Source organism: Lysinibacillus sphaericus (genome assembly GCF_000600105.1).
GTDB classification, from domain to species: domain Bacteria; phylum Bacillota; class Bacilli; order Bacillales_A; family Planococcaceae; genus Lysinibacillus; species Lysinibacillus sphaericus.
In genome coordinates this window covers 4,152,348-4,267,690 of sequence record NZ_CP006837.1, presented here as the reverse complement: position 1 = coordinate 4,267,690, position 115,343 = coordinate 4,152,348, and the positions used below count along the sequence as shown (strand labels likewise).

General features: G+C 38.1%; 100 protein-coding genes, 9 tRNA genes, 3 rRNA genes and 2 riboswitches (1 of these 114 only partly in view). Of the genes, 91 read left to right on the top strand and 21 right to left on the bottom strand.

Going from position 1 to position 115,343, the window contains the following annotated elements; all coding sequences use genetic code 11:
- A protein-coding gene (locus T479_RS20685; protein ID WP_025220723.1) for an FAD-dependent oxidoreductase crosses the window boundary here: on the bottom strand, positions 1–598 show its 5' end (the start). 782 nt of this gene lie to the left of the window's left edge; 598 of the gene's 1,380 nt are visible here — the first part of the coding sequence; the start codon lies at positions 596–598; the stop codon falls past the left edge of the window.
- A gap of 125 nt (positions 599–723) precedes the next feature.
- Between T479_RS20685 and T479_RS20680 the strand changes: the two genes are divergently transcribed.
- Entirely contained in the window at positions 724–1,431 is a 708-nt protein-coding gene (locus T479_RS20680) for a DsbA family oxidoreductase (RefSeq protein WP_025220722.1), read from the top strand.
- 276 nt (positions 1,432–1,707) lie between these two features.
- On the top strand, positions 1,708–2,334 hold the full coding sequence (locus T479_RS20675; protein WP_024361348.1) for an FMN-dependent NADH-azoreductase: 627 nt from the start codon (positions 1,708–1,710) through the stop codon (positions 2,332–2,334).
- Between the two features lie 648 nt (positions 2,335–2,982).
- Here T479_RS20675 and T479_RS20670 read toward each other — a convergent pair.
- Complete coding sequence (locus tag T479_RS20670) at positions 2,983–3,339, bottom strand: DUF2500 domain-containing protein (protein ID WP_227665386.1); 357 nt, start codon at positions 3,337–3,339, stop codon at positions 2,983–2,985.
- A 411-nt stretch (positions 3,340–3,750) separates the two neighbouring features.
- Here T479_RS20670 and T479_RS20665 point away from each other — a divergent pair, with 411 nt between their 5' ends.
- Together T479_RS20665 and T479_RS23845 are read left to right on the top strand one after the other, a co-directional pair.
- The gene (locus T479_RS20665; RefSeq protein ID WP_137036922.1) at positions 3,751–4,443 is read left to right on the top strand and encodes a hypothetical protein; all 693 of its coding nucleotides are present in this window, start codon (positions 3,751–3,753) and stop codon (positions 4,441–4,443) included.
- Between the two features lie 9 nt (positions 4,444–4,452).
- Positions 4,453–4,629, top strand: a complete 177-nt coding sequence (locus tag T479_RS23845; protein ID WP_158497910.1) for a hypothetical protein — start codon at positions 4,453–4,455, stop codon at positions 4,627–4,629.
- Positions 4,630–4,902: 273 nt separating this feature from the next.
- Here the strand turns inward: T479_RS23845 and T479_RS24140 are convergent, their stop codons facing one another.
- Together T479_RS24140 and T479_RS20660 are read right to left on the bottom strand one after the other, a co-directional pair.
- Positions 4,903–5,031 (bottom strand): DUF5839 family protein, encoded by a 129-nt coding sequence (locus tag T479_RS24140; RefSeq protein WP_227665476.1) that lies wholly within the window; start codon positions 5,029–5,031, stop codon positions 4,903–4,905.
- 555 nt (positions 5,032–5,586) lie between these two features.
- On the bottom strand, positions 5,587–6,450 hold the full coding sequence (locus T479_RS20660) for a VOC family protein (protein WP_025220720.1): 864 nt from the start codon (positions 6,448–6,450) through the stop codon (positions 5,587–5,589).
- A gap of 142 nt (positions 6,451–6,592) precedes the next feature.
- On the opposite strand from T479_RS20660, the gene T479_RS20655 reads away from it, so the two are divergent.
- From T479_RS20655 to T479_RS20595, 13 genes are all read left to right on the top strand, one after another.
- On the top strand, positions 6,593–6,898 hold the full coding sequence (locus tag T479_RS20655; protein ID WP_024361344.1) for a winged helix-turn-helix transcriptional regulator: 306 nt from the start codon (positions 6,593–6,595) through the stop codon (positions 6,896–6,898).
- A 289-nt stretch (positions 6,899–7,187) separates the two neighbouring features.
- Positions 7,188–8,102 carry a UDP-N-acetylmuramate dehydrogenase gene (gene murB, locus T479_RS20650; protein WP_024361343.1) on the top strand — a complete coding sequence of 305 codons (915 nt, stop codon included), beginning with the start codon at positions 7,188–7,190 and terminating at the stop codon, positions 8,100–8,102.
- Positions 8,103–8,157: 55 nt separating this feature from the next.
- Positions 8,158–8,913: an exodeoxyribonuclease III gene (locus T479_RS20645; protein ID WP_025220719.1), complete on the top strand. Its 756-nt coding sequence runs from the start codon at positions 8,158–8,160 to the stop codon at positions 8,911–8,913.
- Positions 8,914–9,139: 226 nt separating this feature from the next.
- Complete coding sequence (locus tag T479_RS20640; protein ID WP_052599624.1) at positions 9,140–11,473, top strand: penicillin acylase family protein; 2,334 nt, start codon at positions 9,140–9,142, stop codon at positions 11,471–11,473.
- Positions 11,474–11,662: 189 nt separating this feature from the next.
- Entirely contained in the window at positions 11,663–12,034 is a 372-nt protein-coding gene (locus T479_RS20635; protein WP_024361340.1) for an ArsR/SmtB family transcription factor, read from the top strand.
- The gene (locus T479_RS20630; RefSeq protein ID WP_025220717.1) at positions 12,015–14,138 is read left to right on the top strand and encodes a heavy metal translocating P-type ATPase; all 2,124 of its coding nucleotides are present in this window, start codon (positions 12,015–12,017) and stop codon (positions 14,136–14,138) included. Before T479_RS20635 ends, T479_RS20630 begins: the two co-directional genes overlap by 20 nt.
- 170 nt (positions 14,139–14,308) lie before the next feature.
- A complete protein-coding gene (locus T479_RS20625) occupies positions 14,309–14,587 on the top strand; it encodes a late competence development ComFB family protein (RefSeq protein ID WP_024361338.1) in 279 nt (92 codons plus the stop codon).
- Positions 14,588–14,727: 140 nt separating this feature from the next.
- Positions 14,728–15,147: a transcriptional regulator MntR gene (gene mntR / locus T479_RS20620; RefSeq protein ID WP_024361337.1), complete on the top strand. Its 420-nt coding sequence runs from the start codon at positions 14,728–14,730 to the stop codon at positions 15,145–15,147.
- A 140-nt stretch (positions 15,148–15,287) separates the two neighbouring features.
- A complete protein-coding gene (locus T479_RS20615; RefSeq protein ID WP_025220716.1) occupies positions 15,288–16,145 on the top strand; it encodes a CvfB family protein in 858 nt (285 codons plus the stop codon).
- A 137-nt stretch (positions 16,146–16,282) separates the two neighbouring features.
- Positions 16,283–17,212, top strand: coding sequence for a DUF1002 domain-containing protein (locus T479_RS20610; protein WP_025220715.1), 930 nt, complete (start codon positions 16,283–16,285; stop codon positions 17,210–17,212).
- A 132-nt stretch (positions 17,213–17,344) separates the two neighbouring features.
- Positions 17,345–17,626, top strand: a complete 282-nt coding sequence (locus T479_RS20605) for a GNAT family N-acetyltransferase (protein WP_025220714.1) — start codon at positions 17,345–17,347, stop codon at positions 17,624–17,626.
- A gap of 328 nt (positions 17,627–17,954) precedes the next feature.
- Positions 17,955–18,404, top strand: a complete 450-nt coding sequence (locus tag T479_RS20600; protein WP_025220713.1) for a GNAT family N-acetyltransferase — start codon at positions 17,955–17,957, stop codon at positions 18,402–18,404.
- Positions 18,405–18,476: 72 nt separating this feature from the next.
- The gene (locus T479_RS20595) at positions 18,477–18,788 is read left to right on the top strand and encodes a YbyB family protein (protein ID WP_024361332.1); all 312 of its coding nucleotides are present in this window, start codon (positions 18,477–18,479) and stop codon (positions 18,786–18,788) included.
- A 240-nt stretch (positions 18,789–19,028) separates the two neighbouring features.
- Here T479_RS20595 and T479_RS20590 read toward each other — a convergent pair whose 3' ends face one another.
- From T479_RS20590 to T479_RS20580, 3 genes are all read right to left on the bottom strand, one after another.
- Positions 19,029–20,180: an MFS transporter gene (locus tag T479_RS20590; protein WP_025220712.1), complete on the bottom strand. Its 1,152-nt coding sequence runs from the start codon at positions 20,178–20,180 to the stop codon at positions 19,029–19,031.
- A 112-nt stretch (positions 20,181–20,292) separates the two neighbouring features.
- Positions 20,293–21,813, bottom strand: coding sequence for a succinyl-CoA:acetate CoA-transferase ScpC (locus T479_RS20585; protein WP_025220711.1), 1,521 nt, complete (start codon positions 21,811–21,813; stop codon positions 20,293–20,295).
- Positions 21,814–22,108: 295 nt separating this feature from the next.
- Complete coding sequence (locus T479_RS20580) at positions 22,109–22,759, bottom strand: LytTR family DNA-binding domain-containing protein (RefSeq protein ID WP_024361329.1); 651 nt, start codon at positions 22,757–22,759, stop codon at positions 22,109–22,111.
- Between the two features lie 504 nt (positions 22,760–23,263).
- Between T479_RS20580 and T479_RS20575 the strand changes: the two genes are divergently transcribed.
- The 4 genes from T479_RS20575 to T479_RS20560 all read left to right on the top strand — a co-directional run bounded on the left by T479_RS20575 (position 23,264) and on the right by T479_RS20560 (position 26,452).
- Positions 23,264–24,058: a helix-turn-helix transcriptional regulator gene (locus tag T479_RS20575; RefSeq protein ID WP_024361328.1), complete on the top strand. Its 795-nt coding sequence runs from the start codon at positions 23,264–23,266 to the stop codon at positions 24,056–24,058.
- Between the two features lie 224 nt (positions 24,059–24,282).
- A complete protein-coding gene (gene yidC, locus T479_RS20570; RefSeq protein ID WP_025220710.1) occupies positions 24,283–25,044 on the top strand; it encodes a membrane protein insertase YidC in 762 nt (253 codons plus the stop codon).
- 55 nt (positions 25,045–25,099) lie between these two features.
- Positions 25,100–25,348 (top strand): hypothetical protein, encoded by a 249-nt coding sequence (locus tag T479_RS20565; RefSeq protein WP_025220709.1) that lies wholly within the window; start codon positions 25,100–25,102, stop codon positions 25,346–25,348.
- Positions 25,349–25,684: 336 nt separating this feature from the next.
- Positions 25,685–26,452, top strand: coding sequence for a M15 family metallopeptidase (locus tag T479_RS20560; protein ID WP_024361325.1), 768 nt, complete (start codon positions 25,685–25,687; stop codon positions 26,450–26,452).
- A 335-nt stretch (positions 26,453–26,787) separates the two neighbouring features.
- On the opposite strand, the gene cls is transcribed toward T479_RS20560, so the two are convergent.
- The 3 genes from cls to T479_RS20545 form a co-directional block, all read right to left on the bottom strand.
- Entirely contained in the window at positions 26,788–28,245 is a 1,458-nt protein-coding gene (cls, locus tag T479_RS20555) for a cardiolipin synthase (protein WP_025220708.1), read from the bottom strand.
- A gap of 256 nt (positions 28,246–28,501) precedes the next feature.
- Complete coding sequence (locus tag T479_RS20550) at positions 28,502–29,299, bottom strand: YwqG family protein (protein ID WP_025220707.1); 798 nt, start codon at positions 29,297–29,299, stop codon at positions 28,502–28,504.
- A 93-nt stretch (positions 29,300–29,392) separates the two neighbouring features.
- Positions 29,393–30,553 (bottom strand): MFS transporter, encoded by a 1,161-nt coding sequence (locus T479_RS20545; RefSeq protein ID WP_024361322.1) that lies wholly within the window; start codon positions 30,551–30,553, stop codon positions 29,393–29,395.
- 478 nt (positions 30,554–31,031) lie between these two features.
- Between T479_RS20545 and T479_RS23980 the strand changes: the two genes are divergently transcribed.
- The gene (locus T479_RS23980; protein ID WP_004232019.1) at positions 31,032–31,169 is read left to right on the top strand and encodes an Lmo0850 family protein; all 138 of its coding nucleotides are present in this window, start codon (positions 31,032–31,034) and stop codon (positions 31,167–31,169) included.
- 79 nt (positions 31,170–31,248) lie between these two features.
- Here T479_RS23980 and T479_RS20540 read toward each other — a convergent pair whose 3' ends face one another.
- On the bottom strand, positions 31,249–32,436 hold the full coding sequence (locus T479_RS20540) for an FtsW/RodA/SpoVE family cell cycle protein (RefSeq protein WP_024361321.1): 1,188 nt from the start codon (positions 32,434–32,436) through the stop codon (positions 31,249–31,251).
- Positions 32,437–32,607: 171 nt separating this feature from the next.
- Here T479_RS20540 and T479_RS20535 point away from each other — a divergent pair, with 171 nt between their 5' ends.
- The 8 genes from T479_RS20535 to T479_RS20500 all read left to right on the top strand — a co-directional run bounded on the left by T479_RS20535 (position 32,608) and on the right by T479_RS20500 (position 41,678).
- The gene (locus tag T479_RS20535) at positions 32,608–33,360 is read left to right on the top strand and encodes a hypothetical protein (protein ID WP_029747104.1); all 753 of its coding nucleotides are present in this window, start codon (positions 32,608–32,610) and stop codon (positions 33,358–33,360) included.
- Positions 33,361–33,562: 202 nt separating this feature from the next.
- Positions 33,563–34,642 (top strand): D-alanine--D-alanine ligase, encoded by a 1,080-nt coding sequence (locus T479_RS20530; protein WP_025220706.1) that lies wholly within the window; start codon positions 33,563–33,565, stop codon positions 34,640–34,642.
- A gap of 11 nt (positions 34,643–34,653) precedes the next feature.
- Positions 34,654–36,021: a UDP-N-acetylmuramoyl-tripeptide--D-alanyl-D-alanine ligase gene (locus T479_RS20525; RefSeq protein ID WP_024361318.1), complete on the top strand. Its 1,368-nt coding sequence runs from the start codon at positions 34,654–34,656 to the stop codon at positions 36,019–36,021.
- Between the two features lie 148 nt (positions 36,022–36,169).
- Positions 36,170–36,862: an alpha/beta hydrolase gene (locus T479_RS20520; RefSeq protein ID WP_024361317.1), complete on the top strand. Its 693-nt coding sequence runs from the start codon at positions 36,170–36,172 to the stop codon at positions 36,860–36,862.
- A gap of 346 nt (positions 36,863–37,208) precedes the next feature.
- Positions 37,209–38,753: a degradosome RNA helicase CshA gene (locus T479_RS20515; protein ID WP_024361316.1), complete on the top strand. Its 1,545-nt coding sequence runs from the start codon at positions 37,209–37,211 to the stop codon at positions 38,751–38,753.
- 289 nt (positions 38,754–39,042) lie between these two features.
- Entirely contained in the window at positions 39,043–39,522 is a 480-nt protein-coding gene (locus tag T479_RS20510; protein ID WP_024361315.1) for a PH domain-containing protein, read from the top strand.
- The gene (locus T479_RS20505; protein ID WP_025220705.1) at positions 39,515–40,987 is read left to right on the top strand and encodes a PH domain-containing protein; all 1,473 of its coding nucleotides are present in this window, start codon (positions 39,515–39,517) and stop codon (positions 40,985–40,987) included. The genes T479_RS20510 and T479_RS20505 overlap by 8 nt, the downstream gene beginning before the upstream one ends.
- Before the next feature lie 115 nt (positions 40,988–41,102).
- Positions 41,103–41,678, top strand: coding sequence for a GNAT family N-acetyltransferase (locus T479_RS20500; protein ID WP_024361313.1), 576 nt, complete (start codon positions 41,103–41,105; stop codon positions 41,676–41,678).
- A 124-nt stretch (positions 41,679–41,802) separates the two neighbouring features.
- Here T479_RS20500 and T479_RS20495 read toward each other — a convergent pair whose 3' ends face one another.
- Positions 41,803–42,423 carry a rhomboid family intramembrane serine protease gene (locus tag T479_RS20495; protein ID WP_025220704.1) on the bottom strand — a complete coding sequence of 207 codons (621 nt, stop codon included), beginning with the start codon at positions 42,421–42,423 and terminating at the stop codon, positions 41,803–41,805.
- 64 nt (positions 42,424–42,487) lie between these two features.
- Between T479_RS20495 and acpS the strand changes: the two genes are divergently transcribed.
- The 27 genes from acpS (at position 42,488) to tsaD (ending at position 60,957) form a co-directional block, all read left to right on the top strand.
- Entirely contained in the window at positions 42,488–42,844 is a 357-nt protein-coding gene (acpS, locus tag T479_RS20490; RefSeq protein ID WP_024361311.1) for a holo-ACP synthase, read from the top strand.
- Positions 42,845–42,932: 88 nt separating this feature from the next.
- A complete protein-coding gene (locus T479_RS20485; protein WP_025220703.1) occupies positions 42,933–44,078 on the top strand; it encodes a LolA family protein in 1,146 nt (381 codons plus the stop codon).
- 328 nt (positions 44,079–44,406) lie between these two features.
- Entirely contained in the window at positions 44,407–45,528 is a 1,122-nt protein-coding gene (gene alr, locus T479_RS20480) for an alanine racemase (protein ID WP_025220702.1), read from the top strand.
- A 466-nt stretch (positions 45,529–45,994) separates the two neighbouring features.
- On the top strand, positions 45,995–46,258 hold the full coding sequence (locus T479_RS20475) for a hypothetical protein (protein WP_080653282.1): 264 nt from the start codon (positions 45,995–45,997) through the stop codon (positions 46,256–46,258).
- 4 nt (positions 46,259–46,262) lie between these two features.
- Positions 46,263–46,613 carry a type II toxin-antitoxin system PemK/MazF family toxin gene (locus T479_RS20470; RefSeq protein WP_008177055.1) on the top strand — a complete coding sequence of 117 codons (351 nt, stop codon included), beginning with the start codon at positions 46,263–46,265 and terminating at the stop codon, positions 46,611–46,613.
- A 223-nt stretch (positions 46,614–46,836) separates the two neighbouring features.
- On the top strand, positions 46,837–47,181 hold the full coding sequence (locus tag T479_RS20465) for an STAS domain-containing protein (RefSeq protein WP_024361307.1): 345 nt from the start codon (positions 46,837–46,839) through the stop codon (positions 47,179–47,181).
- The gene (gene rsbW / locus T479_RS20460) at positions 47,168–47,638 is read left to right on the top strand and encodes an anti-sigma B factor RsbW (protein ID WP_024361306.1); all 471 of its coding nucleotides are present in this window, start codon (positions 47,168–47,170) and stop codon (positions 47,636–47,638) included. The genes T479_RS20465 and rsbW overlap by 14 nt, the downstream gene beginning before the upstream one ends.
- Positions 47,616–48,401, top strand: a complete 786-nt coding sequence (gene sigB / locus T479_RS20455) for an RNA polymerase sigma factor SigB (RefSeq protein WP_024361305.1) — start codon at positions 47,616–47,618, stop codon at positions 48,399–48,401. Before rsbW ends, sigB begins: the two co-directional genes overlap by 23 nt.
- Positions 48,402–48,553: 152 nt before the next feature.
- Positions 48,554–50,728 (top strand): Tex family protein, encoded by a 2,175-nt coding sequence (locus tag T479_RS20450; RefSeq protein ID WP_025220701.1) that lies wholly within the window; start codon positions 48,554–48,556, stop codon positions 50,726–50,728.
- Positions 50,729–50,791: 63 nt separating this feature from the next.
- On the top strand, positions 50,792–51,253 hold the full coding sequence (locus T479_RS20445) for a SprT family protein (protein ID WP_025220700.1): 462 nt from the start codon (positions 50,792–50,794) through the stop codon (positions 51,251–51,253).
- Positions 51,254–51,343: 90 nt separating this feature from the next.
- Positions 51,344–51,420: transfer RNA gene (locus T479_RS20440), tRNA-Asn, on the top strand.
- Between the two features lies 1 nt (position 51,421).
- Positions 51,422–51,493: transfer RNA gene (locus T479_RS20435), tRNA-Glu, on the top strand.
- Between the two features lie 28 nt (positions 51,494–51,521).
- A tRNA-Asp gene (locus tag T479_RS20430) sits at positions 51,522–51,597 on the top strand.
- Positions 51,598–51,602: 5 nt separating this feature from the next.
- Positions 51,603–51,677 (top strand) — tRNA-Gln (locus T479_RS20425).
- Positions 51,678–51,692: 15 nt separating this feature from the next.
- Positions 51,693–51,765, top strand: a tRNA-Lys gene (locus T479_RS20420).
- 69 nt (positions 51,766–51,834) lie between these two features.
- Positions 51,835–51,920, top strand: a tRNA-Leu gene (locus tag T479_RS20415).
- Positions 51,921–51,944: 24 nt separating this feature from the next.
- Positions 51,945–52,021 (top strand) — tRNA-Arg (locus tag T479_RS20410).
- 18 nt (positions 52,022–52,039) lie between these two features.
- Positions 52,040–52,113, top strand: a tRNA-Gly gene (locus T479_RS20405).
- 210 nt (positions 52,114–52,323) lie between these two features.
- Positions 52,324–53,875, top strand: a 16S ribosomal RNA gene (locus T479_RS20400).
- A 366-nt stretch (positions 53,876–54,241) separates the two neighbouring features.
- A 23S ribosomal RNA gene (locus tag T479_RS20395) occupies positions 54,242–57,169 on the top strand.
- A gap of 186 nt (positions 57,170–57,355) precedes the next feature.
- Positions 57,356–57,471 (top strand): 5S ribosomal RNA (rrf, locus tag T479_RS20390).
- The 16S, 23S and 5S rRNA genes sit together here with 9 tRNA genes alongside, the layout of an rRNA operon.
- A 137-nt stretch (positions 57,472–57,608) precedes the next feature.
- Positions 57,609–57,684 (top strand) — tRNA-Asp (locus tag T479_RS20385).
- A 210-nt stretch (positions 57,685–57,894) separates the two neighbouring features.
- Complete coding sequence (locus T479_RS20380) at positions 57,895–58,224, top strand: hypothetical protein (RefSeq protein ID WP_025220699.1); 330 nt, start codon at positions 57,895–57,897, stop codon at positions 58,222–58,224.
- A gap of 112 nt (positions 58,225–58,336) precedes the next feature.
- A complete protein-coding gene (gene tsaE / locus T479_RS20375; protein WP_024363924.1) occupies positions 58,337–58,789 on the top strand; it encodes a tRNA (adenosine(37)-N6)-threonylcarbamoyltransferase complex ATPase subunit type 1 TsaE in 453 nt (150 codons plus the stop codon).
- Entirely contained in the window at positions 58,786–59,493 is a 708-nt protein-coding gene (gene tsaB, locus T479_RS20370) for a tRNA (adenosine(37)-N6)-threonylcarbamoyltransferase complex dimerization subunit type 1 TsaB (RefSeq protein ID WP_025220698.1), read from the top strand. Before tsaE ends, tsaB begins: the two co-directional genes overlap by 4 nt.
- Entirely contained in the window at positions 59,486–59,938 is a 453-nt protein-coding gene (rimI, locus tag T479_RS20365; protein WP_025220697.1) for a ribosomal protein S18-alanine N-acetyltransferase, read from the top strand. Before tsaB ends, rimI begins: the two co-directional genes overlap by 8 nt.
- Positions 59,938–60,957: a tRNA (adenosine(37)-N6)-threonylcarbamoyltransferase complex transferase subunit TsaD gene (gene tsaD, locus T479_RS20360; protein ID WP_038510663.1), complete on the top strand. Its 1,020-nt coding sequence runs from the start codon at positions 59,938–59,940 to the stop codon at positions 60,955–60,957. The genes rimI and tsaD overlap by 1 nt, the downstream gene beginning before the upstream one ends.
- A gap of 644 nt (positions 60,958–61,601) precedes the next feature.
- Here the strand turns inward: tsaD and T479_RS20355 are convergent.
- Positions 61,602–63,545 carry an ABC transporter ATP-binding protein gene (locus T479_RS20355; RefSeq protein WP_025220695.1) on the bottom strand — a complete coding sequence of 648 codons (1,944 nt, stop codon included), beginning with the start codon at positions 63,543–63,545 and terminating at the stop codon, positions 61,602–61,604.
- Positions 63,546–63,840: 295 nt separating this feature from the next.
- On the opposite strand from T479_RS20355, the gene T479_RS20350 reads away from it, so the two are divergent.
- The 3 genes from T479_RS20350 to tatC all read left to right on the top strand — a co-directional run bounded on the left by T479_RS20350 (position 63,841) and on the right by tatC (position 65,650).
- On the top strand, positions 63,841–64,476 hold the full coding sequence (locus T479_RS20350; protein WP_024363929.1) for a redox-sensing transcriptional repressor Rex: 636 nt from the start codon (positions 63,841–63,843) through the stop codon (positions 64,474–64,476).
- 116 nt (positions 64,477–64,592) lie between these two features.
- Positions 64,593–64,808, top strand: a complete 216-nt coding sequence (locus T479_RS20345) for a twin-arginine translocase TatA/TatE family subunit (RefSeq protein ID WP_024363930.1) — start codon at positions 64,593–64,595, stop codon at positions 64,806–64,808.
- Between the two features lie 20 nt (positions 64,809–64,828).
- Positions 64,829–65,650 (top strand): twin-arginine translocase subunit TatC, encoded by an 822-nt coding sequence (gene tatC, locus T479_RS20340; RefSeq protein ID WP_024363931.1) that lies wholly within the window; start codon positions 64,829–64,831, stop codon positions 65,648–65,650.
- A 38-nt stretch (positions 65,651–65,688) separates the two neighbouring features.
- Here tatC and T479_RS20335 read toward each other — a convergent pair whose 3' ends face one another.
- Complete coding sequence (locus T479_RS20335; RefSeq protein ID WP_024363932.1) at positions 65,689–66,453, bottom strand: CPBP family intramembrane glutamic endopeptidase; 765 nt, start codon at positions 66,451–66,453, stop codon at positions 65,689–65,691.
- 173 nt (positions 66,454–66,626) lie between these two features.
- On the opposite strand from T479_RS20335, the gene groES reads away from it, so the two are divergent.
- The 5 genes from groES (at position 66,627) to T479_RS20310 (ending at position 73,803) form a co-directional block, all read left to right on the top strand.
- Complete coding sequence (gene groES / locus T479_RS20330) at positions 66,627–66,911, top strand: co-chaperone GroES (protein ID WP_024363933.1); 285 nt, start codon at positions 66,627–66,629, stop codon at positions 66,909–66,911.
- Between the two features lie 56 nt (positions 66,912–66,967).
- On the top strand, positions 66,968–68,602 hold the full coding sequence (groL, locus tag T479_RS20325; RefSeq protein ID WP_024363934.1) for a chaperonin GroEL: 1,635 nt from the start codon (positions 66,968–66,970) through the stop codon (positions 68,600–68,602).
- Positions 68,603–68,871: 269 nt separating this feature from the next.
- Positions 68,872–69,558: a response regulator transcription factor gene (locus T479_RS20320; protein ID WP_024363935.1), complete on the top strand. Its 687-nt coding sequence runs from the start codon at positions 68,872–68,874 to the stop codon at positions 69,556–69,558.
- Positions 69,545–71,596 (top strand): HAMP domain-containing sensor histidine kinase, encoded by a 2,052-nt coding sequence (locus T479_RS20315; protein WP_227665385.1) that lies wholly within the window; start codon positions 69,545–69,547, stop codon positions 71,594–71,596. The genes T479_RS20320 and T479_RS20315 overlap by 14 nt, the downstream gene beginning before the upstream one ends.
- A gap of 728 nt (positions 71,597–72,324) precedes the next feature.
- Positions 72,325–73,803 (top strand): MDR family MFS transporter, encoded by a 1,479-nt coding sequence (locus tag T479_RS20310; RefSeq protein ID WP_025220693.1) that lies wholly within the window; start codon positions 72,325–72,327, stop codon positions 73,801–73,803.
- A 177-nt stretch (positions 73,804–73,980) separates the two neighbouring features.
- Here the strand turns inward: T479_RS20310 and T479_RS20305 are convergent, their stop codons facing one another.
- The 4 genes from T479_RS20305 to T479_RS23395 all read right to left on the bottom strand — a co-directional run bounded on the left by T479_RS20305 (position 73,981) and on the right by T479_RS23395 (position 81,077).
- The gene (locus tag T479_RS20305; RefSeq protein ID WP_025220692.1) at positions 73,981–74,736 is read right to left on the bottom strand and encodes a GNAT family N-acetyltransferase; all 756 of its coding nucleotides are present in this window, start codon (positions 74,734–74,736) and stop codon (positions 73,981–73,983) included.
- Between the two features lie 236 nt (positions 74,737–74,972).
- The gene (locus T479_RS20300; RefSeq protein ID WP_025220691.1) at positions 74,973–78,149 is read right to left on the bottom strand and encodes a non-ribosomal peptide synthetase family protein; all 3,177 of its coding nucleotides are present in this window, start codon (positions 78,147–78,149) and stop codon (positions 74,973–74,975) included.
- A 184-nt stretch (positions 78,150–78,333) separates the two neighbouring features.
- Positions 78,334–80,082, bottom strand: coding sequence for a methyl-accepting chemotaxis protein (locus T479_RS20295; RefSeq protein WP_024363940.1), 1,749 nt, complete (start codon positions 80,080–80,082; stop codon positions 78,334–78,336).
- A 503-nt stretch (positions 80,083–80,585) separates the two neighbouring features.
- A complete protein-coding gene (locus T479_RS23395; protein ID WP_081769932.1) occupies positions 80,586–81,077 on the bottom strand; it encodes a hypothetical protein in 492 nt (163 codons plus the stop codon).
- A 170-nt stretch (positions 81,078–81,247) separates the two neighbouring features.
- On the opposite strand from T479_RS23395, the gene T479_RS20285 reads away from it, so the two are divergent.
- The 14 genes from T479_RS20285 (at position 81,248) to T479_RS20220 (ending at position 95,238) form a co-directional block, all read left to right on the top strand.
- Positions 81,248–82,585 carry an AAA family ATPase gene (locus tag T479_RS20285; RefSeq protein ID WP_025220689.1) on the top strand — a complete coding sequence of 446 codons (1,338 nt, stop codon included), beginning with the start codon at positions 81,248–81,250 and terminating at the stop codon, positions 82,583–82,585.
- Positions 82,578–83,312, top strand: coding sequence for a hypothetical protein (locus T479_RS20280; RefSeq protein WP_024363943.1), 735 nt, complete (start codon positions 82,578–82,580; stop codon positions 83,310–83,312). The genes T479_RS20285 and T479_RS20280 overlap by 8 nt, the downstream gene beginning before the upstream one ends.
- A 396-nt stretch (positions 83,313–83,708) precedes the next feature.
- Positions 83,709–84,218 carry an RNA polymerase sigma factor gene (locus tag T479_RS20275; protein ID WP_024363944.1) on the top strand — a complete coding sequence of 170 codons (510 nt, stop codon included), beginning with the start codon at positions 83,709–83,711 and terminating at the stop codon, positions 84,216–84,218.
- The gene (locus T479_RS20270) at positions 84,218–84,622 is read left to right on the top strand and encodes a hypothetical protein (protein WP_025220688.1); all 405 of its coding nucleotides are present in this window, start codon (positions 84,218–84,220) and stop codon (positions 84,620–84,622) included. The genes T479_RS20275 and T479_RS20270 overlap by 1 nt, the downstream gene beginning before the upstream one ends.
- Before the next feature lie 138 nt (positions 84,623–84,760).
- The gene (locus T479_RS20265) at positions 84,761–85,315 is read left to right on the top strand and encodes a hypothetical protein (protein WP_025220687.1); all 555 of its coding nucleotides are present in this window, start codon (positions 84,761–84,763) and stop codon (positions 85,313–85,315) included.
- Between the two features lie 326 nt (positions 85,316–85,641).
- Positions 85,642–86,931: a glycoside hydrolase family 18 protein gene (locus tag T479_RS20260; protein WP_025220686.1), complete on the top strand. Its 1,290-nt coding sequence runs from the start codon at positions 85,642–85,644 to the stop codon at positions 86,929–86,931.
- A gap of 125 nt (positions 86,932–87,056) precedes the next feature.
- Positions 87,057–89,285, top strand: coding sequence for a YcdB/YcdC domain-containing protein (locus T479_RS20255; protein WP_025220685.1), 2,229 nt, complete (start codon positions 87,057–87,059; stop codon positions 89,283–89,285).
- A 133-nt stretch (positions 89,286–89,418) separates the two neighbouring features.
- Positions 89,419–89,886 carry a YusW family protein gene (locus T479_RS20250; RefSeq protein ID WP_024363949.1) on the top strand — a complete coding sequence of 156 codons (468 nt, stop codon included), beginning with the start codon at positions 89,419–89,421 and terminating at the stop codon, positions 89,884–89,886.
- 195 nt (positions 89,887–90,081) lie between these two features.
- Positions 90,082–90,516: a MarR family winged helix-turn-helix transcriptional regulator gene (locus T479_RS20245; RefSeq protein WP_024363950.1), complete on the top strand. Its 435-nt coding sequence runs from the start codon at positions 90,082–90,084 to the stop codon at positions 90,514–90,516.
- A gap of 51 nt (positions 90,517–90,567) precedes the next feature.
- Positions 90,568–91,551 (top strand): ring-cleaving dioxygenase, encoded by a 984-nt coding sequence (locus T479_RS20240; protein ID WP_025220684.1) that lies wholly within the window; start codon positions 90,568–90,570, stop codon positions 91,549–91,551.
- A gap of 110 nt (positions 91,552–91,661) precedes the next feature.
- Positions 91,662–92,279, top strand: coding sequence for a nitroreductase family protein (locus T479_RS20235; protein ID WP_025220683.1), 618 nt, complete (start codon positions 91,662–91,664; stop codon positions 92,277–92,279).
- A 63-nt stretch (positions 92,280–92,342) separates the two neighbouring features.
- On the top strand, positions 92,343–92,885 hold the full coding sequence (locus T479_RS20230) for an NADPH-dependent FMN reductase (RefSeq protein WP_024363953.1): 543 nt from the start codon (positions 92,343–92,345) through the stop codon (positions 92,883–92,885).
- 289 nt (positions 92,886–93,174) lie between these two features.
- Entirely contained in the window at positions 93,175–94,539 is a 1,365-nt protein-coding gene (locus T479_RS20225; RefSeq protein WP_137036930.1) for a sensor histidine kinase, read from the top strand.
- Positions 94,540–94,545: 6 nt separating this feature from the next.
- On the top strand, positions 94,546–95,238 hold the full coding sequence (locus T479_RS20220) for a response regulator transcription factor (RefSeq protein ID WP_024363954.1): 693 nt from the start codon (positions 94,546–94,548) through the stop codon (positions 95,236–95,238).
- 315 nt (positions 95,239–95,553) lie between these two features.
- Here the strand turns inward: T479_RS20220 and T479_RS20215 are convergent, their stop codons facing one another.
- Entirely contained in the window at positions 95,554–96,150 is a 597-nt protein-coding gene (locus tag T479_RS20215) for a YdhK family protein (protein ID WP_025220682.1), read from the bottom strand.
- A 152-nt stretch (positions 96,151–96,302) separates the two neighbouring features.
- Positions 96,303–96,496: riboswitch (cobalamin riboswitch) on the top strand.
- 147 nt (positions 96,497–96,643) lie between these two features.
- Between T479_RS20215 and T479_RS20210 the strand changes: the two genes are divergently transcribed.
- The 5 genes from T479_RS20210 to T479_RS20190 all read left to right on the top strand — a co-directional run bounded on the left by T479_RS20210 (position 96,644) and on the right by T479_RS20190 (position 101,779).
- Positions 96,644–97,690 (top strand): FecCD family ABC transporter permease, encoded by a 1,047-nt coding sequence (locus T479_RS20210; RefSeq protein WP_025220681.1) that lies wholly within the window; start codon positions 96,644–96,646, stop codon positions 97,688–97,690.
- 5 nt (positions 97,691–97,695) lie between these two features.
- Positions 97,696–98,478: an ABC transporter ATP-binding protein gene (locus T479_RS20205; protein ID WP_025220680.1), complete on the top strand. Its 783-nt coding sequence runs from the start codon at positions 97,696–97,698 to the stop codon at positions 98,476–98,478.
- A gap of 167 nt (positions 98,479–98,645) precedes the next feature.
- A complete protein-coding gene (locus T479_RS20200) occupies positions 98,646–98,816 on the top strand; it encodes a hypothetical protein (protein ID WP_172583029.1) in 171 nt (56 codons plus the stop codon).
- A gap of 117 nt (positions 98,817–98,933) precedes the next feature.
- Complete coding sequence (locus T479_RS20195) at positions 98,934–100,055, top strand: endonuclease Q family protein (RefSeq protein WP_227665475.1); 1,122 nt, start codon at positions 98,934–98,936, stop codon at positions 100,053–100,055.
- A gap of 104 nt (positions 100,056–100,159) precedes the next feature.
- Positions 100,160–101,779 carry an S-layer homology domain-containing protein gene (locus T479_RS20190; RefSeq protein WP_025220678.1) on the top strand — a complete coding sequence of 540 codons (1,620 nt, stop codon included), beginning with the start codon at positions 100,160–100,162 and terminating at the stop codon, positions 101,777–101,779.
- A 259-nt stretch (positions 101,780–102,038) separates the two neighbouring features.
- On the opposite strand, the gene T479_RS20185 is transcribed toward T479_RS20190, so the two are convergent.
- Positions 102,039–102,326 carry a DUF2653 family protein gene (locus tag T479_RS20185; protein WP_024363960.1) on the bottom strand — a complete coding sequence of 96 codons (288 nt, stop codon included), beginning with the start codon at positions 102,324–102,326 and terminating at the stop codon, positions 102,039–102,041.
- Positions 102,314–102,790: a hypothetical protein gene (locus tag T479_RS20180; RefSeq protein WP_024363961.1), complete on the bottom strand. Its 477-nt coding sequence runs from the start codon at positions 102,788–102,790 to the stop codon at positions 102,314–102,316. The genes T479_RS20185 and T479_RS20180 overlap by 13 nt, the downstream gene beginning before the upstream one ends.
- A 185-nt stretch (positions 102,791–102,975) precedes the next feature.
- Here T479_RS20180 and T479_RS20175 point away from each other — a divergent pair, with 185 nt between their 5' ends.
- The 7 genes from T479_RS20175 to T479_RS20145 all read left to right on the top strand — a co-directional run bounded on the left by T479_RS20175 (position 102,976) and on the right by T479_RS20145 (position 115,175).
- Positions 102,976–103,989, top strand: coding sequence for a YdcF family protein (locus T479_RS20175; RefSeq protein ID WP_025220677.1), 1,014 nt, complete (start codon positions 102,976–102,978; stop codon positions 103,987–103,989).
- Positions 103,990–104,062: 73 nt separating this feature from the next.
- Positions 104,063–105,349, top strand: a complete 1,287-nt coding sequence (locus T479_RS20170) for an SEL1-like repeat protein (protein ID WP_024363963.1) — start codon at positions 104,063–104,065, stop codon at positions 105,347–105,349.
- Between the two features lie 677 nt (positions 105,350–106,026).
- Positions 106,027–107,316: a globin-coupled sensor protein gene (locus T479_RS20165; protein ID WP_024363964.1), complete on the top strand. Its 1,290-nt coding sequence runs from the start codon at positions 106,027–106,029 to the stop codon at positions 107,314–107,316.
- A gap of 167 nt (positions 107,317–107,483) precedes the next feature.
- Positions 107,484–108,878, top strand: coding sequence for a protoporphyrinogen oxidase (hemG, locus tag T479_RS20160; RefSeq protein ID WP_025220676.1), 1,395 nt, complete (start codon positions 107,484–107,486; stop codon positions 108,876–108,878).
- A 119-nt stretch (positions 108,879–108,997) separates the two neighbouring features.
- A riboswitch (SAM riboswitch) is annotated at positions 108,998–109,097 on the top strand.
- Between the two features lie 89 nt (positions 109,098–109,186).
- The gene (locus T479_RS20155; RefSeq protein WP_024363966.1) at positions 109,187–111,034 is read left to right on the top strand and encodes a bifunctional homocysteine S-methyltransferase/methylenetetrahydrofolate reductase; all 1,848 of its coding nucleotides are present in this window, start codon (positions 109,187–109,189) and stop codon (positions 111,032–111,034) included.
- Positions 111,027–114,458 carry a methionine synthase gene (metH, locus tag T479_RS20150; RefSeq protein WP_025220675.1) on the top strand — a complete coding sequence of 1,144 codons (3,432 nt, stop codon included), beginning with the start codon at positions 111,027–111,029 and terminating at the stop codon, positions 114,456–114,458. The genes T479_RS20155 and metH overlap by 8 nt, the downstream gene beginning before the upstream one ends.
- Positions 114,459–114,674: 216 nt before the next feature.
- Positions 114,675–115,175, top strand: coding sequence for a GNAT family N-acetyltransferase (locus T479_RS20145; RefSeq protein WP_025220674.1), 501 nt, complete (start codon positions 114,675–114,677; stop codon positions 115,173–115,175).
- Positions 115,176–115,343 lie beyond the last annotated feature (168 nt).

Here is a 115,343-nt window from a genome sequence, read left to right as displayed (position 1 = left end):
TCCGTAATTGCTGGACACGTGTGTTTGCATATAGTTTCGCGCCCATTGATAATGCCTCTTTTATAAGAAAGTTACTTACAATTACAGGGTTTATTTGAGCTTGCTGTGATACGCTAAGTGCCTTTGTAATAGGGAAAGGGAGCTCCGTTTCAGAAGTAATCTTTGCCTTTACATTTAATACTTTATAGGCATTCCACTCTTTTAATAATTGTGAGTAGCCTTCTTTTGTTTGACAATACAGGTATGAGTCAACTGGCCGAATGGACTCTTTAGGAAGGAATTGTAATGCTTTCTCTACAGCATGTTGATTTAAATGATAGTAGAGTCTAGCATCGTTTACAGAAAGCTTTTCGAGAAGATTTGCGTAGACTAAGCCATGCTGTGCAGTTAGTTTACCTGTTGAATGACCAGTCGTACCATGACTTAGCTTTGAATTGGCCTCTAGTAGTACAACATCGACACCTGCTTTTGCTAATACATAAGCGGTATATAGTCCAGTCAATCCTCCTCCAATAATACAAACATCACATTTAGTCGAAGCTGTTAAAGATGGCAAGGAAACCGAGTCGGTTGTTGCAAGCCAAAGAGATTGTGTCATACATAACCCTCACAGTGTTTTTACGTTCAGTATGGAGATAGCTTTGAAAATTTATGCAATGAAGCATAAAAATTGCTCGAAGAGAGCATGTGTCGTTACAATGTAGCAAAAGGAGCGTGTTTTTTATGAAAATCGAAATTTGGTCAGATTATGTTTGTCCTTTTTGCTACATTGGCAAAAAACAATTGGAAAAGGCAATTCAGGATACAGGGTTTGAGGGCCAAGTGGAGCTTGTTTATAAAAGCTATCAACTTGACCCGACAACACCAGCGGATACGAATGAGTCTATCTACGAATCTTTGTCTCAGAAATATAGTATGACATTAGAAAAAGCGAAAGAAATGACACAAGGTGTGGCAGCTCGCGCAAAAGAAGTAGGCTTACATTATAATTTTGATCAGATGATGGCAGAAAACACATTAAAAGCACATCGACTTGTGAAATGGGCTGAACAACAGGGTGACGCTAGTGAATTAGTTGAAGCGCTGTTACATGGCTATTTTATCGATGGAAAGCGCATTAGTCATGATGAGGTATTAGTGGCAATCGCAGAACAAGTTGGTTTCAAGCGTGAGGATATTGAAAAGGTTCTTGCTAGTGATGAATTTAAAGGTGATGTGGAAGTAGATATACAGGAAGGGCTTCAGCTTGGTGTACGAGGTGTTCCATTCTTTGTGCTAAATCGTAAATACGGTATTTCAGGAGCACAACCGCAAGAGGTGTTTGAAAATACTTTGCGTAAAGTAGCGGAGGAAGAAGGCTTACAACCAGGGTTAAAGATGGAAGGCTCTGGAGATGCAGGCGTTTGTACAGATGATAGTTGTCAGATCTAACTTGCTTCTGTAACCTTTATAAATGTTGAATTGACACAACCTAGTTAAAGGGCTCAGGCTGATGTTTCAGATTTGAAAGAGGAGCGATTCGAGCAAGTTCGAAAAAATTGGACGCAATTACGCCTAGGCGTAATTGCGTTTGTGCATTTTACTCACAATGATTCAGTCAAAAGTCTGAGGCTCCTAACGTTGACTTTTTATCGGAATTTTTTTATTATAAGGATATATCTTGAATTCGAGATATTAATTTAGGAAACTCAAGGGAGAAATTATATAATGAACGTATTAGTAGTAAAAGCTAACAACCGCCCAGACGGAATTTCAACAAAAATGTACGACACTTTCATGGAAAACGTACAAAATGTAAACGTAACAACATTCGATGTATTTGCTGAAGATATGCCATACTTCGGTCAAGATCTTTTCAATGCATTCGGTAAAGTTCAAAACGGTGAAGAATTATCTGACATTGAATCTCGTCTTTTAGCTGCAAAACAAAAAGCGATGGATGCACTAACTGCAGCAGATGTAGTTGTATTTGCTTTCCCATTATGGAACTTAACAATTCCAGCGACATTACAAACTTTCATTGACTATGTATATCAAGCTGGTTTCACGTTTAAATATGATGAAAACGGTCAATTAGTTAGCCTAATGACTGATAAAAAAGCTGTAATCTTAAATGCTCGCGGTGGTTACTATTCTGCACCAGAAGCACAACCTATGGAAATGTCTGTAAACTACATTAAAAATGTAGTAGGTGGCGTATTCGGTATGGAAATTATTGAAGAAGTTATTATTGAAGGTCATAATGCTTCACAAGATAAAGCAGAAGAGATTATTGCAAACGGCCTAGAAGCAGTTAAAAAAGTAGCAAAATCTCTACAAACTGTAACTGCGTAAGTAATTTATTATAGTGGTTATTAAAAAATGCCAAAATGCTGATTGAAAAGCATTTTGGCATTTTCCTGTTTAGTGAAGTGTTCTTTTTTAAAACCTCGTATAAATACTTCTTGTCTTCGTTTGTTAAAGGGGGGTCCTCAGATTTAGCTGCAACATTTAAAAAAGATAAACTCAAGAATACTAAGAGTGTAAGAATAGATCAAAATAAAGTGTTCTTATTTAGCATATTTTAGCCTCCTTTTTTGATAATTTACTATAAGAATATCGAAAAATTGATATTTTATACAGATTTTTATTGTAGAATTTAGTAGAAAACACTATTTGTAGGAGGTCTATAATTATGGAATTACTTCTTGCCTTTTTTTCTTCAATTCTATTTATTTAATGCCGATTTATGGAATGATATTTTGTTTGAGCCTTGTTAACCTTTTAAAGAAACTTAGTAAAGGTCAAACAGATATTTCGAAAGAACAAATTTTTTTAACAATCTCATTTATAATAATTATTTGGAGTATAAGTGGAGTAACGGCACTATCGTTATCTTAAAATAGTGGAACAACAGATTATGGACAGAAGGAAACAGGCGGTAGTCAATCCAAAAAGGGACTTCAGATGAAAACATACCAATCCTATCTGCTGGTGCTCCTTTCATAGCAATATTGACGATCTTGGTGATACAGAAGGCGGTTCCGGTAAATATTTTAAAAAATAATGCTGCATATCAAAAGGAGAGCACGATGAATCATCGTAGCTCTCCCTTTTTTGGCGTTCAAATGCTTTGAAGCGAGTACCTTGGAACGGTAGTATGCCAAAGTCATGTTCAGCTAGCTGTCCATAGTTCCGACCATCGAGCTTTAACTCTAAACGTTCCCCACTTTGAACTTCAAAAGTTACATAGTAGGAGGTGTGAGCACTAGTATTACCTGAACCGCCCCGTGTGTCTGACCTTTTTGTAACAATTTTGGATGGTACTGTTAATTTAGGTGAATTATTATTTTTGCCCATTGTCTAATGCCGTTAAGTATAACGAAGGCAAATGTACCGAAGACTATGAAAAAAATTAAGGAAATAATTTAAGGAAAACGAATAGTGGTTGTCGTGTCATTGATGTGCAGCATGCTAATTTTGAAAGTATTTTAAGTAGTATTTACCGTCTAACTGCGTATGAAATGGCAATCTAAAAAGGACTTTAAACATCTAAGTAAACATCAGAATTTGGCTCAAAACGCTGTTATATCAACGTCGAATGTAGAGGTGTCTCACGCGTGATTAGAAGTGATTATGTATCAATTATTACCTACAAATAGTGTTTTCTACTAATATTCTGTAACAAAATCTTTACAAAATATTATTACTTTTTTAATATTCTCATGTTACCTTTTTAAAAAAGGAGATTCAATAAAAAGGGAGGTAGTAATGATGAGAAAGATTTGGTCTTTAATTATTGCGACAACTTTGATATTCACTGTATTTGGATCACTTAATATTGCTAAAGCAGAAACAAATTTCATGGATAACAAAATTCCAGATAATGAAATTGAGTTTCTGACAGGAAGCACTCTAGATGGTTATAACTATATTGAACTTTCGGAACCCGTAACAGAAAACTATGATGGAGTTTACGAAGTATTAATTGGATACTACATAGAAGAGAACTTAGATGAAATCAAAAAACTCGACAATTATAGGGAATATGACACGTATTTAGTTTATGATCAGGGTATAACTCAAAGCTGGTCTTGGTTATCAAGACCATATTTTATTATGAGTGTTGCAAGAGGTATGTCTTATGAAAGTTCAATAGAGGTATCAGCTACTATTTCAGGCACATTTAGTAGTGATATTCCGAGTAAGGCTTTACCAACAGTTAAATCTTCTTTCGGTTTCAGTGCATCGGGCAGCAAAAAAATAACTGAAAAAGTTGTTTTATCGGGTCCTAACGCAGGTTATTCTAGTAGAGATTTTTACTATAAGCAAGGAAGACACACACATAGAGTAAAAATTGTACAAGAACGCAGATCCAATTGGGATGGTGTGTTATGGACTAAAACATACTACGGTAGTGTAGGAAAACCAGCTATAAAACATTATTCAGTTGATAGAAAGTAGGTTCTTAAAGTGATTCAACAGATCGTTAAATGGTTTTTGCTTACTATACTCATAATTTCATCGATCAGTTTTATAATTGTTATTCAATCAAATTATATAGCAGATGCATTAGCCGCTCGTTCGATTCCAATAGCTATTGTAGTAGGTTTATCTTCATTAGCTGTTGCTATCATGTTTCGAAAATAATATTTACTAGAGTGTCGACAAACTAATTTTCAAGTAGAAAATGAGTAAGGTCTGACACTCTTTTATATGCTTAAAAGCATTTCTTAATGTAAAACACCTCAAGAAACACGGATATTAAAGAGTTTTTAAAATGACCGTTCAATGGCTGTATATTTGATTCAAACCAAAGAAGTAGACAAAGTCAATTTTTTCGACTTTGTTTACATAAGAAATGAACCCCTATCAAAACAAAAAGAGAACGGCTTTTGCTACTCTCAATCTTTTTTTATTTACTTAATTTTTTACTGGCGCTTTTTCCAAAACCCCTATAATTCTTTTATATCGTTTTCCTGTGTCTTTTAATTCTTCCCGAAAAACTTCTGCTACTAAAAAGGGTAACTTTACTTTTCCAACAACAACAATATCACCAGGTTAAATATTTAATTCACGTAAATGTTTAGGGGATATGCCACGTATATTTCTTTGGATATAATTTCAATGCCTCTGATATGAAATCCCGAAAGTGTATTATTCTCCATCTACATTCTCTCCAATCATCAACTTTTATTGATTTTCCTAACGCTTATCCAATGTTTCACCATCAAATACGTTTTGTACAAGCTAGCTTTTAGTTTTTGACGAATCATTATATAAAAAGCGCTACTCTTTTTTTTCGTGAAATGGGTGCATTTCACGGAGAAAAGTAATAGTATTATTAGTTAACTAATATATTATCAACTATTAGGAGAGTGAATAGTATGTTAGAGCTTACAAAAAAACGGCCATATTTCTGAGCTTATTGCAAGTAAAAAGTCGTTAAAAGAGCTTAGGAAACTTTTAAATACACGTGATACATCCATACGAGAAGTATTTAATTCATTAGGGTACTTCTATAATAAATCGCAATATGATGCCAATTTTCCTAATAAAGATATGACTTTTAATGAAAATCTTTCGTTTTATTATAATTTGAAATCATTAACGAACGTAGAAAATCATTGCATCTTCATTGTTATCTACAACTACTAACTGTTCATTTTCAAATGTATAGGGGATTTGTTTGTCATTCAAATTAGCCAGTAGCTTCTGTAATTCAACTTGTGAAGAAAGAGATAATGTATAGCTAAGTAAACCCGTTGTTTTATTTGCTGGTATTGGTGCACCGACACCTTGCCAGATGTTTACCGCGATATGATGGTGGTAACCTCCAGCAGACATGAACAGTGCGCTATCATGGAAGTTAGTCATAATATCAAAACCAAGTGCATCTATATAGAAGTAAGTTGTTGCGTCATTAATATTGCTCACATTTAAATGCATATGACCTAATACAGTTCCTTTAGGGAAACCTGTCCAAGGACGCTGACGGTCATATAATGCCATCACACCTTCTATATCAACAGCCTCTGTTCCGGTTATAAGTCCACCATGACCATCATTTAGCCATTCAGCACGAGGGCGATCATGATAGATTTCTATACCGTTACCTTCTGGATCATTTAAGTAAAATGCTTCTGAATAAATATGATCACCAGCCCCTGTTATAGGTATACCTGTATTCAACAAGTTGCCAATCACATAAGCTAAGTCTTCTCGAGAAGGAACTAAAATAGCAAAGTGGAATAGACCAGTCGTACGAGGTGGACGAATCTTCACCCCTTCTTCTGTTGACAATACTAAAATAGGTTTTGTATTGCCTGGAATAGAAAATGTCACTTGTGTTGGCGTGCTTTGAAGTACTTGAAGCCCTAGTTTTTTATAGAAATTAGTCATTGTCTCTAATGACTGTACAAGTAAATGTAAATGCTCTAACTCTAATTGTGCATCAATTTTATAGGTCATTGTCAATAAATCCTCCATTTTTAAGTTACTTTTTGTAATTAAATATAAAATAGTAAACATGTTACGTCAAGTAAATAAGTTACTTTAAATTTACTTTTGCTAAATTAATCGTTACAATAGAATACATAAGAGGTGAAAAAATATGAATGAGACAACTTTATGTCCTCGTTTAGCTAAGGCAATGGATTTAATCGGAAAACGCTGGACTGGGCTAATTTTATATCAATTATTAGACGGATCACAGCGCTTTAATGAGATTGAATCGGCATTGCCTGTAAGTGGTCGTTTATTATCTGAACGTTTAAAGGAACTTGAAAAAGAGGGGCTTGTTGAACGAAAAGTATATTCAGAGGTGCCTGTACGTGTAGAATATTCTTTAACAGAAAAAGGCCGAGCATTAGAAGGTGCTATTCGAAATATTGAGTCATGGGCAACTAACTGGCTATAGTAATGGCAAGAATATTTGCGAAGTTAATTTTTGTGCAGTGATATCAGTGTGAAAGTGTCATAAGATGAAGCCCCATCCTATGAAAGTCATATCTTTCGTAGATGATTTTATTGAAGTAATCGGGTAGCTAGAAGGTTCTGGATATACTGATTTGTGCAGCGTATAACTAACTAGGACATGATGCTGCCCGAAAATGCGCAAAAAATACCCTTCATTTTACTTGTCAAATCGAGGTTCTAAATCCATACTAGTGTAGAGTAAGAAGGACGGTAGAAAGGAATTAGCTCTCATGACAAAAGAACAATGGGCTGTGGATTTAGCACAAAACATAAATCCAGCCAATATTAAGCTAGATGAATCATTACAACAATATACAATGACAAAATTAGGTGGTAAAGCGGATGTTTTTGTTCTCCCTGAAACAGAGGAAGAAGCAATTGCAGTTATTCGCTATGCACATATAAATAATATTCCATTATTGATGTTAGGAAATGGATCCAACATGGTTGTCCGAGATGGAGGCATGCGTGGGATTGTTGTGACATTTTCACATTTAGATAAAATTCAAATTACCGGTGATCATGTTTATGCCCAAAGCGGCGCACTTATTAAAGATGTGTCAAAGCTAGCAGCTGCTTCATCTCTAACAGGTTTTGAATTTGCTTGTGGCATCCCTGGCTCGATTGGTGGAGCGATGGCGATGAATGCAGGCGCTTATGGTGGCGAAATAAAGGATATTATTATTTCTTCTAAAGTACTAACTAAAGAGGGAGATATTTTAATACTATCAAAAGAAGAGCTTGAATTAGGTTACCGTCAAAGTAGCATTGCCAAAAAAGGTTATTATGTACTGTCTTCAGAGTTCCAACTAGCTCAAGGTGTACAGGAAGAAATTGATGCTAAGATTGCCGATTTAACGTTTCAGCGTGAATCAAAGCAACCATTAGAGTACCCTTCTGCAGGCAGTGTTTTTAAACGCCCGCCAGGACACTTTGCAGGCAAGCTTATTCAGGATAGTGGTCTACAAGGTAAAGGGGTCGGTGATGCAGAAGTGTCCACAAAACATGCCGGCTTCATTGTTAATAAAGGAAATGCTACAGCTTCTGACTATATCGCAACGATTGAAATGGTTCAACGAGTGGTAAAAGAAAAGTTCGGTATTGATTTAGAAACAGAAGTGAAAATTGTCGGTGACGACTTATAAAAAAATGTCGCTCTTCGCTAATGGCGAAGGGCGTTTTTTTGAGGAGTGTGAACAAATGAAATTTATTTCGTGGAATGTTAATGGTATACGTGCTTGTTTAGGGAAAGGTTTTTTAGATTTTTTTAATAGTATGGATGCGGATTTTTTCTGTATTCAAGAAACAAAATGCCAAGCAGGGCAGGTTGAACTAGCACTCGAAGGATATGAGCAATATTGGAATTACGCGCAAAAGAAAGGCTATTCAGGTACAGCGATTTTTACAAAGCATACACCGCTTGCTGTGCACTACGGTGTGGGGGAGGATGAATCGCAGGATGAGGGGCGAATTATTACATTGGAGTATGACAACTTTTATGTAGTAAATGTTTATACACCAAATGCTCAACGCGACTTAGCAAGATTACCGCTGCGACTAGAATGGGAGGAACGATTAGCGCTGTATTTAAAAGAACTTGATGCCAAAAAGCCAATTATTTATGGCGGTGATTTAAATGTCGCCCATGCTGAGATTGATTTGAAAAATGCCAAATCGAATATGGGCAATTCAGGATTTACATATGAGGAACGTGCTAAAATGTCTGAGTTATTAGCAAGTGGCTTTGTTGATTCTTTCCGTTATAAGCATCCTGAAGTGACTGATCATTATACTTGGTGGTCTTATATGAATAAAGTCCGTGAACGAAATATCGGATGGCGCATTGACTATTTTATTGTATCAGCGCGTTTAAAGGACCAAATTGAAGTAGCTACTATGCATCCGCATATAATGGGTAGTGATCATTGTCCAATCGAGCTTCAACTAACTATTTAATTGTTTGTGTGCCTGACACCGTATGTCTAAAAAGACATACGGTTTTTTACTGTTGCCCAAAAGATTCCTTTGTAATCGTATGTAGAAAAAAGATGTGTAATACAGCAAAATTCGCTGAAAAATGAGGTTATTCAGATGGGAGGAAAGTATTTGATACGGCAAATAAAGAATATATTGCATAAGAGGGGGTTGTAAGGTGAGAAAGTTTAAGTGGAAAAAGTGGTTAATGATAATCGCTAGTGTGTTGGCAGTAGTCGCCATAACATCTTTCATTGTCTTTACGTGGTTTATGAATAAGTCAAAACCGATTATTGATGGAGAGCTCACTGTTAACATGCTTGATGAAGATGTGACGGTGACAAGGGATGACAAAGGAGTTCCACATATATTTGCCGAGACAGATGCAGATTTATATCGTGCTCAAGGCTATGTACAGGCGCAGGATCGGCTGTTTCAAATGGATTTAGCACGTAGGCAGGCAAGTGGCCGCCTGTCAGAAATTATTGGTGAGGCAACGATTAATACAGATAAGCATTTCCGTACCTTTAGTTTACGAAATGCGGCTGAAAAATCATTGGCAGCGTATGATGCCGAAAGCAAGCAAGTGCTTGAATGGTTTGCAGAGGGAGTGAACACCTTTATTGAACAGGCAAAGAGCACGAATACGTTAAGTTATGAATTTGCGTTACTAGGTTACGAGCCAGAAGAATGGTCGGTTGTAGACTCTTTAACCATCGGAAAATATATGGCATACGATTTAGGGGGCAATTGGAATACACTCGCCTTCCGACATTGGGCTTTACAAAACTTCGATGAAGAAAAGGCGAAGGAGTTATTTATTACGTATCCTGAAAATGCTTCATCGATTATAGAAGCAAATAAAGAAAATCCTGTTTCAGTGGCAGGGCAATTTAATCCTGCATTATTGCCAAATGAATTTAATGGCAGTAATAACTGGGTTGTATCTGGCGATAAAACGAAATCAGGTAAGCCAATACTAGCGGATGATCCGCATTTGGGGTTAAGTACACCATCTATTTGGTATCAAATGCATTTACAATCGCCAGAGCAAAATGTAAGCGGTGTTATATTTGCAGGCATTCCAGGAATTATTTTAGGTCATAACGATGAAATTGCATGGGGTGTAACGAATGTAGGCCCTGATGTACAAGATTTATATATTGAAATTCCAAATCCAGATAATCCAACACAATTCCGTTATGACGGTGAGTGGGAACAAGCTGAGGTGCGCAAAGAACCGATAAAGGTAAAGGATGGCGAAACGGTAGATTTTGAAGTCCTTGTTACACGGCATGGCCCGATTATGACAGACCTAGTATTTAAAGAAACGGAGCCTTCTGCCCAGTTTTCAATGCAGTGGACAGCTCTACAACCAACCGCTGAATTACGAGCAGTGCTCGGTTTTAATAAGTCTTCCTCTTGGCATGAGTTTGAGCAAGCATTAGAAGATTTTAAAGCACCTGCTCAAAATTTTGTTTTTGCATCTAAGGATGGCACAATCGCTTATAAAGCTAATGGGCAAATTCCATTGAGAAAGCAAGGGGATGGACAATTACCTGTGCCGGGTGATTCAAGTGACTATGGTTGGGAAGGCTTTATTCCGTGGGATGAGTTACCGACTGTTGTTAATCCAGAGGAGGGCTTTATTGCTACTGCTAATAATGAGGTGATTGGTGAGGAATATCCGTATCATATTACGGATTTTTGGGCGCAGCCATATCGCTTTGAACGAATTAAGGAAGTGCTTGAGGCCAATGATTCATTAACGGTTAAAGATATGATGAACTTACAAATGGATCAACATAATTTATATGCTCGCGAATTTTTACCGAATTTATTAGCATCCATCAAAACGATGGATAAGGATAAAAAATATGCAGAGATCATGGCGTTATTAGAAGATTGGAATATGGTGGATGCAAAAGAGTTGGGAGCCCCGTTAGTCTTTCATACGTTAATGGTACAAATACAAGAGGTATTGTTTAAGGAACAGATGCCAGAGGATATGTATAACATGATGTACGGGAAATTCAATATTACGGATCAATTTCTGCGTAAAGCATACGCAGGTGAGAAAAGTATTTGGATAGAAGAGCAAGGTGGTGTTGATGCCACAGTCTTTGAGGCGTTTGAGCGTACTGTTGGAAAAATTGAGGGACAGTTCGGAAAAAATGTGTCGAAGTGGCAATGGGGTGACTTTCACCAATTAACGTTTGATCACACATTAGGTAGTGCTTCACCGATATTTGCCGCATACTTTAATGCGAAGAAGGTGCCAATTGGTGGCTCGAAGGTGACGGTGCAGGCTGCTGATAATGATTTAGCTGGCAATGTTAATCATGGAGCGTCGTGGCGTTTTGTTGCGGATGTCGGTAATTTGAACTCAGCTTTCCATATTGTCGGACCGGGTCAAAGCGGTCATGTGAAATCGGACTGGTATCAAGATCAGGTGATGGACTGGGCAAATGGAAATTATCACGAAACCTTTGTTAACAAGGAAGCGATTAAAGGTAAAACAGTATTATTAAAGGCACAATAAAAACCCAGCGCAAGCTTTTCTTGCGCTGGTTTTTTTGTGCCAGTCACTCAAATAATTCGAATAATTCAAAATATAATCAAATGCTATTTTCGTGATAGTAATCATATACATTCAAATGCCCATTTGAATATGATGGAATAACATGCTATATTTAAAACAATCAAACGAGTATTTGAATGAGGTGAGGAAATGGCAAAAGAAGTCTGTGAAGTGACGCATGTTAATGAGCAAGCGGTGACAAGGGTTCAACAGCAAATGCCTGATTTATCAGGTGTAGCGAAATTTTTAAAGGCATTATCTGATGAAACAAGACTTAAAATAGCGTATGCCTTAACTGTAGAGAATGAATTATGTGTTTGTGATGTGGCGACAATAATTGGGTCATCTGTAGCGACTGCATCACACCATTTACGTTATTTAAAAGATCATAGTTTAGCGAAATCGCATCGTAAGGGAAAGCAAATGTATTACGCTTTAGCTGACGAACACGTATACCAAATTGTAACGATTGCTTATGAACATGCGAAAGAAGGGATTACTAATGGCAGTAACACCGATTAAGCAAGAATACCGATTGCAAAACTTGTCCTGTGCTAGTTGTGCAGCTAAATTCGAAAAAAATGTAAAAGCGATACCTGACGTACAAGATGCACAAGTCAATTTTGGAGCTTCCAAAATCACGATTGTAGGAGCAGTTAGCGTCGATCAAATTGAAGAAGCAGGAGCATTTGACGGCATTAAAGTTTCACAATCTACGGCTAAAGCAAGTGAAGCAACAATTCCTTTTTATAAGAAGACCGAGAACATATTAGCTAGCGTATCCCTGCTATTCGTTATAGTTGGCTATCTATTATCTTCTGTTCGTGGAGAAGAAGACTTGTTGACAATTGCTATGTTTATCATTGCGATTTTTGTTGGAGGCGTAAAGATATTTAAAACAGGCTTACGCAATCTTGCACGATTTGAGTTTGATATGAAGACGCTTATGACTATAGCAATAATTGGTGCTGCGATTATTGGGGAGTGGGAAGAAGCGGCTGTTGTTGTCTTTTTATTTGCAGTTAGTGAAGCACTTGAAGCGTATTCAATGGATAAGGCACGGCAATCAATTCGTCAATTGATGGATATTGCTCCGCCAACTGCCACGATTAAACGAGCGCATGGCGAGCATTACCATGAGATGGAATTAGCAACCGACCAGATTGAAATTGGCGATATTTTAGTCGTGAAACCAGGTCAAAAAATCGCAATGGATGGTATTGTGCTCGCTGGGCTGTCAGCAGTCAATCAGGCTGCTATTACAGGAGAATCGATTCCAGTCAATAAATCAGTAGGTGACGAGGTTTTTGCGGGAACGTTAAATGAAGAAGGTGCATTAGAAGTACGTGTAACGAAACGTGTAGAGGATACAACGATTGCGAAAATAATTCATTTAGTAGAAGAAGCGCAAGCTGAAAAGGCACCTTCGCAACAATTTGTCGATCGTTTTGCGAAATACTATACACCAATCATTATGCTTGTAGCGTTACTTGTAGCGATTATGCCACCTTTATTTGTAGGGGATTGGCAACACTGGATTTACCAAGGATTAGCAGTGCTTGTGGTTGGTTGTCCTTGTGCGCTTGTTGTTTCTACTCCAGTAGCAATCGTAACCGCTATTGGGAATGCTGCAAGACAAGGCGTTCTAATAAAAGGTGGTATTCATTTAGAGCAACTAGGCCATATAGATGCTATTGCCTTTGATAAAACAGGTACCTTAACAAAGGGCACACCTGCCGTAACAGATATTTACACTCCTACGGAAATGCTAGAGGAAGATGTATTACAACTGGTGGCTGCTGTTGAAAAACAATCGCAACATCCATTAGCTAAAGCTATTTTAAAGGCATTACATGACAAACAACTACCAGAGCTTATACCTACAGATTTTCAATCCGTAACAGGTAAGGGTGCTTATGCAGCAGTGGATGGTCAAAAGGTTTATGTCGGTAGTATGAATTGGATTACAACATTAGCTCCAGTTGATGAAATAATGAAAGAACAGGTTCAAAAACTGCAAAAACAGGGTAAGACCGTAGTAGCGGCTGTTCGAGATGGGCTCTTTATTGGCATCATAGCAATTGCCGATCAATTACGTACTGAGAGTAAAGAAGTACTGCAAAAGTTAAGTGCTTTAAAGGTGAAACATACTGTGATGCTAACGGGTGATGCAAAATCAACTGCCGAAGCAATTGCCACTACTTTAAGTATGAGTGATGTGCGAGCAGGCTTACTGCCCGCCGAAAAATTATCTGCTATTAAAGACTTACGCACGCAGTACGGAGCAGTTGCGATGGTCGGGGATGGTGTTAATGATGCGCCAGCATTAGCTTCCGCCAATGTAGGTATCGCTATGGGTGGTGCGGGTACAGATGCAGCGTTGGAGACAGCTGATATTGCATTAATGGGCGATGATTTAACAAAACTACCTTATACAATGGCATTAAGCAGAAAAACATTACGAATTATTAAAGAAAATATTATTTTTGCACTAGCCTTAAAATTAATTGCCTTATTGCTCGTGATTCCAGGATGGTTAACATTATGGATTGCCATTTTTGCCGATATGGGCGCAACATTACTCGTTGTCTTTAATTCTTTAAGGCTTATAAAACAAAAGAAATAATAGGTATAATGACGTGATTGGTGTAATTTTGTAGGTAAATAATCGTTGCAATGTATATTTATAATTGTTGTATAGATGCTACTAGCGATTCTTGAAAAGGGCTAAATTTCACGCTATTATTAATTGTGTAAAAATGTAACAATACATTATAAATGAGGCGAAAGTTTTATATGTCAGAACCTATTTTAGTAAATGTTACAGAGGAAATTGTGCGTGGTTTAGTAAGTTTTCTACTGCGAGGACCAGAATACCAAACATTTTGTAAATGTCAAATCTGTGAATTTCAAACAGTGGCATATGCATTAAATGCATTGCCTAGTAAGTATGTTACATCTAAGGAAGAGCGAGATGAAGCATTTAAAGCCATGAATACACCTGAGAATATTGAACTGATTAACAGAGAAATTATTCGTGCATTACATGTGGTAAATAAGCATCCTCGACATTAGATAGAGCCCACTTCTACATTGAAGTAGGCTCTATTTATGTTTCAAGGAAGTGTTTATCTTGGTTATGTATTTTCAGTTAACTTTTAAGGCAAGCTTGTAGTAAACTAAAGAGTAAGAATAGGAAAGAGAGGGAATTAGATATGCCAACACCTAGTATGGAGGACCATATCGAACAAATATATTTATTGATTGCTAATAAAGGATATGCTCGTGTGTCTGACATTGCTGAAGCATTATCTGTTCTTCCTTCTTCTGTTACTAAGATGGTTCAAAAATTAGATAAAGATGGTTATTTAGTTTATGAAAAATATCGTGGGCTTACATTGACGCCAAGAGGAGAAAAACTTGGAAAACGTCTTGTGCAGCGACATGAACTGCTAGAGCAATTTTTGCGAATCATTGGTGTAGATGAAGAGCGTATTTACAATGATGTAGAAGGAATTGAGCATCATTTGAGTTGGAATTCAATTGATCGTATTGCAGATCTTGTGCAGGTAATGGAAGAAAATCCAGATATCGCAAAAAAACTAGAAGCATCTAGAACACAACACAATCTATAGAGGGAATAGCTTATTCATAAGGATGTAAGCAGCATTTTGAGACGATCTCTACGTTTCGTTGTGTGATACCCGCGTTAAGTGATGATTGTATGCGGAGCTTATATATTTGCGAAATTGATGGTAAAAGAAAGGAAGACATTATGAACGAATTAAAATCAGGTGAAGTTGTTACTTTAACTGTATTAGAGCAACAAGCATCGAAATGGGTCTTAACAAATGGGGTAGTTGAACTGCCATTAAATGCTTCAGAAGTTACAGAACCATTAGCTGTTGGGGATCGTATTGAAGTATTTTTATTTGCGGATCGCCGTGGTGATTTAGCTGCCACGACTGCTATTCCGGCATTTGCCCAAGGCGAATACGGCTGGGCACGTGTTCTTCGTGTTGTAGAGCGTGAAGGTGCTTTTGTTGATATTGGTACTTCACGAGAAGTGCTGGTTAAAGCGGAGGACCTACCTGCGATAAAAGAAGTATGGCCAGAGCCAGGTGACCATTTATATATGACATTGCGAACAGATCGCAATGGAGATTTATTTGGTCGTTTAGTAACAGAAGAAAAGATTTCAGAGTTATACGAAGGTGCATTTGATGATATGCATAATAAAAATATTACTGCCCGTCCTTATCGTTTATTGCCAGTAGGATCATTTTTACTAGGTGTAGAAAAACCATATCGTATTTTCGTCCATGAATCAGAACGCTATGCAGAACCACGCCTTGGACAAGATGTTGAAGTACGTATTATTGATGTTAAAGAAGATGGCTCGATGAATGGCTCTTTGTTACCTCGTAAACATGAACGTATCACAGGAGACGCGCAGCGAATTTTAAGCTATTTACAGGATGTTGGTGGTAAAATGCCATTTAGCGATAAATCTTCGCCAGATGAAATTAAAGAAATGTTTAATATGAGTAAAGCGTCATTTAAACGTGCACTCGGTACACTTATGAAGGCTGGTAAAGTGAAACAACAAGATGGCTGGACAGAAGAAATTTAACTTGTAGCTTTTATAAATACTAAGGAAATGACGAGAGATAAGCAAAGAAACCTTCTCGTCATTTTTTCGTACTAATAACTGTATGATGACATACATTATACAGGCTAAATGATTTCTAGCGAAAGGGGTCACACAAATTGAAAAAAATATGGGGGAAAATGCTAGTAGCTACGATGCTAGTATTTGGTGTGCTGGCACCAACAACTGGATTTGCAGCAGACAATACCACACCTGACAATGCGACACCAAATGCAATAGATGAAAAACTAGGTGTACCAATTGTGGTGTATGGTGCAAACCTATCCGAAGCGGAAAAAGATTCTGTAAAAAAATCGTTAAAAGTAAATGAAAATCCTGAAGTTGAGGAAATAACAGTATCAGGGAATGACTTAGCTAAATACATTAAAGATAGTAATGCAAGCTCACGTATGTATTCTTCTGCCAAAATTACACGTAAAGATGCCGGTAAAGGATTAGTTATTGAAATCGTCACACCATCAAATATTACACAAGTAACGTCAGAGATGTATGCAAATGCAATGCTGACTGCGGGAATTGAGGATGCGACCGTGCAAGTAGCCGCTCCAAAGGCTGTAACAGGTCATTCTGCGCTTGTTGGTATTTATAAGGCCTATGAGGTAACAACGGGCAAAACGTTAGATATAGAGCGTACGGACGTTGCCAATGAAGAACTATCAGTTGCCACTACAATTGCTGATTCTGCAGGAGTTGATGATGCCAAGGTAGCGGAGTTACTAACAGAAATCAAAAAGCAAATTGCTGAATTAAAGCCAGCAACGCGTGAAGACGTGGAAAAAATCGTCCAAGAGCAGCTAGATAAATTAGAGATTAATTTAAGTGAACAAGATCGTCAGTTACTAGTTGATTTGATGGACAAAATTAGTAAACTAGATATTGATTTTAGTAAATGGTCCGAGCAATTAGATGATATTAGTAATACAATACAAGAAAAATTTGGCGCGCTGATGGAAGATGAAGGCTTCTGGACGAGTGTGAAAAATTTCTTTGCAGATTTAAAAGATACAATTTCAACATGGTTTAACTAATTGAAAAGCTCTCTGCCTCTTGATGGCAGTAGAGCTTTTTTAATCTGTCCGAATTGTTAAACGAAACGTCGTCTACTATTTTTGTAAAAATGCAAAAAGCTATGGTACTATGAAAAAAAGGAGTGGTGAGAAATGGAATTCCAATTACAAAAAGTAGCGGAAAACAAACTAGCTTTTGTTTACAAGCAAGATGGGGAACAGTTAGCGGAAATTACATGGAAACAAGAAGGTCAAGTAATGGTCATGGATCACACTTATGTATCAGATAAGCTCCGTGGGCAAGGCGTTGCCAAAAAATTATTAGATCGTGCAGCAGATTATGCCCGTGAAAATAATTACAAAATGGTGGCTGTTTGTTCATATGTAGTTGCAGCATTTGAAAAATCTGATGCTTATGACGATGTAAAACAATAAAAATAAAGCAATCTGCTAAATAGCCTAGAGCTACTATGCGGATTGCTTTTTAGGTTTTAAAATAGAACTTTTCCATCTTCGCCATTATAGAAAAACAATACTGTAAATAAGGAATGTTAAAAAGCCTGCGCCACCGACTAAAGAAGCCATGTCTACCCAATCATAAACTAAATCTAAATCTTTCATAAAGAACATCCTCCTATCGTTTGTACTATTTCATTAATTCCCTCATATTGTCAGTGCTAATCATAAAAAAGTACAAAATAATAAAGAAATACGTAAAAATATTCGAATTATGCGATAATATCGACTAGGAGAGTGATTGTGAATGTCTTGGAAAATACAGACGTACGATGAATTAACGACGGAAGAACTGTATAAAATAATTCAGCTAAGAGTAAATGTTTTTATTGTTGAACAACAAACCTGTTATGAGGATTTGGATAACCATGATCAAAACTCTATACATTTATCATATGTTGAAAATGGAAAATTATGCGCCTATGCTCGTATATTACCCCCAGGTGAAAAATTTACAATGGCATCTATTGGTCGCGTAATCACAAGTCAGGAAATGCGGGGTACTGGACTTGGTAAAGATATGATTCGCTTAGCACTAGAGATAATTGAAGACAGATGGTCAGGTTCAGAAGTATTTATTCAGGCACAGGAATATTTAAAAAAGTTTTATAGTTCTTTTGGCTTTCAACAAGTTTCTGCACCGTATATTTACGATAGCCTGCCACATATAGATATGCTATACCAAGCAAAAAAATAATGTTTAGTCCTCTAAGAATAGGGAAAAGCTATAGTATAAGGCCAGTTTCTATATTTTTAGGAGGGATTTCGGATGGCAAAGAATAAAGGGACAGGTGTTGTGCTTGCGGGATTAGCAGGATTTGCAGCATCTTATTTAAGCAAAAAAGAAAACCGTGATAAAGCAATGGATATGTTTAACAGTATGAAAGCTAAGCTAGGATCTTTCATGAATACATCGAATGTGAATATGGATGATCGAGTTGCGGAGCGTATCACAGCCGAAGTAGCAACTGAAGCCGGTACAGCACCTACAAAGCTAGCTTCCAATGAAATGGTTTCTGAAGGTGGAGGACATACAGGCGTTCATTTCTACAATGAAGAAATACAGGAAAAAGAAAAGTAAGGTGCCAGGCACTCAAACAATTTTAAAGTAAAAATCCACGAAGATTCCAGCGAGAACGCACGCGATGTAAGCCGCAACAAGCCGCGCGTTAGCGAGGATTGCGGCTTACGATGTGCCCGCCGGAAAGCGAAGTGGATTTTTACGCTTCAAAAGATAGCACAATGCAAAGTGCCAGTATTAGTTAGAAGAAATAGTCCTGCTACTATACGTTTTTAAAAAATAGGAAGTCCGATACTCTACTTAAAGTGATGTATAGGACTGCCTCTTTTTATGTGGGATAAGTGTTACACCAGCAAAGGTGATTAAGACAATGCCTGTAAAGATAAACCCGCTGACTACACCAAGTGATAACCATCCAAGCAATGAGGAGCCTAGTACTACTCCCAATGAGAAAAATGCATAAAAATAGCCATATGCTTTCCCGCGGATTTCAACTGTCGTAGAATCAATTAATAGTGAATTCACAGATGGGAATAACAAACCGAAGCCAATACCGTAACAAATCATCGCTATATAAAGGAAAGTACTCGAATCAGCCTGACTAATCAGTATTTGACTGACGCCCATTAAACCGATACCGAGGGATAATGTTTTTATCGGAGCTACTTTATCAAAAATACGATTTGTCGGCAATATAAAGACAAGGACAGCGACAATACCGAATGCACTCATTAATGTACCACTTAAGCGTGAGTCGAAGCCTAAAGTTTGGACTTTTAAAGGCAATAAATAAGCAATCACACCTTGGGAAAACATTAAAAAGAATGCTCCTGAAAATGCCTTTAACGTACCTATATTATGGAAAAATACACTTATTGGGATATAAGTTTTAGAAGATGTTTTGTCCTTTTTGACATGATTAGCATGTAGTAAAAAGAAAGAAAGGATACCTAACAGTAGCATAAAACTTGCAGTGATATTAAAGACAAAAGGTACACTCGTACGACTTGCTAAAATACCACTAAATGCTGGGCCAACGATAGCCGCAATACCTACAAATGCACCTGAAATGGCACTACCTTTGCCCCGCTTTTCTTGATCGGTGGCATTAGCTAGAAATGTAAAGGCCGCAGGAACAATAAAGCCGGCAACCAATCCATGTATAAAACGAACGATGAGGAGGACAAGCGGTGCATCTACTAAATTATATAATGTTAATGATAGGCCCGTTGTCAGCAGACCGACAATTAAAATAACAAAGGGTCCTTTACGATCGGTTAAAAAACCCGAAATAATATTCCCAAATGTATTAGAAAGAGAATACATACCAACTGCAAGTCCGGTTAAAAAGGCAGAGGCACCGAGTGATTCTGCATATGTACTCATAACAGGAAGCTGAGTAAATAGGTCAAAAAATGAAAAGAATATAATTAAATAGATAAATTTCTTCATAACTCCTCCGACTACTTATTACGACATAGTGGGTTTATTATACCATTTTCGACATAAAAAGAACGCCTAATAAGTTTAAAACAACTTATTAGGCGTTCTAGAATTGCTACTATTAAGCTTTAGCAATTTCTTTTCTCATTGTTTTGTTTTTAGCAAGGTTTACGTGCCAAGAAAGAGCCTCTTCTAAAATATGAGGTGTTTGTTGGTTACCTGTTGCTTCTACAGCACGGTTGTAGTAATCCCATAATTGCTCTTTGTAATCAGGGTGTGCACAGTTCTCGATAATTAAAGGTACACGTTCTTTTGGTGCAAGACCACGTAAATCAGCAATACCTTGCTCAGTAACGATTACGTCAACATCGTGTTCTGTATGGTCTACGTGAGAAACCATTGGTACGATTGACGAAATTGCGCCACCTTTTGCATAAGATTTTGTTACAAAAATACCAAGACGAGCGTTACGAGCGAAGTCACCAGAACCGCCGATTCCGTTCATCATTTTTGTACCTGAAACGTGAGTAGAGTTTACGTTACCATAGATATCTAACTCAAGCGCAGTGTTGATTGAGATTAAGCCCAAACGACGGATAAGCTCTGGGTGGTTAGAAATTTCTTGTGGACGTAAGCATAATTTATCTGCATAGTGTTCCATGTTGCCGAATACACGTTTTTGTAGTTCTTCTGAAAGTGTGATAGAAGCTGCAGAAGCGAAATCTACTTTACCAGCATCAATTAAATTAAATACTGCATCTTGTAGTACTTCAGAGTAAACAAATAAGTGTTCGAATTCTGAATCAGCAAAACCGTCAAGTACAGCGTTTGCAACAGAACCTACACCAGATTGAATTGGTGCTAAAGTATTTGTTAAACGACCAGCTTTGATTTCAGAACGGAAGAAATCAAGTAAAATGTTAGCCATTGTTTGAGTTTCTTCATCTGGAGGCACGATCATTGAAGGTGCATCTGGCTCTTCAGAAATAACAATTGCTTTAATTTTAGCAGGGTCTACTTTAATACCAATCTCACCAAGACGTTGGTTTGGTTTTGTCATTGGAATGACATCACGTTTACCTTGTTCACCAGGAACATAAATATCGTGGATACCGATTAATGATTCTGGGTGAGAAATATTTAATTCAATAATAATATTTTCAGCGTATTGAGCGAAGATTGGTGAGTTACCAACTGAAGTAGTTGGGATAATATAGCCATCTTCAGTAATTGCAGCTGCTTCAATAATTGCATATTTAATTGGTCCGATAATACCTTGACGAACTAACTCAGCGTTGTGAGAAAGGTGAGCATCAACGTACATTACGTTACCAGCGTTGATTTGATTACGAATACCAGCGTCAGCTTGGAATGGTCCGCGTTTACGGATAACGCCAGCTTCAGCTAAATACTTATCTACTTCTGGTCCTAAAGAAGCACCTGTATATACATCAATTTGGAATTTTTCGTTTTTAGCACGTTCCACTAATGCCATAGGAACAACTTTTGCATCCCCAGCACGAGTGAATCCGCTCATACCTACTACATCACCGTCAGAAAGAAGTGCTGCAGCTACATCAGCAGATACGACTTTGCTTTCAAGCTCCTTATTACCTAAGCGTTTTTGAATGATTGCATCCATTAAAAAATCCTCCCCTAAATTTGATGGAAACCGATAACAAAACTAGAAAAAACGTGTAAGAATTTTCTGTTTATTTAGTTGTAGTATGACTCCAACCATTTGATTAATACTATCACCAATTTGTCACAAAAACTTTATAAATAGCATTAAATTAAGTAAACAAAGGAAAATCGAGCGGAAGAACGCTTTTTCGACAGAGAAAACGTTTTAATCTAGCGCTATGTATTATCTAAGCGGTAAATCAAAAAAGTACAGCAAGCCCTCCTTAAGAGGATACTTGCTGTACTAGGGATAATTAGAAGCCTAAAGAACGACGGAAATAACTTGCGTAGCGTTGACTAACCGGAATACGCGTTCCATCTTTCATAATTAATAAGAAAGTTGAATGTGAATCTGGTTGAATTTCATCAATATAATCGATGTTTACAATGTATGAACGGTGGCATCTAATAAATGAGTCTGGCGCTAAAAATAGCTCTAAATCACTTAAGTTTAAACGGTGATAACCTTCGCGCCCCATTGTTTTAACAAATGTTTTACGTAACTGTGTTTCAAGATAAATCACTTGATCATGTTTAATCGGATACCAACAGTCATCGATTTTAATCGTGATGTAGTTTGTTAAAAATGCTGATGGCTTTTGTGGGAAGATAGCGGTAATGGCACCTTTTGTTTCGCCTTCTTCCATTAAAGGAATACTCATGCCATAGTAAGCAACACCAAATACATCAGGTTCGATATAGGTGCTGATTTTTTGCCCATAGCTTAAAGCTTTGTGTGCAGCTGAGCCTTCTTTGATAGGGTCACCCGGCTTAATTTTTAGATCAACCTTTTTGCTCGGTTGGTAGTACAAGTATTCATTTGTATCAGAAATTGCGATTGAAGTATTCTCAGGGAAAAACTCCTTAATAATCTCCATGATTTCTTCTATTTGCTTTGGATCCACTATTAGCACCTCATTTTAACTTTTAAAAATAGTATTATCATCTATTTTACTACATATTCGTATAAATTATATAGAGAAGATTTCGGAATAAAATAGAGATATGTCGATTGCTACATTAAAAAGATGAAAATTGACTTACATAAAATTCAAGGTATTATAATTAATTACTAATTATTTTTAATATGTATATGGTAAAATTTAAATGTCTATTAATAAGTTTACAAGGTTTCTACGGTATTTATATGATAAATTAGAACTAGGACGATGTATAAAATGTGGTTGAAAGGAAATCGCAAAATATGGTAAAATTCACTGTAAAGTATATTTTTTTTAATACTGGTGTTTAAGTTAGGTTATTTTTAAGCTATATTCAATATATAATTGTGTAATAGGACTCAATTCATATGATAAATAAGTAAATACTTTTTTCTTATTTTGAATTTGTAATTTGATGTCAAATATTGTAATGTAATTCGTGCACTCTGAGGAAAGATGGGGAAGATTATGCAACTACATCAACATTCTATGTCAGAAACGATATCAAAAAGATACTTCCAAGAAATCGATAATATTAATCAATACATCGGTGTAGAAGAATTTTTTAATATTGAGTCAAAATTAATATTTGAAATTTACCATTTAGAATCTGCAAAGGCTAAAAAATCTTTGCATGAATTAATTGATATTCTTTCTATACGTTTTGGCAAGCAGGTCATTAAAATAGTGCGAGGTTATTTTTCCGTTTTGTCGTCGATTGTTGCTCGTAAATTGCTAGACAATCAAGTACCTTCGAAGAAAGCCTTTGCTTTTAATATTGCTTGTAATGATATGATTGAAAATCAGATGAAAGACGCAGAATTTTTGCAATTTGCTGATGATTTAATTGATTTCTTTGTGTATTTTATCGCAGATAGAAAGCAACCGACTTTCCGTCATCAGACAGTCAATAAAGTGATTATGTATATCAATGATGAGTTAGAGAACGATTTAACAGTGGAGAGTATCGCGAATAACTTCCATATAAGTACTAGTCACTTGTCGCGTATTTTCAGAGAACATGTGGGCATTACATTGGTCGAGTATTTAAATGTTCGTCGCGTAGAGGAATCCCAATATTACCTACGACATACGAATAAAAGCATTACATCCATTTCAGACCAATTCCATTTTTGTAATCAGAGCTACTTCACACGTATTTTTAAGAAATACACAGGGGTAACACCTAAACATTTCCGTGATGAGCTGCATCATGAATTTTACCGTTTTGAAATGAACGAGACGGAGATGCAAAACGCTTAATATTGTGGGACAATAAATGGCACTCAATGAATAAGAACCATACTGTAAGATGCGATTGTATTAGCGATGCTAAAGCGCGCATCTTTTTTATGTGAACAAACTACCATTATGTCACGCTTCCGTTAACGCCTAAGCGTATTTGATAAGTAGCGCTTGCTATTTGATAAAGGTAGTCTTAATAAGGTATACTTCACATTAGTTGAAAAATAATAGTAGGTGGAAAAATGAAAAATTTGAAGCTATTATCAATGCTTGGGCTTGTTGTTTTTGTATTAAGTGGCTGTAAAGCAGTTGAGAACAAAGAGGGCTTTTTCTATAGTGTTTTTGTAAAACCTATGGAATTTTTACTGGAGTTTTTCGGAAATGATATTTTTTCAGGTAGCTATGGTTTAGCAATCATCGCTATCACGGTTCTTATCCGTTTAGTCTTAATGCCGATTATGTTGAAAAACTATCGTCAGCAACAACTGATGAAAACGAAAATGGATGCCTTCAAACCTGAAATGGAAGCTGTTCAGAAAAAAATGAAGGAAGCAAAGACAAAAGAAGAACAAATGCAATATCAGCAAGAGATGATGGCATTGTACCAAAAACATGGTGTCAATCCTTTAAATATGGGTTGTTTACCAATGTTAATTCAAATGCCAATCATTATGGGTCTTTACTTCTCAATTTTATATTCTGCCGATGTGAAATCACATATGTTCTTATGGTTTAGCTTAGGTTCACCAGACATTGTGATGACAATAATTGCGGGTATTGTTTATTTGGTACAAGCACGAGTTTCTTTATGGACCGTACCAGAGCAACAAAAAAAGCAAATGAAGATGTTTATTTACATTTCGCCAATTATGATTGTCTTTATTTCTATGTCTTCTATGGCAGCACTACCGCTTTACTGGTCTGTCAGCGGTGCATTACTAATTCTTCAAACGTATATTGGTCGAAAATATTATTCGGAGCATCCCGAAAAAGCAGAATCATAAATGAATGAATGTCGAGGCGCGTTGTAGCCTCGATTTTTTTTAGGAGGAAAACAGCATGAATACAAAATGGGTATCTTCAATTTTAGTTGCAATATTTAGTATTGCGGCTATTGTATGCATTATTATTGGCAATTTTAATTTAGCGGTGCTAGCAATGACAATAATGTTTGCTTTGTCAAATGGCTTTAGAGCGAAGAGTTTTAAGGAGCAAGGATATGTTAAAGAGGCGAAATGGATGAAGTATATGGCAATCTTTTTCTCTGTTGCTTCCATTGCGGTACTAATTATTATTTTTACAGAATAAGTGGAAATGCTACACTTAAAAATGTGAACAGTGATAAAATAAAACTATCAAAATATAGTGTATTAACTTGCTTTGGCAGTAGCCTTGCCTAATACGGAAAGTGCTATGTATGTACTGCAAACGGTTAGGGCAAACCTTGCTGAAACAAGTTAAATACCTGGTGGTTGTCAAAGATGTAAAAGAACTTTCGAGCCGTTTTGAAAAAATCTTAAAGACATTCCGCCGAGGTGTAATTGATTAAAGGTCTTAGGGTTGCTCAAACTCCCATTGAAACGACCTGATTTTGAAATCTCGTTTTGTTTAGCAACCCTGTATCTACACAAAAGGGGCAAAGAAATGAAAAAAAATCGACTACCACTTATTATTGGCGCTATTATTTCAGCGGCACTGATCGTATCTATTTTTATAGTGATTTACTATAAGAATAATCAAGTCAATGTAGCGTCAGATGAAGAACAACCAGTAGCAGAACAAGGCAAAAAAGACAATCCTACAAAAGAGCAACCAAAAACACCCGAAGTAACTGAACCACAAGAGCAGCCAGACGAAAATGGCTATTACCCAAATCAAGCAATGCCGACAGAGCCTACTTATATTGATGGTATTTTACTGGCTAATAAAAAATATCCACTACCATCCACATTTGCACCAGGTGAAAATCCAGAGGCACGTCAAGCGTTAAATAAGATGTTAGCCCAAGCTAAACAACAGGGCTTTAACTTAGTCGCGTTTAGTGGATATCGTTCTTATGAATATCAAACAACATTATACAATAATTATGTTAAGCGCGATGGTCAAGCTGCAGCAGATCGCTATAGTGCACGCCCAGGTTTTTCCGAGCACCAAACAGGCCTAGCGTTTGATATTGGGGAAGTCGGCAAAGAAGATTTATGGTTGACTGAGGAGTTTGGTGAAACACCTGCTGGGAAATGGCTATTTGAGCATGCTGCAGAATATGGTTTCATTTTACGATTCCCTCAAAATAAAGAACATTTAACAGGCTATATGTATGAATCTTGGCATTATCGCTATGTTGGAATTGACATTGCTAAGAAAATGAAAGAACAGAATGTTACGTTAGAAGAGTATTTAGGGGCTGAATAAACAAAGAGCTTGGAGACAAAACTTCAAGCGAGAACGTACGCAGCGTTACGGTGTGCAATGGGGAAGTAACCACTGTAGCGAACCACAGCAAAAAGTGGCTGGGACATAAGAGAAAAAGTGTTAGATTGAACCTAATCAATCTAACACTTTTTTGCTATGCCGTTGTTGTCCGCTACGACGGTGCTTTCCGCTCAGCACAGTAAGCCGCAACCCTCTGCTTGCACGCGTATTGCCCGCGTCTTACATTATGTGCTGTTCTGAGCTGGAGTCACCGCCTTCGCTACCAACAACTAGTGAACACTTCTAATTTTTTAAATCGCAAAACGAATGGGTTGTTATAATATCGGTGTTAATAAGCGAGAAATAGATTCTTTAAACTTTATCATGCTGGAACGATTTTGATACATTTCCCAAGTTAATTCTGTGCTATCTAAAATGTCCATTTCAAATAGCTCAGCTAATTGATGAGAAATTTTAGAATCGTAAATAAAGGCATTTACTTCGAAGTTTAAACTAAAACTTCGAACATCGATATTTGCAGTTCCTACTGTAGATGCTTCATCGTCAATAATAATAGCTTTAGCATGAATAAATCCTTTTTCATAAATATAAACCTTTGCTCCTGCACGTAATAACTGGCCCACGTAAGAGTATGTTGCCCAATAAACAAACATATGGTCCGGCTTATTAGGAATCATAATACGTACATCAATGCCTGATAAAGTAGCAATTTTTATGGCATCTAAAAAACTAATATCAGGAATAAAATAAGGCGTTTGAATATAAATATATCTCTTGGCCATATTAATCAGCTTTAAATAGCCGATTTTTATTTGTTCCCAATCAGAGTCCGGTCCACTGGAAACGATTTGTAAACCGACATCACCTTTTTTCGGGATAGCAGGGAAGTAACGGTCGGAATAACCCATCTTTTGCTGTGCACATGCTTGATTCCAATCTAATAAAAAGCGTGTTTGCAATGGGTGGACAGCGCTTCCTTCAATACGTAAATGTGTATCTCTCCAATAGCCGAATTTCTTTTGAAGTCCAAGGTATTCATCTCCTACATTAAAGCCCCCGATATACCCAATACGACCGTCAATTACTCCTATTTTGCGGTGATTTCTAAAGTTGAGGCGAGGGTTAAGCAGTGGGAATATGGAAGGGAAAAATACTTCTACTTCACCACCTGCTTCAAGAAGTTCCTTGAAATGTCTCCTTTTTACATTACGAGAGCCCATTTCATCATATAAGAGCCTTACTTTGACTCCTTGTTTTGCCTTTTTAATCATTGCGTCAATAAGACGAGTACCTAAATTATCTAAGCGGAAGATGTAATATTGAATATGGATATGATCTTTAGCTGCTTCGATGTCTTTTAATAGCTGTTCAAATTTGTCTGCACCATCGTCAAAAATAGCAAGGTGATTGTCTTGTGTTAATACCGCATTATTCGTTTTTAAATGCATATAAATCATTTCTTTATAATTTTCGGCATTTTCAATACGAAACTCAAACGTATTATCTCGAATGGTGTCTATTTGATAGCTAATCAGATTATCAATCCCAATATCTTTGCGCCCTTCCCAACGAAACAAATGTTTCCTGCGCAGTTGTCTGCCAAGTAGTAAATATAAAATAAATCCAGCTAATGGCAAGAAAAATAGGACAAGAATCCATGCCCATGTAGAACTAGCATCTTTACGCTCTAAAAATATAATTGTCATCGCAGATAAGATATTTACGAATAAAATTAAAGGTACTAGATATTCTACATCTGTAAAAATGCTCATTCCTGCACCCCTTTACTATATTTCACATTATATCTAGTATAGCTTACTTCACAGGTGGAAAGAAAGGACAGTAAGTGATTTGTTATCATCAAAAAATTCCCCCAAAAAAAGTAGGGACAATGCCTTTGTGTTTTGCGACTTTGAGGGCATAGCTAGCATACAGTAATCGAAATTAGGCAAGCCCCATCACAAAAAAATAGTGCTGGGGCTTGCTCGTTTTGTATTCAGTTTCAAGGCAAGAGGTAAATCAGTTAGCTTATACATAATATTCCCATTGAAATAGTATATCGCTAAAATCTTGTTGAAGAAGCTTATCACGATTGATAAAGAATTTCCCTACGCCACTATCCGCCCACATAATACCGAACTCATCATTGGAATCTATTTGTAGTAAAAGTACATCATACCGTTGTAGCAGATGAGATTCGTGCCGAATGTCTTCCTCTAAAAAATATGCGTATCCGCCTATTTTAGCGCCAGCTCCTAAAAAATGCTGTAAGTAAATTTCGTGCAAATTAACATCATGGTTTAGGGTACATATTAGACTCGGTAAATAGTGTACAGCTCGATAATCTAAAGCTGAGACAGGTTCCTGTGTAAAGTGGAATTGTAGCGATAACTCTTCTTTAATAGGAAACCAATCATCTGTGGTCACAGAAGGTTTTTCTTGTGTTGGCATTGCTGTTTTTGTTTCTAACGTTGGGTAAAATCGTACTTTATAGAACTGTTGAAAAATGTCTTCCTTATAATGTGCCGCATTGGCAAAAATATTAGATGAAATAAAAAATTGTAAAATACCTTGAGTAGGAAAATCTTGTATTGTTGGTATTTCTGCAAAATTTATTTGAGCTAATAAACGCATCGCTTCACCAGTAATGTCCTTTGGAACTGTTTGATAATAAGGTAAATAAGGTTCACCGGCGAATTTACTTTCTGTTATTGTAGTTGAATGTTTACATGGTGATATAGTGATTGCCGCCAGTAGCGAATCTTCAATTTCAGACCGTAATGGTTCAAGCTCTCTTGGAAGAGAAAAATTGATTGTTTTATTCATGCAGTATCCTCCGAGTTTACGCTTTCAAACATGGATGTCATATAAGTTTAACAAATACATCTGTTCTATTAGTTACGACATATAGTACGAAAATTATTCAAGCCTTAAAGTTTTATTTGAAGCCTTATAAATAAAGATTAAAATAATCGAGATAATTGCGATAGCTGCAGCAATATAGTAGCCAAGATTAGATTGCATCGTAAATAACCATGTGAAAAATAGAGGCCCGAGAATACGCCCTAAATTATCCATAGAGTAGGAAAGACCTGCTGCTGTCCCATATTGGCCGCCAGATTCTTTGGAGGATAATGACACGACACATGTTCTTGCAAGGGCATTTCCGGCTGTAAAGATACAAAGTGCAAAACCTGCCATTAATAGATTGCCTGTTAAAGTAAATAAAAGCATACCGATTGCTGTAATGATTTGAGCTCCAATGAGCCAAGATGTTTCTGTGCCATTTTTAATGCGACGAACTACGCCACCTTGTATGGCTGCATCTACAAAGCCACTAAACATAAATAAATAACCGATTTGCAAAGGTGTTATTTGTATACGGTCAATTTGAAAAAGCTGGAATGTTGCTTCTACTCCTGCAAGCATAAAAGTCACTAAGAACGAGAACATAAATAAATAACGAACACGGTATTGAAGCATTTTGCCAACACCTTTTGGGACAATTGCTCTTTTTGTTACATCTTTTCGTTTTTCTGGTTCTTTTAAGACGAAAGTTGCATAAATAAATAATAGTGCGATTAAAGCTGCTGATGCGATAAATGGCAATTGCAAGCTATAATTACCTAACATGCCGCCAATTGCAGGACCGAAGATAAAACCTAGACCAATGGACATGCCCATGAAACCCATGTACTTATTACGATCTTCCTCGCTCGACATGTCACCAATAAAACCTGTTACAGCTGTATACAACGCACCTGAGAATAAGCCACCCACGATACGTGATACGTATAACATTGTTAAATGATCAATGAACATCGAAAAAATAATGAAACTGAGACTGAATCCTACCAATCCTGTTAAAATGAGTTGTTTACGACCGACTTTATCAGAAAGCTTTCCCCAAAGTGGTGCGGTAAAAAAACTTGCAAGAGAATACACTGTCAGTAAACCGCCTACATGGATGTTTTGCCAATCGTTTTGTACGATGACCTCTGGTAGGACAGGAATAATAATTCCAAAGCCTAGGTAGACGAGAAACTGTACTGACATTAAGAGTAAAATTGGTTTTATCATTTAATTTCCTGCTTTCTTACAATATTTCAGTATGTATATTCTACCTCTCTTGTTCTTGCTATTACAAGGGTACGGTAGGGGAAGCATTTGAAACCAAGACAAGGATTGATTTAGTTTATGTTCAGTTATTATTTTGCGTAACCGTTCATCCACAATAGTTATCTCTTCTTTCACTCCCTCTTTTGGTAGAAGCTTGTTCCTGCTGGCTGGTCAAAAAATAATGAAGAACAACGAATAGAATTGATTTGATGGGTTAATAATGTATTTATCAAATTTTATTCTATAGTGTATTTTGTTTGCCTAAAAAAGTGACATTTAAACATAATTTACATTGTAACAAAATTGAAAAATATTAAAGGCGAGTTAAATGGTATGATAGATACAGATAAACTCGTCTGACATCTAACACTTAGAAAAAATGAAACTTTTTTGGAAATAAAACGTTATATAAAATCGAGAAAAGATTGAGGTGGAATGTATGACGAAGGAAGTAGATTTGAAAAAGATTGTTTCGAATTTATCGAAGTTGGGTGTGACAGCTACTGTAACAAAGTCTCGACTTGAACTTTTAAAAGTGCTCACACCACCAACGCAAACTCCGCAAGTTCAAGCTTAACTCGTTTTACAAAAAAGAATGGATAGTTCTCTTTCGAAAGTAGAGAGGCTATCCATTCTTTTTTTATTATTTAAATTTCTTAATCCTCTTCATCGTACGTTGTAAACATGTAAGTACGATAATGGAAACGCATGCTAAAGACTAGCCCGATGGCCAAGGCATTGCCCATTAAAGAACTTCCCCCATAACTTATGAATGGTAGTGGAATACCTGTAATCGGTAGTAGCTGTATTGTCATACCAATGTTTTCGAATACATGGAACGTAATCATCGCGATAATACCTGCACAAACATAAGTTGAAAAAGGGTCTTTCAATAATAATGTTGTTTTAGTTAAATGATAGATTAACAAAAAGAAAATACAGATTACTATACTTGCACCGATAAAACCCCATTCCTCACCGATGACGGTGAAGATGAAGTCCGTATGATTTTCGGCTACGTATACTTCGCGCCCACGGAAGCCTTTACCGAAGATTTCACCAGACCCAATAGCGTTTAAGGAAGTAATCAAATGGTAACCATCACTCGATGAATAGGAGTATGGATCTAGCCAAGAGTAAATTCTGGCAAACTGGTACGCTTTAAATCCAAATGTTTTCTCTAAAAATTCCTGCATGTAAAGTGCCATCCACAGGAGGCTTCCCCCGACGACAGCGCCACCTAAAAAAGTAGGTAATAAAATTTTCCAAGAGATACCTGCTACAATAACGAGTGCAGCGGTAATCGCAAAGAAAACAAGTGCTGAACCAAGGTCAGGCTGTTTCATAATAATACCAAGTGGTATAATCAACGTTAAAGCGATTTTACCTAGTAAAATGAAGTCAGATTTAATGGATCTTAAAGAGTAGACTTCATGATGCTTACTAATAAGGCGGGCAAGCGCTAAAATGTAAAAAGTTTTCATAAATTCGGAGGGCTGGATATTACCAAGTGGTGTATGGAACCAGCTTTTAGCACCATTCACAGGCTCACCAATTTGGCCTTTACCTTCCGGCATGAAAATAAGCAAAACTAAAAGAGCAATTCCAGCTCCGTACATATACCAAGCCATTTTTTTATATTGATCAGGCTCGAAAAACATAATAACACCGATAATAAATGCACCAATTACATACCATCTTAGTTGCAAAGGTACGTAATTAATACCATATTGTCCGGAAGTTTGAGCGGATGCAATTGCTAATAAACTAATGACAAGAAAAGTGAAAAGTATAAAAGCGAGCGTCCAGTCAAAACGGTTCACGAAATTTCGTTTATTTTCCATAAAAGCCACCTAAAATAAAATAGTTTAAAATCTGCGCACAGACGCATGTCGAACATTAACATTATAACGCAAAAAACAATTTTACGCCTGAGTATATTGTTGTGACGACAAATAGCATAAAATGTTTCAAAAAATGATGTTTAGTTTTATAATAAAGTGAAGAATGGGGTGATGGATGTGGCTAAGAAATTAAAGTCAGCTGAAGATTTTATGTATCATATATATGTTCATATGAATGATGTCGATAAATTTGTTATATTTAGCGGGCTTAAATTCTCGCAATTCGTGGCTGCTTTAGATCCACTGCATCACTTACTATTACTAAAGCATTCCTATGAAGACGGATCATTTAATATGCATACACAGTTTGATTATATAGCAGATGAGGAAGTTCCTCGTTTTGTAAAAAAAGCTACAGAGTCGAAAGAATTGTGTTGGGTAGATTTTATGGATGAAAAGAGGCTGGATCAGCTGACACCGATGGAACAGGGAGAACTGCTTTACATAAGTCATAAAAAAGAACCGATTACTTCGCCATTTTTTAATAAATTGCAAAATCGGTTTGTGTATTGTTCTTCGGATGTTGAGAAAATGACGAAAATTTATTTTCGCCATTTAAGTGATTCAGATTTGCTCGTCGCTAATGTGTTTAATACGTTAATACGTGAGAAAGAACGAAGCACAGGTTTTTGGCGTCGTAAAGTAAAATCGAGTATTCCTTCTCTTACGCCGGAATTTTTGCGTGCGTATCGCTCCTTTGCTAAAGAGGGCGCATTGTTGTCACTGTATCGCATTGAGAAGCCGAAAGCCGCATATGGTATAGAAATACGTAACCTGTCAGATTATTCCTTTCCAGATGAGGTCTGGGATGATTTAAATACAATTTTGAAAAACGAGCACGATGAATTGATTCATATTATTTAACTATATAGCAGGTATTTCACCAGCTATATAGGAATGGAACTCAAGAAAGTGATAGTCAGTCATTTTACTTGGGTGACCAACTTTTGAATGAATAAGGCACTCAAATCTCACCGTCCAAATTACGGTGAGATTTTTATGTCATTTGTCAAGCCGTTTCGTGATAAACTAATAATACTCAAGAAGTATGTGGAGGGCACAAAAAATGAAAAAAAGAATCGGTTTATTATACGGCGGAAAGTCAGCGGAGCATGAGGTGTCATTGTCGACGGCGTGCGCAGTCACTGGAGCTTTGAATTTCGAGGAGTATGAGATATATCCGATTTACATTACACCAGATGGGGAATGGCGACGCGGTGAGCGTTTAGAAAAACCCGCAAATTCGATTGAAGAATTGCAATTTGGTGATGATGCCATTATTTTAGAAAATAATATTACAGCGTTTTTAATTGATAAAAACGGGGCAGCGGTCCAATTTGATGTTATTTTCCCTTTACTGCATGGAACAAACGGGGAAGATGGAACTGTACAGGGTTTACTGGAAGTGTTGAATCTTCCGTATGTCGGTAATGGTGTGTTGGCATCATCTGCAGGTATGGATAAAGTGATTATGAAACAGTTGTTTGAAATTGCGGGCTTACCACAAGTCCCATATACGTACTTCATCCGTAGTGAATGGACGAAAGAGCAAGATGCTATTTTAACGCGTTGTGAACAGAAATTGTCTTGGCCAATGTTTGTAAAGCCAGCAAATTTAGGCTCAAGTGTTGGTATTAGTAAAGCTTCGAACCGTGAGGAACTGATTCAAGCAATTGAGGTAGCATTGCAATTCGACCGTAAAATTGTGGTAGAGCAAGGTATTGTAGCACGTGAAATTGAATTAGCTGTACTGGGCAATGATTTTCCAGAAGTATCTGTGCCAGGTGAAATTAAGCCTATGACAGAGTTCTATGATTATGATTCAAAATATAAGGATGGTTCAACAGCATTGATTATTCCTGCTGAACTACCTACAGAAGTTGTGACTAACTTAAAAGAGCACGCAAAAAGTGCGTTTAAGATTTTAGATGGAAGTGGTTTAGTACGTGCTGATTTCTTTGTCACGGCAGATCATGCCATTTATATTAACGAAGTAAATACAATGCCAGGTTTTACACCTGTTAGTATGTATCCGCTTCTTTGGCAACATACAAACGTAAGTTATCCAGAGCTTATTAATCGACTGATTGCGCTAGCACTTGAGCGCTTTGAAGAAAAACAACAGCTTCACTATAAAAAAGACTGAGTGGGATTATTGTGAAAAAGACATTAAAGGAATTAGCAGCATGGTTAAATGATGAGGTGCCAGCTTTCGGAGATACGATTGTATCTGGTATATCGATTGATACAAGAACAATCTGCCAAGGGGATTTATTTGTGCCATTCCGCGGTGAACAGGCAAATGGTCATAAGTTTGTACAACAAGCTTTTGAAAAAGGAGCGGGTGCTTCGCTTTGGCAAAAAGATGAACCTAACCCGCCCAAAAATGTTCCGTTACTATTTGTGGATGATTCAGAGTTGGCGTTACAGCAAATGGCACGTGCTTATCGTAACGAGCATAAGGCGACCTTTATTGGTATTACAGGATCGAATGGTAAAACATCCACAAAGGATATTTTAGCGGGCACGCTAGCACCGTTTTTTAAAGTACAAAAAACAATTGGTAATTTTAATAATCAACTAGGCTTACCAATTACGATTTTACAGCTCCAAGAGGATACAGAAGTTGCTGTACTTGAAATGGGCATGAGTGGATTTGGGGAAATTGAGTTTTTAACAAAGTTAGCTCGTCCTCATATAACGGTAATTACCAATATCGGTGAGGCACATATGCAAGACCTAGGCTCGCGTGCCGGTATTGCAAAGGCGAAGTTTGAAATTATACAAGGTATGCAAGAGGATGGCGTACTCTTTTATGATGGTGATGAGCCATTATTAAATGAGCTTGTTGCAAAAGAACAAAATTTAAATGCACAGGCGTTTGGTTTAGAACCAGGCGATTTGTTATATGCTGATAATATTGAAGCAACTGCAAGTGGAAGTAGCTTTACAACACATGGTGCTATTGAAGGGGATTTCTTTATTTCTGTTCTTGGGAAGCATCAGGTGAAAAACACTTTAATTGCCATGCTTATCGCGCAAAAACTAGGTTTAACGGATGAGCAAATCCGTACATCTTTAAAAGACGTAACGTTAACAGATATGCGTATGCAGCAAATACAAGGAAATCAAGGTGCATTATTTATTAATGATGCTTACAATGCTGCACCTACGTCGGTAAAGGCGGCGATTCAGTTTATAGCCACTACAACTATTCGCCCTGAAAAGTGGCTTGTGTTAGGTGATATGCTGGAACTAGGGGATAATGAAAAAAGCTTCCATGAAGAGTTATCATTAGCAATTCATGAAGGTGAAATTGACTATGTGTGCTTGTACGGCCCGCGTATGGCTTTCTTGTATGAGGTGTTGAAAGAACGTTTCGACGCTGACCATTTATTATACGACAAGGATGATTTTGCGCCTATCATTGCAAAGCTTCAACAGGCAACAGAGAAATCCATTGTTTTATTAAAAGGCTCACGTGGGATGAAACTAGAAACAATTTTGCAATCATTTACTTCATGATTTGCGGTTGTTGACATAATGAATTGTTACTTGGGGTAAAAATCCGCTCTGGTTTACAGATGCGCTGATTTTTACCCTTTATTAAAAAAATTGGAAAGCATTTTGTATGCTATTGCTAGTAAAACAGCCACTTTTTGAGGTGAGGGTAATGACGATAGGTGTATTATGTATTCATGGATTTTCGGGTGGTGCTTATGAGGTAGAGCCGTTTACCGTTTATTTACAAGCCAATACAGATTGGCTAATCGAGACGCCTACCTTATCAGGGCATGGAGAAGAACTAAAGATGAAAGGCTTTACCGCACAGCATTGGTTAATGGATGCGGAGTTAGCTTTTCGAGCGCTATCGAAAAAAGTGGATGAAGTGATTGTCGTTGGTTTTTCTATGGGTGGCATTATTGCGTTATATTTAGCGAAACGTTATAAGGTGAAGAAGCTTGTACTGCTTAGTGCTGCAGCTAAATACATTAGCCCTAAGCAGCTTGTTAAAGATTTTAAAATGTTAGCAACTGAAGCGTATCATCGCAACCTTTCGAATAATGAGTTGTTTTTGAGATATCGTCATAAGTTCAACAACGTCCCCTTAGCAGCTACGATTGAATTCATGAAACTTGTCCAAAAGGTAGCGCCGTACTATCAGGACATTAAAATTCCAGTGTATATTGTACAAGGGAAATTAGACGGAATTGTGCCCTATCATACCGCTCAATTTTTGTTTGATCAGCTTGCTTCAACAAATAAAAAGTTGTATTTTTCTAACAATGGCAAACACCATATTTGTCATTGTGAAGATTGTTTTGATTGGTTTACGAAGGTTTTAGCGTTTTTAAAGGATAAGTAAATAGTCAGATTATTACGACTCATGCGTTATCGTTGCATACGTTTGATTCCCGTGATAGACTAGTGTAAGCAATGGATACATTTTGTGCGAAGACTCTTCATAATTTGGTTGAAGAGTACTTTTTTTTGAACATAACGGTTTTATTCTAAGTGAATAATTACGCAGAATCGAACCGCTCGGTAAAGACCGGGCTTTCCTTTTCATATAAGAGCTCTACTTGAAACATTTGTAGAGAGAATTTTTAAGTAACGGAAACGTTCCACAACACAGGCTCGAATTTGCCGACAACTTCATCTGAAAATGTAACCATTTGTCAACTTAAAAGGAAAAAAGGAGATTGAGAAGTTTGACAAATTTTTCAGAATTAAATATTAGTGAATCTACACTACGTTCAGTAAAACGTATGGGATTCGAAGAAGCAACACCAATCCAAGAGGGTACTATTCGTTTTGCCATTGAAGGTCGCGATGTATTAGGTCAAGCGCAAACTGGTACAGGTAAAACTGCCGCTTTTGGTATTCCACTTATCGAGAAAATCGATCCTAAAAACCCTAATATCCAAGCATTAGTAATTGCTCCAACTCGTGAATTAGCGATTCAAGTTTCAGAAGAACTATATAAAGTCGGTTACGACAAGCGTGTGAAATTATTATCAGTTTACGGTGGTCAAGAAATCGGACGTCAAATTCGTGCACTGAAAAATAAACCACAAATTATTGTTGGTACACCAGGTCGTATTTTAGACCATATTAATCGTCGTACTTTAAAACTAGAAGATGTTCAAACACTTGTACTGGACGAAGCAGATGAAATGTTAAACATGGGCTTCATCGATGATATAAATTCAATTTTAGAAAACGTACCTGCTGAGCGCCAAACATTATTATTCTCAGCAACAATGCCACCAGCAATCCGTAAAATCGCTGAGACATTTATGCGTGACCCTGAAATTGTAAAAATTAAAGCAAAAGAATTAACAGTGGATAACATTGATCAATACTTTGTGAAAGCTGCTGAGCGCGAAAAATTCGATGTTTTATCTCGTCTATTAAACGTTCACCAACCAGAATTAGCGATTATCTTTGGACGTACAAAACGCCGTGTTGATGAGCTAGCACAAGCTTTATCAATCCGAGGATATCTTGCTGAAGGAATTCATGGTGATTTAAGCCAAGCAAAACGTATTTCAGTTTTACGTCAATTTAAAGAAAATAAAATTGATATCCTTGTTGCAACAGATGTAGCAGCTCGTGGTCTAGATATTTCAGGCGTTACACACGTGTATAACTTTGATATTCCTCAAGATCCTGAGTCTTACGTTCACCGTATTGGTCGTACTGGCCGTGCCGGAAAATCAGGTCTTGCAGTAACATTTGTAACACCTCGTGAAATGGGCTATTTACGTATTGTTGAAGAAACAACGAAAAAACGTATGACACCACTTCGTCCGCCAACAAATGACGAAGCTTTAGTAGGTCAACAACGTTTAGCTATTGAGACACTTGAAGGTCTTATTGCCAATAATAACTTAGGTGATTATCGTACATTAGCTACAGAAGTACTTGAAAACCATGATGCTATCGATGTAGTAGCAGCTGCATTACGCTCATTAACAAAAGAGCCGGATGATACGCCTGTTACAATTACGGAAGAGCGTCCATTACCAATGCGCCGTGAGCGTTCTGGTGGTGGCGGTGGTGGCCGCGGAGGCGATCGTAATAGCCGTAACAGAAGCGGTGGTGGTCGTAGCTTTGGCGGTAACCGTCGTGAAGGTAGTGGTGGCGATCGTCGCAACAGTGGAGGCCGTCGTGAAGGTGGTCGCCGTGAGGGCGGAGCTCGTCGTGAAGGTGGACAAGGTCGTTCACGTGCACCACGTCGCCATGAAGACTAATTAACTTTCAAACCTTACAGTCAAATTGACTGTAAGGTTTTTTATATTTATAGTTAAATTAATTTATTCGAAATTTTTGGAAGGAAAAGTAAGTATGCGAGATTTCTAAACGGAACGTTGCGACGAAAGCGGCTTATTATAAGCATTAAACTATAGCGCCGTATACTAAAAAGGCGATATACTAGATGTTTAGATGGCGGTTAATTATGATGAAAAGGCTATGGATTTATTTGAAACAAATTAGTATTTGCGTACGTATACATAGGTAATGAAAAGAGGAGGAACAATTTTGAGAGCTGAACCAATTCATCAAATTTCCCGAAAAGGGTTAACAGTATGGCGATTATATGGTGTGTTACAAACATTGCTGTTGTTAGTCATTGCAGCATTGGTTTGTTATGGCACTTATTATTATGAATGGCCTTCATTTATTTATTTTATCGCAATTGCTGTTGTTCTATTAAGTGCATTTTTTTCTGCGTATTTATTCCCGAAAATTCGATGGGAACGCTGGAGATACGAAGTGCGCGAACATGAAATTGAAGTCCAACATGGCTTGTTTGTTGTCAAACGCACATTAATACCAATGGTACGTGTGCAACATGTTGACACGACACAAGGCCCCATTTTAAAAAGATACAGCCTAGGTAATATTTCAATTTCTACAGCCGCCACGGTACATACAATTCCAGCACTGGTCATGGATGAAGCAGATGGACTTCGTGCGCGTATTTCGGAATTAGCAAGGGTGGCGGAAGATGATGTCTAACGAAGTGTATCGTTTACACCCTGTATCGGCGATTATCTCTAGTGTCAAAGCACTAAAGAGTATGATCTTACCTGTAGCCATTATCATTATTAGTAATGGCTTTAACTTTTCCTTGAACTTCCGCAGTGAATATTTTTTTGAAACCGTATTACTGTTTGGCGTGTGGGGGGTAGGGGCAGTACTAGCGCTTGTCGGTGGTATTGTAAAGTGGCGTACCTTTGTTTACTGGTTTGAGGATGGCGAACTCAGAGTAAAGTACGGGTTATTCGTCAAAAAGAAGCGTTATATTCCATTTGAGCGCATTCAAAGTTTAAATTACCATGAAGGTATTTTTCATCGGATATTTGGCCTAGTCAAGGTGCAAGTTGAGACAGCAGGCAATAAAGGTGGCAAGCCAGAGGTAGAATTAACAGCTATTCAAAAAATAGCGGCTGATGTTATTGAAGAAGAAATGCGTCGAGCAAAAACACAAATCGCACAACCACTTGGCGAGGAACTAGCACATGGACAAATAGAGGAAGTGATGGTGCCTGTTATTTATCGTATGTCGATGCGGGATTTACTTGTATTAGCAACGACTTCTGGTGGAATTGGCGTTGTCCTATCAGGTGTTGCAGCGGTCATCTCTCAGTTTTCGGATATTATCCCGTATGAAGAGGTCTTTCATGAAGTGGCAGATATTGTGAAGATTGGCGCATTCTTAGTTGCTTTAATGATCATGTTTGTGTTGATTATTGCGTGGCTACTATCGGTTGTTATAACACTTGTGAATTATTACGATTATACGGTTCGTATTGAAGATGAAAAGTTAATGATTACTAAAGGGTTACTGGAGAAGAAAAGAATTACATTACCATTAAATCGTATACAGGCAATCCGTATAGTTGAAAACCCTTTGCGTCAAATATTTGGTTTTGCTACGGTTGTAGTAGAAAGTGCAGGGGGAAATGGTGAAAAGGGTGGAGATAAGAAAATTGCATTGTTCCCACTGATTAAAAAACAACATTGTGTACAGACGCTAGAACAACTTTTCCCTGAAATGAATTGGCATCCTGAATTTATAAAGGCTCCGAAACGTGCACGTCCATTTTTTTATCGCATTGATTTCATTTGGCTCGTACCGATAATAGGGGCAAGCAGTTATTTCTTATATCCTTACGGGTTATTAGCATTCTTATTAATACCATTAATCATATTCCTTGGTATTTGGCAACATCGAACAGCAGGCTACATGATTGACGGCAAGCAATTGACAATGCAATATCGGATCTTTAGTCGCATTACATTGTTTATGGAGAAAAAACGTATACAATCTATGGAAAGTAGTCAAACGTATTTCCAAAAGCGTAAACAAGTCATGTCGATAAAAGCAACGGTAATGTCAGGAATGGCTGGTATGACAGGTAATGTACCTAGCCTAGAACAACAAGATGCTGAAACTATATTAACTTGGTATGAACATTAAATAGAAAATGATTAGCTAATCTTTGCATAAAAATGTAAAGATTAGCTTTTTTTATATACAAATCTAGAAAAAATGCGTTTATAATAGAATAAATTGACAAAAAGGGGTGGATTTGATGTTTCGATACAGCATAAATGAGCACACCTATTTAAAAATGTTAGATTTAAATGATGTAGAGGAGTTATTTGCGCTAACAGACCGTTCAAGAGAGACTTTACGTGAGTGGTTACCCTTTGTAGACAATGTCAAGACGGTCAAAGATACAGAACAATTTGTTCGAAATGCAATGCAACAATATGCTGACCATAATGGGATACAGGCTGGAATTTATTATGATGGTAAGCTAGCGGGGGTCATTGGTTATCATCAAGTAAATTGGCAACATAAGTGGACAAGTATTGGCTATTGGTTAGGGAATGAGTTTGTTGGCAATGGGCTTGTGACAAATTCGATGAGGGCATTTATTGATTTTGCTTTCGAATATCTAAAGTTAAATCGTATTGAAGTCCGCGTTGCAGTGGGGAATATACGTAGTCGGACAATTCCTAAAGTGCTAGGATTCAATGAAGAAGGGCGTTTAAGAGATGCTGAATGGCTATACGATCATTATGTAGATCAGGTTGTCTATGGGCTAACCGCAGTAGAATGGAAAAAAATAAAAATGGCGAAAGAGGCTACTGTTGTACTATAATTTCAACGATAGCATGTCAATGACCTTAGAAAAAATGGAATGTTAGGGATGTTAAGCTATAAAAAAGAGGAACAGCCCGCAGTGATTAACACCTCACTGATGGGGTAGCTCCTCTTTTTACAAGCTATTTTCCTGCCATTCTTTGTTTGCGCCAACTTAGAATTCTTGTAGGATGTAGGTAAATAAGTCCGAGTAGGAATCCAGTCACTAAGCCACCTAAATGGGCATAAACATTTACATTAGACTGTAAGAAAGTCATGATGACACTGATGACGATAATCGGCAAAATAAGCTTACGAAGCATTGGCATTGTACGACGCGTGTAGTAGACAAGTGCACCAAACGCACCGAAAATACCAAAAATTGCGCCGCTTGCGCCAAGGCTGGCATAACTACTGTCATTAAGCATAAAGGTTGCCATGTTCCCTACGATACCCGATAATAAATAAATCGTAATGAAGCGTGCTTTACCTGCAATTTTCTCAAGTTCTGGCCCAAATAAAAACAGGGAGAACATATTAAAGAGCACATGCATAAAGTTCGCATGTAAGAACATCGCAGAGAAAATCCGCCACCATTCACCGCTTTGTATAAGGAAATTGACTTGAATCCCATAGTTCCACAGCAGTTCTCCTATGACTGGAAGAAGTGTTAATACATAAAGAATAAGATTCATTGCTATTAGTGTTGAAACAACAGGATAATAACTTGTATATTGCTTAAAATTTTCTGTTCTACTAAACATAGCTCCACCTCAATTTACAATTATTATACATGGCTTTTTGGAAATAAGAAAAGGAGAAGTTCATATGATTAAAGGAATTGGTCTCGATATTGTAGAAACTGAGCGTATTGTGAAAGCAATGACACGCACAGATAAATTTATGGACCGCATTTTATCAGTTAACGAACGTGCACTATTTACAGCGCATTCTGAATCTCGCAAAATAGAATTTTTAGCAGGGCGATTTGCGGCAAAAGAGGCCTTTTCAAAAGCGCTAGGTACCGGAATAGGGAAAGATTGTGCGCTACAAGATGTTGAAATATTAAGAGGGGAAGCGGGTAACCCTGTTTTATATTTTAAAGGAGAGCTTGTAAAGGGCTTTGTTAGTATTACACATTCTAAGCAATATGCAGCCGCGCAAGTAATATTACTTATGGAATAAAATATATTGCCTTTTCATCAAATGACATAACTGACAAATATGGTTCATATATTGTCGTAGTGGATTTGAAAGAAGAAAGGGTGAAAGCGTGGGCAACCGTTTAGTTACTTGGCTCGTCTTAATTTGTGCGATATTACTTCTGTCGGCGTGTGGTACAGCCTCACAGGAAAAAGTGTTGAAGAAAGTTAATGGTAAGTGGTCAGAGACGAATGGTTATGAGTTAGACGCTAAGATGGAGATTAAATCAGGTGGAGAACCTAGAACATATGATGTTACCGTGTGGCATACTAAACCTGATTTCTATCGAGTGGAAGTAGTGGAAAGTGGGAAAGATGTATCGCAAATGATTGTGCGTAATGCTGATGGAGTTTTTGTGGTTACACCAACATTAAACAAAATGTACAAATTCCAAAGCGATTGGCCAAAGAAAAATAGTCAGGCGTATTTAATCGGAGCATTAGCAGAAGATTTAGCTGAAGATAAAAATTTAGTCATGAAAGAAGAGGACAAAGCATATATATTTGAAGCGGCTACTAGAAATAGTTATAAAAATAGTATGCCTCACCAAGTTATAACGGTAGATAAGAAAACGATGCTTCCTACATCTGTAGTGATTATGAATGATGTCAAAGAAGAGCAAATTCGTATTACATTTAATAATATTAAGCTAGGTGTACAACATGCTGCGAAAGAGTATGCTGTTGAACAATTTACTGAAACAGAAGATTCAAAAGGCGAACAAGCTGCACCTGCAAACAAAGATGCAAAAGATGATAAAGATGCAAAAGGTGAAACGGATGCAAAAGGTCAAGCGGAAGCAGATGGTGAAGCGGATGCTAAAGGTCAAGCAGATGCAAATGGTGAAAAAGAAGCAGTCGGTGCAGAGGTTGAATATCAAGAATTCCAAACGCATTATCCAGTTGTGAATTTTGAAAACACGAAAATGACAAATGAAAAAGCCATTAGTGATAGTGGTATGGAACGAGTTATTTTAACGTTTGAAGGGGATAAAGCGTTTACAGTTATGCAGCAACCAGTTATGAAAGAGTCCTCTATGTTACCAGTTACTTCGCCAGGTGATCCTGTTGACTTAGGATTTACAATTGGCGCGATTACAGATACGTCCATTAGCTGGGAAAAAGATGGCGTCGCATTCTTTGTAGCTTCTAGTAAATTAACACGTGAAGAAATGGTGGAAGTTGCGACTTCCATGACGATAAGTAGTATGAAGTAATTTTTCTAGCTACAGCTTTCTGAAAAGAGAGCTGTAGCTTATTAGGCAATAAAAGAACTTTTTATTTCTAGCAGTTTATGTATAGCAATGTGAAACAGTGGAGATTAATGATCTATAGAAGTATGTTGCATGTTCTATAAAAGATAAGCTAGTTTTAATAGGAATAAAAAGGTAAAAATTAACATGCTGTCGAATTTATATAATGACATGCACAAGTAGATCATCAATGTATTATCCAAATGGCGGACAAGTAGTATGCTAGAATTTAATGTTATATGGAATTATTCCTATACATAACGGTTTAATAACTAAAAAAGAGGGTATTCTAATGGAGACACAGCAGCATTTTAGACCAACCAAAGCAATTGTAGATTTACAAGCAATCCAACAAAATATAAAAAATTTAAAAGATCTACTCCAACCAAATGTACAAATTATCGCAGTCGTAAAAGCTAATGCCTATGGACATGGGGATATTGCAGTTGCTAAAGCAGCTTTGGAAGCGGGTGCAACAATGCTTGCCGTGGCTACACCAGATGAAGCATTACATATTCGAGCACATTTCGAAGAACCAGACATACTAATATTAGGGGCCTCGCCAGTATCGTTTGCATCCTATGCAGCACAACAACGCATTACTCTTACGGTATTTTCAAGTGAATGGGTACAGCAAGTTGCAACAATGGTAGCAGGGGAAGAAAACCCTTTACAACTACATATTAAGGTAGATAGTGGAATGGGCAGAATTGGTATACGCACCGAAAGCGAATTGTTAGCGCTATACCATACCATCCATTCAACAGATAATGTAGAATTGGATGGCATTTTTACTCATTTTGCAACAGCTGATGAGGAAGACACAGCCTATTTCGATAGCCAAGTAGCGTTATTTGAAAAGCTCATTGCTATATTGCCTGACAAACCTAGACTAGTACATGCATCCAATACAGCAACGGCTTTGGTAAAGGATAATCGTTTACAATATGATGCTGTACGTTATGGTATTTCAATGTATGGTTTAGCACCATCATCTTATGTAGAGGGGATTTTACCATTTCCATTGAAGCCTGCCTTTTCACTTGAGAGTGAGCTTGTCCATGTCAAACAGTTAAAAGCAGGAGATTCAGTAGGTTACGGAGCAACATTCATTGCACAAACAGATATGTGGATTGGGACAATTCCAGTAGGTTATGCAGATGGGGTAATTCGTAAATTAGCAGGACAAGAGGTACTAATAGACGGACAAAGAATGCCTATAGTTGGACGAATTTGCATGGACCAATGTATGGTTGCGCTACCAAAAGCATATGCTATAGGTAAGGAAGTAACGCTCATTGGTCGTCAAGGGCAAGATGAGATTTCAATAGATGAATGGGCAACAAAGCTAGAAACGATTAATTATGAAGTACCATGCATTATTACAGCAAGAGTTCCTCGTATTTACATTTAACTTTGTTTAACCAAGTAGCCCTTCTCTTCATAAAATAAGAGTGAATAGTAATTATTCAATTTTGGTCAAGTTAAATAAGGAGTATGACAAATTTTAGAGGAGTCTTTTATGTAGGCTTATAAAATATGGGTGGAACGCGTAATTTATTACAAGTAGTTTTTTAATGAAAATAATTTTTCAATACATGTAGACAAATTGGGTTAGCGAATTTTTGTCGAAATTAATCTGTCAATGGGAAAGCCAATTCTGTTCGGATTAGTGGATTATGTATAGTGAAATTAAGTAACAAGGCACCAAGTCAATATGACGGATGGTACCAGCACATACTTTCGAAAACCTACAAAATTTTACAACTTGTCCTTCAAATTGTCAGATATTTTGTCATTTCATGTCTTTTCAACAATATCTTTCAATGGTAGAATGGGTAGTAATGAAAAAGTGTATGGTTCCGTTGGAGGTGCTTGCTGTGTACGAGAAAAAGTTAAGAGAAGCTACAATTGCTATTCAAGATAGACTGATTCTACAAACAAAGGAAGTAATTGAAGGTGAATCTTTTGTGCGTATTTTGTCGCGCAAAAATTTAATGCAGGAGCAACCAAATCAAATACGGGAAGCTATGATGAAAGGATATGTTGAGATGTCTCATATTAACCTGATGATTGCAAGTGAATGCTTGCACGCGGAATATGAAGCACAACATACAGTGGAGCGTCTCGTTAGCGGGGGATGACACTTTGAATGTAAAACGTGGTGACGTTTTTTTTGCAGATTTATCGCCGGTAGTTGGATCCGAACAAGGTGGCACTAGGCCGGTATTAATAATTCAAAATGATATTGGAAATCGATTTAGTCCGACTGTCATCATCGCGGCAATTACTGCACAGATTCAAAAAGCAAAATTACCGACACATGTTGAAATAAATGCTGAAAAGTACGGTTTTGAACGTGATTCGGTCATTTTGCTTGAGCAAGTGCGTACAATTGATAAGTCTAGATTGACTGATCGTATTACGCAGCTAGATCATGCAGTAATGGAAAAAGTGGATGGAGCATTGATGATTAGTTTGGGGCTTGTTAAATTTTGATATACATATGTGTATAGAGCATCAGGGATTTTATTTATCCTGATGTTTTTTTAATTTTTTCATTACAAGCATTATTGCCTTTTAAGTTTGTAGAAAATTGTCGTTGGTTTTTTGTAACTCAAAAAAATAAAATTTATGCGAAGAAAAAAAGTTAATCATGTTTAACATTCGATAGATGCGGGTAAAGAAGAAAAGTCTAATAAATATGGTGGAGGTGGGCTGTATGGACATGGTAGTGAATTTTAAAAAAGATGGCACAAAATTATATGGTTATGTTGAAGGTGAAATTGATACATTTACAGCTTCTGGTCTGCGTGAGGAACTAGAGGCGGTTAAGATTACAGAAGGTATGGAGATTAAATTAGATTTATCGAAAGTGAATTATATGGATAGTACGGGTCTTGGTATTTTAGTAGCTTTTTATAAAAGAGCTTTACGTGAAGAAGGTAAAGTTAAAATTGTAGGTCTATCTAAACGGTTACAAAGATTATTTGAAATTACTGGCTTAAGTGAACTGATGGATATTGAAACTGATAAGAAGGTGGAATTAAGTAATGAAGGAATTTGATTATATTGAGATAAGGGTTCCTGCAAAGCCGCAGTTTGTCAGTGTTATTCGTTTAACGGTTTCTGGATTAGCTAACCGCATAGGGTTTAGCTACGATGATATTGAAGATTTGAAAATCGCCGTTAGTGAAGCGGTGACAAATGTTGTGCACCATGCGTATAAAGATGTTGAAGAAGGCGAAATTGTCATAGGTTGTGCGCTCTATGAAAACAAGTTGGAAATGATGATTGCAGACTATGGGAATAGTTTTAACTTTGAAGAGATTAAAACGAAAATTGGGCCTTATCATCCGGGAGACAGTATTGCGGGGCTAAGAGAGGGCGGTTTAGGGCTTTATTTAATGGAAACTTTAATGGATGAGGTGATGATTAATAACGATGGTGGCGTAACTGTCTTCATGACAAAGTACGTCGCTAGGGAGCAGGTGGAAAAAAATGTCGAAAGAATCACTACATAAATCTTCTACTAAGGAAGATGTATTAAAGTGGATAGAATTGTACCAAGCAACAGAAGATGAAGAAGCTCAAACCAATTTGGTTATTCATTATCGTAATTTAGTAGAGTCCATTGCGCGAAAATATTCATATGGTAAATCTTATTACGATGATATTGTGCAAGTTGGGATGCTCGGGTTACTAGGTGCAATAAGACGTTTTGATGCTACATTTGGTCGCAGTTTTGAGGCCTTTGCAGTACCTACTATTATTGGGGAGATTAAACGATTCTTACGCGATAAAACGTGGGATGTTCATGTACCGAGACGAATTAAAGAAATTGGACCACGTATTAAAACGACTGTAGAATCGTTAACGATAGAGTTCCAACGTTCACCTTCCGTTAAAGAAATTGCAGAGCGTTTAGAGGTACCTGAGGAAGAAGTTTTAGAGGCAATGGAGATGAGCCGAAGCTACCAAGCACTGTCAATGGATCATTCAATAGAATCAGATAATGACGGAAGTACTGTCACGTTATCTGATATTATGGGTAAAGAAGATATAGGTTATGAAATGACCAACAGAAGAATGATTGTTGCAGATGCAATGGAAGTTTTGAATGAGCGAGAAAAACAAATTATTCAGCTTACTTATTTAGAGCAACTGAGCCAAAAAGAAGCGGGAGAACTATTAGGTATTTCTCAAATGCATGTTTCGAGAATTCAAAGAAAAGCAATTAAGAAATTACAGGAGGTCATTCTTGCAAGTGGAAGTGTGCCACTGTAATACCTTTCATTAGGGCGTTTATTACTAGAGGGTTTCATAATCCAATAGCAATAGCGCCTTTTATTTTTGGCTGTCCTTCTTGGTGGATGGACTATCTTTGGTTTTTTATTGAAGTGTAGTGGTAAAATGAAAAGAAAAAAGGTAGTGATAATGTGGAACAAAAACAAATGTACCAGCTTATTGCAAAGGATGTAGCAATTAAACCAAATCAAGCAGAGGCAGTAATAAAATTACTGGATGAAGGTAACACCGTCCCGTTTATTGCGCGCTATCGAAAAGAAGCTACTGGCTCTTTGGATGAGGTACAAATAAAAGCTGTAGAAGATCGTTATCATTACATACAGCAACTTGAACAACGTAAAGAAGAGGTTCTTCGTTTAATTCAAGAACAAGATAAGCTTACGCCAGAGCTGGAACAAGCCATCCAAGTGGCGACGGTATTACAACGTGTTGAAGATTTATATCGCCCATATAAGCAAAAACGACGTACGAAAGCGACTATCGCAAAGGAAAAAGGGTTGGAGCCTCTAGCTGATCTCCTGCTAGAGTATCGTAGTGAAGCGTTAGTCCAATTAGCTCAAGATTTTGTTGATATGGAGAATGTTGCAACAGTGGAAGATGCAATTGCTGGAGCACGTGACATTTTAGCAGAGCGCTTTGCTGATGATGCAAGTATACGGCAGAAAATCCGTACTTTTTCTTGGAAAGAAGGCATGCTGACTACCGCTTTAAAAAATGCGGAACTAGATGAAAAAAAGGTTTTTGAAATGTATTACGAATATGAAGAGCCTGTCAACCGCATTGTTCCTCATCGTATTTTAGCTGTCAATCGTGGGGAGAAGGAGGATGTCTTAAAGGTTGCTATCCAAGTACCGATAGATCGAGTACTGATGATTATGTGGAAAGAGTGGATACCAGCAACAGGTTTCTCACCTGCCATTGCAGAGGTGAAACTTGCAATAGAGGATTCCTATAAACGATTAATTCAACCATCGATTGAGAGAGAGTTACGTAATGAATTAACGGAAAAAGCAGAGGCGCAAGCGATTCATATTTTCTCGGAAAATCTCCGCAATCTTTTACTACAGCCACCGTTAAAAGGTAAGTATGTACTAGGGGTGGATCCTGCCTATCGTACGGGTTGTAAATTAGCTGTTGTTGATGAGACGGGTAAAATGCTAGAAGTTACGGCGATTTACCCACATCCACCAAAGCCAGATATAGCAAAATCAAAAGCAGTTGTGAAAGAGATTTTAGCGAAATATCCTATTACAATCATTGCGATTGGTAATGGGACAGCCTCGCGCGAAACTGAGCAATTTATTGCCGATGTTTTAAGTGAAGTGAACACAGATGTGGCCTATGTTATTGTCAACGAAGCCGGTGCATCTGTATATTCAGCGTCGGAGGTTGCGCGTGCTGAGTTTCCTGATTTGCAAGTAGAGCAACGGAGCGCGGTGTCAATTGCACGACGTTTGCAGGACCCATTGTCAGAATTAGTAAAAATTGAGCCAAAGGCAGTAGGTGTTGGACAATATCAGCATGATGTTTCTCAAAAGAAATTATCAGAGTCATTAACATTTATAGTAGAAACAGCGGTTAACCAAGTCGGTGTCGATGTCAATACAGCATCAGCCTCTTTATTGCAATATGTTTCAGGGTTATCGAAAACCGTTGCCGAAAACATTGTAAAAGTACGAGAAGAAAATGGGCAATTCACAACTCGTGCGCAACTGAAGAAAATTCCTCGCCTCGGTGCAAAAACGTATGAGCAAGCAATAGGGTTTTTACGTGTGCCTGAAGCGAAAAATCCATTCGATGCGACAGGTATTCACCCAGAAAGCTACAATATTGCAGAGCAAATTTTAGAAGCGGCTCACATAAATAAAAAAGAACTAGGAACACAAAAGGCAGAGGAAGCAATTGCAGCTCTTAATGTTCAAGTGTTAAGTGAAAGTCTAGGGATTGGCGTTGTTACTGTTCAGGATATTGTAGATACTTTAATGAAACCAAGCCGTGACCCGCGTGATGCTTTCCCACAACCATTACTTAAAACGGATGTTTTAAAAATGGAAGATTTACAAGTAGGAATGGAATTACAAGGTACTGTACGGAATGTCGTCGATTTTGGTGCATTCGTTGATATTGGTGTAAAACAAGATGGGCTTGTGCATATTTCCAAGTTGCAAAAAAAACGTATTAAACATCCATTAGAGGTTGTGGCATTAGGTGATATTGTCACAGTATGGGTGGAACAAATAGAGGTAAACAAAGGCCGTATTTCATTAACGATGCTACCTCCAGAAAAACAAATGGTTGAAGTGTAATAATTTCTTGCCACACTGTCTATACTGCGCAGTGTGGTATTCTTATTGTTAGAGGTGATGAAATTGAACAATGAGGAACTGCAACAGCTTGTAAGTCGAATTTCATTAGAAAGTTTTCATAAACCCTTTATGCATCGTGCATACTTTAATCCAAGGCTGCGTACAACAGGTGGGCGTTATCTTTTGCAATCCCACCATATTGAAATCAATCCAAAGGCGTTTGAAATATATGGTATTAGAGAGGTAGAGGGGATCATTCTTCATGAATTATGTCATTACCACTTGCACCTTGAAGGAAAGGGCTATCAACATCGAGATAAAGATTTTCGAGCGTTGTTAAAAAAAGTGAATGCCCCTCGATTTTGTTCAGCGTTGCAAATACCTAAATCTCGTAGCAAAAAACAGCGCCCTCACTATACATATGAATGTATACAATGTCACCAAAGGTATGTTAGAAAAATTAGATTCAATGTGAACAGATACTGTTGTGGCAAGTGTTCAGGGCAATTAAAGATAGTTGAGTAAAAAACTTTTAAAAAAGGGTTGACGTTTATTCAGCTAATCCCTATAATAGTAAAAGTCGACAAGATAAAGCCGACAACACAATATGATTATTCCGAAGTAGCTCAGTTGGTAGTAGCACCTGACTGTTAATCAGGTTGTCGCAGGTTCGAGTCCTGCCTTCGGAGCCATGGCCCCTTGGTCAAGCGGTTAAGACACCGCCCTTTCACGGCGGTAACACGGGTTCGAATCCCGTAGGGGTCATTTTCATAACATAGATAATTGTAACATTGGTCCCGTGGTGTAGCGGTTAACATGCCTGCCTGTCACGCAGGAGATCGCCGGTTCGATCCCGGTCGGGACCGCCACTTATTGGGGTATAGCCAAGCGGTAAGGCAACGGATTTTGATTCCGTCATGCCTAGGTTCGAATCCTAGTACCCCAGCCATTCATTTCTTAATATGAGCCATTAGCTCAGTTGGTAGAGCATCTGACTTTTAATCAGAGGGTCGAAGGTTCGAGTCCTTCATGGCTCATCTTTTTTAAGAAAAAGGTTGAAAATTCGAATTATCATTGTATAATAAGAAGGTTCCTATTTTTTGAATGCGGTCGTGGCGGAACGGCAGACGCGCTAGGTTGAGGGCCTAGTGGGGGCAACCCCGTGGAGGTTCAAGTCCTCTCGGCCGCACCAAGTCAGTTCAGTTATTTAACACATGCGCCCGTAGCTCAATTGGATAGAGCGTCTGACTACGGATCAGAAGGTTGTGGGTTCGACTCCTGCCGGGCGCGCCATAATATATTTTAATAATTGCGGGTGTAGTTTAATGGTAAAACCTCAGCCTTCCAAGCTGATGTCGTGAGTTCGATTCTCATCACCCGCTCCAAAAAATATTTAAAAAATTGTTGACATCATTAACGAAAGATGTTAAGATGTAAAAGTCGCTGAAACAAACGGCAACAAAATGAACCTTGAAAACTGAACAAGCAAAACGTAATCAATATAGTTTTTACTAGCTAACTTTGTTAGTGAACGAAACAAAATTTTGGACATCAAAATTGATGCCAGCAAAACAATTTGAGCTAATCAAATTTCTTTTATGGAGAGTTTGATCCTGGCTCAGGACGAACGCTGGCGGCGTGCCTAATACATGCAAGTCGAGCGAACAGAGAAGGAGCTTGCTCCTTTGACGTTAGCGGCGGACGGGTGAGTAACACGTGGGCAACCTACCCTATAGTTTGGGATAACTCCGGGAAACCGGGGCTAATACCGAATAATCTTTTGTCCCTCATGGGACAATACTGAAAGACGGTTTCGGCTGTCGCTATAGGATGGGCCCGCGGCGCATTAGCTAGTTGGTGAGGTAACGGCTCACCAAGGCAACGATGCGTAGCCGACCTGAGAGGGTGATCGGCCACACTGGGACTGAGACACGGCCCAGACTCCTACGGGAGGCAGCAGTAGGGAATCTTCCACAATGGGCGAAAGCCTGATGGAGCAACGCCGCGTGAGTGAAGAAGGATTTCGGTTCGTAAAACTCTGTTGTAAGGGAAGAACAAGTACAGTAGTAACTGGCTGTACCTTGACGGTACCTTATTAGAAAGCCACGGCTAACTACGTGCCAGCAGCCGCGGTAATACGTAGGTGGCAAGCGTTGTCCGGAATTATTGGGCGTAAAGCGCGCGCAGGTGGTTTCTTAAGTCTGATGTGAAAGCCCACGGCTCAACCGTGGAGGGTCATTGGAAACTGGGAGACTTGAGTGCAGAAGAGGATAGTGGAATTCCAAGTGTAGCGGTGAAATGCGTAGAGATTTGGAGGAACACCAGTGGCGAAGGCGACTATCTGGTCTGTAACTGACACTGAGGCGCGAAAGCGTGGGGAGCAAACAGGATTAGATACCCTGGTAGTCCACGCCGTAAACGATGAGTGCTAAGTGTTAGGGGGTTTCCGCCCCTTAGTGCTGCAGCTAACGCATTAAGCACTCCGCCTGGGGAGTACGGTCGCAAGACTGAAACTCAAAGGAATTGACGGGGGCCCGCACAAGCGGTGGAGCATGTGGTTTAATTCGAAGCAACGCGAAGAACCTTACCAGGTCTTGACATCCCGTTGACCACTGTAGAGATATGGTTTTCCCTTCGGGGACAACGGTGACAGGTGGTGCATGGTTGTCGTCAGCTCGTGTCGTGAGATGTTGGGTTAAGTCCCGCAACGAGCGCAACCCTTGATCTTAGTTGCCATCATTTAGTTGGGCACTCTAAGGTGACTGCCGGTGACAAACCGGAGGAAGGTGGGGATGACGTCAAATCATCATGCCCCTTATGACCTGGGCTACACACGTGCTACAATGGACGATACAAACGGTTGCCAACTCGCGAGAGGGAGCTAATCCGATAAAGTCGTTCTCAGTTCGGATTGTAGGCTGCAACTCGCCTACATGAAGCCGGAATCGCTAGTAATCGCGGATCAGCATGCCGCGGTGAATACGTTCCCGGGCCTTGTACACACCGCCCGTCACACCACGAGAGTTTGTAACACCCGAAGTCGGTGAGGTAACCTTTTGGAGCCAGCCGCCGAAGGTGGGATAGATGATTGGGGTGAAGTCGTAACAAGGTAGCCGTATCGGAAGGTGCGGCTGGATCACCTCCTTTCTAAGGATATTTTCGGAATACAAACCTTGGGTTTGTAAGATTACGTTTTGCGTTCAGTTTTGAAGGTTCATCATTACGATGAAATACTTCAAAACTGTGCTCCTGTCGCTACGCTTTCGTCGCAAATTTGCGAAGAAGTAGAAACAGGTAGTGAATTTGTTCTTTGAAAACTGGATAAAACGACATTGAAATTGTAACAAACACATTTATTTTTTTAAGTTTTTTATAGGCTTAATAACGAAATAGGGTTTCAAGACACAAGCAGTTCTAGGAAGCGAACGAGTGAATGAAGGAGCGTACTTACGTACGTGACTGATTGAACGAGAGAAGCTGACAACGAAATGCGCAGTGGATTGGAAGCCGATAGGTTAAGTTATTAAGGGCGCACGGCGAATGCCTTGGCACTAGGAGCCGAAGAAGGACGGCACTAACACCGATATGCTTCGGGGAGCTGTAAGTGAGCTTTGATCCGGAGATTTCCGAATGGGGGAACCCACTACGTTTAATCGCGTAGTATCTTGACGTGAATACATAGCGTCTTGAAGGCAGACCCAGGGAACTGAAACATCTAAGTACCTGGAGGAAGAGAAAGAAAAATCGATTCCCTGAGTAGCGGCGAGCGAAACGGGAAGAGCCCAAACCAAGAGGCTTGCCTCTTGGGGTTGTAGGACACTCTATACGGAGTTACAAAGGAATGAGTTAGATGAAGCGACTTGGAAAGGTCCGCCAGAGCAGGTAAAAGCCCTGTAGTCGAAAGTTCGTTCCCTCCAGAGTGGATCCTGAGTACGGCGGAACACGTGAAATTCCGTCGGAATCCGGGAGGACCATCTCCCAAGGCTAAATACTACCTAGTGACCGATAGTGAACCAGTACCGTGAGGGAAAGGTGAAAAGCACCCCGGAAGGGGAGTGAAAGAGATCCTGAAACCGTGTGCCTACAAGTAGTTAGAGCCCGTTAATGGGTGATAGCGTGCCTTTTGTAGAATGAACCGGCGAGTTACGATTACGTGCGAGGTTAAGCTTTAGAAGGCGGAGCCGCAGCGAAAGCGAGTCTGAATAGGGCGAATTAGTACGTGGTCGTAGACCCGAAACCAGGTGATCTACCCATGTCCAGGGTGAAGGTGAGGTAACACTTACTGGAGGCCCGAACCCACGCACGTTGAAAAGTGCGGGGATGAGGTGTGGGTAGCGGAGAAATTCCAATCGAACTTGGAGATAGCTGGTTCTCTCCGAAATAGCTTTAGGGCTAGCCTCGTGATGAGAATACTGGAGGTAGAGCACTGTTTGGACTAGGGGGCCATCCCGGTTTACCGAATTCAGACAAACTCCGAATGCCAGATATTTATACACGGGAGTCAGACTGCGAGTGATAAGATCCGTAGTCAAAAGGGAAACAGCCCAGACCACCAGCTAAGGTCCCAAAGTAATCGTTAAGTGGAAAAGGATGTGGCGTTGCACAGACAACCAGGATGTTGGCTTAGAAGCAGCCATCATTTAAAGAGTGCGTAATAGCTCACTGGTCGAGTGACGCTGCGCCGAAAATGTATCGGGGCTAAACGATTCACCGAAGCTGTGGATTGACATCTACGATGTCAGTGGTAGGAGAGCGTTCTAAGTGCGTTGAAGTCAGACCGGAAGGACTGGTGGAGCGCTTAGAAGTGAGAATGCCGGTATGAGTAGCGAAAGACGGGTGAGAATCCCGTCCACCGTATGACTAAGGTTTCCTGAGGAAGGCTCGTCCGCTCAGGGTTAGTCGGGACCTAAGCCGAGGCCGATAGGCGTAGGCGATGGACAACAGGTTGATATTCCTGTACCACCTCCTCACCGTTTGAGAAATGGGGGGACGCAGTAGGATAGGGTAAGCGCGCCGTTGGTTGTGCGCGTCCAAGCAGTAAGGCGTGTGTGTAGGCAAATCCGCACACTGTAACGTTGAGCTGTGATGGCGAGTCCGTATGGACGAAGTTCCTGATTTCACACTGCCAAGAAAAGCCTCTATCGAGGTGAGAGGTGCCCGTACCGCAAACCGACACAGGTAGTCGAGGAGAGAATCCTAAGGTGTGCGAGAGAACTCTCGTTAAGGAACTCGGCAAAATGACCCCGTAACTTCGGGAGAAGGGGTGCTCTTGAGCGTGCAAGCGCATGAGAGCCGCAGTGAATAGGCCCAGGCGACTGTTTAGCAAAAACACAGGTCTCTGCAAAACCGTAAGGTGACGTATAGGGGCTGACGCCTGCCCGGTGCTGGAAGGTTAAGAGGAGTGGTTAGCGCAAGCGAAGCTGCGAATTGAAGCCCCAGTAAACGGCGGCCGTAACTATAACGGTCCTAAGGTAGCGAAATTCCTTGTCGGGTAAGTTCCGACCCGCACGAAAGGCGTAACGATCTGGGCACTGTCTCAACGAGAGACTCGGTGAAATTATAGTACCTGTGAAGATGCAGGTTACCCGCGACAGGACGGAAAGACCCCGTGGAGCTTTACTGTAGCCTGATATTGAATTTTGGTACAACTTGTACAGGATAGGTAGGAGCCAGAGATCTCGGAGCGCCAGCTTCGAAGGAGGCGTCGGTGGGATACTACCCTGGTTGTATTGAAATTCTAACCCATGCCCCTTAGCGGGGCAGGAGACAGTGTCAGGCGGACAGTTTGACTGGGGCGGTCGCCTCCTAAAAGGTAACGGAGGCGCCCAAAGGTTCCCTCAGAATGGTTGGAAATCATTCGTAGAGTGTAAAGGCACAAGGGAGCTTGACTGCGAGACCTACAAGTCGAGCAGGGTCGAAAGACGGGCTTAGTGATCCGGTGGTTCCGCATGGAAGGGCCATCGCTCAACGGATAAAAGCTACCCCGGGGATAACAGGCTTATCTCCCCCAAGAGTCCACATCGACGGGGAGGTTTGGCACCTCGATGTCGGCTCATCGCATCCTGGGGCTGTAGTCGGTCCCAAGGGTTGGGCTGTTCGCCCATTAAAGCGGTACGCGAGCTGGGTTCAGAACGTCGTGAGACAGTTCGGTCCCTATCCGTCGTGGGCGTAGGAAATTTGAGAGGAGCTGTCCTTAGTACGAGAGGACCGGGATGGACACACCGCTGGTGTACCAGTTGTCTTGCCAAAGGCATCGCTGGGTAGCTATGTGTGGACGGGATAAGTGCTGAAAGCATCTAAGCATGAAGCCCCCCTCAAGATGAGATTTCCCATTACGCAAGTAAGTAAGATCCCTCAAAGACGATGAGGTAGATAGGTTCGAGGTGGAAGTGTGGTGACACATGGAGCTGACGAATACTAATCGATCGAGGACTTAACCAAAAAAGTTTGAAACATTCAATGAACCGTTTATCCAGTTTTGAAAGAACAACCTTTCATAAAAGGGTTTCAAGATACGAGTAGTTCGCGGAAGCGATTGAGAGAAGGAAGGAGCGTACCTTTGTACGTGACTGATTGAACGAGAGAAGCTGACGCAGTAATACGCCGTGTATTGGAGGTCGAATATAGTCTAGTGATGATGGCAAAGAGGTCACACCCGTTCCCATACCGAACACGGAAGTTAAGCTCTTTAGCGCCGATGGTAGTTGGGGGCTTCCCCCTGTGAGAGTAGGACGTCGCTAGGCAATTCAAACAGTTAGCCGTGTGCTGGCTGTTTTTTTATTGCCAGATTAGAGGTATTCTTTACTATTTTTTAATAAGTAAATAAAAATAGTATTGTAATTTTATATTTTTTGTGTTATATTTATAAATGTCTTAAAGAGGTCCCGTGGTGTAGCGGTTAACATGCCTGCCTGTCACGCAGGAGATCGCCGGTTCGATCCCGGTCGGGACCGCCATTTATATGAAATTACAGTTCTTATGATTTTTATTAATCATAAGGGCTTTTTTATTTGAGTGCGTATGAAATCGCCACTAAACCGAGAGAAATCGCCAATAAAACAATGGAATCAGTAGCTTCATGAAAATAGAGGATACTAAAAGATATGCACTAAATCGTTGTCCAGTGCATATGTATAGACAGTATGAGTTTTTGCAAGGACGGAGGTATGTCCATAGCTTTTCGTTTCGGTATCTATTGGTTAATCTTTATACTTAAGGTTGCTTGTGGAGTACCCATGATTGATATTGAGGAATCAAATTCATATCATTGGCAAAAAAATATGAATGAACATGAATTTGCGCAACTGAAACAAGGTATGACGTATATGGATGTAGTTAAAATTGCTGGTGGGGACGCTAGTGAGATGATTGAAAGTAATTATTATCGTTGGAATGATGAAATCCTTATGACACAAGCCTACATAATTCAATTTAAAGATGATAAATTAGTAAATAAAGAGGTTATTGCTGTAAAGGGATATTCAACAAGAGAGTAGACACGTCTTCAATCAGAAGGACGTGTTTATTTTTTTGAAATTCACTGGATGCTTTGAACATTTGCTTGTGTTTCGGTAAACTAGAAGTAATGAGCTAGGAGAGGACATAGAGATGATATTTGAAAAAATAATGAATTCACTAGAGGATACAGAACGCTTTGCCATTAAGTTAGCAAATTTACTGATGGCTCAAGATACAATTACATTAGAAGGGGATTTAGGGGCTGGAAAAACCACATTTACAAAGGCATTAGCAAAAGGGCTAGGAGTAACAAGAACGGTTAATAGCCCTACTTTTACTATTGTAAAACAATATGAGGGACGTTTACCTTTTAATCATTTAGATGTATATCGCTTGGCAGAAAGCGATGAGGACCTCGGCTGGGATGAGCTATTTTACGGTGATGCGGTATCTGTTGTTGAGTGGGCCCATCTAATTGAACAGGATTTACCAAAGGAACGTTTAGGAATTGAAATATATCGTATTGGTGAAAACGAAAGACGATTTGTGTTAATGCCTTATGGAAAGAGATACGAGGCACTATGTGAGGAGCTAATGAGATGATTTGGTTGGGAATTGAAACAGCTAATGCGCCACTTTCTGTTGCAGTTGTAAAGGACGGAAAAGTGATGGCCGAGGTTGTACAAAATATAAAATTAACGCATTCTGCAGGAGCCATGCCAGCAATTGAAACGATACTAGCAAATGTAGGTGTAAAGCCAAATGAACTAGATGCAATTGCTGTATCAGAAGGACCTGGATCTTATACAGGCGTGCGCATTGGTGTAACGCTTGCTAAAACATTAGCGTGGACGCTTCAAAAGCCATTAGTCGGTGTTTCAAGCTTAAAAGTTTTAGCAGCAAATGCAGCACTTTTTGATGGACTAATTTGTCCTATCTTTGATGCACGTCGGGGCAATGTATATACTGCTGTTTATAAAGGGATAGAACTGGATGTTGTTATAGAAGACTATCATGACCATATAGAGGCACTGTTAACACGTTTGGAGGCTTTAAACGCGCCTATACTATTTGTCGGGGCTGATGTCGATGTATTTTGGGATAAAATTGTTGAAGTACTTGGAGTAAACGCGTGTCGTGCAGCTCTTCATGAGGACTTGCCACGAGCTAGTGCAGCCATTCTTTTAGCGAGCGCAGAAGAGCTACCGAGTATCGAGGCAGTTCACCATTTTACTCCTCAATATAAACGCATTGCTGAGGCTGAAGCGAATTGGTTAAAGGAGCAAAAGGAGAAGACACATGAGTAGTCATATCGTATATCGTAAAATGGTGTCAGAGGATGTTCCAGCGGTATATGCGATTGAGCTTGCTACATTTCCTACACCATGGACATTGGATTCTTTTTACTATGAGATGCATGAAAATCAATATGCACACTATGTTTTAGCAGTAGATGAAAACAATACTATAATTGGTTTTTGTGGCATGTGGATGGTTATAGATGCGGCGCAAATAACCAATGTGGCTGTTTTAGAGACGGCTCGTGGACAAGGAATCGGAGAAGGCTTAATGCGTGAAGCGATGCGTATTGCACGTGAGCATGGAATGGACGTGATGAGCCTAGAGGTACGTGAAACCAATACTGTGGCGCAAAACCTTTACCGCAAGCTTGCATTTCAAGATGGTGGCATACGCAAAGGATACTATACAGATAACGGGGAGGATGCCCTAGTCATGTGGGTGAATTTATAATGGAAAATCGAGTTATATTAGCAATTGAATCGAGCTGTGATGAAACAGCAGCCGCGATTATTCGTAATGGTTCTGAAATTGTTTCAAATGTGGTAGCTTCACAAATTGAAAGCCATAAGCGATTTGGTGGTGTTGTACCAGAAATTGCATCACGCCATCATGTCGAACAAATTACTATTGTTATTGAAGAGGCGTTAAAACAAGCGAATATGAAGCCCTCTGACTTAGATGCAGTAGCTGTTACAGAAGGACCTGGTCTTGTAGGAGCACTTTTAATTGGCATTAATGCTGCAAAGGCGTTTGCCTTTGCCAATAATGTACCGATTTTAGGTGTGCATCATATTGCTGGACATATTTATGCTAACGCACTTGTTCAACCGATGGAATTTCCACTTCTAGCCCTTGTTGTGTCAGGGGGACATACAGAGCTTGTTTATATGAAAGAGCATGGTTCGTTTGAAGTGATTGGCGAAACACGAGATGATGCAGCAGGTGAAGCATACGACAAAGTTGCACGCGTGCTAGGATTACCATATCCTGGAGGGCCTCGTATAGATCAGTTAGCACATGAAGGGCAAGAAGCCGTTGCTTTTCCTCGTGTATGGCTTGAAGAAGGCTCGTATGATTTTAGCTTTAGTGGCTTAAAATCGGCAGTTATTAACTATAAGCACAATATGGATCAACGTGGTGAAGAAATATCACCAACTGCAGTTGCAAAGGGCTTTCAGGAAAGTGTAGTGGAAGTTCTAACAGCTAAAACATTGCGTGCAGCGCGGGAGTATAATGTTAAACAAGTCATCGCAGCTGGTGGCGTAGCTGCGAATAAAGGACTGCGCACATCCCTTGAAACGGTTTTTGCAAAAGAGGGAATTCCATTTTTTGTACCGCCATTGAAATTGTGTACAGACAATGCAGCAATGATTGGAGCAGCCGCAACACCAATGTTTGAAGCTGGTATTCGTGGAAATATGATGATGAATGGTCGCCCAGGTATGGAATTAAAATCGTGGGTTGACTAAGAGATTGAAAAGAGGAGGCTCAAGTTATTCGGGCATCCTCTTTTTTACGTATAAAATCTTGAATATTGTAAGAAAATATATACTTATAATAGAAAAAGAATAATTGACAAATTTTTCAGAAAATTATCCACAGAACGTGTGAAAAAAACATGTGAAAAAACTGCGAACATTCGTACTTATGCACAAAATGTGGATAACTTGTGCATAAGTTGTGATTATTCTATATATAGTAGCGTATATTACACATAACTATGTGGATTAAATAATTTGAAATTGTGGACAGTGTGGAAAAGTCTGTTGATATGTTGATATTACTAGTTTTATAGTGTGAATAAAGTTGTGGGCATTTTTTGTCGAAAAATAGCACTTGACCAATATATATGAAAAATAAAGGCGAGTAAAGAAAAAAGCCATATGACAAGCATATGGCTAAAGGTGCCAGGTACTAAAACAATTCTGAAAATTATGAGGAAAAATCCACGACAGAACGTAAGACGAAGGCATTCCGCGCGATAGCGAGGGTTGCGGCTTACGTGTGTGCCCGCGGAAAGCGAAGTGGATTTTTAAGATTTAGGAGCTTATATTATGCAAGGTATTTATGTTTAGTGCCAAGTACTTAAAAGATTATACAGTTGCTATACGATTTACAAAATAATATTTTCTAATTCTTCATTTAGCTCAAGCCATTCCATTTCAATGACTTCGTGCTGTTCTTTAACAGTAGCTAACTCATTTTGTAGTTGTGTAATTTTCTCATGGTCTGTGAAAATTTCAGAATCGCAAAGTGCTTCTTCTAAACGAGCAATTTCTACTGAAGCCTTCTGCATGTTGACTTCTAGCTCTTCAATAGTTCTTCTAATTTGGCGTTCACGCTTTTTTGCCTCTTTATCAATTGTTGAAGTAGAGGTCTTTTCAGATGCTGTTGATTGTAGTTGTGACTGAGAAGCTGCTTTCATTTGAGCAATTTCGTAAAGCTCCTGTTTTTTCTCAAGATAATAATCATAATCACCTAAATACTCAAAAGAACCTTCTCCAGATAGCTCAACAACTTTGGTAGCAATTCGGTTAATGAAATAACGGTCATGTGATACGAAAAGGAGCGTTCCAGGATAATCAATTAGGGCATTTTCTAGCACCTCTTTACTATCCAAATCTAAATGGTTGGTAGGCTCATCGAGAATTAAGAAATTCGCTTTTTGCATCATTAACTTTGCCAATGCCAGTCGAGCTTTCTCACCACCAGATAAAGAGTTTACCGTTTTATCCACATCTTCGCCGCTGAATAAAAAGCGACCAAGTACAGTGCGAATATCTTTTTCATTCATTAATGGCCATTCATCCCATAGTTCCTTTAAAACGCTCTTGTTGCTAGATAGTTTCGCCTGTTCTTGATCGTAATAGCCAATTTGCACATTAGTACCATAGCGGATTTCCCCTGCAAGTGGGGACAAATCTTTTACTATGGTTTTTAATAATGTGGATTTGCCCACACCGTTTGGTCCGACTAATGCGATGCGGTCTTCACGAAAAGTTCGTAGTGTTATGCCGCTAGAAATTTGCTTGTCACCGTAGCCAACAGCTAAGGCATCAATAGAAAGCACATCATTTCCACTTTGCCGTTCAATTGTAAAACCAAAGCTAGCGGACTTTTCATCTCCTTCAGGGGAGTCCATCCATTCTGTGCGTTCAAGCATTTTGCGCCGGCTCTGTGCCATTTTGGTCGTCGAGGCACGGGCAATATTTTTTTGAATAAAATCCTCTAGCTTGGCTTTCTCATCTTGTTGGCGTTCAAACATTTTCATATCGCGCTCATAGTTTTTTGCTTTCTCATCTAAATAGGCACTATAGTTGCCTGTATATTTTGTGACGCGATGGCGAGATACTTCATAGACGATAGAAACAACTTGATCTAAGAAATAACGGTCATGGGAAACAATTAAAATAGCGCCTTCATAGCCTTTTAAATAATTCTCTAACCAAGATAGCGTTTCAATATCTAAATGGTTGGTAGGCTCATCGAGAATTAATAAATCGGGCTTGCTTAGTAGCAGCTTAGCAAGAGCTAGACGAGTTCGCTGGCCCCCTGACAAGGAGCTAATTGGTTTTTCATAATCCTCTGGGTAAAATTGCATTCCATGAAGAACAGAGCGTGTATCAGACTCGTACTGATAGCCACCTGCATCTTTAAAATCATGTTGTAATTGGTCATATTCGGACATTATCTTTGTATACATGTCAGAGTTATCGTAAACGGCTGGATTAGCCATTTGTTGTTCAAGGGAACGTAATGCTTTTTCTTGTGAAAGAAGCGGTTCGAAAATTGTCATCATTTCGTCCCAAATTGACAACGTAGAATTTAGTCCAGCATGTTGTTCCAAATAGCCGACTTGTACACCTTTTGGAATGATAATATCGCCAGCATCATATGACAATTGACCAGCAATGATTTTTAGTAAAGTGGATTTACCAGCACCGTTACGTCCTACTAATGCGACACGATCACGGTGTTGAACTTCTAGTTTTACGCCACTTAAAATTTCATCGGCAATAAAGGATTTATATAGTTGATTGACTTGTAATACAATCATTCTTGACACCTCAATTCATTCTTAGTGTAAATGATGAGGGATTTGCTTGCAATGTCAGTGCTTTACTTATTCCAAGCTGTCATGTAAGATTGAAACGATTTCTCTTTAGTTAGTGGCGTAAAAAACGCCGTTAACTAAAGGGAAATCCACCAGTGGATGTCACAGATTACCGCATAATCTTGGAAAATATCTGGACGCAATTACACAGTGATGTAATTGATTTGTATAAGCATGTTTCAAAAGAATATTCAAATGCACTTCTGTGGATTTGATGTGTTTATAAGGAGGAAAAAGTTTGAAACAAGAAGTGAAAATTCCACAAGCCACAACTAAAAGACTTCCTCTTTACTATCGATTTATCCAAAACTTTGCGCAAGAAGGAATGGAACGTATTTCATCGAAGGAATTGAGCGAAGCGATGAAAATCGACTCTGCAACGATTCGTCGTGATTTCTCTTATTTTGGTGCGCTTGGGAAAAAGGGATATGGCTACGATGTACAACATCTATTGACATTTTTTAGTCAAACACTAGATCAGCATGAAACAACAAAAGTAGCATTAATCGGTGTGGGGAACTTAGGTAATGCCTTTTTAAAGTATAATTTCCAGAAAAATCATAATACGCACATTGTGGTGGCATTTGATTCGAAGGCGCCTAAGGAAGGGAAAATGATCAGCAATATTCCTGTGTATCATCCCGATTTACTAGAAGAAAAGTATGCTGAATACGGGGCAGACCTAGCTATTTTAACAGTATCTTCACGCTCTGCTCAGAAGATGGCAGATCGCTTAGCAGCAATGGACGCAAAAGGTATTTTAAACTTTACACCAGAGCGAATTACTGTACCCGATTCTATGAAATTATTAACAATAGATTTATCAGTTGAATTGCAAGCGCTTATTTATTTAATAAGAAATAGCGATAAATAAGTGCATTCACAATTTTGTAAACAGTTACAATTGATGGCGTTCAAACTATCTAAATAAATTCGCCAAACCTAAAAATTTAAGTTAAAATGATATATATATAAGAGGAGGTGGCTGTAATGGTTGTGCACTTAAGTGCTATTACACCAGTTGGCCTAGTTATTATCGGTGTGGTTGCAATTTTAATTTTCGGACCAAAGAAATTACCAGAGCTAGGTAAAGCTATGGGTTCTACACTTCGCGAATTTAAAAATGCAACAAAAGGTCTAGCTGATGACGATGATGATGCAAAAAAGAAAGTAATTGAACATAAAGAAAATGATAACGTTAAGTAAGTTAAGGATGTCAATTTAATATGAATCCAAGAGAATTAACTGTTACAGAGCATTTAGTAGAACTAAGAAAACGGCTCTTTATTTGTGCTGTTTTCTTTGTTATTGCACTTATTGTTGGCTTTTATCTAGCTGAACCAATTATTAAATATATTCAATATAGTAAAGAAGCAGAGCAACTAACTTTAAACGCGTTTAATGTGACCGATCCTCTTGTTATTTACCTACAAGTGACGGTTTTTGTAGCGTTCGTTTTAAGTTCACCATTGCTTCTTCATCAAATTTGGTTGTTTATCACACCAGGTTTACATGAGACAGAACGTAAGGCTACTTTAAAATATATTCCTTATTCGTTTATTCTATTTATAGCAGGTGCATCATTTTCTTATTTTGTGTTGTTCCCATATGTTATGCATTTTATGATGGGCTTATCTGCGGATTTAGAAATCAAACAAACAATAGGGATTAACGCATATTTTTCATTTTTGTTTCGCCTAGTTATGCCTTTCGGAATCGTTTTTCAGTTACCTGTTGTAACGTTATTTTTAGCACGTTTAGGTATATTAAATCCTGAATTAATGGTGAAGTTCAGAAAATATGCATATTTCGTGTTAGTTGTGATAGCGGTATTCCTTGCACCACCCGACTTTATTTCAAATGTTATTGTAGCAATTCCGCTATTTGTAATTTATGAGATTAGTATTATTATAGCGCGCAGGGGCTATCGTAAATTTTTACAAGCTGAAGCAATGCAGTTAGAGGAAGAACGGATAGCAGCAGAACGTGAGCAAGTGGAGCGTTTGTTAGCTGAGCAAAAACGACAAATAGAAGAAATGAATGACTAATTTAAAAAGCTGGATGTGATGACCACATCCAGCTTTTTTTATTGCATTTTTTGCAGTTCTTGTAAAAACTTTTGCAACGGTTCAGCGTTTAATTGGATAAGCGTTACAAAGCCATTTAGCATAATGTGCGCAATAATTGATGTCCATATCCGTTTTGTTTTGTGGTATAGGAAAGCAAAGATCAAACCACAAATGGTATACAACAGGATGTGTGAAAAATCAAAATGAATCAGTGCGAAGAAAATAGCACTAACAATGGCCGCCACCCAGAAATTCGTTGTTTGAACAAGTGAGCCGAAAATAACGCGACGGAAGACAAATTCCTCTAAAATGGGACCAAAGACAACAATCGCTAAAATGGCAATGGGTGCACCTTTAGCTATCGCTACGATATCAGCAGTGTTTTGTGAGCCACCCTCGATTCCAAAAACAGCCATTTCAATAGCTGCTCCAATCATTTGGCCGAAGAATACAAGGAAGAAACCTAAAACGCCCCACATAATTGTAAGCGGGATAGACTCTTTTTTACCTTGATAGACATCCCAAAACGTTTTATCGCGAGTGGTTAAAATCAAACTTATAATCAATGCAATCGCAAAACTGAGTGCGATATACCAGCCTTGTGTGATAGGAGCTGCTTGTTCGTGAGATAAGCCTGTTGTATTCATCACGAATTGATGGAACGGTAAAAGCAACCATCTACCTGATACTTGCATGATAATGTAAACGATTAAAACGTAAAGAGCAGTTTTTTTATGCTGAACGCTTTTTAGAGAATTATTCACAGTCAAAATCCTTTCCATTCATAAGCTTCCTTTCTATTGTAGAGGAATATGGAAAGAAAACAAAATTTTTCGAAGTTCTCGCTTGCAAAAAAAGAATTGATTGATTATCATAATAAATGTATTAGCACTCGTTGATATAGAGTGCTAATAAACTTTCAACTAATATTTAAATTAATAGGAGGTTGTTTTACTTGTTAAGACCACTAGGAGATCGTATTGTCATCGAACTAATCGAGGTAGAAGAAAAATCTGCATTTGGGATTGTACTACCAGACTCTGCAAAAGAAAAACCGCAAGAAGGTAAAGTAGTAGCAGTTGGGACAGGTCGTGTTTTAGAAAACGGACAACGTGTAGAGCTTGACGTTAAAGTTGACGACCACATTATTTTCTCTAAATACGCAGGTACAGAAGTTAAATATGAAGGCAATGAATACTTAATCTTACGCGAAAGCGATATTCTTGCAATTATTGGATAATTATTATTATATGAATCAAGCTTAACGAATATTCCATTTCAGGAGGGTAAATTCAAATGGCAAAAGACATTAAATTCTCAGAAGAAGCTCGTTCATTAATGCTTCAAGGTGTAGATAAATTAGCAAACGCAGTGAAAGTGACATTAGGTCCTAAAGGTCGTAATGTCGTGTTAGAAAAAAAATTCGGCTCACCATTAATTACAAATGATGGTGTAACAATTGCAAAAGAAATTGAACTTGAAAATCCATACGAAAACATGGGTGCAAAATTAGTAGCAGAAGTTGCTTCTAAAACAAATGAAATTGCTGGTGATGGTACAACGACTGCAACAGTTCTTGCTCAAGCCATTATCCGTGAAGGTTTGAAAAACGTAACAGCTGGTGCAAACCCTGTTGGCATCCGTAAAGGGATTGACAAAGCGGTAGCAGCAGCGCTGACAGAATTACACAGCATTTCTCGTCCGGTAAGCAACAAAGAAGAGATTGCACAAGTTGCGGCAATTTCAGCAGCAGACGACGAAGTAGGCCAACTAATTGCAGAAGCAATGGAACGTGTTGGTAATGATGGTGTTATTACAATCGAAGAATCTAAAGGTTTCACAACGGAGTTAGATGTAGTGGAAGGTATGCAATTCGATCGTGGTTATGCATCACACTATATGGTAACAGATACAGATAAAATGGAAGCCGTTCTTGAGAACCCATACATTTTAATTACAGATAAGAAAATTACAAATATCCAAGAAGTTTTACCACTATTAGAACAAGTGGTACAACAAGGTCGTCCACTTTTAATGATCGCAGAAGACGTTGAAGGTGAAGCTCTTGCAACGCTTGTTGTAAACAAACTACGCGGTACATTCAACGCTGTAGCAGTAAAAGCGCCAGGTTTCGGTGACCGTCGTAAAGCAATGCTAGAAGATATTGCAATCTTAACAGGTGGTCAAGTAATTACAGAAGAATTAGGTTTAGACCTTAAAACAGCTGATATTACATCACTAGGCCGTGCAGCGAAAGTTGTTGTCACAAAAGACAACACAACAATCGTAGAAGGTGTTGGCGGCGCAGATGCAATCGAAAGTCGCGTAGGCCAAATCCGTGCACAACTTGCTGAAACAACTTCAGAGTTCGATAAAGAAAAATTACAAGAGCGCTTAGCGAAATTAGCTGGTGGTGTAGCAGTGATTAAAGTTGGTGCTGCAACAGAAACAGAACTAAAAGAGCGTAAACTTCGCATTGAAGATGCACTGAACTCAACACGTGCAGCAGTTGAAGAAGGTATTGTATCAGGTGGTGGTACTGCACTTCTAAACGTCTATGCAGCAGTTGAAAAAGCAGCTGACGCATTTGATGGCGATGTAGCAACTGGTGTAAAAATCGTACTTCGTGCGTTAGAAGAGCCAGTTCGTCAAATCGCAAACAATGCAGGTCTTGAAGGTTCTATCATTGTAGACCGTTTAAAACGCGAAGAAATCGGTGTTGGTTTCAACGCAGCAACAGGCGAATGGGTAAACATGATGGAAGCAGGCGTAGTAGACCCAGCAAAAGTAACACGTTCAGCACTACAAAACGCAGCTTCTGTAGCAGCTTTATTCTTAACAACAGAAGCGGTTGTAGCAGATATTCCAGAACCAGCAGCACCAGGCATGCCTGATATGGGCGGTATGGGTGGCATGGGCGGCATGATGTAATAAGCCGTCAGCCCCTTGCTAGAAGGGTTTGTAATAGGTGAAATGCTAGGATTTTAACGAAGCCTCTCATAAGTTCATGGAACTTGTGAGAGGCTTCTTTTTTTGTATGTCCATGAAAACAGTTCTGGACAATGATCGTACATAGGAAACAATAAGAAAATCTTAAGAATTGGTGCATGAGTTTGTTAAGATTTAGTTAGTATTATATTTTTATACGAATCCAATAGGAGTGATTACAGGAACCTAAAGAGATGGAGGATTGAATGTAGTTGAACATTTTGATTTGTGATGATGATAAAGAAATTGTAAGGGCAATAAGCGTTTATTTAGAAAATGAGGGATATAAAGTATTTAAAGCGTACAATGGTGTGGAGGCAATTGATCTTATTCAAGAGCAAGTGATTCACCTAATTATTATGGATATTATGATGCCAAAAATGGATGGCATTACGGCGACCATGAAGATTCGGCAAGATAATATGATTCCATTAATTATGCTTTCTGCTAAGTCGGAGGATTATGATAAAATACTCGGATTAAATATTGGTGCAGATGATTATATGGCAAAGCCGTTTAATCCATTAGAACTGGTCGCTCGAGTGAAATCACAGTTAAGAAGGTATACGGCATTTGGCAGTCTAGAAGTAAGTAGCCATATTTTCCAAACGGGTGGTCTTATGATAGATGATGAAAAGAAAGTCATTACGGTTGATAAACAAGCTGTTCATTTGACCCCAGTACAGTATAAAATTTTAAAGCTACTTACAGCCAATACTGGAAGAGTATTTACCATTGAAGAGATTTATGAAAAGGTGTGGAATGAAAGCGCCGTTAACCCAGAAAATACGGTGGCAGTCCATATTCGGAAAATTCGAGAAAAAATTGAAATTAATCCGAAAGAGCCGAAGTATTTAAAAGTTGTGTGGGGAGTTGGGTATAAAGTTGAGAAATATTAGTCATGCACTGATTACAAAAGTGATTGTGTTTCTAATTGCTATCGCTTGTTTAACGGGTACAGCGAAGGCTATTATGGGCATGGAATTAAATGATGTTTATCTTAGTAATATCAATGAAGATAATTACTTTGAAAGTCAAGTATTCGCTGATGAAAGTTACAGCATTATAGCTTCGTTAGCGCAATTAATCGGACAATATAAAAGTGAAGAGTATATTTTAAGTGGTAAGGCACTAACAAAAGAAGATAGAAGAGCAATTGAAGAAGAGTTATATAATGATTTCCGATATTCATATAAATACAATGGGAATTTGAGTGAGTTGGAAAATAGACGCATATATGAAAAAGAGTATGCAGATGACATCAAAAGTAAAAAAGAAGAAAGTGCGAAGGAACAAGTACGTGTTTTTTATCGTTTACTCAACACTTTAGAAGCATCTGAAGGAATCGTCTATTATGCAAGTGACGGTAAACATATCTTCTCCAATAGTGAACTAAATAAAAAAGAACAATTTACATCATTTGGCGCCTATATGCTAGTTGATGATTATCAACAGAAGCTGTATCCAACAGAAGTAGGAAAAAGTAAGTACGTAGATTATGTTACACAAGAAGTGGAACAGTTAAATCCACAAACAGACGTTATTTATGTGGCGTTTGAAGAATCTTTCTTACAGCAAAAAATGCAGGAATGGCAAAAAGATAAAGCGATTGCCAAACGTTTACTGAATGAGTTTATGTTCTATCTAGCAGGATTTATTGTATCTTTTGTTTATTTAATAATTGTTATTGGCAGAACGTCATTCAAAGATAAAGAACTGCATTTACATGTTATGGACAAATTATATAATGATTTAAATATTGTAATCCTCGTATGTTTAATCTCTATGTGGATGGCTATGATTATTGAAGTGTTACGCAAGATGAACTTGCTTCTGACGGTGCCTATTTTTATAATTGCTTTGTTACTAGTCTTATCACTCGTAAAGCATATTAAAAATCGAACATTACTGCAGTACACACTTATCTATCAAATTATTAAAAAATGTTTTATTGTGGTGAAAAACATTTTTGATAATGGGAGTACAGCGGTAAAAATTGTGTTACTTGTTATCGGCTATCCTTTAATAGTAGTGGCTACATTTTTTATGTTTCCTATTACACTAGGCGTAGCAGCCTGGTTGGCTATGAAAAAGGTGAAATCGTTTAATCGCATTAAAGAAGGCGTAGAGCAGATTAAAAATGGTGACCTTCATCATCGAATTGAAGTAGATGGAAAAGGGGAGTTTAGCCAACTTGCCATGAATATTAATAGCATTACCGATGGTTTAAAAAAGTCGGTGGATAGTGAAATCAAGAGTGAGCGTTTAAAAACAGAGCTTATTACGAATGTTTCGCACGATATCAGAACGCCATTAACGTCTATTATTACGTATGTCGATTTATTAAGAATCGAAGAAGACCCGGAATTAATTGCTGAATATATTGATGTATTAGATCAAAAATCGAAAAGGCTCAAGCTTTTAACGGACGACTTGTTTGAAGCGGCTAAAGCGTCAAGTGGCAGTATGCCTGTTCAATTAGAACGAATTGATATCGTTTCGTTACTAAAACAAGGCATAGGAGAGATGGATGAGAAAATCGAAGCAGCATCCTTAGATTTTAAGTTAGCCCACCCAACAGAAAAAGTCTATGTGAAGGCTGATGGTAAGCTTCTATGGCGCGCCATTGAAAACTTATTTTCGAATATTTTTAAATACGCGCTGCCTGCATCTAGAGTATATATTGATGTTGAAGATTTAGGTAATGAACTACAAGTAACATTTAAAAATATTTCAGCGTATGAATTAAATATTTCAGTCGATGAGCTTATGGAACGTTTTACACGCGGAGATGAATCTAGATCGAGTCAAGGTAGCGGATTAGGGTTATCGATAGCTGAAAGCCTTATTCAAATCCAAGATGGAAAGTTCTTCGTTCAAGTAGATGGCGATTTATTTAAGGCGATGATTTACCTTCCAAAATTTCAAAATGAATAAAATAGTGAAGGAATAGGATGCATAAAGTGTGTCCTATTCTTTTGCAGTTGTTGTCCAACAACTATTGAAATAATTTTTTCTTGTTCTTGAAATCTTTGACTTCTGCAAATAAGTTCGTTATAATTCGTGATGTATTATAAAATGCGTAAAGGAGGACTATTAAATATGACACTACGATTCCCAACTTTGAACCAATAATTGAATATGGTCAAAGGCTCTGTTTGTGTATGCAGAGTAAACGGAATTAGTCTGTCTTGTTTTAATATACCTCATTTCATATTTGTGAAAATACAATTCCATCATTTTATGAATCTTTCCCATATATCACACTTCGAAATATAGGAACGATTGTTTAATCGATGGAAAAATATGCAATGTTAGAAAGGCGACTTTGTTCAACCTTTCTTTTATTTTTGTCTAATTACACCTTTTTTGATGGTATCAAAAGTAGGTGTTTTATGCCCTATGGCTAACTTCATAAAAATAGGACGGTTTTTTCCCTTTACTTTTGAGATCACAGGCAGATGTTTGTGATCTTTTTGTTTTCTATAGTGGGTATTATGAAAAGCTCTGACGCTAAACAAGGTGGTGAATTCCCCAATGGTATATGAACTAGGAAGGATTGGGTAGGATTTGTTTGGAATATACAAATTTTTAAGCATAGGTTACTGATCATAATGAAATCTATGAAGCATTTTTTAATATGACTATTCGTAAGGAGTAAATAAATGAATCAAAATCAAACGGTGAAATATGAATTCCTATCACAGGACCCCAATGTTAAAACATTACCCATCATGTTGTCGTTAATTATCGGTGCGTTCTTTGCTGTTTTAAACGAAACATTGTTAAACATTGCCTTAACTACATTAATGCATGAATTCCATATTACCTTGCCAACCGTTCAATGGATGGCAACAGGGTTTATGCTTGTCATGGGTATAGTCATTCCAGTCTCTGCATTGATGTTGCAGTGGTTTACAACAAGGCAATTATTTCTTGGTGTGATGGTCACGTTCACAATTGGAACGATTATTTGTGCTATTGCACCTAGTTTTCCGGTTTTATTGGTAGGGCGTTTAATACAAGCGATTGGAACAGGGTTGTTAATGCCCATTATATTTAATGTGTTTCTTTTGTTATATCCACCAGAAAAGCGCGGGAAAGTTATGGGTATTGTAGGTCTAACGTTTACGTTTGCACCGGCAATTGGACCAACTTTATCTGGGGTGATCGTAGAATATTTAGGTTGGCGCTATCTATTTATTATTGTTATTCCTTTTGCCATATTTTCAATTGTTTTTGCCTTTAAGTATTTAACAAATGTTTCGAAAGTTACAAAACCTAAAATTGATTTTCTATCATTGCTTTTTTCAACGATTGGGTTTGGAGCAATTATTTACGGGTTTAGTGCTGCTGGTGAAAAAGGTTTCCTTAGTTCTAGCGTTTATCTGACGATTATCATTGGAGTCATAGGTGTTGTCTTGTTCTCGTTAAGGCAATTTAAGCTGAAAGAGCCTGTTATGGATTTACGGGTATTCAAATATCCAATGTATACATACGCTGTATTTATGTTTGTCATTATTATTATGGCGATGTTTGCATCAGAAATTATATTACCTATATTTATGCAGGGACCATTAGCTTTGACGGCTGCAACAGCGGGGCTCGTATTACTACCAGGGAGTTTACTCAATGGGCTCATGTCGCCAATTATGGGGCAGATGTTCGATAAATTTGGACCACGTGTATTGATGATTCCAGCAACACTTGTTTTAAGTGGTACCGTATTTACTTTGAGCAGGTTAACGGCTGAAACATCGATTTGGATAATTGTAGTATGCTATATTTTATTAATGCTAAGTGTCTCGGCTATTATGATGCCAGCACAGACAAATGGTTTAAACCAACTGCCTAAATCTTTATATCCACATGGAACGGCAGTGATGACTACTTTACAGCCTGTTGTAGGCGCTATTGGTGTTGCTGTTTTTATTAGTATTATGAATACCAAACAAAATCATTTTTTACAAAAGGCAACAAATCCGAGTGATCCGTCTACAATTAGCCAAGCAATGGTAGCTGGTGTGGAACTTGTTTATCTTATTGCCTTTATTATCACGATAGTAGCGATTATTTTAGCATTTACTGTTTATCGTGCGGTGCCTAAAGAAATAGTTGAAACACACTCTGAAACGAAATCTTAGCATAATCTCGGTTGAATACTGCCCAATACTATAGTTAACGTTAAAAATAAAAGCTTCTCATCAGTTGCATCAACTTTTGAGAAGCTTTTTATTTACGCTAATTAAAGAAAAAACGGTAATCTAACAATCGCTTTTCTAGTTTGTTGTGATGCTGAATTATCGTTTAAAGACAGCTAGTTATTGACCTTCAACCTTTAAAACTTCATATTGGAAACCCCGATAAATGTAATGTTGTTTTTGATACATGTCTCTCGGTGTATCTTCACCATCTGCTACTAAAATAACGGTTTTTTGCTGAAAATTTTGCATTACATATTGCTGAAGTTGCGTACCTATTCCTTTCCGTTGATAAGCCTCTAGTACAAATAAATTATCAATTTCAACTGTCGTATCTTCTTCAATTAGCTCTGTAGAACCAACTGGGATGCCTTCATAGTAAGCAAGGAGTTGATGTTTCTTCGAATCGTGAAAACGGTGTTTGAGTAAAGCTTGTTTTTCAGTGGCAAAAGTTTCACCATATCTTAAATCTTCTTTGTACTGCAGTGTTAAAAATGCCTCTAAATTGTCGTCAGTCACAGGTCGAACTTCAACATGTTCATTTACCTTTGCAGGGAAATGGCTAGGTTCAATTGTATATAACTCTAAAAATCCAATATCATAGTTTTCATCCGTTAAATAACCGTGAATAGCGCTCGGAATTTTTTCATTAGACGGGAAAATAAATTTTAAATGTCGCTGATTATGTTGTTGGTGATAGGAGCGTAGTAAATGCTCCATTTTCTTAAATGTCGTTAATGCAGGCATTGTTTTAAATAAAATAAAATTGCTATCATAACGGCTCAGCATTTCTGGATAATGCACATGCCGATACATTTCGTCTTCATAAATGATATGGCCAATTTTTTCTATATGCTCAAAAGTAATATCGTTCATTGTAAATCTCCTTATTATGCATGACTTGAAAAAGGGTAACGATTGAAACTTTATTGCTATTAGTGTGAATACTATGGCACTTGATAGCAATAGAATTCTAAATGATGCACATCTTCGCTCCAAGGCGATAAGTAACTGACATCTAAAAAAGACAAAGGGCATCAAGAGAGTGACATCTTGATGCCTTTTGACGTACGCTTCAGCCAAGGAATAGCAGCGGAATGTTTATTAAATTCCTACATTATCGTACTTGTAACAGGCGTTGGCTCAGGGAAATAACCTAATTGAATGCCATAACCAATCATTGTACGGATAAAGGCTGGATTAGGCTCTGCGCATGTAATATCCGTATGCTTTAAAAAGTCCTGTGTTTTATCACTATTCATTCTAAATGGTGAATCGCTTGGGCCATCACCGTCAAGCTGTGCAATGGCTAATGATAAATAATCTTGTAGTTCTTCTGGATGCTCCGAGTGTAATAGCCAATCTTCATATTCTTTCGCCGTAACAATTTCTAACGCATAGCCCATATCTTTGATAGCCTCAACAAAATCGAGATAAAGTAACGGTACCGGGTTACATAGATGGAATATGTGCCCATTTGATTTTGGCTGACGGGCTAGTGCTACAAGTGCTTGGCTTGCATAATTAATTGGCGTAAAATCGACATGCCAATGAGCTGACGGGGTTTTTCCTAAGTAAAGCATTGATTTTACCAGACGATAAAATGCATTATCATCTATATTGCGTTGGAATTTCCCTGTCTGTGAATGACATGTTAAATTGCCAACACGATAAATTGAGACAGGAATACTATCATTCACTGCATTTCTAACGAGATTTTCAGCATCTAACTTACTTTGGTTATAGACATTTGAAAGTGCAACATTGTAATCGAAATCACCAAGTGCTTGTTTGTCTCCCCATTGTGTTGCCGCAAGCTCCTCAGGGATACCTATTGTTGAAACATAATGGAAATGTACACCCATTTTACATTTAGCAAGCTCCAGCAAGTATCTAGTGCCTTGCACATTGACATCGTTAAAATGACTTGCTGCTCCGAAATGTCTTACATCTGCACCGCAATGAATTATAGCGTCGATTTTTTCAGTAAGAAGCGCGTGGTCTTTAGCAGATAAATCAAGTTTTGCCTTACTTAAATCGCCTTGGATGACCGTCACTCGTTTTTGCAGCATCGGGATAATAGCATGTCCAAAATAAAATAACATGCTATCTTTTAATTTTTCATCAGGCGTTGTCTGTGCACTTTGTCGAATTAAACAATAAACATGTGCGTTCGTATTCATTAAAAGCTCATATAACACATGACTACCTAAATAACCTGTTGCGCCAGTTAACAGTACCGTTTTCATCGCTAAAGGTGTGACATTGTGAGCAGTAATAAGACGGCTTGGTTCCATTAAATCTTTCCGTACTAAATCAGTTTTTGGCTGGGATACCTCATTTGTTTCAGGTTGATAAGTACTAATATAATAATCTAATTCAGCAATCGTATGGTATTGGAAAAAGTCTTGAATTTTTAAAAATGGAATATGTTTTTTCACTTGTACTAAAATCTCAAGTATTTTTAAAGAATGTCCACCGATATGAAAGAAGTTATCGTGAATGCCGACACGTTCAACATCTAGCACTTGCTCCCAAGCACTGGCTAGTAGCTGCTGTATTGTATTTTCAGGCGCATCATAATGACTTGGTAGCGGTGTTGTTACCTTCAGGGCAGCTAATTGCTTTCGATCAATTTTGCCAGTAGGAGATAATGGCATTTCCTGCACTTCAAGTAAACGTTCAGGCACCATATAGTCTGGTAAAAGATCTGCTAAATAATGTCGAAGTGCTTCCTGTTCCACCTTCATACCACCGAATACCGTGTAATAGGCAAACAAGCTATTATTGCCATCGTCCTTTTTTTTGGCAAGGATTACAGCTTCTTGGATGTTAGGGTGATTACTTAACACCGTTTCAATTTCCCCAAGCTCAATGCGGAAACCGCGCACTTTGATTTGAGAATCTTTGCGTCCTACAAATTCAATTACGCCACTTGGCAATAAACGAGCTAAATCACCTGTTCGATACATCAACTTCCCAGATTTAGTGGACAAATGTGGGACAAACGCTTCAGCAGTTTTTTCAGGCTGATTTAAATAGCCAGCAGCTAGTCCTGCGCCAGCAATATAAAGTTCACCTGCTTCATTGGCAGGGCATAGCTGACCGTAGGTATTAATAATATACATCTCATAATTGGCAATCGGTTTGCCAATTGGAATACTAGCATGATGTTCGATAATTGTATCCGGTACTTTGTAATACGAGGATAGCACGGTACATTCTGTCGGTCCATATACATTGATGATTGCAGTAGTCGTGCCGAATTTTTCACGCCACTTTTGTATAACCGCAGGCATAAGGGCTTCCCCACCTACAGACAAATATTTAAGAGATGATAATTGATATTGGTAATCGCTGGAGAGATGCGTTGCAAGCTGCGTAAAGAATGCATTTGGAATAGTGGCTGTTGTCACTTTTTCCCTTGCAATCATCTCAGCGAATGCTTCAATCGATATGCGTTCCATACTTGTAAGCATATGTAATCGAGCGCCAGAAAAGAAAGCAGTAAATGTTTCCGTGACGGATGGATCAAAACTATAGGAGATAAATTGCGAAAAAACATCATTTTTACTTGCTTGGTAGATTCTTTGATTATCAGTAATTAAGTTAATCACAGATTCATGCTTTAGCATGACGCCTTTTGGCTTGCCTGTCGAGCCAGATGTATAAATAATATAGGCTAAATCGGCAGGGCTGAGATCAATGTAAACATTGTCTTTTGGGAATGTGATTTCCATGCGATTCAGTGTAAACACTGTACGACATTGAAAATCGTTATGTAATAAATTAGTAAGTAACGCTGTATGTTCTTCTTTTATTAATATGAATGGTGCTCCTGAATCATTTAAAAGGTATTGACAGCGTTCTTTTGGATAGCTCGGATCTATTGGAACGTAAATACCTCCTGCTTTTAGAACGCCAAGTAAACTGATAACAGTATCCTGACTACGTTCCATAACAATAGCTACTTTGTCGCCCTTTTGGAGACCATTGTCTAGTAACATATGGGCAACTTGATTGGAGCGTTCATTGAGCTGACGATAGGTGATCCGACCACCATTAAAAGACAGGGCAATTCTTTCTGCGAATCGTTCCGCTGATTGATAAAATACACTAGGGATTGTTTGATCTTTCGCATAAAAGGCTTTTGTTTGATTTAAAACTTGATATAATACTTTATCTTCCTCTGTTAACAGTTGTGTACAATTGGATGGTAACGTCTGTTGTTCTTGGGTGTTTGTTTGATAATGTGCTGTAAATAAATCAAGGTCTTGTTTTAATTTCAATCATAACAACTCCTATTTTTGAAAGTAGGGGATTGTTCCCCTTTAGTGCAATTAGAAGTAACTTTATTATTGATAGGATTAGACATTGCTATTTTTTCTTATTAAACAGCCTTGTCGATGTTTTTGCATCGACAAGGTTGTGGGATTACTTGCTCTTTGTTTATTTTCAGTGCTTTCATTACATCTATTTTACAATAAATGTATTTACAACAGTTAATAATTCACCTGATAAATCAGATAATACTTGTGCTTCTTCTGAAACTCTTTGCACGGTATTTAGCTGACTAGCGGATGTTTCGGCTACTGCTCTTGTATTGTCTCGAGAACTTACTGAGAAGTGTTCCATATCTTGAACAGCTGAAGTAACTTCTTCCATACCTGCTGCCATTTCTTCAATCGTTGCTGATAATTCTTGAATTTGCCCTGTAACATGGTGAATTGAAGTTAAAATTTGGCTAAATGATTTTTCGGAATCATTAATCATAATTAAGCCATTATCCACTTCTTCTACAGCATGTATCATGACCTTTACAGATTCATTTGTATCTTGTTGAATACGAGTAATGAGCGTAGAAATTTCTCTTGCCGAAGCTTCTGATTGTTCGGCTAGCTTCCTCACTTCATCGGCAACAACAGCAAAGCCACTTCCTGCTTCGCCTGCGCGAGCAGCTTCAATCGCAGCATTTAATGCAAGCAGATTTGTTTGGGAAGCGATACCTGTGATAATGCCGACGATTTCTTCGATTTTGCCGGAATGTTCACCAAGCATTTTTACAGATGATGCGGAATGATTAACTGCCTTACTAATAGCATTCATTTGGGCTACAGATTTGCTTGTTGAATCATTACCTTTTTCAGCTTCTTCCGATGCTAAAATAGAAGATTCAGAAATTTGATTGGATGTCATAGCAATGCGTTGAATACCAATACTCATTTCCTCAATTGTAATAGAACTTTCTTTAGCTTTTTGCACTTGTATATCAGCACCACTAGCAATTTCTTGCATTGACGAAGCTACATTATTGTATGAATCTGTTGCTTCTTGCATATTGCTTGATAAAACTTGTGCAGAGTTTGAAACACGTGAAGAAACATTTGTTGCACTTTTAATAACAGTTTTTAAGCTGTCAATCATAACATTGAAATTAGTTGTTAGTACGCCAATTTCATCATTTGAGTGAACAGGTAACGCTTCAAGCTCTAGGTTACCTTCCGCAACTTTTTTAGATTGTAAAGATAGCTGTTGGATAGGTGTTAGCTTCTTTCTTAATAGTGTATATACCACGATAGAAGAACCAATTAGGAATAGTACAGTTATTAACAGAATCCATAATGCTTCTGATAATGCTTTAGCATTTACCATAGATACATCATAATCAATGGCGTAAGCAGCTACAACGGAACCATCTTTATCTAAAATCGGCGTAAGACCTGTTTTATAGCTTCCAAACTCATCTTTATAAATATCTGTAGCTGTTGCTTCTTTTGTTTCAAACACTTCTTTTATTCTTGCAAGAAAATCTGGGGAAAGTCCCATGGCAACCATGTCTTGGTTATACTCTGCACCTACTTCAAGTACGCTTGTGGAAAGAACCGGTGCGTTAATATTTTCACCATCTACTGTAATAAGAAAGAGATTGGTAATAATGTCTGATTCCTCGTTAATGGCATCCATTTCCTTCGTTAAATGTAGGACATCATTATTGTCAGCATTTGGGCTTTCTAGTACGGATTTCAATGTCTTTTGGTCTATTGTCTTAGACAAAATCATCCCTTTATCATAGAGCGATTGGTCCATATCTTTTAAATTACTGTTTTTCACTATATAATAGGCAAATCCCGTAGTAACTAGCCCAAATAATAGTAAAATACTAACCATGATGACGGTTAATTTCTTGCTAATCGACATTTGCTGTTTCTTATTTTTCTTCATATCTCTTCCTCCTAAAATTGTATACAAGACATATTTCAAGCGAAAAAGGGACGGCCGATAATACGAAAGTCAAATGTAATGGGAATAGTACAATGTTACAATTGACTGTTATGATATTCAAATATATGGAATTACCTTATACTTTTTATCATTATTTCTTTGATTGTAAAATAATCCATTCATCCCCTAACATTAATCAACTATACTGCCAAAAAATACGATTCACAACCCAAAAATCCTCCTATTTAAAGTGTGAAATTTCGGTGAGCGAAATAATATATAGTGTTTTTATATCAATGTTTTCGGATGGTTATGCACATAATTAACAGAAAATATAATAATAATAGTATATTTTGTTTCTGGGACTAGCTGCTAAAATAAAGTGTTTATTATTCTGGACAAATATTATAACCAACATAAGCGAAAAAATTGTTGGTGGTCATTGTTATGTAAAATTAAAGGCTTTCCATTTGTTCATTGCTGAACTGATGGAAAGCCCTTTTTTATCTTGGATTACCAAATATGCCAGGTAAAATATCAGAAATACCTGGAGGTGTTAAACGAGGGAATCCTGGTAATTGCCCGCCTGGAAATGGAGGAGGTGGGAATGGCTGCGGTGGATATGGACGTGGTGGATATGGTTGCGGCGGATGCGGATATGGTGGATACGGTTGCGGTGGGTACGGTTGTGGCGGATGTGGACGAGGAGGAGGATATGGTGGCGGGTAAGGGGATGGATAAGGAGGTGGATAAGGTGGCGGATATGGTGGCGGATATGAGCCAGGAGGCAAACCTGTCCCTGCTGCGGCAATTTGATTAACATCAACTGTAATAATTTGTCCAGAATCTAGCTGAATTTCTGCAGTTCTTCCGTCTTTTCCAAATGTTCGAATTAAAGTACCAGAATAAGTACCAGTAGGGAGTGTAACCCATATTTTCATTCCAGGTCGGAATTGCTGATTAAAATCTTCAGGGGCTAATCTTGGATAGACCAATAGAACACACCTTTCTTCATTTTTCTTTTCTAACATATGTCCCATATTATCTTTGTCATAGGCATATGGCATAAGACAAATTAGAAAGTATAGGCATTATCGCACTATTTGTTATAAAATATATCGATTTTAATTATAATAGGAAGAAATGACTGAAAAGGATGTTTGAAATGGCAATTATCAAAATGAAAAAAATAAAGATACAAAATTTAAGAAATGTACGCAATGGTGAGCTCACAATAGCGGTGAATTTTGCTTCGCTTATGACAGCGAATGTAGTGGGGGTATATGGGCAGAATGGTTCAGGGAAAACAACCATTGTCGATGCATTTAGTTTGTTGAAGACCATTATTTCTGGGTGGATTGCTGAAGTGAAATTGCCATCACAAGATAAACGATTAATTATGGCAGGGGAAAAAACTGCTAGTCTGGATTTTGAATTTCTAGTGGACAACCAATTCGGCACATTTTTTGTCAACTATTCCGTAACATTGCAAGAAGATGAAAAACGACTGTTCATAATTGCGGAGCGCTTGACTTACAGGGAAGATGAAAAAGGAAAACGCTCAAAAGTGTTAGTAAGTGTTGCAGATGAGGATGTTCAAATTCGAAAAAGCTCTTTACGAGATATGAGTGAAAAGATCCGTATAAAGACGCTTGTTGTTCAACAATTAGCACGAAAACAATATATGTCTTTTGTCTTCCATAAGGATTTAAAGCCGTTGCTACAAGAAAAGCTATTAGATTTAGAAATGGAATTGCTTCATAATATAGCAGTCGACTTTAATCGGGACTTACATGTTATTAATAACCAAAATATTGCCCCTTTATTTGAAGAGCGTATTATGCCTTTTAGTATTCATTTAGAAAAAACGCGGGGCTCGATTCCTTATGATTTGAAAGGACCAGCATTATTGCCAGAGAATGCTTTCAATGTGTTATGTGAAGTCATAGAGCAAAGCAACCAAGTACTATCGACCATTATTCCAGGGCTAACGATTAAAATTCACGTTATTACAGAGCAATTATTAGATAACGGTGAAAAAGGCATACGTTTTGAGTTTTTATCCAAACGGGGTGAGCGGGAATTACCGTTACGAACTGAATCGGAAGGAATATTGAAAATCATTGCTGTGCTTAGCGTTTTAATAGCTGTTTATAATAATCCGACTGCATGCGTCGTAATCGATGAATTAGATTCGGGTGTATTTGAATATTTGTTAGGTGAGTTGTTAACAGTGATTGATGAGGGCGGAAAAGGACAGCTTATTTTCACGTCCCATAATTTACGTGTGTTAGAGGTGCTTGCCATTAAAAATTTATGGTTTACAACAACAAATGAGGATGATCGATATATGCAGCTAAAGGGCATTAAAGAGGTCAATAATGCGCGAGATGTCTATTTGCGTGCGATACAGCTTGGCGGACAGGATGAGGAAGTGTATAAAGAAACGAAAACGTTCAAAATAAAACGTGCTTTTAGAAAAGCTGGTGTGCAACATGACTAGAAAAGTACTATTAGTGATTGTTGAAGGTCAAACGGAGCAAATCATTTTAGAAGATTTTTTGGATGAACATTTTTCTGATTCGACGATTCGCTTTGATGTACAGCGAGAGGATATTTTGACGAAGTGGGATGCAAAAAAGAGAATCCCCAACATTAAAAATAGTGTTAGCCGAGTCATTCATAACTATCTTGAAAAGTATAAGTTTTTAGCAAAAGATTTAACGGCGGTCATTCATATTACAGATGCAGATGGTTGTTTTATCGCCCCAGAGTTTGTCAAAATCAAATCAGATATGGAGCAAAATTTATTTTACACAGAGGATGCCATTTTAGTAAAAACAGAGAGGCGTAAAGAGCAAATCGAACAGCGTAATGAAATGAAAGCGAATAACGTAAAGATTTTGCTTGCCAATGACCATTTTAGTATTAATCGTTTAAAAGTACCGTATCAACTTTTTTATTTTGCTACAAATTTAGAGCATGTGTTATGGGATGAGCGCAATGAAGTTGCAACAGAAAAAGTGCAGAAAGCAGATGAATTTATGGACAATTTATCGGGCTCTATTAAAGAATATCTTGTGGAGTTTTTGCCTGTTGATGGAACATTAACTTATAGGGAAAAGATGAAAGAAAGCTGGGCGCACTTAACGAAGGGTTGTAACTCATTGCAACGAGGTACAAATGTGCCGTTATTATTTGACATGATTACGTCCAATGTAGGTGACTAATGGACAAAAAGGCTGGGACATAACTAAAAAATTTAAGGAATAGAGGAAAGGTGTTAGTAAATTTTTGCTATTATGGGAACTTGGCTACTTGCAAAAAATAGAAGTGTTTCACTAGTTGTTGGTAGCGGAGGTGGTGACTCCAGCGGGAACAGCACATAATGTTAGACGCTGGCATTCCGCGCGTTAGCGAGGGTTGCGGCTTACTGTGCTGAGCGGAAAGCACCGCCGAAGCGGATAACAACGGCGTAGCGAAAAAGTGTTAGATTGATGGCAGTCAATCTAACACTTTTTCTCTTTTGTCCCACCCTTTTTCAATGAGCTAAAATTTTTATAAAATGTGTAACAAATATTGGATACTAACGACTTATTAAGGAATGTAGAAAGCGGGGTGAAGTATTGCATAAAAATCAATTACAGATTGAGCAACTATATGATGCCTATCATCGTGATGTCTACCATTTTGCGCTTTATTATACAAATAGCAAACAAGAAGCGGAAGATATTACGCAAGAAACTTTTTTAAAAGTACTTAAACAATTACATCACTTAAAGGATGGAGAGAAGGTAAAAACGTGGATTTTAACGATTGCACGGAATACAGCAGTAGATATACATAGAAAACAAAAGATTAAGCGTTTATTGACAGAGAAACTAACTAAACAGCCTATTTTAACAGAAGGCATAGAACCTCCTACTATAGTTGAAAAAAACGAGCAATGGCAAATTGTACAGCAAGCATTAATGACATTAAAGTCACATGATCGAACAATCATTATATGTCGTATGTTAAAGGATTACACAATTCAAGAAACAGCAGCTATTCTTGGTATTTCAGAAGTGAAGGTACGCGTTGACTTTCATCGTGCAATGGCAAGACTTCGTAAAAAAGTAGGGAGGAGAAATTGATGGAAGATCGTGAGTTATTTGATACATTAAAAAATCGTCCCGATATTGAGCCAGAGCAAGCATTTTCAAGTAGCCTACGTCGAGAGTTAGAAAACAATCCAAAATTAAAAACAAAAAAATTAACTGTTGCACCACTTCTCACAATCCCTATGACAATAGCTATTTTTGTTTTTTTATGGATGATTACTACAGGTCAAACGTTAGAAATAAGAAGTACGGCATCACCTATTATCAGTCAAGAGAAAACAATGGTGTTTACTGGAGGGTTGTTTGTATTACTCTCCCTAGTGTTATTTATTATTTTTGTGTTTAGCAAGGGTTATACAAAAGGGAAACTGGTCTTTATAACATTTGCCTTGTCATTGTGTGTATGGGTGGGGAACCTAGTATACGCTAATTGGTAGCGTGTAGCTGAACCGATTGTAGTACCGTCTCAACGTGATACTTATGTATCCACTGCTAGTAGATTTTTAGATAGAGACAGTGAAGTATTACTACCACTTTTCATTCGAGATATAGAACTTTGCGGGAGGGGAACGTTGATGAAAGATCCTTACAATAATTTATATAATGGGTTATGTTTTATTTTTTTAGACTTAAAATTTTTTGGACTACCTGACATTTTTCCTGATTTCTTTGGTTATATGTTTTTTGCTTATGGCATTCATTTATTGCCGTCAATTCGTAAATTGAAGTATTGGACGAGGAACTTTGCGATGGTTTTAACTGTATTGTCCTTTGTTGTGGAACTGGACCAATGGACGGGGACATTGCTGTTAGGACAAATCGGAGTACAGTTGCTGCAATTTTTATTGATACTTTTCATGTATTTTCTATTTCAACTGTTATTGCATATTCATGGAAATAAAGCTTTCGAGGCGAAAACATTTAGAACATATCAAATATATATGACGCTTATGCTATGTGGTTTTGTTATACAATCATTTGCTATTAACTTAGATGCCAATTTGCAAGAGGTGGCGCTTACTATAAGTATTCTACTACAGCTTATAGCTTTTATACTGTTCGTCTTTTATTGCCGTTCAGGTAGTAAATACTTTAAAAGCAAACAACAAAGTAATGTCCAATCATTTTAATAAATTGTTTGAGTGCCTGGCACTTACCATAGTTTGAGTGCCTGGCACTTACCATAGATACTTAGCATAATATCGGCTCCTGAATCGTAAAAATTCACTACGCTTTCCGCGGGCACGACGTAAGCCACAACCGTCGCTGTCGCGCCGCCTGTTGCGTCTTACGTTACGTGCGTTCCCGCAGGAGTCTTCGTAGATTTTTACTTAATTGCTTGCCGGAAGAATTCAGAATTGTTTGAGTGCCTGGCACTCTAAAGTGACATGTTTTCTTGTTTTATATCATAAGCTTTATAGCTATGGTTTCATTACGTAAAAAGGAGGCAAATCGCATTCAAATACATGTTGTGCGGGCAGGGGAGTCCTTATATGGCATTGCACAGGCATATGGTACAACCGTTCAAAGTATAGTAGATGCCAACCAAATCCCAGATCCCAATCGATTAGTTGTTGGGCAAGCGCTCGTCATTCCAATCGTAGGGAGCTTTTATTATGTGCAGCCTGGGGACAGTTTATGGTCAATAGGGCAACGCTTCGGCATTAATTATTTAACGCTTGCTCAGGTCAATGGCATTCATCCAAACCAGATTTTATCAGTTGGTTTGCGTCTTTATATTCCGCCAGCACCGAAAACAAAAGCAGAGACTTTGGCATATTTAGAGCCAAGAGGAACAGCGGTAAGTGAGGCGCTATTAAGCCAAGCTAGAGAAGCATCGCCATATTTAACGTATCTTGCGTTATTTAGCTATGAGGCGCAGAGGGATGGGACACTAAAGAAGCCACCAATAAATGGTGTGACTGAAATTGCAAATGATACAGGTGCATCTCTGGCTATGGTTGTATCTAACTTGGAGAACTTCCAATTTAGCGGAGAACTAGCAAGAGATATATTTCAAAGTACTGCTGTGCAAGATGTGCTTTTTGACAACATTCTTAATGAAGCGAGGCGCGTAGGAAGCATCAAAGATATTCATTTTGATTTTGAGAACTTACCAGCCGATCAACGAGAAGCGTATAACAATTTTTTAAGACGAGCAGTGAAGCGGTTCCATGCCGAGGGATATACGGTGTCGACAGCACTAGCACCGAAAACAAGTGCTAATCAGCGAGGTCCTTGGATTGAGGCACATGATTACAAAGCGCATGGGGAGATTGTGGACTTTGTATTGCTGATGACCTATGAGTGGGGCTATTCTGCGGGTCCACCAATGGCTGTTTCACCTATTAGGGAAGTGGAGGCTGTTGTGAAGTATGCTGTATCGGAAATGCCAGCAAGTAAAATTTTGCTCGGGCAAAATCTATATGGCTACGATTGGACATTGCCGTTTGTACAAGGGGGTCCGTATGCAGAGGCTGTAAGTCCGCAGAGGGCTATTGAGATTGCGAAAAAATATAATGCAGCGATTCAGTATGATTGGAATGCACAAGCACCTTTCTTTGACTATTACGACGAGCAAGGAAGAGCGCATGTAGTCTGGTTTGAAGATGCGCGATCGATTCAAGCGAAATTCAATTTAATTAAGCAGTACAAGCTTAGGGGTATAGGATATTGGAAATTAGGGCTACCGTTCCCGCAAAATTGGCTATTGATAGGTTCGAATTTTGATGTGGTGAAAAAATGACAATGATAGGGATAAGGATATACCCAATCTATTGCTCACCTAATTGGAAATAATCTGTAAATACTATTCCCTAATTTGGTAATATATTATATAATTATGGTAAATTGTAATTTAGGAGGGATATTTTGGGTAAATTTAAAAAGTTAGGAATTATCTTAACGTCTACTGCATTTTCTGTCGGGGTTCTTTCTCCAATGGCACAAGCTTCTGCTAATGTTAAGGATGCTCCAGAGAGAATTGAGATTCAAGTAGCCTCTACTGAAACAAAAGTAACAAAAAGCACACTTATTAAAAAATTACGTGAGCTTTTCCCAGAAAAGTTCAATTTTTTAACAGAAAATGATTTCCATACTGGAAGTGGCCATTATTATAACGATGATAAAACTGTTCGTTATGAATTGAGCTTCCATAAAACGGTGAATGGAAAAGATATCTATGGTAGCATCACATTTAAGGGCGATAATTTAGAACTTGAACACTTCTATTACCAGCCAGCGAATGTTGCAGATGCGCTCTATCCTGCAAAATATTCAAAAGAAGATGCACAAAAAATTGCTCAGGATTTCTTAAAGAAATTCCCGAATACAGCAAATTATAAGTTGCAAGAAGATGAATATGATTATATTAATGATTATAATTTCACTCGTCCATTATCAGAACCAATTACTTATTCCTATACGTATGCACCAACACAAAACGGTGTAGCAATTAGTGACCATTTCATTTCTATCGGCGTGCTTGCTAATGGAGAAGTTGTACAAGTATATCGCAACTCAGATGTATCTTCTAAAGCAACGTTCGATAGTATAGAAAAGAAAAAGAGTGAGCAAGATGTGCTTGCACAAATTCGTGAGAACTTTGCTGTTGAGCTACGTTATTATGTAGATTATAATTTCCAATCTGAAAAACGTAATGTCAAACTAGTGTATGTGCCAACATCAAGCTTCTCTGGTGTAAATGCATTAACTGGTCAATGGCAAACAGCGAATGGTTTCGTATCGCAAGCACCAAAAGCAAAAGGTGTTGAAAAGCTTTCTTCAGAACAACTTGCCCCAAGAAAAAGCGGCATGAAACTTGATGAAGTTGAGGAATTTGCAAAGTCCTTCTTAAAAGTGGACCCTGATAAGGCGAAGTTGCAAATTGAGCTGATTGATGAAAGAGAAAATGAAAACGGTGAAACACTCTACTCTGTAAACTATATGTATAATTACGATAGAGGTGGCACTGGTGCGTCACTTGAAATTAACAAGGCAACTGGTGAAATTACTCAATTCTATGATGTACGTAGAGATTTCATGGTAACAGATAAAAATGCAGAAACAATTACTAAAGATGCTGCGATGGCAAAAGCAATCGACTACTTAAAAGAGTGGGCTCCGTCTTATATTCATAACTATGCAAAACCTTTAGATGATTTTGCTTATGATAGTTATGGTAAGCAATATAGCTTCTCCTTCCCACGCGTAGTCAATGGAATTGCTGTTGTTGGTGATGAAATTTATGTAAGCATCGGATCAGACGGTTCATTGCGCTCACTATCAATTAACCAACAGAAAATTGATAACTGGCCGGCTGTAAGTAAGGCTGTACCAGCAGATAAAGTGAAGGAAACATTTAGTAATGCATTAAAGTTAAAACTGCAGTACGCGAAGCAGGACAAAGAGGATAATAACCACTATGATTTAGTGTATGCACCGACTTATGAAGGTAGCCTTTTCAATCAAATTGATGCAACAACTGGCAAATGGGTGAATAGTGTGGGCGATTCAAATAGTAAACCACAAATTTCGCACCCAACGGCTGGACAGGAACTAAATTACTTATTAGCTCAAAATGTGTTGGAAGTAAAAGATCCAGCAAGCTTTAATGCTGATACATCTGTGACAAAAGGTGAGGCATTGAAAATTATGCTTAAATCATTAACATATGGATATTTCGGACCATATGGAAATGAAGATGAAGCGCCTCAATCCTTTAGTAATATTGATGCGAAACATCCGTTATACGGAGTGGTTGAGCAAGCTGTAAGAATGGGTGTATTACAACCTGCAAATGAATTTGCTGTTGATGCGAAATTGACTCGTCAGGAACTTGCAGAATGGTATATCCGTGTATTACGTTTAGAAAGTGCTGCTAAGCATAGCGATATTTACAAATTAAACTTCGCGGATGCAAGCACTATCGACCCAGCGTATACAGGATATGTTGCATTAGCAAGCGCAATGGGGTTAATTGATGCACAGCAAAATAACTTTAATGCAACTGCAGAAGTAAGTTATGCTGATTTAGCTGTGTCGACACTTCGCTTAGCTCGTGCTATTCATGAAAATAATGCTAGTCGTAATTTCTACTAGGACAATTTGAATGAATTCTTCCATCTGTTTAGGATGGAGGAAAAGGGTATCTCTTGACTTGAAGAGATACCTTTTTGCCGTTTAATTGGACCAGTTTTAGGGAAGAATAAATGTAAGAAAAGGAGTGAAGATAATGCGAATTTATAAAAATTTATTAGTATTCTCATTAGCGACAGGTTTACTTTATGGCTGTAACAAAGATGAGGTAAAAGACGTACCTGCAAATGCTCCAACTGAGCAAAATACAAATCAACAAGCTGGTGAAAATGTCACTGACCAAGTGCCTTTTAACTTTTTGGAATTTGCATTGGATGTCGATTATTCGCCAACAGAATCTTATGAGATTGAATATGAAAATAAGAAGAACGGTTTAGAAGTTAAATTGAAAGATGACCGCAACAATGAAAGAATACAAGGTGATGAAGCGTATACGAAGGTTGAACCATTATTGAAGCAACTAACTTTTGATTCAACAACACCGAATGATGAAGTAATTGAGCAGGTTATTAAAGTATTTAATATTAAAGATGATTACCAATCCATTGAGGTAGAAGTGGAGTTTGCGGATGGAACAGAAAAAGAGTTTAAACGGTTGAAGTAGTAGCTGTGCCTTATACAGTAATATGTATAGGGCTTTTTCTACGATTTGCAACGCCTTTGTAGAAATCAATTTAAGTCCATTTTAAATGCCATAGGAGGGTTTTAAGATAAAAGGATTGCTAGCAGGATTTTTTTATGATATTATTATCTCGAATTAAAGATATTTAATTTCGAGGTAAATAGGAGGGTGCATCTTATGAAGGAAGAAAATCGTTATTTAAAAGCTTTTACGATTATGTTCCGTGCTTATCAATCTGTCCAGGATGCAGCCAAAAAAGATTTGCTTCAATATGATTTAAACCAAACTGAATTTGGGGTACTAGATTTTTTATATCACAATGGCGAACAGCCTATTCAAGTAATTGGTAAGAAAATTTTAGTTGCAAGTAGTAGTATTACGTATGTTATTGATAAGCTGGAGCAAAAAGATTATGTTTGTCGACGAGCTTGTGCTAATGATCGTCGTGTTACGTATGCAGTGTTAACAGATGAGGGACAGGTTTTAATGGATAGAATTTTTCCGCTCCATGAACAGAAGATAAATGAAATTTTTCAAATATTGGACCAGCAGGAGTTGGAAATAATGAATATGGCTTTAAAAAAGGTCGGTCTTAATGCCATTAATAAATAAAAAATTTTACACATATATCTCGATTTCGAGATAAATAGGAGGCTTTTAATTATGAATCATTTAAAAGGGATTCACCATGTAACAGCGATAACAAGTAGTGCTGAAGAAAATTATAAATTTTTCACGTATGTACTCGGAATGCGTCTAGTAAAAAAAACAGTCAATCAGGACGATATACAAACATATCACCTATTTTTTGCAGATGATAAGGGTAGTGCAGGTACAGATATGACATTCTTTGACTTCCCGAACATACCAAAAGGTGTACATGGAACAAATGAGATTTCCAAAACATCATTTCGAGTACCAACGGATGCAGCATTAGTTTATTGGGTAAAGCGCTTTGATCGCTTAAATATCAAACATACAGGCATTAAAGAACAGTTTGGTAAGCAAACCGTATCGTTTGTTGATTTTGACGATCAACAGTATCAACTGATATCTGACGAAAACAATAAAGGTGTTGCCGCAGGTACACCTTGGCAAGATGGTCCTATCCCGCTTGAATATGCCATTACAGGATTAGGGCCAATATTTGTACGTGTTGCGAATTTTACTTATTTTAAAGAAATGTTAGAAAAAGTAATGCTTTTCACAGAAATAGCAGCAGAAGGAGACTTCCATTTATTTGAGGTAGGAGAGGGAGGGAACGGTGCGCAAATCATTGTAGAATATAACACCATCTTACCTGTAGCTCGTCAAGGGTTTGGTACAGTGCACCATGCAGCATTCCGTGTAGCAGATCGAGCTGTTCTAGATGAATGGACAGAACGTTTAGAAAGCTTTGGCTTCAGTACGTCTGGTTACGTTAACCGTCACTTCTTTGAATCGCTCTATGCACGTGTAGCACCTCAAATTTTATTTGAATGGGCGACAGATGGACCTGGCTTTATGGGAGATGAACCTTATGAAACATTGGGAGAAAAATTATCATTACCACCTTTCCTAGAGCCTAAGCGCGCACAAATTGAAGAACTTGTTCGTCCAATTGATACTGTTAGAAGTACGATACCATTTGAGAAAGAATATGAATAATAACTTTCCCTTGTACAATATGCAAATTGGAAAGTAAATGCTAGTTAGGTCTTTGATTATGACTGTAGACAGTACTACCGAAGCAAAATGAATGACTGGAGGACGTCAGAATGGAGTTTACAAAGTTAATTGATAAACGTCGATCGGCAAATAATTTTATAGAGGGAATTACAATGACGGAGGAGGATATCCGTCCCATTTTAGAAGATGTTAAGCTTGCACCTTCAGCATTCAACTTGCAACACGCGGAATATATTGTTGTGTTAAATCAAGAATTAAAAGAAAAAGTACGTGAGGCTGCATATGGTCAATATAAAGTACATTCAGCGTCCGGTGTTATTTTAGTATTAGGAGATAAAGAAGCTTACAAGCAAACGGCTCATATTAGTCAAGGTATGGTTGATTTAGGTATTATTACAAACTGTGAGCTTGACAATCTTATAGACGATAATACAAAGTTTTACGAAGAACGTGGCGAAGTGTTTATGAAGGAAGATGCAATTCGTAATGCATCACTTTCGGCTATGCTCTTTATGTTAGCAGCTAAAAATCGTGGCTGGGATACATGTCCGATGATTGGCTTTGATCAACAACAAATGCGTGCACTATTCAATGTGCCAGCAACACATGAAATTGTACTAATGATGACAATCGGTAAGGAAAAGGAAAGTAGTAAGGGTTTAAGAGGGTATCGTAAACCTGTTGAAGAGTTTACTACCTATTATTAATGCAGTATAAAATATAAATGCTCAACCAATATTAAAAATAGTAACCACTTAGGAGGAAATATCGTGAAAGTAGTAGCAATCGTAGGTAGTATCCGTAAAGAATCTTATAATATGCAATTAGCAAAGTTTATGCAAAAACGTTATACAGAAAAGTTTGAACTAGAGGTATTAAGCTTACGAGATTTACCAATGTACGATCAAGATATTGAAAATGAAGCACCACAAACTGTCTTAGATTTCAAAGCAAAAGTAAAAGCGGCAGACGCGGTCCTATGGATAACACCAGAATATAACGGAACGGTGCCAGGGGTGATGGTAAACGCTATAGATTGGCTATCACGAGTGGATAAAGTAATGATTGGTAAACCATCCTTTATGATGGGAGCATCTATGGGGAACTTAGGAACGGTTAAAGCGCAATTACATTTACGTGATATTTTATTCTCACCTGGCATTAATTCACCATTGCTAAGTGGTAATGATGTTTATATTGGCGCTGTCCACACAAAATTTGATGCAGAAGGTAATTTAACAGATGAGGGGACTGTCAAATTCCTTGATTCAGTAATTGAAAACTTCTTAGATTGGGTTAAAAATTATATTTAATAAAAAAGAATGCTAATAAGTATAAGACATACTTATTAGCATTCTTTTTTAGGGTTGTTGGCATTGTACGGGCTCTAAAGAGTCATGCTTTTCCAGCAGGAATCGAGGAAAACTTACCTCCTATATCTTTCTAATATAGGGCTCATTCTTATTTGCATTAAGTACTACATAGGGTGAAAAATCAATGAGCATGTAGTTTTTATTTTATACTATTTAATAGAAGTATCTTTCTTCTGCATAAAATCTTCACACTTACACGTTATCATTTTGAAATATAGGTGGTTACAGGATGAAAAAACTTTCACTAAAGCTTGGCATTATCTTTTTTATCACATTGTTTTGCATCGAAACATTTATGATGTTATTTTTGCATCTTTCTTTGACGAATTCGAGAGTTGATGAAGAACTAACAAACTTGCAGACAACGGGTAATTCGCATCGAAAGATATTGGAGCAAAATTTCGAAAAGGAAACGTTATCACATATAGTATTAATGGAATCCCGAGATAATACAGACGTTGTGATTGCAGATCGTACTGGCAAAATTTTAGCTACTTCTTCGCCGCACCTTGATATAAAAGCATATTTACAGAGGCTTGGAGCAAGTGTACCTTATGATGGTCAGGTGCTAGAGAACAATTGGCAAGATGAAAAGTATATAGCGACCGTTAGTCCAATTCAAAAACAGCAAAAGACCATTGGCTATGTTTTTATGTTCCAAAATACAGATTCTATCCATGCCTTAATGGAGCGATTAAATAAACACTTCCTAATTGTTGGGCTTGTGTCGGGATTGGTGACCATTGTAGTGATTATTGTGTTATCTAGAAAGCTTGCTCGTCCATTAATTGAAATGAAAGAAGCAACATTAAAAATGAGTAAAGGGGATTTTACAGTAGCCCTTTCAACGAATGGTCAAGATGAATTAAGTGATCTTGCGAATGCTATTCAACTATTATCTAATGACTTAAATCATTTACGAGAGGAAAGAAAGGAATTTTTATCGAGTATTGCTCATGAGCTGCGAACACCGATTACATTTATAAAAGGTTATACAGATATTCTTTATAAACGAGATTTATCGGAACGAGATCGTCAAAAGTATTTACGTATTATTATTGAGGAAACGAATCGATTATCAAGGTTAATAAAAGACTTATTTGATTTAGCAAAAATGGATGAAAATGCATTTGTTATAAACAAAGAATGTCTTCATATGGATGACTTTGTGGCAAGTATTGAGGCAAAGTTAAGACCTGCTTTCCATGAAAAACAAATTGACCTTTTTGTGCAATGTGAAGCGGGACTAACTTTATTGGCTGATACAATAAGGTTGGAGCAAATTTTTTTGAATTTGTTAAATAATGCGCTGACTTATTGTTCCTCAGGAGATTCGACTTTCTTACAAGTGGAAAGAAACAATCATTTCGTATCAATTATTATAAAAGATACCGGAAAAGGAATTCCGCAGAAGGATTTACCTTATATTTTTGAACGTTTTTATAGGGTTGATAAATCTCGTACGCGTGCCAATGGCGGTTTAGGATTAGGACTTGCCATTGTAAAGGAGCTCGTTCATGCACATGGAGGGGAAATTACCGTTGTTAGTGAGGAAAACAAAGGGACTACTTTTAAATTATTGTTTAAGGAGTAGGAACAAATGAAAACATTATTATTAATTGACGATGAACCAAGGATGTTAGAGTTACTTACCCTTTATCTTGAACCTTCTTTTCATTGCATTGCTAGGTCGTCTGTAAGAGATGCTTTAGAATATTTAGAAGAACATCATATAGATTTAGTGCTGTTAGATATTATGATGCCTGATATGGATGGCTGGCAAGTATGTCAGGAAATAAGGAAGTTTTGGGACGTACCGGTTATTATGCTTACGGCAAAAGGGGAACAGGCTGATATTATAAAAGGGCTAAATCTTGGAGCTGACGACTATATTTTAAAGCCTTTCGATGAGGAAGAATTGTTAGCGCGTATACAGGCTGTTTTAAGAAGAACAAAGGCTGAAGAAATCGTTATTAATTTCGAAGGGCTACGCTTAAATAAAGAATCCTTTGAGTTATCTTTTCACCAAGAGATGATTTCTTTAACGCCAAAAGAATTTTTGATGTTAGCGTTATTTCTTGATTATCAAAATAAAGTTTTCTCTAGAGAGCATTTAATCAACACTGTATGGGGATATAATGTAGCAATTGAAGACCGAACGATTGATTCACATGTCCGCAATTTACGGGATAAGCTTCGAAAAAGTGGCTTTCCAGTGGATGATTATTTACAGACAGTGTGGGGAATCGGCTATAAATGGCATAAAAGCGGTGACAAAAAGGTTTTAGAATGAGGCTGGGACATAACTAAAAAAATTTAAGGAACAGAGGAAAGGTGTTCATAAATTTTTGCTATATGGAGAACTTATCTTTTCTTGCTTTTGCAATTAAAAAAATTAGAAGTGTTCACTAGTTGTTGGTAGCGGAAGCGGTGACTCCTGCTCAGAACAGCATACAATGTAAGACGTAACAGACCGCGCGTTAGCGAGGGTTGCGGATTACTGTGCTGAGCGGAAAGCACCGCCGTAGTGGACAACAACGGCGTAGCAAAAAAGGTGTTAGATTGACTGCCATCAATCTAACACCTTTTCTCTTTTGTCCCAACCTCATTATTTTGTCGCTAGCTCGCTATCAGTCACCCATTTATGATTTTTCATTTCTTCACCAGTAGTTGTTAAAGCAAAATCGACCATATAGACAGTCGTTTGTACGGCATCATCAATGCGTACAGTCGCATTTTCCATGCCTGTCATATGGGTAGCATCAGTTTTTACTTCTGTTCCTGGTGATAAAGGTGCTTCACCTGGGTCGATTAATTCCTCATGAATCAACCATTTATGATTTTCAATTGTCTTACCACCAGTAGTAGGCTCAAATGAAATAATGTATGCTGTCGTATCGTAAGCGCCGACAATTGTTGCTTCGGCTCCTGTCATTCCTGACATATGGCCATCTGTAAGAATAGCCTTACTGCCGACAGGGAACTTTGGATTTTCGGCTGTTTTTAAAGTGGCTGGAACTTCACCAGAGCTTGAATGATTCATCATGGAATGCTCCATTTCATCCCCATGATCCATCTCTTCGCCGTGGTCTGTTTTGTCGCTTTGAGCAGATTCTGACTTCGCTGTATTATCAGCACAAGCTGAAAGTATTAGTAAAGCAATTGCTGCTACTAACATTAGGAGCCGATTTTTATTTAATACCATATGAATTTCCTCCTTCGATTTGGATGTGTCTTTAATGTAGCAAGTAAATGTGCAGAAATGATGCATTTAGTTTGAAATGAGGAAAGATAGATTCCTAAATGAAGGAAATAATAGACTACGATAATGATGTATGATAGAATCGTCATAATTTTAAAATTTCAGATACTAATGGTGTGACGCTTGTAAACACGAGCATCACTTAAAAGGGAAGTCGGTGTAAATCCGACGCTGTCCCGCAACTGTAACGAGGAGTTCTATGATAGTATAGCCACTATTTTTAAATGGGAAGGCAATCGTAGATACGATGAATCGAAGCCAGGAGACCTGCCAGTTAGTTCATACCTGTAATGCCCACGAGGATGCAAGCAATTACGGACAATTGATGGATATTTCTCCTAATTTGTTTAGCTAAGGGTATTTCTATGCATGTATGCGTAGAATGCCCTTTTTTATTGCTTCGTCTTTATCATGATTGATAAGGAGTTATAACCAAATGAATAAAAAATTTATGTTATTTTCTTTGACCCTTTTTCTAGTGCTCATTGCGTCTATGACAGTGGCCATTATGATTGGGTCTGTGTCAGTTACGCCGTTACATGTATGGAAGGTAATTCTTTCGAAAATGCCATTATTCCCTCATGTTATAGAGGAGGATTGGAGTCGTTCGCAAGAGATTATTATATGGCAAATCCGTGTTCCTCGCGTGATCCTAGCGGCTGTTGTTGGTGCAGGCTTAGCGGTTGCTGGTGCTGCTGTTCAAGCACTAGTCCGTAATTCGATAGCCGATCCGTATATTTTAGGTATTTCTTCGGGAGCAACAGTGGGCGCAACGGCTGTCATTATTTTAGGGGCGTTTTCATTTTTAGGTATCTACGCCCTTTCAGTCTCTGCTTTTTTAGGCTCTTTTATGGCAATTGTCTTAGTATTTTTGTTGTCGCGTGTAGGAGGACGTATTTCGATTTTTCGCCTTTTACTAGCGGGGATGGCGGTGTCCTTTATCTTATCTGCCACTTCGAATTTTATGTTAATGATGTCTAAGGAAGAGGGCGGGATGAAAGCCGTTATGTATTGGATGTTAGGCAGTCTCGCAGGAGCAAAATGGAGTAATTTATTTATTCCAGTCATTGTCTTTTTTATCGTATTTGGGTTGTTGTGGCTATACTATCGAAATCTGAATTTATTACTACTTGGGGAAGAAGCGGCCGTCACGTTAGGGGTAAATCTTCAACAGTTTCGCATACAGCTAATAGTACTCGTATCTTTACTGACAGGTGTGCTCGTTGCAGTAAGTGGGTCCATCGGGTTTGTTGGTTTAATTATTCCGCATATCGTACGCTTGTTAGTTGGCTCTAATTATAAACATGTTATCCCCATAAGTGCATTGTTAGGGGGAATTTTTCTAGTTTGGGCTGATGCGTTAGCGCGTGTATTAATAGCCCCAGAAGAAATGCCGATTGGTATTATTACTGCTTTTTGTGGGGGACCATTTTTCATTTGGCTACTACGTCGAAACAATTATTCATTTGGTGAAGGGGATTAAAGGTGATGACATTAGAAGCAAAGGAAGTATCATTCTCCATTCATGATCAGTGCATATTAGAGAAAGTAAGCATTCAAATAAAAGCAAAGCAGTTTGTTGGGTTGATTGGCCCTAATGGTAGCGGAAAGTCTACACTATTAAAAAATATGTATCGTTTATTAAAGCCAGAAAGCGGTACAGTGCTATTAAATGAGCAAGATATATTTAAGCAATCAAGTAAAGTCATCGCAAAGAAATTAGCAGTTGTCAGTCAAGAAACGCCTGTGTTGTTCGACTTTCAAGTAAAAGATTTAGTGAGTATGGGAAGAACACCACATAAAAAACTTTTTGAGATGGACAATAAGGAAGACTTTAATATTGTAAAAGAAGCCTTGTCTCAAACAGGTATTGCCCATTTAGAAACACGTAGTTTTAGTTCCCTTTCTGGAGGGGAAAAAAAGAGAGTGATGGTTGCGCGTGCACTTGCACAGCAAGCACAGATACTTATTTTAGATGAGCCGACAAATCATTTAGATATCCACCATCAATTACAACTAATGGATTTAATTCAAACACTGCATTTGACGGTTGTCGCCGCCTTACATGATTTAAATATGGCTGCGATGTACTGCGACTACATTTATGTTTTACAACAAGGTCGTATCGTTCAATATGGTACGCCAGAAGAAGTGTTAACACCTAAGCTGCTGGATGATGTTTTTGGAGTATGCGCCGACATTCAAACACATCCACTAACAGGCAAACCATATTTAACCTATTTAAGTGCCAGTCACTCAAACAATTTTTGAACAATTTCCACGTAGCATAAGGGTACGAAGACTGTGGACTTTTCCGCTGTAGAATGCTTTTTTAGTATGTACATACTAGGCAATATAATTAAAGAAATAACTAATGGTCGTTTGTATAGTTGTGAGATATTCGGGGAACGTTATTTTTGAAAGGATGCGTGATGAATATGGAAGAAGTAAAATTTGCACAATTAGATCACACACAGCTTGAAAAAATTAATGAACTCGAAAAGAAAATTGGCGTTACATTGGTTGCATATGATTCAGCAGCAATGCCAAACCAAGGTTCAGGTTCGTACGAGACTGATAAAGGCGCTCATCAAAACCATCCATCCTAATGCTTGAAAATACCTTGCAGCAATGTAAGGTTTTTTCATTTTATAATAAAACAAAAGGAGATGTGTACATTGTTTCATGACTATTATGCAGATTTACATATTCATATTGGACGAACAATGAGTGGGCGCGCAGTGAAAATTACTGGGAGTAAAACGTTAACATTAGCACGAATTTTAGAGATGGCTAGTGCCAAAAAAGGGCTTGATATTATCGGCATTATTGATTGTCATTCACCAGAAGTCATTGCTGAAATGAATATAATGATACAACAAGGCAAACTAAAGGAGTTATCGCAAGGTGGACTCCGATTTCAAGAAACAACGCTTATTCCAGGTTCTGAAATCGAAATATATGATAGCTCCTGCCATGGACCAATTCATGTGCTAGCTTATTTCCCTACTATTCAAGTGATGGAGAATTTTTCGAATTGGATGAGCCAGTATATGAAAAACATCCATTTAAGTTCACAGCGTATTTATTGTGAAGGCCAAACTGTACAACAAAAAGTGCGGGAATTAGGGGGGCTTTTTATTCCAGCACATGTTTTTACGCCATTTAAAAGTTTATTTGGAAAAGGTGTTCATATAAGCTTAACAGAAGTATTCAATCCACTGCTTATAGATGCTATAGAGCTTGGTTTAAGTTCTGATTCCAATATGGTCAAAAACATAAAAGAACTTCAAGCCTATACATTTGTTACAAACTCTGATGCACATTCGCTTGGGAAAATGGCTCGTGAATATCAAAAACTAAAATTAATGGCGGCTAATTTTAGCGAATTAAAGATGGCGCTTCATGAACAGGATGGGCGGGCAGTAGTGGCGAATTATGGGTTAAATCCATTGCTCGGCAAATATTATCAAACTGTTTGTGCTAATTGTGGTAAACAGCTAAGTGCAGACGATACGCTTTGTACATCTTGTGCAAGCTCGAAAATTATTAAAGGTGTTGCGACACGTATTAAGGAACTATCAGAGCCGTATGTTGATGAACGTGAAAGACCACCATACATCCATCAAGTACCACTTGATTTTATACCAGGTTTAGGTCCGAAAATGATGGAAAGATTATTACATGCATTTGGGACTGAAATGACGGTTTTACACCGTATCACGACCGAGCAACTCGAGGAAATTGTGCCACAGAAAATAGCTACGATGATTGATTTAGCGAGAACGGGACAATTACATATTGAGATTGGTGGTGGAGGTGTCTATGGAAAGGTACAGCATAAATAGAGCAGGAAAAGAATGCTAGCCAAAGTATTTACAATATAATGCACCCACTTTTATCCTTAATCTAGTAAACTAGTAATTAGTAGATGAGCAGGAGGAGTGGGTATATGCAATTTTCAAAAAAATTTCGTTTTTTAGCTGCTAGCATGCTAGCTTTACAATTAACAATACCTGTAGGTGCGAGTGCGGAAAAGAAAGAAGATCATATAGCGCCAAGCTGGGTTGTACAGGCTGATTACATAGCGCTAGGTGATTCATTAGCACATGGTATGAATGAAGTCGGAGCCATTGGCTTAGGCTATACAGATTTTGTAGCACAGGCATTACAACAAGAAGGTTTACTTACATCCTATAATAAAGGGTTTGCCTATTCGGGGTATACAACTAAAAATGTGTTAAAAGACTTACAAGATGATGTAGAAAAGCCAGTGACGGGGTTTGGTTATACAAATGATCGTGCAAAGCTTAGAGCTTCAATTCAAGAGGCAGAGCTGATTACGTTAACTGCTGGTGCTAATGATTTATTGCCAATTCTAAAACAATCGTCAACAACTGGTATTGATACAGCCGCCATTATAAAGGCATCTCAAGAAGCTATAAATAATATAGCGGCAATACTCAAGGAAATAAAGAAGTTAAATCCACAGGTACAAATTTACGTGATGGGCTATTATAATTCTTTCCCTTATTACAGCGAAGACTTGCAATCACAGTTTAAAATGCTTTTAGGCCTAATGAATGCTTCTATTAAAACAACTGCTGAGAAAGCAGGTGCAATATTTGTGCCAACATATGACGTAGTGGCGAAAGATGTACCTAACTTTTTGCCAAATCCAGAAAACATTCATTTAAGTGAAGCAGGTTATTTAGCAGTAGCAAAGCAGGCATTTTTACCAGCTATTAAAGCAAGTTCACTATGGGATGCTTCTTCAGCAATCCAAGTCAATGTTAATAGTAGTACAGGGGCGACTGTAAAATGGCTAGCGGCAACTGATAATGAAGGGGTTACGAACTATCATGTGTATTTGAATAATACACTCTACTCTACAGTCGATGCCAATCAAACAGCTATAACGCTCGATAGTTTAGTAGATAATACTACTTATACTGTTGCCATAAAAGCGATAGATGCGGCAGGGAATGAAAGTGTGCAAAGTCCAACTGCAACTTTTACAACAGGCAGTAAAGTGCAATTTTTAGATATAGAAAATCATTGGGCAAAGGAGTTCATTCAAAAAGCGGCTGCAAGAGGCATGATGAAGGGCTATGCTGATGGTACTTTTAGACCTGAACAAAATATTACACGCGCACAGGCAGCAGCGATGCTTGTTAGAAGCTTAGGTTTAACAACAACTAGCAAAGCGCCTTTCACAGATATAGCGAGCTACGATGCCGAAACACAGTCAGAAATTGCTGCTGCTTATGCACATGGTCTTGTGAAGGGGTCGGATGGCAAGTTTAATCCAAGCCAGCCTATTACGCGCGCGCAATTAGCATTAATGATAAATCGTGCTTATGAAAAACAGTTTAACCAAACATATGTTGTGAAAAATCAAACACCGTTTACCGATATAACTAGCTACAATGATGAAACGAAAAATGCCATCACAATGCTGTATGAGCTTGGTATTGTTGCAGGAAGTGAGGGAAGATTTTCTCCTGAAGCCCCAACAAAGAGAAGCCATGCTGCTAAAATATTAGTGAACTTTAGTGAACGTTTGAAATAAACCTTCTTTAGGAACTTCTTGAAAGCGAATTTGTCAGAGGTCATTACGGTTAAGCTAACTATTAAAAAGCCGTTCAATAAATCCACTAAGAAGATTTATTGAACGGCTATTTGTTTTAATAGTGAGTAGAGGTACTCTACTTCAATAAGTCAGGGATGAGTGTTAAATCAACGCTGAACTATGAGTGGTCTTTCAGTAGATGTCACAGACTAATGCTTAAATAATCTGGACAAACTCAACAGACCTAATGGATTTTAAACTATGATAGTTTGGCAATAATGCCTTCTTCATCATCTAAAATTAGCTCAATACCAGTTGAGAAAGGATCGCCGTGTAGGACGTCTTTAATCCATACACGTAATGCGCCAATCATAGCAGCGGTATTCAATACTTCGATTTGACCGTTTGTTTCGACTTCCGCGCCGAAGCCTGTCTCATCTTCGTACGTTAGCTCAACAAGTACGTCTTCAGGGCGAACATTTAGATGGTAAGCCTGTGAAAGACAAATTGCATTGATAATATCTTGCTCGTTAATTATTTGTGCCATTGTGTAGCTTCCTGTTCTTTACGCTTTTTGTCTTTAAACATATTGATAATTTTCACGACAAGCATCACAATTACAGCAATAGCAGCGATATTAATTAATAAACCTAAAATATTACCAAGCATACCTAAACTACTAAATAGACTACCGAATAGTAAACCTGCTAAACCACCTAGCATTAAGCCCTTCATAAGGCCGCCAGAGAAAAAGCCACCTTTTTTTGCAGTAGTTGAATCTGTTTTGTTTGTAGACGTAGTATTATTTTTATTTGTTGTAGCATTATTTTGGTCTTTAGAATTATCCTGAGATTTTTGGATATTTGAGCTATTGTTGTTGTTTGAGAAGCCTTTTTTACCTGACTTATATGATTTCGCTTCTGCAGTTGGTGTGTCTGATATTAATAGTGTTGCGCCAACTGATGCAAACATTAGTGTCGCTGCAAAAAGAGCAGCAAGAATTTTTTTCATTACTTACATTCCTCCAAAATAATTTTTTGTTTTATCATAAAATAGTTCTTAATAGTAATTTTACATGAACTATAGTGAAAAATAAAATATTCACTACCTGTAATTTAGGAAATTTGCAATATATGAACAAGTAGTGTCAGCATACTGCTGAATGGGAATAGGAAGGAAGGAAAGGAGTAAATGCAGTGCTTCCAACAATGACATTATTAATTTCAATATTTTTAATGCTGTATATTACAGAAAAAAGACGCTTTATTAACGCTGTCGTTTTAGGCTTAATAGGGTTGAATGTATTTGTAGGTATGACAACACGTTATGATTTATTTATTAACGAACAAGGTATTGTGTCCAAAATGGGTATCATGACGTTGTTCGGTATTATACCAGGTATCATGTTAATACTATCCATTGCGATGTTTTTCAATAGTAAAATCCTGCTTGAAAAAGAAGGGCGAAGATTTCGAAATGTATTACTAGCTGTGTTTGGCTTGGCTTTCTTTGCAATGATGATTGGCTATGTTTTCGTATTCTTTACGAATATTGAAAATCCTGTTTGGCATATTCTTTTCTTTTATGCGTTTTTGATTTTTGCTTATACAGTATTTTTATATACAAGTGTGATGGTCTACGCTATCATTTATCATTTTGCACCGATAACATATGAACCTGATTATATTCTTGTGCTGGGATCTGGCCTTATTGGTGATAAAGTTCCTCCTCTATTAGCAAGCCGTTTAGATGAGGCAGTCAAGCAATATAAAAAATATGGAGAGCGACCTTTTATTATCGTCTCGGGTGGGCAAGGGCGCGATGAACAAGTTTCAGAAGCGTTTGCGATGGAAACATATATGATAGATAAACATCAAATACCGAATCGGAAAATATTGATGGAAGATCGGTCGACAAATACAGAGCAAAATATGGCGTTCTCTAAAGCGATTATGGATGCGCATGCGCAAGGGAAAGAGTACCGTTCACTTTTTGTTACGAATAATTTTCATGTATTTCGAGCGAGTATTTATGCAAGAAGGGCAAAGCTTGATGCACAAGGTGTAGGCTCTAAAACAGCGTTATATTATATACCTAACGCTTTTACTCGTGAATTTATCGGTTTGTTAGAAATGTATGAATGGGGACATATAACGCTCTTTTTCGTCATTACGTTATTTGTAGGACTAATGTTAAGAGCATATGTGTAACCATTCTTGAACTGCCTTCCATATAATAATAGCAAGGCAGTTTTTTTACATAGTGTGCAAGGGGGGAAATGAAATGTACGGGCAATTTTTAGCAAAGCAAAATAAGGAGCGAACGGAGTCCTTACAACAATCAACAAATATACAGAATACATGGTTTGCACAAAACCTCACTTTACTCATATTGGATGAAGTACAACTGACAACCTTGCAAAAGATGCTCTATCAAGTTATTCAGGGATTGCTAAGAAAAAAACATCAGCGACACTTACAAATAGTACATCCTGAGCAAACACAAACAGTGCAAGACAATGTACTAACGCTGTTAGCAGAATATGATGATGTATTGCGTGAGGCAATCCCACTCCCGATATATATTTTAATATGGCAAATTACTTCCTTAGAGAAGTTAGCGTATACAACGGAGGTTGTTGATGATGTCCTCGATGTCCTGGAATGGTATTTTACACATCAGGACGAAACAGTTGCTGTTTTTGAAGAAGAAGATTTAGACCATGAAGAAATCATCGATTTATACAAAGCTGCGATTGAAGAACAAGATGCAGATGCCCAATTTGAACTTGGAGAATATTATAGTGCAAATGAGGATACATTTTTCCAACCGAAAAAGTCGATTAAGTGGTTTGAATTAGCGGCAAAACAAGATAATGCGAATGCCCAATATGCTCTTGGTAACTATTATTTTGAAGGAATTGGTGTAGAAGAGAGTTATGATCGTGCTTTTAAGTTATACGAAGCTGCAGCGCAACAAGGGCATGCAGATGCGGCAAATAATTTAGCGGATATGTATTTGAATGGTGAGAGTGTACCAGAAAATATGTCACTTGCTAAACATTGGTTCGAGATTGCTGCCGCACAAGGGGTGGCAGAGGCAATGTTTACATTAGGTCTTATGCATGAACAAGGGTTAGGTGTTGCAATAGATGAAGAGAAAGCATTTGCCTTTTATAAAAATTCGGCTGAGGCAGGCTATGTTGAAGCGCAATACAGACTAGGTGGGATTTATTTAGAAGGTCACTTAGGTCAAGCGCGGGATATAAATCGTGGTTTATATTGGTTTGAAAGAGCGGCTGAACAATATCATGTAGATGCATTTTATGATTTGGGCTTTATTTGGAGCAAGGGTTTAACGGGGATTCGTAATATTGAAAAAGGTATTCATTGGTTCAAGCAAGCCTCACTCCAAGGAGACCCTGAAGCAAAATTGCAGCTTGGTCATATTTATAACAAAGGTGAGGGAATACCACGTAATATTAAAGAAGCGAAAAAATGGTATGGACTTGCGGCAGAAGCAGGTATAGAAGAAGCAACCGTTTTACTAGAAGAATTAGAAGAACTTTAAATTTGAAATCTTATGATATTGAAATTTACCCGTAACGGTTAGCTGTGAACTAGGCGTTGCGGTTTTTTATTGTGGTGGATGAGCAAATAGTGGTCATATATCTATACATAGAAAAATGATATGGGAGAGAATTCGTTTTTACAGGGGTGAACTGTTAATAGAATGGTTATTTTATGCTATTTATTAACAAAATTTACAATGGTTAATTATATTCATTTTTAAATAAAAAAACAGGATAAAGGACTCTTAATAAATGGCCGAAGGGGAGATATTGAAATTACAGATACTTAATATTACATGTAGTGTTGCAGAGGGAATACGTAAATTCTAATAAATACTGTAGAAATAGCTACTGAAAAAAATTATGATAGCGTTTTATTGCAATTTAACAGTTGAAGACCATTTAGTTTACGTTTAAACTGTACGCTAATTTATGGAAAAATATAGGATATAATAAATTGACAATTATATTAAAAATGTATAATGTATATGAGTGATTTTAATAATGAAAAATAATGAATTACTGCTTATTATGATGTTATTTTGTTATATTATTTTCTTGTAAATTTATTAATGGTTGTGGTATCTTTTCATAGATTTGTCAATATATTTGGGTAAACGGAAATGGGATTTTTGCTCAGCTTTTCAAAAGAACACGTAATGAAAGAGGGAAAAGTGTGATTTTTCAAAAACAGAAAAAGGCAATGACGTTAGATTTACAGCAATACTCGGTGACAATGGATGTTCCGAACTCTCGAACACTGGTTAAGCAAATTGAAATGCTAAATTTGACAAAAGAAGATTTACAATATTTAAAAGCTTTTAAACCATTTGTTGAGGACAACATAAATCACATCGTTGACCGGTTTTATGAAATGATTGGAACTGAGCATAGTTTAGTAGATATTATTAATAAACATAGTTCTGTGGATAAATTGAAGGTCACATTGCGTCGTCACATTATTGAAATGTTTAACGGTACAATTGATGAGGAATTTTATAAAAGACGAGTAAATATCGCCAAAGTGCATGTACATATCGGACTGAGAACACAATGGTATATTTGTGCTTTCCAAGATTTAACCATGTCATTTATTGATTTAGTTGAAGAACATGTAGTGCATCCGAAAGACCAATTGAATACAATACGAGCAATTTCTAAAATTTCTAATTTCGAGCAGCAACTTGTATTAGAAGCGTTCGAAAGTACAATTGAGCAACTGAAGGAAAACGTTGAACGTGAGAAAGAAGCAGTTGAGAAAAAAATTGTGGAATCGTCAGAAGGATTAGCGACCATTTCACAAGAAACAAATGCCTCCTTCCATCTATTAAATAATCAATCACATGAAATTAAGCAATTGGCAAAAAAATCGCTTCAGGTGAGTACGTTAGCAGAAAGTCAAGCAATAGAAGGTCGCGAATGCTTACAACATCAATCTCAAAATATGTGTAATATTATTCAGTCAGTGGATGATATTACGGATAATATTAAACAATTAACGGATATGTCGAAAGAAATGGAAGCGATTATGAATGTTGTAACGAACATTGCCAACCAAACAAATCTGCTTGCTTTAAATGCAGCTATTGAAGCAGCCCGCGCTGGAGAGGCGGGGAAAGGCTTTAGTGTTGTGGCAGAGGAAGTACGTAAATTGTCTAGTCAGACGAAAGAATCTGTTACATCCGTTGCAAAATTATTAGAAAAAACGACAGAGCGAACGTCTAAACTGGCATATTCGCTTAGTAATATTCAGGCAGAGGTTGCTTCAGGTGAGGAGAACATGGCTCAAACTGAAGGACAGTTTAATAAAATTTTAGATGCAATGACAGAAGCTAAGTGTCAAAATGACCTTATGGAAAAAGAGGTTCAGGCCGTAGCTCAGGTCCTTCATGAGCTTGGGCTAGCATTTAATGAAGTAACAAATTCAGCTGACAAATTAGCAAATGTCGCACAAAACTTAAACTAGTTGAACTTTCGGTGTAACTTTCGGTGTCAGGCACTCAAACAATTTCGAATTGTTTGAGTGCCTGACACTTTATAGTGTTGCTAAATTTGTAATGGGTTGAACGTTATTGTTTGTGAAAAAAGTTTATACTAATAAGGAGAGAAATAACGAATTAGGGGCGATACTTTATGAAAACAATAGTTGTATTAGGTGGCGGCATTACTGGTTTATGTACGATGCATTATTTACAACGCCAAGTATTGCAAAAAAACATAGATGTCAAACTAGTGCTTGTTGAGAAAAATCCCTACTTAGGTGGTAAGTTACATTCCGCTTATGAGCAAGGATTCATTATGGAAACGGGTGCTGACTCGATTGTGGCTCGTCATAAAGGGGTCATGGAGCTGGTGCAGGAGCTTAATTTCGAACAGGAGCTAGTGTACAACGAAACAGGGGTATCTTATATCTATACAAATGACGAATTACATGCGATCCCTGCTGATTCAACATTCGGTATTCCAATGAGTTTAGCGTCTCTTGAAGCGAGTACACTAGTATCAGAAGCAGGTAAACAACAGGCATTACAAGATTTAACAATGCCGAATAAAGGCTTTACTAAGGACAGCTCAATCGGTGAGTTTTTAACATATTACTTAGGGGAAGAACTTGTACAAAATCAAATTGCACCAGTATTAGCTGGGGTATATTCGGGTGACCTCCATCAACTGTCGATAGCATCTACCTTACCGTACATAATCGACTATAAAAATGAGTACGGTAGTATTATTAAAGGTTTTGAGGCAAATCGCGAACAATTTGTAAAAGCTTCCAACAAAAAGTTTATTTCGTTTAAACAGGGCTTATCATCACTTATCCATCGTCTTGAAGAAACGTTAACAAATGTAGAAATTATTAAAGGCGTAGCGACAACCAATGTAAAAAAACATGAAGAACATTATACAATTACATTAGCAGATGGAAGCATGTTTGAGGCTGAGCACGTAGTATTAGCACTGCCAAATGAAGCCGTACAAAGCTTATTACAGGACCCATCTTTGGATCGCTATTTTAAAGAATTTACTACAGCCTCTGCCATCACCATTTACCTAGGCTTTGATGTACCGGACGCAGTGCTACCGGCAGATGGGACAGGCTTTATTGTGTCACATAACTCGAATGTACAATGCAATGCCGCAACATGGACAAGCCGAAAATGGAAACATACATCTGCTAATAGCAAATTGCTCGTGCGCCTCTTTTATAAGAGCATTAACCCTGCGTATGAAACATTACGTATGATGACAGATGAAGAATTAACAGCTGTAGCATTAGAAGATGTAAAGAAAAGTTTAGGCATTGATGAAAAACCAATGGTTGTAAATGTAGCCAAGTGGATCGATCAAATGCCAAAATACGATTTGGCACATCATGAGGCGTTGAAAGGCTTAACAGCGGAGCTTACAGAACGGTATCCCAACTTATCGATAGCAGGTTGCTCATATTTCGGCGTAGGTATTGGTGCTTGTATTCAAAATGGTAAAAAAATAGGCGAAGCGCTTGCGGAAAAACTAGTATCACGGTGAAGTTAAAGCTAAAATAATATTTTTTTCGTGAGAAATCTTCTTTGTTAAGTGAAATAGTCTTGACTCTATCGCCTGTAAACGATATGATTCTTTTAATTATTTGAAAAATTCATACTATATTCTTATCAAGAGAAGCCGAGGGACTGGCCCTATGAAGCTTCAGCAACCAACTTATGTCAGGTGCTAAATCCAGAAGACCTTATTGGTCGAAGATGAGAAGGAACAACAATTGCGATTCGTTAAAGCCTTCTTTTTGTAAAAGAAGGCTTTTTATATTTTGGATACAAGGAAAGAGAGGGCTACGATTTATGGGATTGCTAGAAAAGTTAAAAACACATGTGCTTACTGCGGATGGAGCCATTGGTACAGTATTATATGGTTACGGCTTAGAGTACTGTCATGAGGAAATGAATGTACAAAGACCGGAGTTAATTGAAAAAATTCATAGAGAATATATAGCTGCTGGTGCAGATGTCATTCAGACCAATACTTACGGTGCAAATGCGATTAAATTAGCACGTTACGGCTTAGAATCACGAGTGCAACAATTTAATGAAGCGGCAATCACGATTGCAAAACGAGCGGCAGCTGATGGCGGGCAATTTGTTTTAGGGACAATTGGGGGCATCCGTGGCATTCGTAAAAGTGATGCTACATTAGAGGAAATATTATTGACTGTTGAAGAACAAGCAAATGTGTTACTTGCAGGCAATCCTGATGGTCTTTTACTTGAAACGTATTATGATTTTGAAGAGTTAAGTGCAACGTTAAAAATGTTACGCAGCAAAACAGAGCTACCAATTATTGCACAAGTATCCATGCATGAGCCGGGTGTGTTGCAAAATGGAATGACGTTAAATCAAGCATTACATGAGTTACAAGCTCTTGGTGCAGATGTAGTAGGCGTCAATTGTCGTTTAGGTCCCCATCATACAATTCAAGCATTTGAAGGTGTGGAGCTTCCTGATAAAGCATTTATGTCAGCATATCCAAATGCGTCACTACTAGATTTAGAGGATGGGCGTGTCGTTTATGAGTCAGAAGCTGATTATTTTGGCCGAGCGGCAGTTGCATTGCGTGACCAAGGTGTTCGTTTAATCGGTGGATGTTGTGGTACGACACCTAAGCATATAGCAGCTGCGAAGAAATATTTAGAAGAGTTAACGCCGGTTGAAGCAAAGTATACGAAACCTGAAAAAGTAGAGATTGTGCGGGAAGCGGAACCTGCGACATATGAACCGCTACATGAAAAGGTGAAGCGCGAACGTTCGGTTATCGTAGAGTTAGACACTCCGAGACATCTAGAAATTGACGGTTTTATTCAAGGGGCAAAAAAATTATATGAAGCAGGTGCAGATGTCGTGATGATGGCTGATAATTCGCTTGCATCTCCCCGCATTAGTAATGTCGCTATGGGTGCGTTATTAAAGGAGACACATGGTGTACGACCGTTGACGCATATTACGTGCCGTGACCGTAACTTAATTGGTCTACAGTCCCATTTAATGGGCTTAAATGCACTTGGCATTCATGATATTTTAGCGGTTACTGGAGATCCAACAAAGGTAGGAGACTTCCCAGGTGCCACAAGTGTTTATGATGTTTCATCCATGGAGCTTATTCAATTAATTAAACAGTTGAATGAGGGGATATCATTTTCCGGTAAGCCACTTCGTAAGAAAGCAAACTTTTCTGTTGCGGCAGCATTTAACCCCAATGTTCGTGTATTAGATCGTGCAGTAGCACGCTTAGAGAAAAAGATTGAACATGGTGCGGATTATTTTATTTCTCAACCTGTTTATACAAAAGAAAAAATTGTGGAAATTTATGAAGCAACAAAGCATTTAGACGCCCCAATCTATATTGGTATTATGCCAGTAACGAGCTATAAGAGCGCCGAGTTTTTACATCATGAAGTACCAGGGATTAAATTATCAGACGATGCACTATCACGTATGAAGGCGTGTGGTGAAGATAAAGAACGTTCAACATTAGAAGGGATTGCAATTGCCAAAGAGTTAGTAGAAGTAGCGGCAGAATATTTTAATGGTATTTATTTAATTACACCGTTTTTACGTTATGATATGACGCTTGAATTAATGAAATTTATCGGACAATTGGATGAACAGAAAAAAGGAGTAAGTATAGATGGCTAAGCACTTGATTGAAGAGCAACTAGAGAAACGAATTTTAATTCTGGATGGCGCAATGGGTACAATGCTTCAAAATGAAAACTTATCAGCAGAAGATTTTGGTGGTGAGGAGCTTGATGGATGTAACGAGAATCTTGTATTAACTAGACCCGATGTGCTTGAAAAGGTTCATCGAAAATATTTAGAAGCTGGTGCGGATATCATTTGCACAAATACGTTTGGCGGTACACCTCTCGTATTAAATGAATATAATCTTGGGGCTAAGGCGGAAGAGATTAATAAACGTGCTGTGGAAATTGCACGCAAAGTAGTGGATGAATTTTCTACTTCAGAATGGCCACGTTTCGTTGCCGGAGCGATGGGCCCAACGACGAAAACATTATCAGTCACTGGCGGTATTACCTTTGATGAACTAGAAGAAAACTTTTATGTACAGGCAAAGGCTCTAATTGAAGCAGGTTCAGATGTACTGCTACTTGAAACGAGTCAAGATATGCTCAATGTAAAAGCGGGGACACTAGGGGTGTCACGTGCGTTTAAAGAGACGGGCAAAGAATTACCGGTGATGATATCCGGCACGATTGAACCGATGGGTACAACATTAGCAGGGCAAACAATTGATGCTTTTTACATATCAATCGAACATATTAAGCCGCTTTCAGTCGGTTTAAACTGTGCAACTGGTCCAGAATTTATGACCGACCATATTCGTTCACTAGCAGAGCTTTCTACTGGCTATATTAGCTGTTATCCGAATGCTGGTTTACCGGATGAGGAAGGTTGCTATCATGAATCACCCGAATCCCTATCACAAAAATTAAAAGGTTTTGCTGAAAAAGGCTGGCTGAATATTGTCGGTGGTTGTTGTGGGACAACACCAGCCCATATTGCAGCAATTAGAGAAGTACTGAAGGATGCAAAGCCACGTCAATTGCCTGAAGCTACACATGGTCATGTCGTATCGGGTATTGAACCTTTAGTGTACGATGATTCAATGCGTCCATTATTTATTGGGGAACGAACAAATGTTATTGGCTCTCGAAAATTTAAAAATTTAATTATTGATGGTAAATATGAGGAAGCGGCAGAAATTGCACGTGCGCAAGTGAAAAATGGTGCACATGTTATTGATATTTGTTTAGCGAACCCTGACCGAGATGAATTGGCGGATATGCGTGGATTTATGCAGGAAGTTGTGAAAAAGGTTAAGGTTCCACTGGTTATCGACTCCACAGATGAAAAAGTAATTGAGGAAGCATTGAAATTTTCTCAAGGGAAAGCCATCATTAACTCTATTAACCTAGAGGATGGAGAGGAACGTTTTGACGCCGTAATGCCATTAGTGAAAAAATATGGTGCTTCTTTAGTTGTCGGTACGATTGATGAGCAGGGGATGGCAGTAGATCGTCATCGTAAATTAGAAATTGCTGAGCGTTCTTATCAACTATTAACGGAGAAATGGGGCTTGGCTCCTGAAGATATTATTTTTGACCCGTTAATGTTCCCGGTCGGTACTGGAGATGAACAATATATTGGATCAGCACTTGAAACAATTGAGGGCATTCGTCTTATCAAAGAAAAAATGCCACGTACGTTAACGGTACTCGGTGTCAGTAATATTTCTTTCGGCTTACCACCAGTGGGTCGTGAAGTTCTGAACGCTGTTTATTTATATCACTGTACACAGGCAGGCTTGGATTACGCGATTGTAAATACAGAGAAATTAGAGCGTTATGCATCGATTCCTGAAGCAGAAATTAAGCTAGCAAATGATTTATTGTTTAATACAAATGATGAAACATTAGCGGTTTTCACTGATTTTTATCGTGATAAAAAGAAAGAGAAAACAGAAGCGGATATTCCGAAAACGGTGGAAGGGCGCTTAGCTTACTATATTTTAGAAGGAACAAAAGAGGGGCTTATTGAAGACTTAGATGCCGCTCGTGAAATTTTTGAGGCGCCGCTTGATATTATTAATGGGCCGCTGATGGAAGGGATGGCTGAGGTTGGCCGTTTATTCAACGATAATCAGCTTATCGTCGCAGAAGTATTACAATCAGCGGGTGTTATGAAGGCTGCTGTAGCACATCTTGAGCAATTTATGGAAAAAAATGAGGACAGTTCTGGTAAAGGTAAAATGGTGCTCGCTACTGTAAAAGGTGATGTGCATGATATCGGTAAAAACCTAGTAGATATTATTTTAAGTAATAATGGCTACAAAGTCGTTGATTTAGGTATTAAAGTAACGCCAGCTCAGTTAATTGAAGCGATTCGTAAAGAGAAGCCTGATTTCATCGGACTATCTGGCTTACTCGTTAAATCTGCTCAGCAGATGGTGATCACTGCGCAAGACTTTAAGGCTGCTGGTATTGATGTGCCGATACTAGTAGGAGGGGCGGCGTTGTCTCGACGCTTTACTGAAACGAAAATTGCTAATGAATATGAAGGACCTGTCATTTACTCAAAAGATGCGATGCAAGGGCTAGAGCAAGTGAATCTGTTAATGGGTAGTGAGACGCGAGAAAACTTTTTAGCTGAAATAGCAGAGTCCCGCCAAAAACGATTAGAAGCAGATGAAAAACGTGCAGCACGACCTGCTAAAGAAATTACAGTGAAGCCTGTACGTACTGTGAAAGATGCACCGGTGTTCCTGCCAGCGGATGTTCGCCGTCATGTGAAAAAGGAGTACTCGGTGTCGCATCTATATCCATATGTAAATATGCGAACATTACTAGGGCATCACTTAGGGCTAAAAGGACAAGTTCAACAATTACTAGATGCAGGGGATACGCGAGCAACAGAATTAAAAGCATTGGTGGATGATTATTTACAAAGTGATATATTGAAACCTTCAGGCTTGTATCAATTCTTCCCAGCACAAGCTGATGGAGATGATGTCATCGTTTATGATCCTGCCGATAGTAAAACGGAAATTGAACGCTTTACATTCCCTCGCCAACAGGTGGAGCCATTTATGTGTTTAGCAGATTTCTTGAAAACAGTAGAAAGTGGAGAAATGGACTATATTGCATTGATGGTTGTCACAGCTGGTCAAGGTGTAATGGCGACAGCTCGTCAATTAAAAGAAGAAGGGAAGTTCCTTGAAAGTCATGCCCTTCAATCAACTGCTCTTGAGCTTGCTGAGGGCTTTGCGGAACGTATGCACCAAGAAATTCGTGATCAATGGGGCTTCCCAGACAATACAGATTTCACGATGCGAGACCGTTTTGCTGCGAAATATCAAGGGCAACGTTTCTCATTTGGCTATCCTGCATGCCCAAACTTGGAGGACCAAGAAAAATTATTTGGTTTGCTCAAGCCAGAAGATATAGGGGTTCATTTGACAGAAGGCTTTATGATGGAGCCAGAAGCTTCCGTATCAGCAATAGTTTTCGCGCATCCAGATGCGAGATATTTTAACGTGTAATTTTGCTAAAAATGCTTTATCTTTATGAAGAACACTTTAACGGTCAACGATTAAAGTACATGTGAGCGACGGATATTACTGATTGTGAACGGGTGTTATCCAAACCTGTTCACAATCTGTGTTTCCTTTGTGGCTTGTCGAATGAACTATTGTGCAATGCATACCCTGCTGTTATCGGTGGGGTTCTATTTCTTTTTAGGTGAGGACGTGAACTGGATGATTCGATTTATGGAAGAAAAAGATTTACCTGAGGTTTTAGCTATTTATAACGATGTTATTTTAACAAGTAAAGCTGTATATAGGTATGAAATACAATCGTTAGATGAGAAAAAGCAATGGTTTCTTGAGCACCAAGCAGCGGGTAACCCGTTGTTAGTTTTTGAGGAAGATGGAGTAGTGGCGGGTTTTGCAAATTACAGTCAGTTCCGCCCTTATCCAGGTTATAAGCATACGATGGAGCATTCGGTATACGTACACAAGGACCATTATCAGAAAGGCATTGCCAGTAAGTTAATGCATCAATTGATTGATATCGCAGAGAAACAGGGTGTGAAGACTTTAGTTGCCGGTATCGATGGCGAAAATATTGGCAGTATTAAGGCGCACGAGAAGCTAGGCTTTGAATATGCAGGAACAATTAAAAATGCGGGATACAAATTTGGAGAATGGTTGGATTTAGTATTTTATCAACTACATTTAACGGGACCTAAAAAGTAAAAAGGCATCGCTAATAAAGTAACAACAGCATCGCTAACGTGTTGAAATAACCTTAGCGGAGAGCGGAATTTTAAAGCGCTGGCTTTTGAGTATGACAAATGTCATATGCTTTTTATGATGTTTGCGTCTGTTGCTCGCTATACTCTTGTTTTATGATGATATCATAAG

Bases quoted from the DNA above. Each gene is read 5' to 3' on its own strand.
- T479_RS20680 (WP_025220722.1), top strand. From the start codon at position 724: ATGAAAATCGAAATTTGGTCAGATTATGTTTGTCCTTTTTGCTACATT.
- T479_RS20675 (WP_024361348.1), top strand. From the start codon at position 1,708: ATGAACGTATTAGTAGTAAAAGCTAACAACCGCCCAGACGGAATTTCA.
- T479_RS20670 (WP_227665386.1), bottom strand. From the start codon at position 3,339: ATGGGCAAAAATAATAATTCACCTAAATTAACAGTACCATCCAAAATT.
- T479_RS20665 (WP_137036922.1), top strand. From the start codon at position 3,751: ATGATGAGAAAGATTTGGTCTTTAATTATTGCGACAACTTTGATATTC.
- T479_RS20660 (WP_025220720.1), bottom strand. From the start codon at position 6,450: ATGACCTATAAAATTGATGCACAATTAGAGTTAGAGCATTTACATTTA.
- T479_RS20655 (WP_024361344.1), top strand. From the start codon at position 6,593: ATGAATGAGACAACTTTATGTCCTCGTTTAGCTAAGGCAATGGATTTA.
- murB (WP_024361343.1), top strand. From the start codon at position 7,188: ATGACAAAAGAACAATGGGCTGTGGATTTAGCACAAAACATAAATCCA.
- T479_RS20645 (WP_025220719.1), top strand. From the start codon at position 8,158: ATGAAATTTATTTCGTGGAATGTTAATGGTATACGTGCTTGTTTAGGG.
- T479_RS20640 (WP_052599624.1), top strand. From the start codon at position 9,140: ATGATAATCGCTAGTGTGTTGGCAGTAGTCGCCATAACATCTTTCATT.
- T479_RS20635 (WP_024361340.1), top strand. From the start codon at position 11,663: ATGGCAAAAGAAGTCTGTGAAGTGACGCATGTTAATGAGCAAGCGGTG.
- T479_RS20630 (WP_025220717.1), top strand. From the start codon at position 12,015: ATGGCAGTAACACCGATTAAGCAAGAATACCGATTGCAAAACTTGTCC.
- T479_RS20625 (WP_024361338.1), top strand. From the start codon at position 14,309: ATGTCAGAACCTATTTTAGTAAATGTTACAGAGGAAATTGTGCGTGGT.
- mntR (WP_024361337.1), top strand. From the start codon at position 14,728: ATGCCAACACCTAGTATGGAGGACCATATCGAACAAATATATTTATTG.
- T479_RS20615 (WP_025220716.1), top strand. From the start codon at position 15,288: ATGAACGAATTAAAATCAGGTGAAGTTGTTACTTTAACTGTATTAGAG.
- T479_RS20605 (WP_025220714.1), top strand. From the start codon at position 17,345: ATGGAATTCCAATTACAAAAAGTAGCGGAAAACAAACTAGCTTTTGTT.
- T479_RS20600 (WP_025220713.1), top strand. From the start codon at position 17,955: ATGTCTTGGAAAATACAGACGTACGATGAATTAACGACGGAAGAACTG.
- T479_RS20595 (WP_024361332.1), top strand. From the start codon at position 18,477: ATGGCAAAGAATAAAGGGACAGGTGTTGTGCTTGCGGGATTAGCAGGA.
- T479_RS20590 (WP_025220712.1), bottom strand. From the start codon at position 20,180: ATGAAGAAATTTATCTATTTAATTATATTCTTTTCATTTTTTGACCTA.
- T479_RS20585 (WP_025220711.1), bottom strand. From the start codon at position 21,813: ATGGATGCAATCATTCAAAAACGCTTAGGTAATAAGGAGCTTGAAAGC.
- T479_RS20575 (WP_024361328.1), top strand. From the start codon at position 23,264: ATGCAACTACATCAACATTCTATGTCAGAAACGATATCAAAAAGATAC.
- yidC (WP_025220710.1), top strand. From the start codon at position 24,283: ATGAAAAATTTGAAGCTATTATCAATGCTTGGGCTTGTTGTTTTTGTA.
- T479_RS20565 (WP_025220709.1), top strand. From the start codon at position 25,100: ATGAATACAAAATGGGTATCTTCAATTTTAGTTGCAATATTTAGTATT.
- T479_RS20560 (WP_024361325.1), top strand. From the start codon at position 25,685: ATGAAAAAAAATCGACTACCACTTATTATTGGCGCTATTATTTCAGCG.
- cls (WP_025220708.1), bottom strand. From the start codon at position 28,245: ATGAGCATTTTTACAGATGTAGAATATCTAGTACCTTTAATTTTATTC.
- T479_RS20550 (WP_025220707.1), bottom strand. From the start codon at position 29,299: ATGAATAAAACAATCAATTTTTCTCTTCCAAGAGAGCTTGAACCATTA.
- T479_RS20545 (WP_024361322.1), bottom strand. From the start codon at position 30,553: ATGATAAAACCAATTTTACTCTTAATGTCAGTACAGTTTCTCGTCTAC.
- T479_RS23980 (WP_004232019.1), top strand. From the start codon at position 31,032: ATGACGAAGGAAGTAGATTTGAAAAAGATTGTTTCGAATTTATCGAAG.
- T479_RS20540 (WP_024361321.1), bottom strand. From the start codon at position 32,436: ATGGAAAATAAACGAAATTTCGTGAACCGTTTTGACTGGACGCTCGCT.
- T479_RS20535 (WP_029747104.1), top strand. From the start codon at position 32,608: ATGGATGTGGCTAAGAAATTAAAGTCAGCTGAAGATTTTATGTATCAT.
- T479_RS20530 (WP_025220706.1), top strand. From the start codon at position 33,563: ATGAAAAAAAGAATCGGTTTATTATACGGCGGAAAGTCAGCGGAGCAT.
- T479_RS20520 (WP_024361317.1), top strand. From the start codon at position 36,170: ATGACGATAGGTGTATTATGTATTCATGGATTTTCGGGTGGTGCTTAT.
- T479_RS20505 (WP_025220705.1), top strand. From the start codon at position 39,515: ATGTCTAACGAAGTGTATCGTTTACACCCTGTATCGGCGATTATCTCT.
- T479_RS20500 (WP_024361313.1), top strand. From the start codon at position 41,103: ATGTTTCGATACAGCATAAATGAGCACACCTATTTAAAAATGTTAGAT.
- T479_RS20495 (WP_025220704.1), bottom strand. From the start codon at position 42,423: ATGTTTAGTAGAACAGAAAATTTTAAGCAATATACAAGTTATTATCCT.
- acpS (WP_024361311.1), top strand. From the start codon at position 42,488: ATGATTAAAGGAATTGGTCTCGATATTGTAGAAACTGAGCGTATTGTG.
- alr (WP_025220702.1), top strand. From the start codon at position 44,407: ATGGAGACACAGCAGCATTTTAGACCAACCAAAGCAATTGTAGATTTA.
- T479_RS20465 (WP_024361307.1), top strand. From the start codon at position 46,837: ATGGACATGGTAGTGAATTTTAAAAAAGATGGCACAAAATTATATGGT.
- rsbW (WP_024361306.1), top strand. From the start codon at position 47,168: ATGAAGGAATTTGATTATATTGAGATAAGGGTTCCTGCAAAGCCGCAG.
- sigB (WP_024361305.1), top strand. From the start codon at position 47,616: ATGTCGAAAGAATCACTACATAAATCTTCTACTAAGGAAGATGTATTA.
- T479_RS20380 (WP_025220699.1), top strand. From the start codon at position 57,895: ATGTCCATAGCTTTTCGTTTCGGTATCTATTGGTTAATCTTTATACTT.
- tsaE (WP_024363924.1), top strand. From the start codon at position 58,337: ATGATATTTGAAAAAATAATGAATTCACTAGAGGATACAGAACGCTTT.
- tsaB (WP_025220698.1), top strand. From the start codon at position 58,786: ATGATTTGGTTGGGAATTGAAACAGCTAATGCGCCACTTTCTGTTGCA.
- rimI (WP_025220697.1), top strand. From the start codon at position 59,486: ATGAGTAGTCATATCGTATATCGTAAAATGGTGTCAGAGGATGTTCCA.
- tsaD (WP_038510663.1), top strand. From the start codon at position 59,938: ATGGAAAATCGAGTTATATTAGCAATTGAATCGAGCTGTGATGAAACA.
- T479_RS20355 (WP_025220695.1), bottom strand. From the start codon at position 63,545: ATGATTGTATTACAAGTCAATCAACTATATAAATCCTTTATTGCCGAT.
- T479_RS20345 (WP_024363930.1), top strand. From the start codon at position 64,593: ATGGTTGTGCACTTAAGTGCTATTACACCAGTTGGCCTAGTTATTATC.
- tatC (WP_024363931.1), top strand. From the start codon at position 64,829: ATGAATCCAAGAGAATTAACTGTTACAGAGCATTTAGTAGAACTAAGA.
- T479_RS20335 (WP_024363932.1), bottom strand. From the start codon at position 66,453: ATGGAAAGGATTTTGACTGTGAATAATTCTCTAAAAAGCGTTCAGCAT.
- groL (WP_024363934.1), top strand. From the start codon at position 66,968: ATGGCAAAAGACATTAAATTCTCAGAAGAAGCTCGTTCATTAATGCTT.
- T479_RS20310 (WP_025220693.1), top strand. From the start codon at position 72,325: ATGAATCAAAATCAAACGGTGAAATATGAATTCCTATCACAGGACCCC.
- T479_RS20305 (WP_025220692.1), bottom strand. From the start codon at position 74,736: ATGAACGATATTACTTTTGAGCATATAGAAAAAATTGGCCATATCATT.
- T479_RS20295 (WP_024363940.1), bottom strand. From the start codon at position 80,082: ATGAAGAAAAATAAGAAACAGCAAATGTCGATTAGCAAGAAATTAACC.
- T479_RS20285 (WP_025220689.1), top strand. From the start codon at position 81,248: ATGGCAATTATCAAAATGAAAAAAATAAAGATACAAAATTTAAGAAAT.
- T479_RS20280 (WP_024363943.1), top strand. From the start codon at position 82,578: ATGACTAGAAAAGTACTATTAGTGATTGTTGAAGGTCAAACGGAGCAA.
- T479_RS20270 (WP_025220688.1), top strand. From the start codon at position 84,218: ATGGAAGATCGTGAGTTATTTGATACATTAAAAAATCGTCCCGATATT.
- T479_RS20265 (WP_025220687.1), top strand. From the start codon at position 84,761: ATGAAAGATCCTTACAATAATTTATATAATGGGTTATGTTTTATTTTT.
- T479_RS20250 (WP_024363949.1), top strand. From the start codon at position 89,419: ATGCGAATTTATAAAAATTTATTAGTATTCTCATTAGCGACAGGTTTA.
- T479_RS20245 (WP_024363950.1), top strand. From the start codon at position 90,082: ATGAAGGAAGAAAATCGTTATTTAAAAGCTTTTACGATTATGTTCCGT.
- T479_RS20240 (WP_025220684.1), top strand. From the start codon at position 90,568: ATGAATCATTTAAAAGGGATTCACCATGTAACAGCGATAACAAGTAGT.
- T479_RS20235 (WP_025220683.1), top strand. From the start codon at position 91,662: ATGGAGTTTACAAAGTTAATTGATAAACGTCGATCGGCAAATAATTTT.
- T479_RS20225 (WP_137036930.1), top strand. From the start codon at position 93,175: ATGAAAAAACTTTCACTAAAGCTTGGCATTATCTTTTTTATCACATTG.
- T479_RS20220 (WP_024363954.1), top strand. From the start codon at position 94,546: ATGAAAACATTATTATTAATTGACGATGAACCAAGGATGTTAGAGTTA.
- T479_RS20215 (WP_025220682.1), bottom strand. From the start codon at position 96,150: ATGGTATTAAATAAAAATCGGCTCCTAATGTTAGTAGCAGCAATTGCT.
- T479_RS20210 (WP_025220681.1), top strand. From the start codon at position 96,644: ATGAATAAAAAATTTATGTTATTTTCTTTGACCCTTTTTCTAGTGCTC.
- T479_RS20205 (WP_025220680.1), top strand. From the start codon at position 97,696: ATGACATTAGAAGCAAAGGAAGTATCATTCTCCATTCATGATCAGTGC.
- T479_RS20200 (WP_172583029.1), top strand. From the start codon at position 98,646: ATGGAAGAAGTAAAATTTGCACAATTAGATCACACACAGCTTGAAAAA.
- T479_RS20195 (WP_227665475.1), top strand. From the start codon at position 98,934: ATGAGTGGGCGCGCAGTGAAAATTACTGGGAGTAAAACGTTAACATTA.
- T479_RS20190 (WP_025220678.1), top strand. From the start codon at position 100,160: ATGCAATTTTCAAAAAAATTTCGTTTTTTAGCTGCTAGCATGCTAGCT.
- T479_RS20185 (WP_024363960.1), bottom strand. From the start codon at position 102,326: ATGGCACAAATAATTAACGAGCAAGATATTATCAATGCAATTTGTCTT.
- T479_RS20180 (WP_024363961.1), bottom strand. From the start codon at position 102,790: ATGAAAAAAATTCTTGCTGCTCTTTTTGCAGCGACACTAATGTTTGCA.
- T479_RS20170 (WP_024363963.1), top strand. From the start codon at position 104,063: ATGTACGGGCAATTTTTAGCAAAGCAAAATAAGGAGCGAACGGAGTCC.
- hemG (WP_025220676.1), top strand. From the start codon at position 107,484: ATGAAAACAATAGTTGTATTAGGTGGCGGCATTACTGGTTTATGTACG.
- T479_RS20155 (WP_024363966.1), top strand. From the start codon at position 109,187: ATGGGATTGCTAGAAAAGTTAAAAACACATGTGCTTACTGCGGATGGA.
- metH (WP_025220675.1), top strand. From the start codon at position 111,027: ATGGCTAAGCACTTGATTGAAGAGCAACTAGAGAAACGAATTTTAATT.
- T479_RS20145 (WP_025220674.1), top strand. From the start codon at position 114,675: ATGATTCGATTTATGGAAGAAAAAGATTTACCTGAGGTTTTAGCTATT.